The organism is Rhizobium sp. SJZ105 (genome assembly GCF_007828365.1).
Classification (GTDB): Bacteria; Pseudomonadota; Alphaproteobacteria; order Rhizobiales; family Rhizobiaceae; genus Agrobacterium; species Agrobacterium tumefaciens.
Genome location: NZ_VIUP01000010.1, coordinates 57,672 through 165,064, shown reverse-complemented (window position 1 = coordinate 165,064; position 107,393 = coordinate 57,672). Strand labels below are relative to the sequence as shown.

The 107,393-nt window shown below is 58.1% G+C and carries 97 protein-coding genes and 1 pseudogene (1 of these 98 only partly in view); 64 read left to right on the top strand and 34 right to left on the bottom strand.

All coding sequences use genetic code 11. The annotated features are described in order from the left end of the window. Positions 1-259: 259 nt before the first annotated feature. The 4 genes from FB593_RS22870 to FB593_RS22855 form a co-directional block, all read right to left on the bottom strand. On the bottom strand, positions 260-478 hold the full coding sequence (locus tag FB593_RS22870; protein WP_236735685.1) for a hypothetical protein: 219 nt from the start codon (positions 476-478) through the stop codon (positions 260-262). 103 nt (positions 479-581) lie between these two features. Then, positions 582-1,586, bottom strand: a complete 1,005-nt coding sequence (gene ftsZ / locus FB593_RS22865) for a cell division protein FtsZ (RefSeq protein ID WP_013762144.1) — start codon at positions 1,584-1,586, stop codon at positions 582-584. Positions 1,587-1,643: 57 nt separating this feature from the next. Beyond that, the gene (gene fabF / locus FB593_RS22860; protein ID WP_025595181.1) at positions 1,644-2,927 is read right to left on the bottom strand and encodes a beta-ketoacyl-ACP synthase II; all 1,284 of its coding nucleotides are present in this window, start codon (positions 2,925-2,927) and stop codon (positions 1,644-1,646) included. A 164-nt stretch (positions 2,928-3,091) separates the two neighbouring features. Beyond that, positions 3,092-3,679, bottom strand: coding sequence for a TetR/AcrR family transcriptional regulator (locus FB593_RS22855; protein ID WP_003519277.1), 588 nt, complete (start codon positions 3,677-3,679; stop codon positions 3,092-3,094). Positions 3,680-3,777: 98 nt separating this feature from the next. Here FB593_RS22855 and FB593_RS22850 point away from each other — a divergent pair, with 98 nt between their 5' ends. The 3 genes and pseudogenes from FB593_RS22850 to FB593_RS27890 all read left to right on the top strand — a co-directional run. After that, positions 3,778-4,890 (top strand): efflux RND transporter periplasmic adaptor subunit, encoded by a 1,113-nt coding sequence (locus tag FB593_RS22850; RefSeq protein WP_111802152.1) that lies wholly within the window; start codon positions 3,778-3,780, stop codon positions 4,888-4,890. Next, on the top strand, positions 4,890-8,000 hold the full coding sequence (locus tag FB593_RS22845; protein ID WP_111801726.1) for an efflux RND transporter permease subunit: 3,111 nt from the start codon (positions 4,890-4,892) through the stop codon (positions 7,998-8,000). The genes FB593_RS22850 and FB593_RS22845 overlap by 1 nt, the downstream gene beginning before the upstream one ends. Before the next feature lie 172 nt (positions 8,001-8,172). Continuing rightward, positions 8,173-8,322: pseudogene (locus FB593_RS27890) on the top strand (IS3 family transposase); the annotation flags it as partial. 48 nt (positions 8,323-8,370) lie between these two features. Here FB593_RS27890 and FB593_RS22840 read toward each other — a convergent pair. Continuing rightward, positions 8,371-8,919 (bottom strand): TetR/AcrR family transcriptional regulator, encoded by a 549-nt coding sequence (locus FB593_RS22840; protein ID WP_003519274.1) that lies wholly within the window; start codon positions 8,917-8,919, stop codon positions 8,371-8,373. A gap of 112 nt (positions 8,920-9,031) precedes the next feature. On the opposite strand from FB593_RS22840, the gene FB593_RS22835 reads away from it, so the two are divergent. The 4 genes from FB593_RS22835 (at position 9,032) to FB593_RS22820 (ending at position 13,158) form a co-directional block, all read left to right on the top strand. Beyond that, entirely contained in the window at positions 9,032-9,820 is a 789-nt protein-coding gene (locus FB593_RS22835; RefSeq protein WP_003519273.1) for an SDR family NAD(P)-dependent oxidoreductase, read from the top strand. A gap of 48 nt (positions 9,821-9,868) precedes the next feature. Continuing rightward, positions 9,869-10,963: an alkene reductase gene (locus FB593_RS22830; RefSeq protein WP_003519272.1), complete on the top strand. Its 1,095-nt coding sequence runs from the start codon at positions 9,869-9,871 to the stop codon at positions 10,961-10,963. Positions 10,964-11,217: 254 nt separating this feature from the next. Next, positions 11,218-12,042, top strand: coding sequence for an oxidoreductase (locus FB593_RS22825; RefSeq protein WP_003519271.1), 825 nt, complete (start codon positions 11,218-11,220; stop codon positions 12,040-12,042). 111 nt (positions 12,043-12,153) lie between these two features. Beyond that, on the top strand, positions 12,154-13,158 hold the full coding sequence (locus tag FB593_RS22820) for an NADP-dependent oxidoreductase (RefSeq protein ID WP_003519270.1): 1,005 nt from the start codon (positions 12,154-12,156) through the stop codon (positions 13,156-13,158). A 40-nt stretch (positions 13,159-13,198) separates the two neighbouring features. On the opposite strand, the gene FB593_RS22815 is transcribed toward FB593_RS22820, so the two are convergent. Then, positions 13,199-13,780, bottom strand: a complete 582-nt coding sequence (locus tag FB593_RS22815) for a TetR/AcrR family transcriptional regulator (protein WP_003519268.1) — start codon at positions 13,778-13,780, stop codon at positions 13,199-13,201. A gap of 219 nt (positions 13,781-13,999) precedes the next feature. Then, positions 14,000-16,285 carry an FdhF/YdeP family oxidoreductase gene (locus FB593_RS22810; RefSeq protein WP_115064512.1) on the bottom strand — a complete coding sequence of 762 codons (2,286 nt, stop codon included), beginning with the start codon at positions 16,283-16,285 and terminating at the stop codon, positions 14,000-14,002. A gap of 156 nt (positions 16,286-16,441) precedes the next feature. Between FB593_RS22810 and FB593_RS22805 the strand changes: the two genes are divergently transcribed. Further along, entirely contained in the window at positions 16,442-17,665 is a 1,224-nt protein-coding gene (locus FB593_RS22805) for an MFS transporter (protein WP_145167015.1), read from the top strand. A 10-nt stretch (positions 17,666-17,675) separates the two neighbouring features. Next, positions 17,676-18,791 (top strand): FAD-dependent monooxygenase, encoded by a 1,116-nt coding sequence (locus FB593_RS22800; protein WP_003519263.1) that lies wholly within the window; start codon positions 17,676-17,678, stop codon positions 18,789-18,791. A gap of 96 nt (positions 18,792-18,887) precedes the next feature. On the opposite strand, the gene FB593_RS22795 is transcribed toward FB593_RS22800, so the two are convergent. The 5 genes from FB593_RS22795 to FB593_RS22775 form a co-directional block, all read right to left on the bottom strand. Further along, the gene (locus FB593_RS22795; protein WP_003519261.1) at positions 18,888-20,561 is read right to left on the bottom strand and encodes an FAD-dependent oxidoreductase; all 1,674 of its coding nucleotides are present in this window, start codon (positions 20,559-20,561) and stop codon (positions 18,888-18,890) included. Positions 20,562-20,619: 58 nt separating this feature from the next. Then, the gene (locus tag FB593_RS22790) at positions 20,620-20,925 is read right to left on the bottom strand and encodes a UBP-type zinc finger domain-containing protein (protein WP_003519260.1); all 306 of its coding nucleotides are present in this window, start codon (positions 20,923-20,925) and stop codon (positions 20,620-20,622) included. Positions 20,926-20,953: 28 nt separating this feature from the next. Next, positions 20,954-21,325, bottom strand: coding sequence for a response regulator transcription factor (locus tag FB593_RS22785; RefSeq protein ID WP_003519258.1), 372 nt, complete (start codon positions 21,323-21,325; stop codon positions 20,954-20,956). A gap of 91 nt (positions 21,326-21,416) precedes the next feature. Further along, entirely contained in the window at positions 21,417-22,058 is a 642-nt protein-coding gene (locus FB593_RS22780; protein WP_145167014.1) for a response regulator transcription factor, read from the bottom strand. After that, a complete protein-coding gene (locus FB593_RS22775) occupies positions 22,051-23,658 on the bottom strand; it encodes an ATP-binding protein (protein WP_236768967.1) in 1,608 nt (535 codons plus the stop codon). Before FB593_RS22775 ends, FB593_RS22780 begins: the two co-directional genes overlap by 8 nt. A gap of 332 nt (positions 23,659-23,990) precedes the next feature. Between FB593_RS22775 and FB593_RS22770 the strand changes: the two genes are divergently transcribed. From FB593_RS22770 to FB593_RS22760, 3 genes are read left to right on the top strand one after another with little or no spacing between them, the layout of a single operon-like run. Further along, a complete protein-coding gene (locus FB593_RS22770; protein ID WP_145167013.1) occupies positions 23,991-25,010 on the top strand; it encodes a cupin domain-containing protein in 1,020 nt (339 codons plus the stop codon). A 44-nt stretch (positions 25,011-25,054) separates the two neighbouring features. Then, on the top strand, positions 25,055-25,573 hold the full coding sequence (locus tag FB593_RS22765) for a Dps family protein (protein WP_003519251.1): 519 nt from the start codon (positions 25,055-25,057) through the stop codon (positions 25,571-25,573). A 24-nt stretch (positions 25,574-25,597) separates the two neighbouring features. After that, the gene (locus FB593_RS22760; RefSeq protein ID WP_003519249.1) at positions 25,598-26,569 is read left to right on the top strand and encodes an alpha/beta fold hydrolase; all 972 of its coding nucleotides are present in this window, start codon (positions 25,598-25,600) and stop codon (positions 26,567-26,569) included. 71 nt (positions 26,570-26,640) lie between these two features. On the opposite strand, the gene FB593_RS22755 is transcribed toward FB593_RS22760, so the two are convergent. Continuing rightward, complete coding sequence (locus FB593_RS22755; RefSeq protein WP_025595167.1) at positions 26,641-27,594, bottom strand: LysR family transcriptional regulator; 954 nt, start codon at positions 27,592-27,594, stop codon at positions 26,641-26,643. A 47-nt stretch (positions 27,595-27,641) separates the two neighbouring features. Between FB593_RS22755 and FB593_RS22750 the strand changes: the two genes are divergently transcribed. Both FB593_RS22750 and FB593_RS22745 read left to right on the top strand, forming a co-directional pair. Then, complete coding sequence (locus FB593_RS22750; RefSeq protein ID WP_003519246.1) at positions 27,642-27,965, top strand: nuclear transport factor 2 family protein; 324 nt, start codon at positions 27,642-27,644, stop codon at positions 27,963-27,965. Beyond that, the gene (locus FB593_RS22745; protein ID WP_013762165.1) at positions 27,962-28,741 is read left to right on the top strand and encodes an SDR family oxidoreductase; all 780 of its coding nucleotides are present in this window, start codon (positions 27,962-27,964) and stop codon (positions 28,739-28,741) included. The genes FB593_RS22750 and FB593_RS22745 overlap by 4 nt, the downstream gene beginning before the upstream one ends. A gap of 21 nt (positions 28,742-28,762) precedes the next feature. Here FB593_RS22745 and FB593_RS22740 read toward each other — a convergent pair whose 3' ends face one another. After that, positions 28,763-29,230: a MarR family winged helix-turn-helix transcriptional regulator gene (locus tag FB593_RS22740; RefSeq protein WP_003519242.1), complete on the bottom strand. Its 468-nt coding sequence runs from the start codon at positions 29,228-29,230 to the stop codon at positions 28,763-28,765. 143 nt (positions 29,231-29,373) lie between these two features. Between FB593_RS22740 and FB593_RS22735 the strand changes: the two genes are divergently transcribed. From FB593_RS22735 to FB593_RS22725, 3 genes are all read left to right on the top strand, one after another. Beyond that, a complete protein-coding gene (locus FB593_RS22735) occupies positions 29,374-30,165 on the top strand; it encodes an alpha/beta fold hydrolase (RefSeq protein ID WP_145167012.1) in 792 nt (263 codons plus the stop codon). Between the two features lie 187 nt (positions 30,166-30,352). Next, complete coding sequence (locus FB593_RS22730) at positions 30,353-31,333, top strand: alpha/beta fold hydrolase (RefSeq protein WP_019566822.1); 981 nt, start codon at positions 30,353-30,355, stop codon at positions 31,331-31,333. Between the two features lie 75 nt (positions 31,334-31,408). Further along, on the top strand, positions 31,409-32,119 hold the full coding sequence (locus tag FB593_RS22725) for a gamma-glutamylcyclotransferase (protein ID WP_186447958.1): 711 nt from the start codon (positions 31,409-31,411) through the stop codon (positions 32,117-32,119). Here the strand turns inward: FB593_RS22725 and FB593_RS22720 are convergent. Next, positions 32,106-33,005, bottom strand: coding sequence for a LysR family transcriptional regulator (locus FB593_RS22720; protein WP_003519235.1), 900 nt, complete (start codon positions 33,003-33,005; stop codon positions 32,106-32,108). The two genes, FB593_RS22725 and FB593_RS22720, sit on opposite strands and share 14 nt — an antisense overlap. A gap of 120 nt (positions 33,006-33,125) precedes the next feature. Between FB593_RS22720 and FB593_RS22715 the strand changes: the two genes are divergently transcribed. The 16 genes from FB593_RS22715 (at position 33,126) to FB593_RS22645 (ending at position 50,868) form a co-directional block, all read left to right on the top strand. After that, a complete protein-coding gene (locus tag FB593_RS22715) occupies positions 33,126-34,058 on the top strand; it encodes a VOC family protein (RefSeq protein ID WP_003519234.1) in 933 nt (310 codons plus the stop codon). Positions 34,059-34,115: 57 nt separating this feature from the next. Beyond that, positions 34,116-35,033, top strand: a complete 918-nt coding sequence (locus FB593_RS22710) for a LysR family transcriptional regulator (RefSeq protein ID WP_003519232.1) — start codon at positions 34,116-34,118, stop codon at positions 35,031-35,033. Between the two features lie 723 nt (positions 35,034-35,756). Next, positions 35,757-36,446: a hydrolase gene (locus FB593_RS22705; protein ID WP_013762171.1), complete on the top strand. Its 690-nt coding sequence runs from the start codon at positions 35,757-35,759 to the stop codon at positions 36,444-36,446. Positions 36,447-36,508: 62 nt separating this feature from the next. Then, on the top strand, positions 36,509-36,796 hold the full coding sequence (locus tag FB593_RS22700) for a XapX domain-containing protein (RefSeq protein WP_003519470.1): 288 nt from the start codon (positions 36,509-36,511) through the stop codon (positions 36,794-36,796). Continuing rightward, on the top strand, positions 36,796-38,778 hold the full coding sequence (locus FB593_RS22695) for an amidohydrolase (RefSeq protein WP_013762172.1): 1,983 nt from the start codon (positions 36,796-36,798) through the stop codon (positions 38,776-38,778). Before FB593_RS22700 ends, FB593_RS22695 begins: the two co-directional genes overlap by 1 nt. A gap of 173 nt (positions 38,779-38,951) precedes the next feature. Further along, positions 38,952-39,395 (top strand): DoxX family protein, encoded by a 444-nt coding sequence (locus FB593_RS22690; protein WP_019566826.1) that lies wholly within the window; start codon positions 38,952-38,954, stop codon positions 39,393-39,395. Further along, positions 39,392-40,990, top strand: coding sequence for an MFS transporter (locus tag FB593_RS22685; RefSeq protein ID WP_019566827.1), 1,599 nt, complete (start codon positions 39,392-39,394; stop codon positions 40,988-40,990). Before FB593_RS22690 ends, FB593_RS22685 begins: the two co-directional genes overlap by 4 nt. 550 nt (positions 40,991-41,540) lie before the next feature. Then, entirely contained in the window at positions 41,541-41,717 is a 177-nt protein-coding gene (locus tag FB593_RS27600) for a hypothetical protein (RefSeq protein WP_003518350.1), read from the top strand. Positions 41,718-41,937: 220 nt separating this feature from the next. After that, the gene (paoA, locus tag FB593_RS22680; protein WP_003518348.1) at positions 41,938-42,576 is read left to right on the top strand and encodes an aldehyde dehydrogenase iron-sulfur subunit PaoA; all 639 of its coding nucleotides are present in this window, start codon (positions 41,938-41,940) and stop codon (positions 42,574-42,576) included. Continuing rightward, the gene (locus FB593_RS22675) at positions 42,573-43,523 is read left to right on the top strand and encodes an FAD binding domain-containing protein (RefSeq protein WP_145167010.1); all 951 of its coding nucleotides are present in this window, start codon (positions 42,573-42,575) and stop codon (positions 43,521-43,523) included. Before paoA ends, FB593_RS22675 begins: the two co-directional genes overlap by 4 nt. 5 nt (positions 43,524-43,528) lie before the next feature. Further along, positions 43,529-45,727, top strand: coding sequence for an aldehyde oxidoreductase molybdenum-binding subunit PaoC (gene paoC, locus FB593_RS22670; protein ID WP_065658423.1), 2,199 nt, complete (start codon positions 43,529-43,531; stop codon positions 45,725-45,727). Then, a complete protein-coding gene (locus FB593_RS22665) occupies positions 45,717-46,676 on the top strand; it encodes an XdhC family protein (protein ID WP_145167009.1) in 960 nt (319 codons plus the stop codon). Before paoC ends, FB593_RS22665 begins: the two co-directional genes overlap by 11 nt. Positions 46,677-46,708: 32 nt before the next feature. Next, positions 46,709-47,314, top strand: coding sequence for an NTP transferase domain-containing protein (locus tag FB593_RS22660; RefSeq protein ID WP_233284964.1), 606 nt, complete (start codon positions 46,709-46,711; stop codon positions 47,312-47,314). Between the two features lie 138 nt (positions 47,315-47,452). Beyond that, complete coding sequence (locus FB593_RS22655; protein ID WP_035252727.1) at positions 47,453-47,758, top strand: putative quinol monooxygenase; 306 nt, start codon at positions 47,453-47,455, stop codon at positions 47,756-47,758. 299 nt (positions 47,759-48,057) lie between these two features. Next, positions 48,058-49,044: a GlxA family transcriptional regulator gene (locus FB593_RS22650; protein ID WP_003518336.1), complete on the top strand. Its 987-nt coding sequence runs from the start codon at positions 48,058-48,060 to the stop codon at positions 49,042-49,044. A gap of 66 nt (positions 49,045-49,110) precedes the next feature. Continuing rightward, positions 49,111-50,868: a putative bifunctional diguanylate cyclase/phosphodiesterase gene (locus FB593_RS22645; protein WP_321186303.1), complete on the top strand. Its 1,758-nt coding sequence runs from the start codon at positions 49,111-49,113 to the stop codon at positions 50,866-50,868. Between the two features lie 61 nt (positions 50,869-50,929). Here the strand turns inward: FB593_RS22645 and FB593_RS22640 are convergent, their stop codons facing one another. Then, on the bottom strand, positions 50,930-51,133 hold the full coding sequence (locus FB593_RS22640) for a cold-shock protein (protein WP_003518333.1): 204 nt from the start codon (positions 51,131-51,133) through the stop codon (positions 50,930-50,932). A gap of 503 nt (positions 51,134-51,636) precedes the next feature. On the opposite strand from FB593_RS22640, the gene FB593_RS22635 reads away from it, so the two are divergent. The 6 genes from FB593_RS22635 (at position 51,637) to FB593_RS22610 (ending at position 57,464) form a co-directional block, all read left to right on the top strand. Further along, complete coding sequence (locus FB593_RS22635; protein ID WP_111800920.1) at positions 51,637-52,749, top strand: ABC transporter ATP-binding protein; 1,113 nt, start codon at positions 51,637-51,639, stop codon at positions 52,747-52,749. Further along, positions 52,746-53,396 (top strand): ABC transporter permease, encoded by a 651-nt coding sequence (locus tag FB593_RS22630; RefSeq protein WP_145167007.1) that lies wholly within the window; start codon positions 52,746-52,748, stop codon positions 53,394-53,396. The genes FB593_RS22635 and FB593_RS22630 overlap by 4 nt, the downstream gene beginning before the upstream one ends. Further along, positions 53,393-54,070, top strand: a complete 678-nt coding sequence (locus FB593_RS22625) for an ABC transporter permease (protein WP_003518330.1) — start codon at positions 53,393-53,395, stop codon at positions 54,068-54,070. Before FB593_RS22630 ends, FB593_RS22625 begins: the two co-directional genes overlap by 4 nt. Before the next feature lie 61 nt (positions 54,071-54,131). After that, positions 54,132-55,046, top strand: coding sequence for an ABC transporter substrate-binding protein (locus FB593_RS22620; RefSeq protein ID WP_065687448.1), 915 nt, complete (start codon positions 54,132-54,134; stop codon positions 55,044-55,046). Between the two features lie 104 nt (positions 55,047-55,150). Further along, entirely contained in the window at positions 55,151-55,894 is a 744-nt protein-coding gene (gene hutC / locus FB593_RS22615) for a histidine utilization repressor (RefSeq protein ID WP_035252724.1), read from the top strand. A gap of 79 nt (positions 55,895-55,973) precedes the next feature. After that, complete coding sequence (locus tag FB593_RS22610; protein WP_065705719.1) at positions 55,974-57,464, top strand: HAL/PAL/TAL family ammonia-lyase; 1,491 nt, start codon at positions 55,974-55,976, stop codon at positions 57,462-57,464. A gap of 23 nt (positions 57,465-57,487) precedes the next feature. Here FB593_RS22610 and FB593_RS22605 read toward each other — a convergent pair whose 3' ends face one another. Further along, the gene (locus tag FB593_RS22605) at positions 57,488-58,234 is read right to left on the bottom strand and encodes a phosphate/phosphite/phosphonate ABC transporter substrate-binding protein (protein WP_035252707.1); all 747 of its coding nucleotides are present in this window, start codon (positions 58,232-58,234) and stop codon (positions 57,488-57,490) included. A gap of 20 nt (positions 58,235-58,254) precedes the next feature. Then, positions 58,255-59,298 (bottom strand): fatty acid desaturase, encoded by a 1,044-nt coding sequence (locus tag FB593_RS22600; RefSeq protein WP_121557393.1) that lies wholly within the window; start codon positions 59,296-59,298, stop codon positions 58,255-58,257. 135 nt (positions 59,299-59,433) lie between these two features. Between FB593_RS22600 and FB593_RS22595 the strand changes: the two genes are divergently transcribed. Continuing rightward, positions 59,434-60,270, top strand: a complete 837-nt coding sequence (locus FB593_RS22595) for a helix-turn-helix domain-containing protein (RefSeq protein ID WP_003518324.1) — start codon at positions 59,434-59,436, stop codon at positions 60,268-60,270. Between the two features lie 172 nt (positions 60,271-60,442). On the opposite strand, the gene FB593_RS22590 is transcribed toward FB593_RS22595, so the two are convergent. Genes FB593_RS22590 through FB593_RS22575 form a run of 4 tightly spaced genes read right to left on the bottom strand, consistent with a single transcriptional unit; the run spans position 60,443 to position 65,750 of the window. After that, positions 60,443-62,053 carry an ABC transporter ATP-binding protein gene (locus FB593_RS22590; RefSeq protein ID WP_038494790.1) on the bottom strand — a complete coding sequence of 537 codons (1,611 nt, stop codon included), beginning with the start codon at positions 62,051-62,053 and terminating at the stop codon, positions 60,443-60,445. 1 nt (position 62,054) lies between these two features. Then, positions 62,055-63,185 carry an ABC transporter permease gene (locus tag FB593_RS22585; RefSeq protein ID WP_003518322.1) on the bottom strand — a complete coding sequence of 377 codons (1,131 nt, stop codon included), beginning with the start codon at positions 63,183-63,185 and terminating at the stop codon, positions 62,055-62,057. Beyond that, complete coding sequence (gene oppB, locus FB593_RS22580; RefSeq protein ID WP_003518321.1) at positions 63,178-64,101, bottom strand: oligopeptide ABC transporter permease OppB; 924 nt, start codon at positions 64,099-64,101, stop codon at positions 63,178-63,180. Before oppB ends, FB593_RS22585 begins: the two co-directional genes overlap by 8 nt. A 53-nt stretch (positions 64,102-64,154) precedes the next feature. Next, positions 64,155-65,750: a peptide ABC transporter substrate-binding protein gene (locus FB593_RS22575; protein ID WP_003518320.1), complete on the bottom strand. Its 1,596-nt coding sequence runs from the start codon at positions 65,748-65,750 to the stop codon at positions 64,155-64,157. A gap of 517 nt (positions 65,751-66,267) precedes the next feature. Between FB593_RS22575 and FB593_RS22565 the strand changes: the two genes are divergently transcribed. The 5 genes from FB593_RS22565 (at position 66,268) to FB593_RS22545 (ending at position 72,480) form a co-directional block, all read left to right on the top strand. Further along, on the top strand, positions 66,268-68,211 hold the full coding sequence (locus FB593_RS22565; RefSeq protein ID WP_145167006.1) for a methyl-accepting chemotaxis protein: 1,944 nt from the start codon (positions 66,268-66,270) through the stop codon (positions 68,209-68,211). A gap of 309 nt (positions 68,212-68,520) precedes the next feature. After that, complete coding sequence (locus FB593_RS22560) at positions 68,521-69,201, top strand: DUF2161 domain-containing phosphodiesterase (protein ID WP_019566847.1); 681 nt, start codon at positions 68,521-68,523, stop codon at positions 69,199-69,201. 159 nt (positions 69,202-69,360) lie between these two features. Then, on the top strand, positions 69,361-71,313 hold the full coding sequence (locus FB593_RS22555) for a putative bifunctional diguanylate cyclase/phosphodiesterase (RefSeq protein ID WP_019566848.1): 1,953 nt from the start codon (positions 69,361-69,363) through the stop codon (positions 71,311-71,313). Between the two features lie 607 nt (positions 71,314-71,920). After that, positions 71,921-72,214, top strand: coding sequence for a hypothetical protein (locus FB593_RS27885; protein ID WP_025595135.1), 294 nt, complete (start codon positions 71,921-71,923; stop codon positions 72,212-72,214). After that, the gene (locus FB593_RS22545; RefSeq protein ID WP_013762208.1) at positions 72,211-72,480 is read left to right on the top strand and encodes a DUF1488 domain-containing protein; all 270 of its coding nucleotides are present in this window, start codon (positions 72,211-72,213) and stop codon (positions 72,478-72,480) included. The genes FB593_RS27885 and FB593_RS22545 overlap by 4 nt, the downstream gene beginning before the upstream one ends. A gap of 111 nt (positions 72,481-72,591) precedes the next feature. Here FB593_RS22545 and FB593_RS22540 read toward each other — a convergent pair whose 3' ends face one another. After that, the gene (locus tag FB593_RS22540) at positions 72,592-72,879 is read right to left on the bottom strand and encodes a hypothetical protein (protein WP_019566850.1); all 288 of its coding nucleotides are present in this window, start codon (positions 72,877-72,879) and stop codon (positions 72,592-72,594) included. A gap of 527 nt (positions 72,880-73,406) precedes the next feature. On the opposite strand from FB593_RS22540, the gene FB593_RS22535 reads away from it, so the two are divergent. The 6 genes from FB593_RS22535 to FB593_RS22510 are packed head-to-tail and all read left to right on the top strand — an operon-like array spanning position 73,407 to position 79,096. Next, the gene (locus FB593_RS22535; RefSeq protein ID WP_013762211.1) at positions 73,407-74,432 is read left to right on the top strand and encodes a LacI family DNA-binding transcriptional regulator; all 1,026 of its coding nucleotides are present in this window, start codon (positions 73,407-73,409) and stop codon (positions 74,430-74,432) included. A 35-nt stretch (positions 74,433-74,467) separates the two neighbouring features. Next, entirely contained in the window at positions 74,468-75,421 is a 954-nt protein-coding gene (locus FB593_RS22530) for a substrate-binding domain-containing protein (protein ID WP_019566852.1), read from the top strand. Then, entirely contained in the window at positions 75,418-76,227 is an 810-nt protein-coding gene (locus tag FB593_RS22525) for an ATP-binding cassette domain-containing protein (protein ID WP_013762213.1), read from the top strand. Before FB593_RS22530 ends, FB593_RS22525 begins: the two co-directional genes overlap by 4 nt. Beyond that, positions 76,224-77,228 (top strand): ABC transporter permease, encoded by a 1,005-nt coding sequence (locus FB593_RS22520; RefSeq protein ID WP_003518264.1) that lies wholly within the window; start codon positions 76,224-76,226, stop codon positions 77,226-77,228. The genes FB593_RS22525 and FB593_RS22520 overlap by 4 nt, the downstream gene beginning before the upstream one ends. Positions 77,229-77,232: 4 nt before the next feature. Next, complete coding sequence (locus FB593_RS22515) at positions 77,233-78,300, top strand: phosphotriesterase (protein ID WP_013762214.1); 1,068 nt, start codon at positions 77,233-77,235, stop codon at positions 78,298-78,300. Between the two features lie 25 nt (positions 78,301-78,325). Continuing rightward, positions 78,326-79,096: a glutamine amidotransferase gene (locus FB593_RS22510; protein WP_026331026.1), complete on the top strand. Its 771-nt coding sequence runs from the start codon at positions 78,326-78,328 to the stop codon at positions 79,094-79,096. 31 nt (positions 79,097-79,127) lie between these two features. Here the strand turns inward: FB593_RS22510 and FB593_RS22505 are convergent, their stop codons facing one another. Continuing rightward, positions 79,128-80,024, bottom strand: a complete 897-nt coding sequence (locus tag FB593_RS22505) for a ribokinase (protein ID WP_013762216.1) — start codon at positions 80,022-80,024, stop codon at positions 79,128-79,130. A 24-nt stretch (positions 80,025-80,048) separates the two neighbouring features. Here FB593_RS22505 and FB593_RS22500 point away from each other — a divergent pair, with 24 nt between their 5' ends. The 9 genes from FB593_RS22500 to nadE all read left to right on the top strand — a co-directional run bounded on the left by FB593_RS22500 (position 80,049) and on the right by nadE (position 92,240). Continuing rightward, positions 80,049-80,891 (top strand): BtpA/SgcQ family protein, encoded by an 843-nt coding sequence (locus tag FB593_RS22500; RefSeq protein ID WP_112198990.1) that lies wholly within the window; start codon positions 80,049-80,051, stop codon positions 80,889-80,891. Positions 80,892-80,910: 19 nt separating this feature from the next. Continuing rightward, positions 80,911-82,167, top strand: a complete 1,257-nt coding sequence (locus tag FB593_RS22495; protein WP_112199018.1) for a Zn-dependent hydrolase — start codon at positions 80,911-80,913, stop codon at positions 82,165-82,167. A gap of 262 nt (positions 82,168-82,429) precedes the next feature. Then, complete coding sequence (locus FB593_RS22490; RefSeq protein WP_003518253.1) at positions 82,430-82,987, top strand: fasciclin domain-containing protein; 558 nt, start codon at positions 82,430-82,432, stop codon at positions 82,985-82,987. A 336-nt stretch (positions 82,988-83,323) separates the two neighbouring features. After that, complete coding sequence (locus tag FB593_RS22485) at positions 83,324-86,113, top strand: bifunctional aconitate hydratase 2/2-methylisocitrate dehydratase (RefSeq protein WP_019566858.1); 2,790 nt, start codon at positions 83,324-83,326, stop codon at positions 86,111-86,113. Between the two features lie 385 nt (positions 86,114-86,498). Continuing rightward, a complete protein-coding gene (locus FB593_RS22480) occupies positions 86,499-87,482 on the top strand; it encodes a hypothetical protein (protein ID WP_321186302.1) in 984 nt (327 codons plus the stop codon). Next, positions 87,482-89,434 carry an asparagine synthase (glutamine-hydrolyzing) gene (gene asnB / locus FB593_RS22475; RefSeq protein WP_145167005.1) on the top strand — a complete coding sequence of 651 codons (1,953 nt, stop codon included), beginning with the start codon at positions 87,482-87,484 and terminating at the stop codon, positions 89,432-89,434. Before FB593_RS22480 ends, asnB begins: the two co-directional genes overlap by 1 nt. After that, positions 89,431-89,694: an acyl carrier protein gene (locus FB593_RS22470; RefSeq protein WP_003518245.1), complete on the top strand. Its 264-nt coding sequence runs from the start codon at positions 89,431-89,433 to the stop codon at positions 89,692-89,694. Before asnB ends, FB593_RS22470 begins: the two co-directional genes overlap by 4 nt. 18 nt (positions 89,695-89,712) lie before the next feature. Beyond that, entirely contained in the window at positions 89,713-91,245 is a 1,533-nt protein-coding gene (locus FB593_RS22465; protein WP_145167004.1) for a class I adenylate-forming enzyme family protein, read from the top strand. Beyond that, positions 91,242-92,240, top strand: a complete 999-nt coding sequence (nadE, locus tag FB593_RS22460) for an NAD(+) synthase (protein WP_038494818.1) — start codon at positions 91,242-91,244, stop codon at positions 92,238-92,240. Before FB593_RS22465 ends, nadE begins: the two co-directional genes overlap by 4 nt. Positions 92,241-92,404: 164 nt before the next feature. Here nadE and FB593_RS22455 read toward each other — a convergent pair whose 3' ends face one another. From FB593_RS22455 to FB593_RS22430, 6 genes are all read right to left on the bottom strand, one after another. After that, positions 92,405-92,923, bottom strand: coding sequence for a hypothetical protein (locus FB593_RS22455; RefSeq protein WP_013762224.1), 519 nt, complete (start codon positions 92,921-92,923; stop codon positions 92,405-92,407). A 204-nt stretch (positions 92,924-93,127) separates the two neighbouring features. Next, positions 93,128-93,451, bottom strand: a complete 324-nt coding sequence (locus FB593_RS22450; protein ID WP_321186301.1) for a hypothetical protein — start codon at positions 93,449-93,451, stop codon at positions 93,128-93,130. A 233-nt stretch (positions 93,452-93,684) separates the two neighbouring features. Continuing rightward, the gene (locus FB593_RS22445) at positions 93,685-94,260 is read right to left on the bottom strand and encodes a sarcosine oxidase subunit gamma (RefSeq protein WP_112155623.1); all 576 of its coding nucleotides are present in this window, start codon (positions 94,258-94,260) and stop codon (positions 93,685-93,687) included. Then, entirely contained in the window at positions 94,253-97,177 is a 2,925-nt protein-coding gene (locus FB593_RS22440) for a sarcosine oxidase subunit alpha family protein (protein ID WP_145167003.1), read from the bottom strand. The genes FB593_RS22445 and FB593_RS22440 overlap by 8 nt, the downstream gene beginning before the upstream one ends. Next, positions 97,174-97,464, bottom strand: coding sequence for a sarcosine oxidase subunit delta (locus FB593_RS22435; RefSeq protein ID WP_112155625.1), 291 nt, complete (start codon positions 97,462-97,464; stop codon positions 97,174-97,176). The genes FB593_RS22440 and FB593_RS22435 overlap by 4 nt, the downstream gene beginning before the upstream one ends. A 10-nt stretch (positions 97,465-97,474) precedes the next feature. Continuing rightward, positions 97,475-98,725, bottom strand: a complete 1,251-nt coding sequence (locus FB593_RS22430) for a sarcosine oxidase subunit beta family protein (protein WP_003518227.1) — start codon at positions 98,723-98,725, stop codon at positions 97,475-97,477. Positions 98,726-98,865: 140 nt separating this feature from the next. Here FB593_RS22430 and FB593_RS22425 point away from each other — a divergent pair, with 140 nt between their 5' ends. Continuing rightward, positions 98,866-99,852: a GlxA family transcriptional regulator gene (locus tag FB593_RS22425; protein WP_145167002.1), complete on the top strand. Its 987-nt coding sequence runs from the start codon at positions 98,866-98,868 to the stop codon at positions 99,850-99,852. Between the two features lie 55 nt (positions 99,853-99,907). On the opposite strand, the gene FB593_RS22420 is transcribed toward FB593_RS22425, so the two are convergent. The 4 genes from FB593_RS22420 to FB593_RS22405 form a co-directional block, all read right to left on the bottom strand. Beyond that, positions 99,908-101,449 (bottom strand): sugar ABC transporter ATP-binding protein, encoded by a 1,542-nt coding sequence (locus FB593_RS22420; RefSeq protein ID WP_145167001.1) that lies wholly within the window; start codon positions 101,447-101,449, stop codon positions 99,908-99,910. Between the two features lie 4 nt (positions 101,450-101,453). Further along, entirely contained in the window at positions 101,454-102,431 is a 978-nt protein-coding gene (locus FB593_RS22415) for an ABC transporter permease (protein ID WP_019566869.1), read from the bottom strand. Positions 102,432-102,441: 10 nt separating this feature from the next. Then, positions 102,442-103,482, bottom strand: coding sequence for an ABC transporter permease (locus tag FB593_RS22410; RefSeq protein WP_019566870.1), 1,041 nt, complete (start codon positions 103,480-103,482; stop codon positions 102,442-102,444). A gap of 139 nt (positions 103,483-103,621) precedes the next feature. After that, entirely contained in the window at positions 103,622-104,662 is a 1,041-nt protein-coding gene (locus tag FB593_RS22405) for a sugar ABC transporter substrate-binding protein (protein WP_019566871.1), read from the bottom strand. 151 nt (positions 104,663-104,813) lie between these two features. On the opposite strand from FB593_RS22405, the gene FB593_RS22400 reads away from it, so the two are divergent. The 3 genes in view from FB593_RS22400 to FB593_RS22390 are tightly spaced (at most 22 nt apart) and all read left to right on the top strand, a layout consistent with a single transcriptional unit that may run on beyond the window. Next, positions 104,814-105,563: a GntR family transcriptional regulator gene (locus tag FB593_RS22400; protein ID WP_019566872.1), complete on the top strand. Its 750-nt coding sequence runs from the start codon at positions 104,814-104,816 to the stop codon at positions 105,561-105,563. Positions 105,564-105,585: 22 nt separating this feature from the next. Continuing rightward, positions 105,586-106,326 carry an SDR family NAD(P)-dependent oxidoreductase gene (locus FB593_RS22395; protein ID WP_003518213.1) on the top strand — a complete coding sequence of 247 codons (741 nt, stop codon included), beginning with the start codon at positions 105,586-105,588 and terminating at the stop codon, positions 106,324-106,326. A 19-nt stretch (positions 106,327-106,345) separates the two neighbouring features. Next, on the top strand, positions 106,346-107,393 hold the 5' portion of the coding sequence (locus FB593_RS22390; protein ID WP_065705832.1) for a mannitol dehydrogenase family protein. Its footprint extends 425 nt past the window's final position; the window shows 1,048 of its 1,473 coding nt (coding positions 1-1,048); the start codon lies at positions 106,346-106,348; the stop codon falls past the right edge of the window.

Here is a 107,393-nt window from a genome sequence, read left to right as displayed (position 1 = left end):
AGCTCGTCAGGCTCATAACCTGAAGGCCGCAGGTTCAAATCCTGCCCCCGCAACCAATATCTTCAAGACTATCAACAACAAAGCCCTCCCATCCCCGAGGGCACTTTGCGTTTAGGGCCTTGGATACCGCAAATGACTTGCTGGTGGTACAGCCACGTGGGGCTCTGGTAGCGTGCAGCTAGGCCTTTGTAAAACACGAGCCGGAACAAGCACTTCAAGCGCTCAGAGCGGCATTCACTTTGTGATCAGGGTTTCCGCGTCACCGACGTGGCGTTGTTTCGGCAGATTTGGGCAAGGTCGCAGGCAGGCGTTTTCTATCTAGCGCCTCCGTAGCTGCCTCGAGCCGAGCCACGCGCTCTTCCAAGGAGAGGAGATAGTCCCCCTGCAAATCATCGATACCGAGGAATGCTTCTTCCCATAGACGCCATTTTTCTAAGAAGTGCTTCAGCATGTGCTGTTTTCTCTCGATCGATTTCACTGGAATTTTCTATGTCGCCCTATCTTGGGCCGGGCGGTAGCAGACACGCAGGCACTCTCAAGTCTTCAAGGACATGCTCGCTCGAGGGTGCAAAGGAGCAGGCTCACCCCGTGCGCTCCGCAAGAAAGGTCACCTCTGCCGGTTGCCGCAATCCGCTCGCGACAACGGACACTTTCAGTCGACCCGCAAGCGCATCGTCGAACGTCGCGCCGATCACGACATCGGCGTTAGCGTCGACCTCTTCGCGCACGCGCGTGGCTGCTTCGTCCACATCGAACAGCGTCATGTCCGGTCCACCGGAAATCGAGACGAGGAGCCCTTTGGCACCTTTGACCGATGTGTCGTCAAAAAGCGGATTAGCAATCGCTGCTTCGGCGGCAGCTCTTGCACGGCCTTCGCCTGCCGCTTCTCCCGTGCCCATCACAGCTCGGCCCATACCGCGCATCACTGACCTTAGGTCGGCGAAATCGAGATTGATAAGCCCTTCCCTGACAATCAGATCGACGACGGAGCTGACGCCTGCATAAAGAACCCGATCCGCCATTTCGAAAGCCTCAGCAAACGTCGTTGTGGCATCTGCCACCCGGAAAAGGTTCTGATTTGGGATCACGATCACGGCATCCGCGCTTTCGGCTAGACACTCTACCCCGTGTTGGGCCATTCGCATTCGATGTATGCCCTCAAATGCGAATGGCATGGTTACCACGCCGACCGTCAGTATTCCGGCCTTCCGCGCAGCTCGAGCTATAACAGGCGCGGCGCCCGTTCCAGTGCCGCCCCCCATGCCCGCGGTCACGAAACACATATGCATCCCGGTCAGATGGTCCATGATTTCGTCGATCGTTTCTTCGGCCGCCGCTTGTCCGATCTCGGCGAGTGATCCGGCCCCAAGCCCGCCAGTCGCGATCAGGCCGAGTTGAACAACTCGTGGGGCTTTAGACATGGAGAGAGCTTGCGCATCGGTGTTTGCTGCAATGAATTCTACCCCTTGCAGCTTCTGCGCCATCATGTTGTTGACCGCATTACCACCACCGCCGCCGACGCCTATAACGGCAATCCTCGGTTTGAGGTGCAGTATGTCCGGTGTCGTGCCCAAGGTCTGGTTCATTGACGTTCAAGTCCCAAGCGAAAACAGTTTCAGCGTGTGGTGGCGCGACGCTGATCCTCAGCCAGCGCCGTTTGCCTTCGGCCACCGCCGGAACACTGCGCTCGCATTGACACCGCCAAAACCGAAACCATTGGATATTGCGAATTCAGCGTCTAATTGGCGCGCGTGGTTCGCCACAAAATCGATGCCTTCGGCTTCCGGATCCGGAGCATTCAGGTTGAGAGTTGGCGGCGCAATCTGATGCTGGAGTGCTAGAATGGTGAAGATTGCTTCCAATCCTCCAGCCGCGCCAAGTAGGTGTCCTGTTGCTGACTTCGTCCCGCTGACAGCGACAGTCTTCTCGGAACCAAAGATACTTTTGATGGCCCTGATTTCGCCGAGGTCTCCGACCGGGGTCGAGGTGGCGTGGGCATTCAGATGACCTATTTCGCGGGGGGAAATGCCTGCCTGCGCAATGGCGATCTCCATGGCTCTTTTGGCACCGTTCCCGTCTTCTGGTCCTGACGTGATGTGATGAGCGTCGGCTGTCGTGCCGTATCCGACGAGTTCGGCAATTGGTGTAGCGCCGCGAGCAAGCGCATGGCTCAGGGATTCAATGACAAGCATGCCCGCTCCTTCGCCCATGACGAAGCCATCGCGTGATGTGTCGAAGGGGCGCGATGCCTTGTCTGGTGTTTCGTTGAAAGCAGTCGACAGAGATCTGGCGGCTGCAAAACCCCCGAGGCTGACGATGTTCATGCAGGCTTCTGTTCCGCCGCATATCGCAATTTCGGCTTCATTTGACCGAATAAGCCTCGCAGCATCGCCAATTGCCTGAACGCCGGCGGCGCACGCGGTTACCGGTGCACCGAGAGGGCCTTTGAAGCCATGACGGATTGAGACATGCCCGGCTGCGAGATTGACCAGGAACGACGGTATGGTGAAGGGCGAAAGGCGACGGACACCGCGTTGATCGACGGTGCGGACCGCTTCGGTTATCGCAGGAAAGCCGCCTATACCGGACGCGATAATCGTCGCGGTCCTCAGCCGTTCCTCATTCGAGGTCGGCTTCCAGTTTGCTTGTGCAAGCGCTTCTTCCGCGGCTGCCAGTGCAAATATGATAAAACGGTCGACCTTGCGTTGGTCCTTCGGAGCCACAATGGTGTCGGGATCGAAGCCGCCCTCGGGATCTTCCATCAATGAGGGGACAATGCCCCCGATTTTCGATGGAAGGTCCGCCACCACGTCGTCACCCAGCCGTCGAATGCCACTTCGACCCGCGAGCAGGCGCGACCAGGAGATACCGACATTCGCTCCAAGGGGACTGACAGCTCCCATTCCTGTGACAACGATACGACGCATGTTTTACACCTGTTCTTCGTTTAAATTGGCATGCCTTCGGCATCCCGACCGACGGTGCGGTCAGGGCCTGTTCTCCGGATATGCAGTGCCTAAATCGCATCCGCCCGAACCCGACGCGGCGACTGCGTTTGGCTTTTGTTTTCCCTAGCTACCGAGCGCGATCCTCAGGCCGCATGATCAGCGCCTGCGATGCGCCTGATTTCCTCCGCCGCTGCGTCGAGGATTCCTTGAGACGTATTCTCGTCTTCCATGATCCGCGACAGGGTAACGGCGCCGACCATGAGAGACAGGATCGCCATCGCTTTGCCGCTGGGATTGGAGCTTCTGGTGTCATCAAGCAGTTCATTGAGCACCTCGAAGTGAGCGCGTATCCCATCCTCGAATGGACGCCTGACTTCTTCACTCTGCCGAGTAGCGTCCGACCCCAGTGCCACCAGGGGGCAGCCTTCTGCCTTTTCTCCACGGTGGTCCTTGGACAGATAGAACGCCATCACTGCTTCGAGAGGATCGGAACTGTCCGCAGCCGCTTCAGACCATCTGCGTGTAGCGCTTTCCATCGCGCGCCTCGAAGCCTGGGCTGCAAGATCGTCCTTCGATGCAAATTGCTTGTAGAACCCGCCTTGGGTGAGTCCTGCACCCTTCATCAAATCTTTCAGGCCAATGCCATCGAATCCGTGCTCGCGAAACAGACGGCTGGCAACGTTGATCACCGTCTCCCGATTTTCCTCGGCTTGTGCCCGGCTCACTCTCATATCGACCTCCGGTTAGATTTCGTTTGACATTTATAGCGCACATAGATTTAGATCGCAATCTAAATCATTTGCACCGCTGGTCAAGAAGAGAACTTACAATGAAACGCAAACATGTCCTGACTGTCGTGGGTCTTGTCGCAGCGGCTGGGGCCGCCGCCTTTTTCCTCGTTTCTGAAACCCCAAAACGGGAAGCCGAGGTCGCAGACCCAAGGACGGCTTCACCACTGGTAAGGATTGCGGAGGCGAAAAGGACCGGCAGGGCCGATCGGTCATTCACCGGGACGGTCGCATCGCGCGTTCAAAGCAATCTCGGATTTCGCGTTCCCGGTAAAATCGTGGAGCGGCTGGTCGATGTCGGTCAGCAGGTCAAACAGGGCCAACCGCTGATGCGCATTGATGAGACCGATCTTCAGCTTGCACTGACAGCAAAGCGGAATTCGGTCATATCAGCGCGTGCTATTCTGCTTCAGGCGGAAGCCGATGAGAAGCGCTATGCGGCACTGGTCAAGAATGGCCTGGCGGCCACGCCCCAGCGTTATGAACAGGCAAAGGCGGCTCTCGATACAGCGACGGCACAGCTTGCGGCGGCCGAGGCCGAAGCGGAGGTTGCCGAGAATGCGGCAACCTACACCACTCTTGTTGCTGACTCGGATGGAACGGTCGTCGAAACTCTCGGTGATCCGGGACAAGTGGTCGCCGCCGGCCAGACGGTTGTTCAACTCGCAAAGGCGGGCCCTCGCGAGGCGGTCGTCTGGCTGCCTGAGACACTGCGACCTAAGGTGGGATCGGAAGCACAGGCCAGTGTTTATGGAAGCGACGGGCTTAGTGGAAACGCCAGACTGCGACAAATCTCCGATTCGGCTGATCCTCAAACGAGAACCTATGAAGCGCGTTACATTCTTGAGGGTGATGCGGCCTCAGCACCGCTTGGCGCCACTGTAACAATCAGAACACCGGATGCCGAACGCCAGTCGGAAGTCACCGTGCCCGTCGGCGCCATTCTGGACGACGGTAATCGCACAGGCGTGTGGGTCGTCGACGGCGCCACGTCAAAGGTGAAGTTCACCCCGATTAAAGTTCAGCAGATTGGCGAGGAGACGGCATTTGTCACGGGGATCGGGACCGGGGAGCAGGTCGTTGCCCTCGGCGCGCATCTTCTCGACGATGGTGCGACCGTCAGGATTGCCTCGAGCCAAGAGGTGAAAAACTAATGCGCTTCAACCTGTCAGCCATCGCGGTTCGCGAACGTGCTATCACCTTGTTCTTTATCGTGCTGCTGGCCGCAGCCGGCGTCTACGCTTTCGTCAAGCTGGGGCGCGCCGAGGATCCGTCCTTCACCATCAAGACATTGACGGTCACGTCAGTCTGGCCGGGTGCAACGGCGCGAGAAATGCAGGACCTCGTCGCCGAGCCGCTTGAGAAACGTATTCAGGAACTGACCTGGTACGACCGCGTCGAGACCACAACGAGGCCAGGTTACGCTTTCCTGACCGTCACCCTCAAGGATAACACGCCGGCAAGTGCGGTTGCAGAAGAGTTCTATCAGGCGCGCAAGAAGCTTGGCGACGAAGCCCGCAATCTCCCGCCGGGCGTCATGGGCCCATTCGTCAACGACGAATATTCTGACGTGAGTTTCGGCCTCTATGCACTGAAGGCAAAGGGAATGCCGATGCGCGATCTCGTTCGGCAAGCGGAAGTCATCCGCCAGGACCTCCTGCACGTGCCTGGCGTCAAGAAAATCAACATCGTCGGTGAGCGCCCCGAGCAGATTTTCGTCGAGTTCTCCTATGCGAAGCTCGCTACACTCGGCATATCCGCGCAGGATATCGCTTCTGCGTTGCAGCGACAGAACACGGTCACGCCTGCGGGTTCAATCGACACACGAGGCCCACAGGTCTTTATCCGCTTCGACGGAGCTTACAACAGTGTGCAGGCGATTGCCGACACGCCGATCGTTGCTGCTGGACGAACCCTGAAGCTCTCCGATCTTGCAGAGGTGCGACGCGGTTATCAGGATCCCGCCACGTATATCATCCGCCACGAAGGTGAACCGACAATCATGCTGGGTGCGGTGATGCAGGCGGGATGGAACGGTCTTGATCTCGGCAAGGCGCTTGAGGCTCGCTCTGCCGCCATTGCGCAAACGTTGCCGCTGGGGATGACGCTTACCAAAGTCAGCGACCAGGCCGTCAACATCGATGAAGCCGTCGGCGAGTTCATGCTCAAGTTCGCGATGGCGCTTGGCGTGGTTCTGTTTGTCAGTCTGGTGGCACTTGGCTGGCGCGTTGGTATTGTTGTCGCTCTTGCTGTGCCACTCACCCTTGCGGTGGTCTTTCTCATCATGCTGGAGACCGGGCGCTTCTTCGACCGCATCACGCTTGGCGCTTTGATCCTCGCGCTTGGCCTTCTAGTTGACGATGCCATCATTGCCATCGAAGTGATGGTGGTGAAGATGGAGGAGGGCATGGACCGCATCAAGGCGGCCGCCTATGCCTGGAGCCATACGGCAGCGCCGATGCTGTCCGGCACGCTGGTCACGATCATCGGGCTGATGCCCGTGGGTTTTGCCAAGTCGACCGCAGGCGAATATGCCGGTAACATCTTCTGGGTCGTGGGCTTTGCGCTCATCGTATCCTGGATCGTCGCCGTCACCTTCACGCCCTATCTCGGTGTGAAGATGTTGCCCAACATCAAGCCGGTCGAGGGCGGTCATCACGCCATCTATGACACGCCGAATTATCGCCGTCTGCGCTCCGTCATCGAGTTCGCTGTCCGCCATAAGTTCATGGTCTGCGCCGTGGTCGGCATTTCCATGGCCGTTTCGGTCGTTGGAATGGGCGGCGTGAAACAACAGTTTTTCCCGACATCGGATCGGCCTGAGGTGCTGGTTGAGGTGCGCATGCCCGAGGGCACAAGCATCGAGGCGACGGCATCTGCGGTGAAGAAAGTCGAGGACTGGCTGCAAACTCAGCCTGAGACCAATATCGTCACGTCGTACGTAGGGCAGGGCGCACCCCGGTTCTTCTTTGCCATGGCACCGGAACTACCTGACCCTGCCTTCGCCAAGGTCGTCGTGCTCACACCCGATGCCCACGCACGTGAAGAACTGAAGCATCGCCTTCGTGCAGCTATTTCGGAGGGTCTTGTTCCTGAAGCGTCCGTCCGCGTCACCCAGCTTGTGTTTGGTCCTTACACGCCGTTCCCGGTCGAGTTCCGGATCATGGGTCCCGATCAGGATGAACTCTACAGGATTTCTGAGCAGGCTCTGGCGATCATGAAGACTATCCCCGATGTTCGCCAAGCCAACCGTGACTGGGGCAACCGAACACCCGTTCTGCGATTTGTGCCCGACCAGGAGCGGCTCAATCTGATTGGTCTTTCTCCATCGGAGGCAGCCCAGCAATTGCAGATGCTGCTCTCCGGCATCCCCGTTACGCAGGTGCGCGACAATATCCGCAACGTGCCCGTCGTCGCTCGCAGTGCTGGCGAAAACCGCCTCGATCCGTCACGTCTTGCCGATTTCTCTCTGATGAGCAGGGATGGCCGTCAGGTTCCGCTGGATCAACTCGGGCACTCCGAAATCCGGTTTGAAGAACCTATCCTGAAGCGTCGTGACCGCACGCCTGTCATCACGATCAGGTCTGATATCAACGAGGCGACGCAGCCTCCGGAGGTTTCCCAACAGGTTATGAAAGCTCTGCAGCCACTCATCGCGTCGCTTCCCGTTGGATATCGTATCGAGATGGGCGGCAACATCGAGGAGTCTCTCAAGGCGAATACGGCACTCGCTCAGGTTTTCCCGGTGATGATTGCTGCCATGCTGATCGTCATCATTCTGCAGGTTCGCAGTCTCTCGACAATGACAATGGTGATGCTGACAGCGCCGCTTGGTCTTGCCGGGGTGGTTCCGACCCTGCTCCTGTTCAATCAGCCTTTCGGCTTCAACGCCATTCTCGGCTTGATCGGACTGGCGGGTATCCTGATGCGCAACACGCTTATCCTGACAGAGCAAATCAAGGAGAACCAGGCGGCGGGGCTTGATGACTATCATGCCGTTATCGAAGCGACAGTGCAGCGGACACGACCCGTGATCCTGACGGCTCTCGCGGCGATCCTGGCGTTCATACCTCTGACCCACTCAGTATTTTGGGGGTCGATGGCCTATACCCTGATCGGTGGAACGGCAGCAGGCACGGTGATGATCCTGCTCTTCCTTCCGGCTCTCTATGCTGTCTGGTTCCGGATCAAGCCACCCAAGGCGGGTGCCGAAAAAGAGACGGTCGAGCACGTAGGGCAGCCACTGGCGCTCGCGGCAGAGTAGGGGCGTCCATGCGTGCCGGCTCAAACCTGAAGCGTGATGTGACGGCGGCATTTAAGGGCAGCAGGAGCCGAACAATGCGTGGCCTCACACCATCTGGCCGAGCACCGTTGAAAGGCTGGGATTTTCCATCTTATCCACATCCGGACCGATCTTCCGCCCGGACTAGTAGCACGGATACCAGACCCCGGCAGCCTATGCCGGGATCATCACTGCGCCCGGCTCCAATGCTGCGGGAGATCAAAGCTTCGCTTTCCCACCGATTTGCCACACCGCGCCAAATGGAATGTTGAAAAACGCAGAACCTCCAATCGCATTTGGATGAAGGTTCCGTGGGAGGGTCATGCCGGTACGCGTCGTCGTTTTTTGCGGACTAACTGATGCTGTTATCGATCCATGCGTGCGTCTGTTCCAGAATCTCGTCCGATAGTTCCGGATCGTCGATTGCCCGGGCGAGTATGACCGCCCCAACCATGGCCGCCCAGCTTCCTATCGCTGTGCGCCGGCGATCTGCCGGGTCCAGTTGCGGGAGTGCCCTTTCGATCCGGCTGATCTGCGCACGAAGGCCTTCTGTCATGGCGGAGCGCGCCGGCGGCGTCTGGTGGCGAATTGCTGCAGCGAGACCGGCGGTTGGGCAGCCACCGGCAGCGTTGTCGCGATGGCGAGGCGCAAGATAGGATTTGACGAAATCGCTGAAATTGCCTCCTCCGACGCTATCTGAAGCAAGGGCGTGGGCAAGGGTCTCCGCGACCAGATCGTCTTTTGAACTGAAATGTCCATAAAAGCCGCCGTGAGTAAGACCGGCTGCCTTCATCACCTCCGCAACGCTGACGGCATCGAACCCCTTGTCGCGAAACAGCCGGCTGGCGACATCCAGAATCCGGCGACGGTTTTCCGCCATCTGTTCTCGGCTGACCTTCATTTTCACAATTCTCCCAACATGGTCGTTGACATTTACATGATGTCTATCATATTTAAATCCAATCATGACGATTGTCATGAATATAGGTTCCATCACAGAAAAGAGCAATCCTATGAGCACAAATCCTGCAGTCCTCATCACCGGCGCCTCCACCGGTATTGGTGCAACCTATGCCGATCGGTTTGCGCGGCGCGGCCACGATCTCGTGCTGGTCGCCCGTGACGTGGCGCGAATGGAGGCCGTTGCAAGCCGTCTGCGACAGGAAACCGGCGTGGCCATAGACATCGTCCAGGCGGATCTCACGCAACTCGCCGATCTTGCGAAAGTAGAGACGAGACTGCGCGACGATGACAGCATCGGCATCCTCGTCAATAATGCCGGAACGGCCATCGGTGGAACGTTCATCGAGCAGAGCACCGACGACATGGCCCGGCTTGTTGCACTCAACTCGACTGCACTCGTTCGCCTTGCCAGCGCAATTGCTCCTCGACTCGTCAAGAAAGGTGAGGGTGCAATCGTCAACATCGGCTCCGTGGTTGGTCTGGCGCCGGAGTTCGGCATGACGGTCTACGGCGCAACCAAGGCCTTTGTCCTCTTCCTGTCTCAGGGGCTTAGCCTCGAGCTTGGACCGAAGGGCGTCTACGTTCAGGCTGTTCTTCCCGCCACGACTCGAACCGAAATCTGGGACCATGTCGGCGCCGACGTCAATGCACTGAACAACGTCATGGAGGTGGGCGATCTTGTGGATGCGGCTCTGGTCGGCTTCGACCGTCGCGAGCCGGTGACCATCCCGCCGCTTCCCGATGCCGGTCAGTGGGAAGCCTTTGAAGCTGCGCGCAAGACCATGCTGGCCAACTTCGGCAATGCGCTGCCAGCCGAACGGTACCGCACCGTCGCTTGAGCAGACCGCGCAACCCATACCGCTGCGGCGGCAACACATAGGTAAATCATGACTAAAAAGACGCTTTTCGAACCCTATACGCTCGGCTCCTTGACGCTTTCCAACCGGATCGTCATGGCGCCCCTGACGCGCAATCGCGCCGGTTCGGGCTTTGTCGCAGGTGACCTGACGGCTGAATATTACGGCCAGCGTGCTTCTGCCGGGCTCATCATTTCCGAGGCCACGCAAATATCACAGCAGGGGCAGGGATACCAGGACACGCCCGGTATCTATACCCAGGCGCAGATCGAAGGCTGGCGCAAGGTCACCAGTGCGGTGCACGAGAAGGGTGGCCATATATTCCTCCAGCTCTGGCACGTCGGTCGCATCAGCCATGTTGATCTCCAGCCGAACGGCGCAGCGCCGGTTGCCCCTTCAGCCATCCGCGCCGAGACAAAGACGTTCGTCAACAATGCCTTCGTGGACGTTTCGCAACCCCGTGCCCTTGAACTGGAAGAGCTTCCTGGGATCGTCGACGATTTCCGTCAGGCAGCAGCCAACGCCATCGAGGCTGGTTTCGATGGTGTCGAGATCCACGGGGCCAACGGCTATCTGCTTGATCAGTTCGCCAAGGACGGTGCCAATGTTCGCACAGACGCCTATGGCGGCTCTGTCGAAAACCGTGCGCGCCTCATGCTGGAAGTCACGGCCGCGGTTGTCCAGGAAATCGGCGCTGCACGCACCGGCATCCGCATCTCGCCGGTCTCGCCCGCCAATGGCATTTCGAGTACTGATCCGCAGGCGCAGTTCGATTACATCGTCGATCAGCTCGAAGCCCTTGGCATCGTGTACATTCATGTCGTCGAGGGTGCCACAGGTGGGCGGCGCGATGTCGCGCCATTCGACTTCGGATCATTGCGCCGTCGCTTCAGCAAGACCTATATCGCCAACAACGGCTATGACCTCGAACTGGCGACTTCGCATCTTACCGAGGGCCTGGCGGATCTGATCGCCTTCGGCCGGCCGTTCATTGCCAATCCCGATTTGGTTGAACGATTGAAAAGCGATGCGCCGTTGGCAGAGATAAACCCGGCTACGCTCTACGGTGGCGGTGCTGCGGGTTATATCGATTACCCCTCTTTGGCGGCAGCTGCCGGGCGTTGACTACTTTTGGGGTCGCTCGCTGGTGCGGCCCCATCAAATCAGTGTGCTGTGCCTGATCCGTTGCGGATTGGTGCCGGGTCCCGACACTGAAGGGTTACCCTTTCCCTCGCCGTCTGAAAGTCACGCTTGACTTTAATGATGATATATATCATTAAAAATCATCAATGATGACGGAAATCATCATAAAATTAGTGTCGTAAAACCATATGCCTTGGCGGCAATCCATGGTGATACCGAAAAGAGAGAAAGACGCTATGGCGACGTTTGCTACTAAAAGACAGAAGACTGCCTTTGTGACCGGGGCTTCCAGTGGGATTGGCAAGGCGGCCGCCACGGCTCTGGCCCGGGCAGGCTACCGGGTGATTGGCACGAGTCGTAAGGCCGCACCTGGCGAGATACGTGATGGCATTCGGATGATTGCTTGTGACGTGACTTCCGATTTGTCTGTCTCGGATGCCGTGGCGCTGGCGCATCAGGAACTTGGCCGTATCGACCTTCTGGTCAACAATGCCGGTTACGCCCTGTCCGGGGCGGCCGAAGAAAGCTCGGTGGATCAGGTTCGTTCGCTGTTCGAAACCAATTTTCTGGGTGTCGTTCGGGTGACCAATGCCGTGTTGCCGATGATGCGCCAACAGGGCTATGGCAGGATATTGAACATCGGCTCTGTCCTGGGCTTAATACCCGGTCCTTTTGGAGCCTATTACTCGGCCAGCAAGCACGCCATTGAGGGCTATTCGGAATCGCTGGACCATGAGGTTCGCCAGTTCGGCATCCGTGTCGCCGTGATCGAGCCTTGGGCAACGAAAACTTCGATCGAGGCCAACTCTCCGCAAGGCGACCGTCCGGTTGCAGCCTATGGCCAGACACTGGCCAGATACCGCACGGCGTTTGACTTGGCCATGGCGACCGGCGACACGGCGGATGATGTTGCGGCCACCATCCTGATGGCGGCGCAGGACAAGGCGCCGCGGTTGCGCTACCCCTCCGGCAAGGCGGCCCGGCAGACCTCGTTTGCCCGGCGTTTCCTGCCGCGCGCGCTGTTTGATCGAACCTTGCGCAAGCAATTCAACATCGCGTGAGCGAGAATGACGGCCACGGCAGGGCCTTCCAACAACATGCTCAGTTCGCGCTGAAAGCCTTGGCTTTTTTAGCCATCTGAGCCGATAATATTTTTACACTGGAGAACGTCCGTGAAAGCCTTCGTTGTCGACAAATACAAAAAGAAGGGCGCCTTGCGTCTGGCAGACATGCCCGAGCCCCGGATGGGCGCGAATGATGTTCTGGTTCGCATTCAGGCCACGGCGATCAACCTTCTGGATTCCAAGGTAAGGGACGGCGAGTTCAAGCTGTTCCTGCCCTATCGCCCGCCCTTTATTCTGGGTCACGATCTAGCCGGAACGGTTGTAAGCGTGGGCGCGAATGTGCGGCAATTCAAGGCTGGGGACGAGGTTTACGCCCGTCCGAGGGATCACCGGGCTGGTACCTTTGCAGAGTTCATCGCAATTGACGCCGCCGATGTAGCGCTGAAGCCCGCGAGCCTTTCGATGGAGCAGGCTGCATCCATACCGCTGGTTGGACTGACCGCCTGGCAGGCGCTGGTGGAGGTCGGCAAGGTCAAGCCCGGCCAGAAAGTGTTCATTCAGGCTGGTTCCGGAGGGGTTGGGACCTTTGCCATCCAGCTTGCCAAGCATCTCGGCGCCACGGTGGCCACCACGACCAGTGCCGCGAATATTGACCTGGTCAAAAGCCTCGGCGCCGATGTGGTGATCGACTACAGGACGCAGGATTTCGAACAGGTGCTATCCGGTTATGATCTGGTGCTGAACAGTCAGGATGCCAAGACGCTGGCCAAGTCGCTGAATGTTCTGAAACCGGGTGGTCGGTTGATATCGATCTCGGGGCCGCCGGATGTTCCCTTTGCCAGATCTCTGGGGCTGAACCTGTTCCTGCGCTTGGTGGTACGGATGCTGAGCCGGGGCGTGCTGAAGAAGGCGAAAAGCCGGGGCGTCTTGTATTCCTTCCTGTTTATGCGCGCGGAAGGGCAACAACTTGCCCAGATCGCCAAGCTGATCGACGCCGGCGTGATCCGTCCGGTCGTGGACAAGGTATTTCCCTTTGCTCAGACGGCGGAGGCCTTGGCCCATGTAGAGACCGGGCGCGCCAGGGGCAAGGTCGTTGTGAAGGTCGCAGACTGAGTTCGTATTTTGCAGGAGATGGGGCCGCATGGCTGCGGCCCTATTGCTCCCGCCCGCCATTTTCGACAGAGGCCCGGCAATCGGCGCGGCAAATATCGAGAATTTCATCCGCCAGGGCCGATGCGTCCGGGCAGGCCCGCGATAGCACGATGGCCCCGACAGCTTGCGCCATAATGCTGATGGCTTGCGTGCGGGCATTTGAGCCGGCGGGCTGGTTCGCCGCAAGATTGCTCTCCAGTGCGTCAACAAGGCGCTCGATGCCTTCGCCGAAAACAGCTCTGGTTTCGTTTGGCAGCCGCGCTGCTTCCCCGCTCAGTGCAGCGGCCGTGCAGCCTTGGCCACGCGCATCACGATGCGTGCGCGAGATGTAGGCGTCGATCATCTCGCCCAAATCATACCCGGCATAGCGTGCCAACGTTTCGGAAAACCCTTTGGCGGAGGTTTCTGCTATGAGCGCCTCCTTCGAGACGAAGTGGTTGTAAAATCCACCATGGGTCAGGCCCGCACCCTCCATCAGGTCAGCCACGCCAACGCCATCGAACCCTCGTTCGCGAAACATCCCGGATGCAATCGCAACAATCCGGTCATGATTTTCCTGCTTCTTTTCCTTGGTGATCCGCATGTCAGAACCCTTTCGACGGCGCCGTCTCCATGATGTTGGATATTATCATGGATTGAGAGTATTGCTGACGCTTATCATTAATAATGCGCTCAACACAAGGAACACGTCGTATCGGCTACCTAATTTTCCGTCCTTCGCCGCCGACATCTTGTCGCTGGCTGCAACGAAGCTTCTGTTTCTGGGAAGCTGGCCCGGATTGTTTGGTAAAATAAAGCTCGGTTACGTGGATCGGCGTATCCTCACTGGAACGCCCTTATATGCTGGGGTCCCGGATTTCCTGTCGTAGTCTGCGAGGGCAATGACCTGGTTCATTTCGGGGTAATAACCTGCTACCGAGCCGGGCGGAATATTGTAGGCAACGGCGGTAAATCCGGTAGCGGTTTTGGCGCCACTCCCGCAAATTGCTTCGACATCGATGAGGTCTCCGTCTCTTAGTCCCCGCGTTTCAAGGTCCCGCTGGTTCATGAAGATGACGTCGCGGCGGCCGTAGACACCACGGTAGCGGTCGTCGAGGCTGTATATGGTGGTGTTGTACTGGTCATGACTGCGCAAGGTGGTCAGCAAAAGGGCTTCGGGGTCGTGCAAGCGTGTGTCCTCATCAAGGCCCGGTGCGACGAGAAATTCGGCCTTGCCGGACGGCGTATTCCACACACGATCAGAAGCCGCGACAGTGAGCCGGAAGCCTCCGGGCGTTTTCACGCGCGTATTGAAATCATGAAAATCGGGAAATACGATTTCGATCTTGTCGCGGATCTGCTCATAGTCGCCGGCCATGCCGTCCCAGTCGATGTCGTGCCGGTTACCTAGCGTCGCCTTGGCCATGCCGGCAACGATCCAGGGTTCCGAGCGCAACTCATCGCTTGGCGGTTTGAGGAAACCGCGCGACGCGTGCACCATCGACATGGAATCCTCTACCGTGACGGATTGGCGCCCTGTCGCCTGAATATCCAGATCCGTTCGGCCCAGAACCGGCAGGAGGATCGATGTCTTTGCCAGCAGCAGATGCGAGCGATTGAGCTTTGTCGCAAGATGAACGGCCATATCGAGTTTCCGCATGCCCGCGAACGTCGCTTCAGGATCGGACATGGCGACAGCAAGATTGCCACCAAGACACACCAACGCTTTCGACCTGCCCTCAATGATGGCCTCGATTGCCTCCACGGCATTATGGCCCTTTTCACCAGACGGGCGGAAACCGAAGGCTTTCTCCATGCCAGCAAGAAGAGCCTCATTGGGAATTTCAGTGATGCCGACGGTTCGGTCGCCCTGAACGTTGGAATGGCCGCGCAGGGGACAGATACCGGCGCCTGGCCGGCCTATATTGCCGCGCAGCATCAGGAAATTGGCGAGTTGCTGCACATTGGCCGTGCCATGGGCATGCTGTGTGATGCCCATGCCATAACAGAGAATGACGTTTTTCGCCTTGAGGTAGACATCCACGGCGCTATCGAGTGCTTCCAGTGAGAGGCCGGATTTCTCGATAATCTCCGGCCATTGCGTCTGATCTACATCGGCTTGCAGGGCTTCGAGGCCAATCGTATGCGCCGCGATGAAATCGCGGTCGATGACGCCGGGTCCGCCAGCTTCGATATCGGCCGCGTCGCGCTCGAAGATGCGCTTCATCATGCCCTTGAGTGCGGCAAGATCGCCGCCGGTACGAACCTGATGATAGGCAGATGCGATCGGCGTGGATGACATCGTCGCCATTTCGATCGGATCCTGGGGGGCTGCAAACCGCTCCAGCGCCCGCTCCTTGAGTGGATTAAAGACGACGATCGGCACACCCCTGCGGGAGGCCTCATGTAATGTCGTCATCATGCGCGGATGGTTGGTGCCGGGATTGTGCCCGAACGAAAAGATCGCGTCGGCATGATCGAAATCCTCCAGCGTTACAGTGCCCTTGCCGACACCGATCGACAGGGGCAGACCGACGCTGGTGGCTTCGTGGCACATGTTGGAACAGTCGGGGAAATTGTTGGTGCCATAGGCGCGAACGAAGAGCTGAAAGAGAAACGCCGCTTCGTTGGAGGCACGACCGGACGTGTAGAACTCGGCCATATGAGGGCTGGGAAGGGCGTTCAACTCCGAGGCAATACGCGCGAATGCGGCATCCCATTCGATCGGCACGTAGCGGTCACTGGCATGATCATAAATCAGCGGATGCGTCAGGCGCCCCTGATCTTCAAGCTTGTGGTCGGTCCATTGCCAGAGATCAGTCACCGAATGAGCGGCAAAGAAATCGGGGCCAACCCGCTTGGCCGTCGATTCCCAGGTGATCGCTTTTGCTCCGTTCTCGCAGAACTCAAACGAACTTGTGTGCTTCGGATCGGGCCAGGCGCAGCCGGGACAATCGAAGCCTTCGGGCTGGTTTGCCTTTAACAATGTCGCCGCGCCCTCGGCGATGATCTGCTGGTGAGCAAGGGTTTTGGCAACGGCTTTTAGTGCGCCCCAGCCACCTGCTGGCGCTGTATAATGCTCTATCCCATCCGGCCGCTTCTCGCTCATCACAGTCTCCCTTCAGCGTGTTTCAATAAATCTAGCATCGAACGCATCAGTACGAACCTAGACCGATGTATAGGTCCAGGTAGACGTCTATCGAATGTGCGGCCAACGAGATTGAGCATATTTTGCCCAGATCAAGATTGGCGGTGGAACAGTATCATGGAAAAGACAAGACAGATGCAAGCCGGGGCGGCAAGCGCCACCCACAATGATGCGATCGGACAAGTGGCGCTTCTGGCCATGGCCGTCGCGGGCGGTATTGCCGTCGCAAACATCTACTACAATCAGCCGATGCTCGGGCTCATCGAGGCGGATTTCAGTCGGCAGCCAGTTACCGGCATGGTGCCCACCGCAACGCAACTCGGTTACGCACTGGGGTTGTTCCTTTTACTGCCGCTCGGCGACCTCGTTAATCGCCGCCGGATGATCATTGGGCAATTCGTGGTGCTTGCCGCCGCGCTCGCGCTGGCTGCACTGGCGCCGACGGCCTGGATGCTGGTTGCAGCATCGGTCATGGTTGGAGCATGCTCGACAGTCGCCCAGCAGATCGTGCCCTTTGCGGCATCGCTGGCCGCGCCCGAAAAGCGCGGCGCCACAATCGGCACCGTCATGGCAGGCGTATTGTCGGGCATATTGTTCAGCCGCACCCTCTCGGGCTTTGTGGGCGAACACGCCGGCTGGCGGGAAATGTTCTGGATCGGCGTACCGCTTGCCCTGCTCGCCGCGGGCCTCATGTTTGCGGTCCTGCCGCATCATCGGCCAACCTCGACTTTGCGATATCATCAGGCGCTCCGGTCGCTCGGCCAGCTATGGAAACGCCACCCGGCCTTGAGGGCAGCGACCATCATCCAGGCGTTTCTGTTCGCGTCGTTCACGGCCTTCTGGACCATCCTCGCTCTCTATCTGGCGGGGCCAGAATTTCAGCTCGGTGCGGATGTCGCGGGTCTGTTTGGGATCGTCGGTGCGGTCGGCATATTTGCAGCGCCTCTGGCAGGAGTTGTTGCCGACAGACGGGGACCGCATTTCGTGGTCTGGATGGGCGCCGGATTGACGATCGCCGCCTGGCTTATCTTCGGCCTCTGGGCATCGATCGCTTCCTTGGTTGTGGGCGTCATCGTGCTTGATTTCGGCATACAGAGCGCGCTGATTTCTAACCAGCACATCATTTATGCCCTGGATGCCGATGCGCGTAGCCGTCTCAACACGGTCTTCATGACTGGAATGTTTCTGGGGGGTGCCACAGGTTCGGCGATGGCGACACTGGCCTGGGGGCAGGGCGACTGGCTCGTCGTCAGCCTTCTCGGCGCGGCGTTTGGCCTCGCAGCCTTCGCGGTTAAAATATTTCATCATCGCCGGCATTCGCTGACGGTTGTCGGAAACTGAGGGCGGAACGATGGAAAAACTACGCATAGGAATCGTCGGCGGTTCGCTTGCCGGCCTCTTCGCTGGCATCATGTTACAACAGGCTGGCCACGATGTCCGCATCTACGAGCGATCGAAGAGCGGTCTTGCAGGTCGGGGAGCGGGCCTCGTCGGTCAGAGGGACCTGCTGCACATTCTCCGGCTGATTGGCTGCGAGCATGTCGCCCGTATCGGCGTGGTGGCTAAGGAACGCATCTATCTCGATCAGGATGGCGTTATCGCCCAGACCGTTAAGGCGCCCCAGACCCAGATCTCCTGGGACTACCTGTTCGAAACTGTCGCTTCTCGCATCGCTTCAGGAAGCTATGTGCTGGGTCGGGATGTCGTCAAAGTGCTGGATGGCGAGAGTGGCGCGGAGCTGATTTTTGGTGACGGCACGCGGGTGAATGTCGATCTGGTTATCGGTGCCGATGGCCTTGGTTCGGTGGTGCGCGCAGCGGTCAATCTCGGAGACACGCAAAACCGCTATTCCGGCTATGTCGCATGGCGTGGATTGATCCCGGAAACGAGGCTTCCAACGGCAGCTAATCTGCTTCTCGACCGGTTTGCCTTTCATGTCAGGCCCGGCGTACATGCGCTCGGTTATCTTGTCCCGGGCTCGAAGGGCGAAATGGACATCGGCAATCGCCGATATAACTGGGTCTGGTATCGCAAAGTGCCAGCAAGCGAACTTGCCCACACGTTCACCGATCTAGATGGGCGAACGCATGCATTTTCGCTGCCGCGTGGTGGCTTGTCGAGCGACCATCTGGAGGCGTTGCGCGTCGATGCGCTGCAGATGCTTCCGCCGCAATTCGCCCAGGCGGTCGAGGCGGAGCCAAGCCCCTCTATCCAGGGCATTTTCGACTACGAGTCGCCCCGCATGACGGGCCGTTCGGTCGTCCTCATCGGCGACGCCGCCTTTGTCGCGCGTCCGCACACCGCGATGGGCGTGTCGAAGGCAGCGGGCGATGTCATGGCGTTGAGCGACAGCCTGGAGTCCGAGGTTGACCTTCCCAGTGCCTTGCAGCGGTTCGAGGATGAGCGCATCGCGGTTGGCCGAGAAATCGTTGCTTATGGCCGGCAACTCGGTGCGTCGGCTATCTGAGTATCGACCGGCTGTCTGTCACGGTACTCAAGAACGATATTTTTAACCCGCTGGCTTCTGCCAGCGGGTTTTTGATTTTGAGAAAGGTCGGATGCTTCAGTTTGGGGGCTTTATCAGGCTTAGTGCGGCGTGGATTTGCGAGACGACGGCGGCACCTTCCCCCACTGCTGCCGCGACCCGCTTGGTCGATCCGGCACGGACATCCCCGATGGCAAAGACATTCGGCAGGCTGGTTTCGAGGGGCAATGGCTTGCGGGAAAAACGACAATGCTCATCGAAGGATTGCCCAGTGACGATGAAGCCCTTGTCATCGGTTTGCACCCGGCTGCTGATCCAGCCAGCGTTCGGATCCGCGCCGATAAAAAGGAAGAGATGATGAAGCGGCAAGGTGTTCACGCTTCCATCCAGGCGGTTGCGCAGTCTTGCGGAGGAGATGCCAGTGGCGTTATCGCCATTGATCGCGTCCACTTCGCAATGCATGTGCAGTTGGACGTTCGGCAGGGCCTTGATACGGTCGATCAGATATTGCGACATCGTATCTTCGAGTGCGCGCCGCACGACCAGATGAAGTGTCTTGACCTGAGGCGCCAGAAAAACGATGGCCTGGCCTGCCGAATTGCCGCCGCCAACCAGGACGATCTCTTCGCCGGCGCAAAGTTTTGCCTCGATCGGCGAGGCCCAATAGGAAACGCCGTTGCCCTCGAAACCGTCAATGTTGGTGATGTCCGGTCGCCTGTAGCGAGCGCCGGATGCGATGACGACACTGCGGGCCGTCACCGATTTTCCACCGTCGAGTTCGAGCGCCAGCACACCTGCGTCATCTTTCGGAGGGATCAGATTTTTGACAGCGACGGGAAGAACCATTTCCGCCCCGAACTTGAGAGCCTGATTGTAGGCACGTCCCGCCAACGCCTGTCCGGATATGCCCGTCGGGAAGCCGAGATAGTTTTCGATCCGAGACGAAGCGCCGGCCTGCCCCCCAATCGAGTGTTCATCGATGACAAGGACGTCGAGCCCTTCCGAAGCGGCATAGACGGCGGTGGCAAGGCCCGCCGGTCCAGCGCCGACAACAGCTACGTCATAGAGCTTTCCGGGCTTGAGGTCCGGCGTCATGCCGAGACATGCTGCGGCCTCCGCATCTGTCGGTTTCTTGAGCACGGTGCCGTTGGGGCAGACCATTAGCGGAAGGTCGGAGGCGAGAATACCCAGGCGTTCGATCAGCGCCTTACCTTCACCCTCCATGGCAGCATCAAGTACGATGTGGGGAAAGGCATTGCGGGCTAGAAATCCTTGCAGACGCGAGAGCGCGGCATTGCCAGCGGTTCCAATCAGAACAGAACCTGCGCCTGCATCGATCAGACCGACGCGGCGCAGGATGAAGGCGCGCATGATGATTTCGCCGACATCGGCCGATCCGATCACCAAGGCCCGCAAATGGGCGGCATCAAAGGGAATGGCCGTGCAGCCCTCGGACCCGGCGCGGGCCCCGGCAAGTGTCGGTCGACCCGACAGCTGGTTGACTTCGCCAGACAACTGGCCTGCTCCATGCGTCGTGATCGGCGCCTCGCCGGAAAGACCTTCGTGGCGAAACACGTCCATCGATCCCTTCAGCACCAGCCAGGCGGGCGCTGCGTGGTCTCCTACCTTGTAGACGAAGTCACCACGAGCGAAATATTTTGGCTCGCCGCTGGCAAAACGCTTGGCCGTCTCGACCTGATGGGGGTTGAGCACCGGAAACATCTGGTCCAGGCGCGCGCTGAGATCTGCCATCTGTTACCTCCAGCTGGAAATGTCGTCCGCAGGTCACCGCCGATTTTTCGGCGAAGTTTCAGTAATATCGCGGTATCGGCCCGCGTTGCGGTGTCTGATCAGGCAGGTCCACCATGGTTTCGTCCACATAACACCAGCCCCAGCCTTCCGGCGGGTCATAGCCCTCGATGATGGGGTGGCGGGTGGTGTGGAAATGCGCGGTCGCGTGGCGGCCGGGGGACTGATCGCAGCAGCCGACATGACCACATTCGCGGCAGAGCCTCAAATGAAGCCATATCTGGCCAGTTTCGAGACATTCCTCGCAGCCAAGCGTCATGGGCTTGACCGATCGGATCGTCGGCAGGTGCGAGCATTGATCAGACATGGTTCCACTCCTGAACGTGTTGGAAATTTCAGTGCTTCAGTGCTTCTTCAAGACACAGTATAAGCTGGTTGAAATCGACTGGCTTCCCAAGGAATGCGAATGCACCGCCATCCATTGCCGCTGCTCTCGTTCGCTCGTCGCAATAGGATGTCATGAAGATCATCGGCGGCTTTTGATCACCACGCGAGTTTAACACGTCCTGCATCTGGATGCCGCTTAAGCCTGGCATTTTAACGTCGACCAGCATGCAGTCGATCGCGACGCGATCACCGCGGGCCAGAAAGTCTTCCGCAGACGAAAACAGCCGGCTCTCGTAACCGCAGGACAAAACGAGATCGTCAAGGGCTTCGCGGATCGACCGATCGTCGTCAACGATGGCTATGACAGGTGTTTTGGACAATTTGATTGGGCCTTGCCTCTTAAAATCAACTGGCTTCTATATGCGCCATCGAGACACAACATTGCACCATACAAGGGTCTAGGTTTTGGCCTCAAAGGCCTAGCAGTTCCGCCTTGCGCACCAGTTCGGCTACGGAGCGCGCCTCCATTTTGCGCATGACATTGCCGCGATGCAGCTTGACCGTGATCTCGCTGATCCCGAGGTTGAACGCAATCTGCTTGTTCATCAGGCCTTGCACGACAGCCGTCATGACCTCATGCTCGCGGCAGGTCAATGTCTTGGCCAGTTCCACGACGGCGCCATTTGCAGCAGATTGCTGGCGCATTTCCCGATCTTTCTGAAAAGCGACCGAGACGGCGTCGAGGATGTCCTGGTCCCGAAAAGGTTTGGTCAGGAAGTCGATGGCGCCTGCTTTCATGGCACGGACTGTCATTGGTATATCACCGTGACCCGTCATGAAGATGATCGGCATTCGGTTGCCGAGTTTTTCCAGGTGGAGCTGAAAATCAAGGCCGTTCGCACCGGGCAGGCGAACGTCGAGAAGAATGCAGCCAGGTCGGTCCAGATCGGCATTTTCGAGCAGGTCCTGGGCGCTTTCAAAGGATTTTGCTTCTGTTCGAATTGACAGGAACAGATCGACCAAAGCCTCGCGTATCGCAGTATCGTCATCGACGACGTAGACAACCGGCGTATCGCCGTTCGGCGGTTTGCCGGACTTTCTCGCATCATTCATGGGTTGCCTCCATCGGGACGATCATTTCGAACAATGCGCCACCATTGATGTGATTGCTGGCAGACAGCGTGCCGCCGCGGGCTTCGAGCATGCTGCGGCAGATGGCAAGGCCCATGCCAAGCCCGGTTGGTTTGGTCGTGCAGAATGGTTTGAACAGGTTTTTGAGAACGTCCGGACTGAGCCCGGGACCTGTGTCGAGAACCTTGATGATCACGCTTTGACCATCCCCAGGCTCGATCGTTACCGATATCCGCCGCATCGCTTCCGGGGTTTCGGCCATGGCGTGAAGGGAATTGGTGATCAGGTTGATCAAGACTTGCTGCAGCTCTATCCGCACAGCGTTGACGGTGGGCACATCGCTTGCTTCAGCTATTTCAACAATGACCCCATTTCTGACCAGCTCGCTCTCCATCAGCGCGCGTGTCTCCGTGACGAGATCGGCCAGCGAAACCGACTCGATATCGGGCGGGCGGTTACCAAGCATTGATCTTGCGCTCTGAATGATGTCGCTGGCACGCTGGCTGTCACGAGCGATGCGCTCAGCTGAGCGGGAAACGGCTGCCAGATCCGGCGGGTCGCGATCCAGCCAGCGCTGCAGGGTCTGGGCGTTGACCACCAAGGCGCCGAGCGGCTGATTGAGTTCGTGCGCGAGCGAGGCAGATAACGCACCGACGGTTGCCGCGCGCGACGCCAATGCCAATTCCGCCTGGGCCTCGAACAGTGCTTTCTGGGCGAGTTCCCGTTCCGTAATGTCGAACATACCGACAATGACACGGTTGAAATTGGCAGGATCTTCAGGAAAGCCAACGGTCAGCAGCACAAATTTGCTGGTGCCATCGCTGGTGATGATGCTGCCCTTGCCTTCGAAATGCGTCTCGTTGTTGAAAATTGCCGCGATGAGATCGAGAAAGGTGGCGTCGTCCTGGGCAATATAGCGGCGCATGGCGCCGGGATTGTTGTTGCCCACATGACCCAGCAATTCAAGTGCCGCCGCGTTGGCGGCAACGGTAGGGACGCTGACGATGCATTGCTCCAGAAAATCCGGGTTCTCCCGAGCGTGAGCACTAAGGTCTTTGACACCATCTGCTTTCAACGCCATCAGCATGGCGCGGACCTGCGAATAGTCGCGCTCCCAAAGTGCAACGCGGCTTTGCTCGAAAATCGTCCGGTAGCGCTCTTCGCTGCTCTGCAGGGCGGCATTGAATTTCACAAGATTGAGGCGCGCGCGCTGATTGCGGATGATCAAGGCGCAGGTGATCAACATTGCAGCAACCGCGACCGCCAGGCGTAGGGTTGCGGCGAGGTCGGTTTGCAGCCCATGAGCTGCAAGATACGAGACTGCCGCCAGACTGATACAGATACCGGTCACCAGCATCGTTCCTTTTTCTGTCAGGGTTTCTGCCGACAGAAGCAAGGTGATGACATAGAGCGTGGCAAGCGCGCTGTGAATGTCGGTATAGGTATCGAGATAGAAGATCAGCGCTGCGAGCAAAAATGCGCAGACGAGCACGCAAAGTTCAAAGCGCGCCGGCAGCCGTCTTTCCGGGTTTACCAGGACCAGCGAATGCAAGGAGATTTCCCACGTTGAGATCGACCGCATTATCAAGCCATCCCTGCTGCCAAAACGCAAATGGCAATTCCAATATTCCTATGCAAACTCAATCTCATAACCGCGCAAAAAAGAAAGGCCATTCCAGGACTGGGATGGCCTCAGATGGATCGCGACATCCATGTGAAAGGGCGCGCTTGAAAATTCAGGGTGCATTGGCATCCAGCATCTCTTCAGTGGAGGGCCTGAATTTGTAGCCTCGGTTCGGCAGGCGAGCCACTATACTTAGGTGTCAGTCCGACTAACCAAGCATTGGATACCGCGCGACCAGATCCTCGCCTACAACCATCTCGTCAAACAAACGATGTGGGCAGGAGCTGAAGATGCAGATTTCAAAACATGTTTTTTCTCTCAAGGACCGGCCTGCAGCCTTCGAAAGCCCGGCGGGATCGATCATGCGCCTTGGTCGCGATCAACTGCCAATCCTCAAAGGCCTTTCAATACGCAGGCTGGTGCTCACGGCACACGCGATCAGGGAGCCTCACTGGCATGCGAATGCCAATGAACTAGGCTACTGTGTCCGCGGCCAGGCACTGGTGACTGTCGTCGGCAATCATGGCAGCCGCGATGTCTTTCTTATCGGCATTGGCGAAATGTTCTTCGTTCCGTCAGGCATGGTTCACGCAATTGAAAATACCGGTGAGACGGAGGCGGAGTTCATCCTTGCCTTTTCGAACGAGGATCCGGAAGATTTCAGCCTGTCTGGCGCCTTCGACGTGATGTCCGACGCCGTGCTGCTAAGCACATTCGAGTGGCAACCGCAAAAGCCGCCGAGTTTTGGCAGGCTGAACGCAAACACAGAGATATTCGACCTGCAGGCCCAGCCAGCCATTGAAAAGCAGGCGCTTCATCCAAACAGGCTCAAATTCCGTGTCGAGGAGTCAGCGCCGCACGTATCGTCGCCGGCGGGCTCTGCAAGGACCGCGCAGGCTCCGGCTTGGTCTGCTCTCGATGGTCTTTCGATGTTTTCTGTCCGCATCAGCGAGATTGGCCTGCGCGAACCGCACTGGCACCCCGAGACCGCCGAAATGGGCTATGTGCTCGAAGGGACCGGTCAGATGACAGTCCTTGATCCCGATGGAAGCGCTGACACTTATTCGATCCATCCGGGTGACGCCTATTTCGTGCCGCCGGCTTACCCGCATCACATCGAAAACGCCGGCAGTGGCACACTGCATATCCTGATTTTCTTCAGTCACAGCGCGCCACAAGATATCGGTTACCGAGCAGCGGCGGCCGGTTATTCACGCAATGTGATCGCTAGCCAGTTGGGCCTTTCCGAGCAAGCCCTCCTGCCTCTTCCTGTCGATATCGACGATCCGCTGATCGTTGCACAGCTCTGAAACCCTGAAATCCAAATCCAAACCCAAACCCAATGGAGATTACCATGAACCGCACCCTCGCTGAAAAACATCGCAAGTCGCCTCTTGCAACACCGACTGCCCTTGGCACGAACGCAACCGCCGATATTTCCGGCGCGTTGACGGCGCTGCTGGCCGATGTCTTCGCGCTTTATCTCAAGACGAAGAATTTTCACTGGCATATGAGCGGTCCGCATTTCCGTGATTACCACCTGATGCTGGACGAGCAGGGCGAGCAGATCTTCGCCATGACGGATGACATTGCCGAGCGAGCCCGCAAGATCGGCGGCACCACACTTCGTTCGATCAGCCATATTTCCAGGTTGCAGCGGCTTCTCGACAACGACGCCGATTTCGTGACCCCGGCGGATATGCTGGCCGAGCTTCGCGACGATAACCTCACACTCGTCTCGCTGATGAAGGCGACACACAATCTTTGTGAAGACCATGGCGACATCGCAACCGCCAGCCTGATCGAAAACTGGGTGGATGAGGCAGAGCGCCGTGCCTGGTTCCTGTTCGAAAGCACCCGCGGCGCCGAATGAGCGCGCGAAATTTCGGAGAGGCCCATGATCAACGAACTTTCACTGTCCCGTCGGCAGGTCCTGTTGGCCGGCACCACGGTTTCTCTGGCCTTGGCCATGCCGGCGATGGCTTCCGAAAAGAAAATTTCCCGTAACCCAGAAGGAATTGCATCGATGACCACGAATTTCGTCACCACCAAAGACGGCGTAGAGATCTTCTTCAAGGACTGGGGTCCGAAGGATGCACAGCCGATCGTCTTCCACCATGGCTGGCCGCTGTCGTCAGACGACTGGGATGCCCAGATGCTGTTCTTCCTCAGCAAGGGATATCGTGTTGTGGCCCATGACCGCCGCGGCCATGGACGCTCCAGCCAGGTGAGCAATGGTCACGACATGGATCATTACGCTGCCGATGCCTCCGCCGTCGCCGAATATCTTGACCTGCGCAATGCCGTTCATATCGGTCACTCCACAGGCGGCGGCGAAGTCGCTCGGTACGTCGCACGGCATGGTCAGCCACAGGGACGCGTGGCAAAGGCAATCCTCGTCAGCGCCGTTCCGCCGCTGATGCTGAAAACCGCAGGCAATCCTGATGGCACGCCGATGGAAGTCTTCGATGGGTTCCGTAGCGCCCTGGCAGCCAATCGCGCGCAGTTCTTCCTCGATGTTGCGTCGGGCCCATTTTATGGTTTCAACCGGCCGGATGCGAAAGTTTCGCAGGGTGTGATCGACAATTGGTGGCGCCAGGGGATGATGGGCAGCGCCGTGGCGCACTATGAAGGTATCAAGGCGTTTTCGGAGACAGATCAGACCGAAGACTTGAAGGCGATTACCGTTCCCACGCTGGTGACCCAGGGTGATGACGACCAGGTCGTTCCCTACAAGGCCGCCGTGGAGCTTCAGGCCAAACTGATCAAGAACAGCACGATGAAGATCTACAAGGGCTTCCCGCACGGGATGCTGACCACGCATGCCGACGTGATCAATCCAGACCTGTTGGCCTTCATCAAGGCTTGATTGTTTCCCCATCCCAAGACGTATGTGGCGGCTCCCCAAAGGGCCGCCACTACAAATGCGGGGTCAGCGGGTTAGTCAGCAGCTCGTCGCGAAAGCTCGCGGGCCAGATCAAGAAACGCTTTCACTCCAGCCGACAGATTGCGGCGCCCGGGATAATACAGGCAGAGCCCCGGATACGGTGGTGTCCAGTCCTCCAGCACCCGGACAAGGCGCCCCGCTTTGATGTCGGGGAGCACTTCCTCTTCCATGGTATAGCCCAGGCCGGTACCTTCCAGCACCGAAGTCCTCACAAGGCCCGCTTCATCAAGTGTGATCGGGCCTCGCACATCGATTTGCACCGGCTCGTCGTCTTTTTCAAACCGCCATCGAAACAGTGAGCCGTCCGGCAAGCGAACGCGAATGCATCTGTGATTGAGAAGATCCGGAGGAACCACGGGTTTAGGATGTTGTGCGAAATAGTCCGGAGAACCAACAACAGCGTGTCGCTGGGGCCGGCCGAGCGAAACGGCAATCATGTCGCTGGGAACGAGACCTGCCACCCTGACGCCCAGATCAAAACCGTCATTGACGATATCAACCATTTTTCCTTCCGTGACCAGATCGACATTCATCTCGGGATAGCGACGCAGGAACTCAAGCACGAGCGGTGAGATGATGGCGCGTGCTGCAAACGGTGCCGCATTGATGCGTATCGTTCCAGACGGTGTCTCGCGTTGTGAGCGAACCGTTTCCAGAGCGGCATGAAGGTCCTGAAGCGAAGGCGCAACCTGCTGTACAAAGAGCCTGCCGGCATCTGTCAGCGAGACGCTGCGCGTGGTGCGATTGAACAATCGTACGCCGAGCCCCGCCTCAAGCCTGCCGATGGTGTGGCTGAGCGCAGTTGTGGACATACCGAGATCGATAGCCGCTGCGCGAAACGTCCCGCGCCTGGCGATCGCGATGACTGCTTCGAGTTCCCTAAGGTTTAACTGTTCCATTATCCCGATCTGTTCAACATCACGTGCATATTTATCCCACTTATCCATGCAATGGTAGAGCACTAACTTAGGGGCACCTCACAAGGAGAAATAAGATGGATATGCCCCAAGTTGTGAATATGTATTTTGACGCCGACACCCGCAACGATGCCGACGGGCTGTTGCAAACGCTTGATGTCGATGCGGTGGTCGAGGACGAGAATGCCCGCTATCAGGGCACTGCCGCCATCCGTCAATGGTGGGTGGCCGCCAAGAGTTCGGCTCAATACGTTGCCGAACCTGTGGAAACCACGGTTGACGGTGACAAGGTACTCGTGCGGGCGAGGGTGAGTGGCAAGTTTCCCGGTAGTCCGGTGATGCTAATCCATGCCTTCACGATCAAGGACGACAGGATCGTCAGGCTGGAGATCCGGTCATGATCGACTTTCTCAATCTGAAAGGCAAACGCGCACTCATTACGGCTGGAACCAAGGGTGCTGGCGCTGCGACCGTCAGCCTGTTTCGCGAACTAGGCGCAAAGGTGCTGACGACAGCGCGTGCCCGTCCGGAAAACATGCCGGAAGAATTGTTCGTCGATGCGGACCTGAGCACCGAAGAGGGATGTGAAATCGTCGCAGAGGCCACGCGGCGGCGCCTTGGCGGCGTCGATGTCATCGTCCATATGCTGGGTGGCTCCTCAGCATCGGGGGGCGGCTTTTCTGCCCTGTCGGAGGATGACTGGCACAAGGAAATGTCGCTTAACCTTTATCCGGCTGTCCGGCTGGATCGGCAACTGGTCCCGGATATGGTCGCCCGGGGAAGCGGCGTCGTCGTGCATGTGACATCCATCCAGAGAGTCCTGCCACTTCCGGAATCGACAACAGCCTATGCCGCAGCAAAAGCGGCACTTTCGACCTATAGCAAGGCGATGTCGAAGGAAGTGTCGCCCAAAGGTGTGCGTGTCGTTCGGGTTTCGCCGGGCTGGATCGAAACGGAAGCCTCCGTCCACCTTGCAGAGCGCCTGGCGAAGCAGGCCGGAACTGACCTTGAGGGTGGCAAGAAGATCATCATGGATGGACTGGGCGGCATTCCGCTCGGCCGCCCGGCAAAACCGGAAGAGGTCGCAAACCTGATCGCCTTCCTCGCTTCCGACCGTGCGGCTTCGATTACTGGTACCGAATACACAATTGATGGGGGGACGGTGCCGACAGCGTAGGTTCCGAGATGCGCCTGCAGATCAGGCGGGCGCGTCCCACCCGCCGATCTGTGAATAGATCGCGTCGCGGAGATGGCGGACGTCGTGGTTCAGATCGGCCAGCTCCTTTGGAGTTTGCATTGAAGCTGCAAGCAAGGTGTCGCTGAGGCAGCCCGCCCTGTGCTGCAATGCGCGGCCTTCCTCGGTCAAAGCGATGACCACCTGCCGCTCATTGCTGAGGTTTCTGGTCCTGCGCAACAAGCCGGCTGTCTCAAGGCGCTTCAAGAGCGGCGTCAGTGTGCTCGATTCCAATGCGAGGGCGTTTGCAATGGCGCCAACGGTTTGCTCATCTCCGCTCCAAAGCACGTTTAGCACGAGATATTGCGGGTACGTCAGCCCCAGCTCATCCAGAAGGGGCTTGTAAGCGCGCTGGATGGCAATGCCGGCAGTATAAATTGCGTAGCACAGCTGGTCGTGCAAAGGCGGTGGATTGTTGTGACGTATGGTCATTCTAGGCTCCTTCACACATACATATAGCCAATCATATGGCAAAAATAAATATCGCGATAAGAATTATCTTGACGGAAGGGTCGGCATCTGTCAGCTTATGTGTATCGCGATAACAGTTATCGCAAAACAAAAAGGAAGAAGCCATGACACGCAAGTCCGCAACCGCCCTTTCTGCAATTGCCACCGCCGCATTGTCTGCCGCACTGCCGGCAAACGCTGCCGACACCATTTCCCAGAACCAGTCCGTAAAAAACGTCGTGCTTGTCCATGGCGCTTTTGCTGACGGCTCTGGCTGGAAGGGTGTCTACGACAATCTCACAAAGCGTGGTTACCGCGTGACCATCGTCCAGAATCCCCTGACCTCTCTGGCGGACGACGTTGCCGCCACAAAGCGTGCTCTCGAGCGGCAGGACGGTCCGGTCATTCTGGTCGGACATTCCTGGGGCGGCTCGGTCATTACAGAAGCGGGCGTTGATGAAAAGGTTGCTGGCCTCGTCTATGTCTCTGCGCTCTCACCAGATGCCGGCGAAACGACAGCCCAGCAATATCAGGGGTTTGCTCCCGCATCGGAATTCGTCATCGAAACCACGAAGGATGGTTTTGGATATGTCAGCCCGGCAAAGTTCAAGGCTGGTTTTGCTCATGACGTTAGCGATGCCGATGTTGCGTTCATGAGGGACGCTCAGGTCCCGATCAACATGTCGGCGTTCGGCACGAAGCTCGAACATGCTGCCTGGCGCACCAAGCCCAGCTGGGCTGTGATCGCTACCGAGGACAAGGCATTCGACCAGGCAATGCTGATCCATATGGCCGAACGCATCAAAGCCAAGATCACCAAGGTCTCAGCAAGCCACGCCCTGTTCATGACGCAGCCGACGGTCGTCGCTGATACCATCGATGCTGCCGCCAAGGCCGTCTCGGCAAAGCAGAAATGATAGATTCCGCGTTATCGGGACAATCCGCACTGTCCCGATAACGACCGGAACGTATTATTTCGAATTTCACAACAAACTATGAATTATTAGTTCAATTGTTGTGCCCGCGACTTGGTAGCAATATCCACGCATCAGACGAGCAACGGCGTCGCCTGAAACACGAAACCATACATTTGCAGGACGTGAGATGACCCAGAACGACTTTTCCATAACGCGCCGTGGCGCACTGCTTTCAGTTGGTGCAGCCGCAGCGGCGATGGCCATTTCACCCGTATTCACCTTCGCAGCAAACGCTGCCCCCACCAACACATCAATCGAAGGAAACAAGACCATGGGTACTATCACCACCAAGGACGGCGTCGAAATATTCTACAAGGATTGGGGCTCCAAGGATGCTCAGCCCATCGTATTTCATCACGGCTGGCCGTTATCGTCTGACGACTGGGATGCCCAGATGCTGTTCTTCCTCGCCAACGGTTACCGGGTCGTTGCCCATGATCGCCGTGGCCACGGACGCTCTGCCCAGGTCTCCGAAGGGCATGATATGGACCACTATGCCGCCGACGCTTTCGCTGTCGTCGAAGCGCTGGACCTGAAAAATGCCGTGCATATCGGCCATTCCACCGGCGGTGGCGAAGTGGCGCGCTATGTGGCGAAGTTTGGTCAGCCGGCCGGTCGTGTCGCCAAGGCCGTTCTGGTATCGGCAGTCCCGCCACTGATGCTGAAGACCGCAGCCAATCCAGAAGGCCTGCCGATCGAAGTGTTCGACGGCTTCCGTTCGGCGCTGGCGGCCAATCGGGCGCAATTCTTCCGCGACGTCCCGGCCGGCCCGTTCTACGGTTTTAACCGCGATGGCGCCAAGGTTCAGGAAGGCGTAATCCAGAATTGGTGGCGCCAGGGCATGATGGGCGGTGCAAAGGCGCACTATGATGGCATCAAGGCCTTCTCCGAAACCGACCAGACGGAAGATCTGAAGGCAATCACGGTGCCGACGCTCGTTCTCCACGGCGAAGACGATCAGATCGTTCCAATCGCGGATTCTGCACTGAAGTCCGCCAAGCTGCTGAAGAATGGTTCGCTGAAGACCTATCCCGGCTTCTCGCATGGCATGCTGACCGTGAATGCCGATGTGCTGAACGCCGATCTTCTGGCATTCATTCGATCCTGACGATAAGAGGTGGCCGTGGCGGAACCTGCCACGGCCACTGATGCAATCCTTGCCGTACTACCGATCGAGACGACGATGCAGTTGACGCCCGAGCTTGTAGCCCTGACCATCAGAGACGTCCGTGACGACGGCCCGGAGCCGGGCTGGACGCCGTTATCTGAAGCAGAACTTGACGCTCTGGTTGCCGCTATCGAGCGTGAAGCCGATAGCGATCCGATCTGGGTGTTTGCATACGGTTCCCTCATCTGGAATCCTGAGTTCAAGCCAGCCGGCAGGCGACGTGCCACCGCCCATGGCTGGCATCGTTCGTTTTCCCTGAAAATCGAGCGCTGGCGGGCAACGAGCGCGCAGCCAGGTCTGATGATGGCGCTTGAGCGTGGTGGACAGTGCGACGGCGTCATCCTGCAACTCTCGTCCGAGCGGCGGCGTGACGACCTTCGAGCTCTCGTCGCCCGCGAAATCAGGTATCGGGAAGTCATCGACATGGTGCGCTGGGTAAAGGTCAAAACGCCTGACGGCATCCAGAAGGCTCTGACATTCTGGGCGAGCACAAAGCGCGCGGGTCTGACGGCGCCGCTACCGGTGGAAACGACCGCAAAACTGATCGCCAGCGCCTGCGGAGAGGGCGGTTCCTGCGCCCAGTATCTGCACAACACGATCGTCGATCTTCAGGCAGAGGGCATTCGCGATCGAAACCTCTGGCAGTTACAGGCGCGGGTCGCGGCCGAGATCTCCGCACAGCAAGGACGCTGTGGCGGGACAGTCCGGGATATCAATCAAGCATGACCATCTGCGCCGCAACCTGCTCCTCGAAGAATTTGGAGAAGGATGCAATGCGGGGAGGCAGAGCCTGATAGGGCGGGTAGTAGAGGGTCAACCACAGATCGGGTGGAGCCCAGCCCTTGAAGACGTGCACGAGGCGCCCACTCTTGAGGTGTTCCGAGACATGAAAGTTCGGCAGCATGGCAACGCCTGCTCCATCTGCGGCCATGTCGGCCAGAACCTCACCATTATTGGCGCTGAAGGCGCGCCCTGCCGATATCGTCATGCTCGAGCCGCCGTCCGAGAGCACCCAGTTCTCTCGCCGGCTTTCGCCGCTATAGGCGAGGCAATCGTCTGGCGTCAGCTCGTTCGGATGCTGCATCTCGACAAACCGGCTTCCCGGTGCCGCAACCAGAATGCGCGGCACGACGCGGATTTTCCTCCATATCGTGAACTTGTCCGATGGCTGAGACGAGATGCGGATCGCCAGATCGTAGTCATCATCAACGATATTCACCAGTCCGTCGGACAGTGATATCTCGAAGCCCATCTTCGGGTACCGCTCTTTGAAGCCGGAGAGGATCGGTGGGAGCACCGCCTTGCCAAACCACGTCGGCGCACTGATCCTGAGACGCCCTTCGTCGGCTTTGTGAGCGTTCATCACGTCGCGGCGCGCTTCTTCAAGCGTCTTCACCGCCGGCTGAATCTGGGCGGCGAAGATCGCACCGTCTGTTGTCAGCGACACTTGCCGGGTCGTACGGACAAACAGCTGAACGCCGAGTTCGGCTTCAAGTGCCGCAATAGCCCTTGTGACTGCAGCCGGCGTCATGTCGAGTTCGCGGGCAACCTGGGCGAAATTTCGCTTTTCGGCCGCAAGGAGGAAGGTTCGCAGAGCTTTGTAATCGTTCATTGGGATTGTTTCAAAAAGAGCAACGCAGTCGAAATTAATATTGCAATTCTCTGGTGTGATCAATCGGTCTAGATATTCGTCAACAGCCAAACACTAACGGCGACATTGAAAGGCAAGGACATGATCAAGGATATCAAGGGACTGCATCACGTAACCTCAATGGCTTCGGATGCGCGTCAGAACAATCGCTTCTTCACCGACACACTGGGCCTGCGTCGCGTCAAGCAGACCGTTAACTTCGACGACCCGAACGTCTACCACCTTTATTATGGTGACGAGAACGGCTCTGCCGGCACTGTCATGACCTACTTCCCTTTCCCGAACATGATGCTGGGTCGTCCCGGTGTTGGTGAGGTCGGGGAAACCCAGTTCTCCGTGCCAAAGGGCGCATTGAAATTCTGGCAGGATCGGTTTACCGCACACGGTGTCGATGGCTTGAAAACTGACACCGTCTTTGGCGCCAACAGACTTCAATTCATGGGTCCGGACGGCGACAGTCTGGCGCTGATTGAATCTGCCGATGACAACCGCGCGCCGTGGCTGGCGGACGGCATTCCGGGCGATGCAGCTATCCGCGGTTTTGCCGGCGCCCGGTTCAGCCTGCACGATACTGCCGCGACAGAAGAGCTTCTGGGTTTCATGGGGTATCAACGCGCCGAGAAGGAAGGTGACGTGACCCGCTTTATCATTCCCAATGGAAACGGCGCCGACACGATTGATGTCGCAGCACTGCCGAAAACGTCGTTTGCCCGTCAGGGCGCCGGCTCGGTTCACCATATCGCCTTTGCCGTCGAAAACCGCGAAAAGCAACTCGAAGTTCGCAAGGCACTGATGGACACCGGTTATCAGGTTACGCCCGTCATTGACCGCGATTATTTCTGGGCAATCTACTTCCGCACACCAGGCGGCGTGTTGTTCGAGATTGCCACGAACGAGCCGGGGTTTGACCGGGACGAGGACACGGCACATCTGGGCGAGGCGCTTAAGTTGCCGAGCCGGTATGAAGCGTTCCGTGACCAGATCCAGGCAAATCTCGAGCCGCTGACTGCCTAACAACCCCCGCTCACTGGTGTCTGTGGCAACTGATCGGGCTTCTATGGAGAAATGCCAATGGATCAATTGGGAGCAATCAGAGCCTTTGTTCGCGTCGTCGAGGCCGGATCCTTTGCAAAGGCTGCCAGCACGATGGGTGCGCCACGGTCCACCGTGAGCAAGCTTGTTCAGGATCTTGAGGCCAGCTTGAGCCTCAAATTGTTGGAACGAACGACACGTTCACTCACGGTGACACCCGAGGGCGTTGCTTATTACGAGCGCGCCCTCCGGCTGATCGCCGATTTCGATGAAATGAACAACGAGGCGACCCGCGGGCGCCTTGCCACCAGGGGAAAACTTCGTGTTGACGTAGGAGGGACCTTCGCCAATACGATTCTGATCCCTCGGTTGCCAGAGTTTTACGCGCTCTATCCAGAGATCGAGTTGCACCTTGGTGTGACAGAACGTCAGGCCGACATCGTTGAAGAGGGAATAGATTGCGTCATTCGTGCCGGAGATCTGCCCAGCGCATCTCTTGTTGCGAAGAAACTATGCAGCGTCGAGATAGTAACCTGCGCCACCCCGGCGTACCTCGAAAAATACGGCGTGCCAGCTTCGCCATCGGATCTGCAGCGTGATCATGTTTTCGTTCAGTACTTTTTCGCGCGCAGCCTGAAGGCCGCACCAGTGCGATTGATGAATGGTGACGAGAAAATAGAAATCTACAGCCCGATCAAGCTCTCCACCAGTGATGCGACTGCGCATTTGCATGGAATATTGGCGGGGCTGGGTATTGGACAGACATTTGAATTCTTGGCACGCGCCCATATCGCTCGCGGCGCACTGGTCCCCATCCTGCAAGATTGGGCGCCACCACGTTATCCTGTTCACATAGTTAGGCCAGCGGGCCGGTTTCCGAGCGTGAAGTATCGGGTATTTGCAGACTGGGTTGCGGGCGTGTTTTCTGCCTACGATGAGGGCATCGCCACGTCCTGATAGCTTTATCCATATCCATGGATAGTTACTCCACAACGGCGGGCTTCTCCACGTTCTCCTTTGACGATATCCCACGGCTGATGTGAGCCCGTGGCTCTATCCCGAATGGGAGTATGCTTTGACAGGCTTGGCTCCTTGGTCGCACGAACCCACCTGCAATTTGGAATAACGGTTGTTCAGATCAAGTATAAGGCGACGTGATCGCGATATGGGGCGTCAATGCCAACGGTGACCCGCCATCTTGTCGCGTCAATACTCAACGGCAGACTGCCAAGGATTACGCGGCTCACACACCGCGCAACCGTTGTTCACTGGCAGTGCCGCGCAGAGCAAATTCAGCCAAATCGCTTTCCACCGAGCAGCGAAACCAAGGACGCTGCAGAGGTCTTCAAGGCCGACTCTGCGCATCAAATTTCCTTCAGAAGTTTTCGGAACGCGTGGCCGCGTATCGCTGCCCCGTGCGAAGTCCGCAGCTCAGCCGAATCGAGAGATTATTATTGCGATAAAAGCAATTCATTCCCAATTAATATTGCAATTCTACGGGGTCGCAAGTCGCGCTACCTTTTCTTTCAGCAGCCGAGGCAGCAAGCGAAAGAAAGCATCGGTTTCAACCTCCCGACGGTCTTGGAAGCTGTGTCCCAGGGCACGGCATCCGTCCGAAAGGTCCTGCTCATTTCATCACCGGCCGCATTCGCGGTCCAAAACAACCGAAGAGGAATTGACATGTCCAAGCTTGAAGTTCTTACCCCCGCCAACAGCCAGCTCATTTTCATCGATCAGCAGCCGCAGATGGCATTCGGCGTTCAGTCTATCGACCGCCAGACCCTGAAGAACAACGTCGTTGGCTTGGCCAAGGCTGCTAAGATTTTCAACGTGCCAACCACGATTACCACGGTTGAGACCGAGAGCTTCTCCGGCAACACCTTCCCCGAACTTTTGGCCGTCTATCCGCAGAATGACATCCTTGAACGCACCTCGATGAACTCCTGGGATGATCAGAACGTACGCGATGCGCTGGCAAAGAATGCTGCAAACGGCCGCAAGAAGATTGTCGTCTCCGGTCTGTGGACCGAAGTCTGCAACACGACCTTTGCACTCTCTGCTTTGCATGACGTTCCGGAGTACGAAATCTACATGGTCGCCGACGCTTCCGGCGGCACCTCTTCCGATGCGCACAAATATGCAATGGACCGCATGGTGCAGGCTGGCGTCATACCCGTCACCTGGCAGCAGGTCTTGCTCGAATGGCAGCGCGACTGGGCTCGCAAGGAAACCTACGATGCGGTCACCACACTGGTGAAGGAGCATTCCGGCGCTTACGGCATGGGCATCGATTACGCGGTCACTCACGTCCACGGCGGTGCCGAACGCGTCAGCCATGGCAAGCGCATCGGCCCGAACCCCGCGAAGTAAGCCAGATCAACCGCTCCGGTGACGCATCGGAGCGGTTGTCCGTTTTAACGAGGATGACTCTCATGAAAATCTATCTTCTGTCTCTTGGCGCGGGTCTGCTGGTCGGCATCGTCTACAGCCTGCTCAACGTGCGTTCGCCTGCTCCGCCGGTTATCGCGCTTGTCGGCCTGCTCGGCATTCTCGTCGGTGAGCAGATCATCCCGCTCGCCAAATCGCTCTGGAGCAAGGAGCCGGCAGCGGTTTCCTGGCTCCAGCAGGTGAAGCCCCACATGTTCGGTCACATGCCGAAGGGCGGAAATTCTCCGGAGATTGCCCATCGTTCGCAAACCAATTTGGAGGAGCGGAGCTGATGACGACGCGCCGAACCTTCCTTGGAGCGGCCTCGAGCCTGGCGTTTTCGAACCTCTTCTCAAAGGCCAATGCCGCCGATCCCAACCAGACCGGAATAGATACCATGCACCCAGACCTGATCCTCCATAACGGTCGTTTCACGACCCTTGACCGCACCAATCCAAACGCGACCGCGGTCGCCATCAAGGATGGACTGTTTCTTGAAGTCGGTTCGGACAGCGAGGTCATGTCCCTTGCTGGTTCCAACACCAGGATCGTCGATCTCAAGGGCAAGCGCGTCCTGCCCGGCCTCATCGATAACCACACCCACGTTGTGCGTGGCGGGCTAAACTACAATATGGAATTGCGCTGGGACGGCGTGCGCTCGCTGGCAGATGCAATGGACATGCTCAAGCGCCAGGTGGCGATAACGCCAGCCCCGCAATGGGTGCGTGTTGTCGGCGGGTTCACCGAACACCAGTTTGCGGAGAAGCGTCTTCCGACGATCGAGGAGATCAACGCGGTTGCGCCAGATACCCCAGTATTTCTGCTGCACCTCTATGACCGCGCGCTCTTGAACGGCGCTGCACTGCGCGCCGTCGGTTACACCCGCGATACGCCCAATCCACCCGGTGGCGAAATCACCCGTGATGCCAACGGCAATCCGACTGGCCTGTTGCTGGCCAAGCCTAATGCCGGCATTCTCTATTCCACCCTTGCCAAGGGACCCAAACTGCCTCTCGACTATCAGGTCAACTCCACCCGCCATTTCATGCGTGAGCTCAATCGTCTTGGCGTAACGGGTGTGATTGATGCAGGCGGTGGCTTCCAGAACTACCCTGATGACTACGAGGTCATTCAAAAACTCTCTGATGAGAACCAGATGACGGTGCGTCTGGCCTATAATCTCTTTACCCAGAAGCCCAAGGAAGAAAAGCAAGACTTTCTCAACTGGACGTCTTCGGTCAAATACAAGCAGGGCAACGACTATTTCCGTCACAACGGTGCCGGCGAAATGCTGGTCTTCTCCGCGGCGGACTTCGAGGACTTTCGCCAGCCACGTCCGGAAATGGCGCCGGAAATGGAAGGTGAACTCGAAGAAGTGGTGCGCGTTCTGGCCGAGAACCGTTGGCCATGGCGCATGCACGCCACGTATGACGAGACAATCTCCCGTTCGCTTGATGTCTTCGAGAAGGTCAACAAGGACATTCCGCTTGAAGGTCTGAACTGGTTCTTCGACCATGCCGAAACCATCTCGGACCGGTCCATCGACCGCATTGCGGCCCTTGGTGGCGGCATCGCAACCCAGCATCGCATGGCCTATCAGGGCGAATATTTTGTCGAGCGATATGGCCAAGGCGTTGCCGAAGCGACCCCACCGATCCGAAAGATGCTCGACAAGGGCGTCAACGTTTCTGCCGGCACGGATGCGACACGCGTCGCCTCCTACAACCCCTGGGTCTCGCTGTCCTGGATGGTGACCGGCAAGACGGTAGGTGGCATGCAACTCTATCCGCGCGCCAACTGCCTTGATCGCGAGACGGCTCTGCGGATGTGGACTGAAAAAGTCACATGGTTTTCGAATGAAGAAGGCAAGAAAGGCCGTATCGAGAAAGGCCAGTTCGCCGACCTTGTCGTTCCCGACAAGGACTTCTTCTCCTGCGCCGAAGACGAGATCTCGTTCCTGGTATCGGAGCTGACCATGGTTGGCGGCAAAATCGTCTATGGAGCGGGTGACTTCAAAACGCTCGACGAGAACGACGTGCCGCCTGCAATGCCCGACTGGTCTCCAGTCCGCAAGTTCGGCGGATATGCTGCATGGGGCGAGCCGGAAGGTGCTGGCGCGCGGTCTCTAAGGCGCACGGCTATCTCGACCTGTGGCTGCGCCAGCGATTGCGGCGTGCATGGTCACGACCATGCGGGAGCCTGGACCTCGAAACTTCCGATCGCCGACCTCAAGGGTTTCTTCGGCGCTCTTGGCTGCTCTTGCTGGGCAGTCTGATCGTGTCATCGCTTGGGCGACTTCTGTTCGCCCAAGCGATCCGACCCCATAATTGCAATATTGGCAATTAAATCGAAACTATTGCTGCAATTGTTGGCAGAGCGATCACCGGCCAATATCGCTCCATCAAACGCGGCCGCTCGATCCCGTCAGCGACCAAAAAGGAGCAGGATATGACCTACCAATCCCCTATATCGAATTCGGCCTTGAGCGGACTTGCCCGCGTCGTCGGCTCTCCCATTACGAGAACTGTATCGCTGCTTGCTCTCTGCGCTGCCTACATCCAGGGTCCACTCACCAAGATTTTCGATTTCAATGGCGCGCTTGCTGAGATGAATCATTTCGGTCTGCACCCTGCCGCTCTCTTTGCCGTCGTCGTCATCGTGTTCGAGCTTACGGCCTCCGCGATGGTGGTCTCGGGCTTCCTGCGCTGGGCAGGCGCACTCGCACTTGCAGGCTTTACGCTTCTCGCAACGTTCATTGCTCTTCGCTTCTGGGAAATGGCGCCCGGCATGGACCGCATGATGGCAACGAACGCCTTCTTCGAACACATCGGTCTGGCCGGTGCATTCATCTTCGTTGCAGCGGCCGACCTTGCAAAGGGAGCGGGTAAATGAGCGCCGCGAAAACATCCGGGGGCACTTTTGCTCCTCTCGCACAGCCCGTCTTCGCGGTCCTGTGGATTGCAACGGTTCTCGGCAATACCGGAAGCTTCATGCGCGATGTCGCAAGCTCATGGCTGATGACGGACCTCTCGGCAACGCCTGCTGCAGTCGCCATGGTTCAGGCGGCCGGAACATTGCCGATCTTCCTGCTTGCCATTCCGGCAGGCGTTCTCACCGACATTCTGGATCGCCGCAAGTTCCTGATTGCGGTCCAGATCCTGCTGGCCTTCGTAAGTATCTCGCTGATGGTCCTCTCGCAGACAGGCATGCTTTCCGTGAGCGCACTGATCGGCCTGACCTTCCTCGGCGGCATTGGTGCCGCATTGATGGGCCCGACCTGGCAGGCGATTGTTCCTGAACTGGTGAAACGCGAGGAAGTGAAGAGCGCTGTCGCTCTCAACTCCCTCGGCATCAATATCGCTCGTTCCATCGGCCCAGCTGCTGGCGGTTTGCTTCTGGCAGCGTTCGGGGCGGGGATCACCTATGGCGCAGACGTTGCAAGCTACATCTTCGTTATCGCGGCTCTGGTGTGGTGGCCACGTGCCAAAAACGCCAACGACGCTCTACAAGAGAACTTCTTCGGCGCGTTCAGGGCTGGCCTACGTTACACTCGCTCAAGCCGCCCCCTGCATGTCGTCCTTCTTCGTGCCGCCATCTTCTTCGCATTCGCCAGTGCCGTCTGGGCACTTCTTCCGCTGGTTGCCCGTCAACTGCTGGGTGGTGATGCCAGCTTCTACGGTATTCTGCTTGGTGCGGTCGGCGCCGGTGCGATCGGTGGAGCATTGGTCATGCCGAGGCTACGCGAACGCCTGAGCTCGGATGGTCTGCTTCTTGGCGCAGCGGTGATCACCGCAGTTGTCATGGGTGTCCTTTCGCTCGCCCCGCCGAAGATCGTCGCCATTATCGCTCTTCTGTTCCTCGGTGGTGCTTGGATCACCGCCCTGACGACCCTGAACGGCGCAGCCCAGGCTGTTCTGCCCAACTGGGTGCGTGGGCGTGGCCTCGCTGTCTATCTGACCGTATTCAACGGAGCCATGACGGCGGGCAGCCTCGGCTGGGGTGCTGTGGGCGAAGCCGTTGGAATTCAGACGACATTGCTTATCGGTGCAGCTGGCTTGCTCGTTGCGGGGTTCATCATGCACCGCGTAAAGCTCCCGGCTGGTGACGCCGACATGGTGCCGTCCAACCACTGGCCGGAACCGCTGGTCGCCGAGCCTGTTGCTCATGACCGTGGTCCTGTCCTGATCCTCATCGAGTACAAGGTCGAGAAACAGCATCGTTCAGCCTTCCTGCGTGCTCTCGACCACCTCTCTCAAGAACGCCGCCGCGATGGTGCCTATGGGTGGGGTGTGACGGAAGACTCCGCCGATCCGGAAAAGATCGTCGAGTGGTTCATGGTGGAATCCTGGGCTGAGCACCTCCGCCAGCACAAGCGGGTTTCCAACGCCGATGCAGACGTGCAGGGAAAGGTTCTAACTTACCACGTTGGTCCGGACAAACCCGTCGTTCGTCACTTCCTGACGATCAATCGGCCAGGGGCGGCGTAAATATTCCATAAAAAGGGCGGCTCTGGCCGCCCTTTTTTTATGCCATTTGACGCAGGAAACTTAGAGCCGACTAACTTTTCTCATTCATCCGTTGTCGTGAAAAGGTACCAGATGGATGTCGGCCATCCTCCCCGCCAGAAAAGCCTGACCAAACGGCGCATATACGGATCGATTAACCGGCTCCTGCTGCATTCGAAGCGAAAAAGCCGCAATCGAGCTTTACAACTGTCTGAAAGACGTGGAGGAGCGTGGCACCGTGAAACATCCTATCCCAGCGCTGTTTGTATGTATGGCGTCGCTCGTCGCCTCAACCGCCCCCGTTTTCGCAAATTGCTTTTCTCTGGTTGGGCGGCCTGAATGGCCGCTCATTGCAGGGGCAGTTTCCTCAGCACAGGTTTGTGAGCAGCTCCCAGCCGGACCCAACCAAACTCGCAGTTTCCGCGTGCAATCCGCAGAACTTTGCCGTGGCGTGGATCAAAACTCCACTCTCAGAGCTACGGCCATAGTTACTTGCGAAAGCCCTCCCGACGCGCTTTTCGAGATGCCACCGATGCAGTCGGAGATTGCGGTGATCGTTTCAGTCAACGAAAGAGCATGCAAAATCACCGATGCTCAAATTCAGATCGGCGGTGAGCTGGGAAGCCTGCTGCCCGGCACGGTGGATGCCAGCGAACTCGCGAGGCGCTGGACGGGGTCGCAATTGTCGCAACTCTGCCAGATGCGTTAGTTTTATGAGCGTGTGGTCTACCCTCTCTCTCGAGAGAGAGAGCCTGGGTGACAGTGGGCGGCTGACGGTGGCTGCCCCATGGATCGCGTATGCCGATTTATGAGCCTCGCTAATAAGTGTTAGCGAAAAGGCGCATCTAATCATCTTCTTTTACCTCCCTATGTTGAGATATGGCGTTTCTCCGAATGCGCCAGGCCATCAACAACGAATGGAGCTGGAGATGAGAGATCACTCACATTTGGAACTTTCGCGGCGGGACTTACTTGTTTCCTCGGCGGCGGCAATTGCTGTCACGGGAGTTGCGGCAAAAGGAGCCGCAGCACAGTCCTCGGGGGAAGAAATGAATTTCAAGACAAGTGTTTCCTTCAAAGTGAACGGCGAGATGCATGATCTCGAACTCGACAATCGCACGAGCTTGCTCGACGCCTTGCGCGAGCACCTTCATCTAACCGGCACAAAGAAAGGCTGCGATCACGGCCAGTGCGGCGCTTGTACCGTGATGGTGGATGGACGCCGGATCAATTCGTGCCTGACGTTGGCTGTGATGCACGACGGTGACGAGGTCACCACCATCGAGGGCCTCGGACAGCCTGGAAACCTGCATCCCATGCAAGCCGCATTCATCAAACACGACGGTTTTCAGTGTGGTTACTGTACTCCCGGACAAATCTGTTCCTCCGTGGCGGTCTTGGAGGAAATCAAGTCGAATATCCCAAGCCACGCCACTGCAGACATTTCCGCAAAGGTGGAAGTCACCGCGGCAGAAGTTCGGGAACGTATGAGCGGAAACATCTGTCGATGCGGCGCCTACTCGAACATTCTCGATGCAATTGCCGAAGTCGGGGGGATCGAAGCATGAGAGCCTTCACATACGAGCGAGCCACAACGGCTCAGGCGGCAGCGAAAGCGGCAGCAGCCAATCCGGAAGCCAAATTCATCGCCGGCGGGACAAATATCCTGGACTTGATGAAGCTGGAGATCGAGCACCCGGCGCATCTCATCGACATCAACGGAGTTGGTCTCGACAAGATCGAAACCACCTCTGATGGCGGTCTGCGCATAGGGGCTCTGGTCCGCAATACCGATCTGGCAAGCGACGAGACTGTCCGTCGCGACTATGGTTTGCTTACCCGCGCCCTGGTCGCCGGGGCGTCTGGTCAACTGCGAAACAAGGCCACCACCGCGGGCAATCTCCTCCAGCGCACGCGCTGTCCGTATTTCTATGACACCAACCAACCGTGCAACAAGCGGCAGCCGGGAAGCGGATGTTCGGCCCTTGGCGGTTTTTCGCGACAGCATGCAGTCGTCGGAAGCAGCGAATCCTGTATCGCCACCCATCCCAGCGACATGGCTGTTGCGATGAGGGCGCTCGACGCAACCGTCGAAACGGTCAATGGCGACGGCCGTAGCCGCGCAATCCCGATCGCAGACTTTCACAGGCTTCCCGGCGATACCCCACACATCGAGACGGTCCTGGAGCCGGGCGAGTTCATAACTGCGGTCACGCTGCCGAAGCCAATTGGGGGCAAGCATATCTATCGCAAGGTGCGCGATCGGGCCTCCTACGCGTTTGCGCTCGTATCCGTCGCTGCGGTGATCCAGCCGGATGGCACCGGCCGCGTGGCTGTAGGTGGCGTCGCTCACAAGCCCTGGCGAACAGGCTCAGGTGACCGGGAGCTGAAGAGCGGTGCAAAAGCCGCAAGTGCGGCACTTCTCGGCGAAGCTCGCCCGACGGAGCAAAATCGCTTCAAGATAACCCTCGTGGAACGAACGATCGGTGCGGTGATCGCAGAGGCAAGGGGATAACGACCATGAAATTCGACACACCTGCAATCAACAATCCCATCGACCGGATGAAAGTCGTCGGTCAGCCTATCCCCCGCATTGACGGCCAAGAGAAAACGACGGGCCGAGCAATGTATGCCTACGAATGGCATGATCCGAATATTCCTTACGCCTACGGGTATCCGGTCGGTGCCGCGATTGCGAAGGGCCGTATCCGGTCGATATCGAGCGACGCCGCAAAGCGGTCCCCCGGCGTTTTGACTGTTGTCACCACCTTGGACGTGGGCAAGCGCGAGAAGGGTAAATTCAACACTGCCAATCTTTTTGGTGGCGATGAAGTCCAGCACTATCACCAGGCGGTGGCAGTAGTCGTCGCAGAAACCTTCGAGCAGGCGCGCGCCGCAGCTTCGCTTGTGACAGTAGAATATGAAACCGCGCCCGGGAGCTTCGATCTCAAGAAGGCTAAGGACAGTGCGGTCAAGCCCGACGAGAAGCAGCAGCCCGACACGGCAGTCGGTGACTTCGAGGGAGCCTTCAAGAGCGCACCGGTCACTCTCGACGAAAGTTATACCACTCCAGATCAGTCACATTCCATGATGGAGCCCCATGCGTCCATCGCTGCGTGGCATGGCGATAAACTGACCGTTTGGACGTCCAGCCAAATGATTGATTGGTGGCGATCCGATCTGGCGACTACACTTGGTATCGACAAGGACAATATCCATTTGATGTCGCCATTCATAGGCGGGGGTTTCGGGGGTAAGCTTTTCTTGCGGGCCGACGCGGTGCTTGCTGCCTTTGCAGCAAAGGCTACTGGACGTCCGGTCAAGGTCGCGCTTCCCCGTCCGTTCATAGCCAACAACACGACGCATCGGCCGGCGACGATCCAGCGTATTCGCATTGGAGCGACACAGGACGGCAAAATCACCGCGATTGCTCACGAAAGCTGGTCGGGTGACCAGCCTGGGGGCCAGCTGGAAACGGCTGTCAATCAGACACGACTGCTCTACGCGGGTGAGAACCGGATGACTGCCATGAGACTGGCCACGCTTCACTTGCCAGAAGGCAATGCGATGCGGGCGCCCGGCGAAGCGCCAGGGTTGATGGCCCTCGAGATCGCCATAGACGAGATAGCCGAAAAGGTGGGCGTCGATCCGGTCGAGTTTCGGATACTCAACGACACTCAGGTCGACCCTGAGAAGCCCGAGCGCGCTTTTACCCAAAGGAACCTGGTCGGCTGTCTCAAGCTCGGGGCGGAACGGTTTGGCTGGAACCAGCGCGGCAAGCCGGGTTCCCGACGCGAAGGAAACTGGCTGATCGGATCGGGTGTTGCAGCCGCGTTGCGAAACAATCTTCTCCTCCCATCCGCAGCAAGGGTTCGGCTCGGCGCTGACGGCATTGCAACGGTTGAAACCGATATGACCGATATCGGGACCGGCAGCTATACCATCATCGCACAAACAGCAGCTGAGATGTTGGGCCTGCCGGTCGATCGAGTAGCCGTCCAGCTGGGCGATTCCCGCTTTCCGGTTTCGGCAGGGTCGGGCGGGCAGTTCGGCGCGAACTGTTCTACCTCTGGCGTCTACGCAGCCTGCGTGAAGCTTCGTGAGGCGGTGGCGCAGAAACTCGGCTTTAACACTGATGACGTCGTGTTCGAGAACGGACAGGTTCGATCAGGAAACCGTTCGGTAGCGCTTACGGAGGCGGCTGCGCCAAACGGCCTTGTTGGCGAAGATGGAATGGAATGGGGCGATCTTTCCGAAGCCCATCAACAGTCAACGTTCGGTGCCCACTTCGTGGAAGTCGGTGTTGACGTGGCCACGGGTGAAACGCGCATTCGACGCATGCTGGCCGTCTGTGCGGCCGGACGGATCCTGAACCCGATAACAGCGCGCAGCCAGGTCATTGGTGCCATGACAATGGGTGTGGGTGGAGCCCTGTCAGAGGAGTTGGCGGTCGATACGAAGCAAGGCTTCTTCGTCAACCACGATCTGGCTGGCTACGAAGTTCCGGTGCATGCCGACATTCCCCATCAGGAAGTGATTTTCATGGACGAAGCAGACCCCATGTCGTCGCCGATGAAGGCCAAGGGCGTTGGCGAGCTTGGTCTCTGCGGGGTTTCTGCAGCTGTCGCCAACGCAATCTACAATGCCACCGGGGTGAGGGTGCGTCACTACCCTGTGACGCTCGACAAGATCATAGGCGGGCTGCCGGATGTTGCATGACGACATCGCCGCCCTCACGGATATCTGTTCTCAGGAGGATATCCAAGCTGCGACAAAGCCGACGCCGGTCAGGTCGTTGCTCACCGATGATACGGAAGAAATATTTGGCTTTGCGATAAGGGAGCTTGCAAAGGGCAGGGTGGCACTTGCCACCCTTGTCGAAATTCGCGGGGGAGCGGCGCGCGCGCTTGGCTCCCATGTCGCCGTTGCGGCCGATGGTCGTTTTTGTGGTTATGTGTCGGGGGGCTGCATTGAGGCGGCTGTCGCTTCCGAGGCGCTCGACGCAATGGGCGAGAACAGAGATAGGGAGGTGAAGTTCGGATTAGGCTCCCCCTTTTTCGACATTGCCCTACCGTGCGGTGGTGGAATTACCGTGTCGATCCACGTGCTGCAAAATACCGAGATGTTGAGCGGCGTTCTTGAACAGCTTCATCAGCGCCGGACCACGGGCCTGTGCTACACGAGGCAGACCCAACAGCTCGAGATCGTCGAGCCGCCATCGCGGGCCGGTTACGCCGACGACCGCTTTTTCACGGTCTATCGGCCGCGCACGCGTGTCGTGATTTCCGGTCAAAGTATAGAGGCCGAGAGGGTCGCTGATATAGCCCAATCCTCCGGCTACGAGGTGGTGGCCTGCACAGCGAACGAAAAAGTTGTGCCCGATATCGATCAGTACACCGCTGTTGTTCTTCTCCATCACGACCTTGATGCGGAGCAGGCCGTTCTGCAAGCCGCGTTACGGTCACCCGCATTCTACATCGGCGCCTTGGGGAGCACCCGTACACACCGTAGACGGGTCGATTTCCTTGTCAGCTCCGGTTTCTCCCGGGCAGATACTGATCGGATAAGGGCACCGATCGGACTTTTCGGGCCAACCCGCGATGCGAACTCCCTTGCCCTGTCCATCCTTGCCGACATCGCGGCGAGCCGCTTGTCCCTTTATGCGTGAGGTTCGGTGTGGAAGCGGCAGGAGATAGACGAGTGTCAGTTGCCGTGGTTGTCCTGGCCGCTGGACGATCGAGCAGGATGGCGGGTGCCGGGCACAAGCTTCTTGCGCGTTTTCGGGAAACCAGCCTCGTTCGTCGGGCCGCATTGGCAGCTATTGGGGCCGGCAGTCGTTCTGTGGTTGTTGTGACCGGATACCGAAGCTCGGACGTCGAGGCCGAAATTGCAGGGCTCGACGTGATCATCGCGAGAAATTCCAACTTCAGTGACGGAATGGCAAGCTCGATCGTGCTCGGCGTCCAGCGCGCCGCGTTGCAAGCTCCCGACGGGATTATGATCATGCTTGCGGATATGCCGTTGCTTGAACCTGCGGATATTGACGCACTCATCGGCGCTTTTGCGGAGAGAAACGGAAAGGCGATTATTCGCGCGGTGTGCGAAGGAAATCCGGGAAACCCGGTTGTCTTTCCTCGCGCCGCATTCCCGCAGCTCATGGCGCTTATAGGCGACAGCGGCGCGCGCAAGATAATCACCCAATCTGGTCTCGACGTCATCGACATAGAGATTGGCGAAAGCGCCAAGGTGGACATAGACAACACAGAGCAGCTCGTTGCTTTAGGTGGCCATCCAGAAATCGACTGATCATCGAAACCTCATGTGTGCAGAGGCGTGGATCGCATTTTTACATCGACACCCCTTTTTATTGTCCATCACCGAACATTTGTCGTGCTTAACGCGTTCCTTCAGTTGCGGCACAATGATGTGCCCATGGAGGTGGTCATGACCAAATTCGCGCTTTACGTTCCGCTCGAGGCAATGCCCGGCAAAGAACAGGAGGTCGCCGAGTTTCTGCGATCAGCCTTACCGCTGGTCAATGCAGAGCCCGGCACGATTTCCTGGTATGCGATACAGGGAGGCCCAACTTCGTTTGCAATCTTCGATACGTTCGACGATGAGGACGGTAGGGATGCGCACTTAAATGGCCAAGTCGCTGCAGCCTTGATGGCGAAGGCAGAGGCAGGGGACCTGTTCGCCAAGCCGCCGCAGATACACATGCTGTCTATCCTCGCCGAAAAGCGTTCATAGCCCAGACTATTCGGACCTCATAATGTCGAACAGATGGGCTCAGATCGGCAACAAAATGAGATAATATCTCGTTCACCAATGGCTGGCGGCTGGGATTGCGGTAGCAATCATAAAAGCATCCATTAGTGGTCGGCAGTTCGAACAAAGTCAGCGCGTGCAGAATTCTTCCGTCGCTTCGAGCTAATACCTTTGACTTTGACGGACCTTCAGCATTGTGCAACCGTCGCCACATAGACCGGCGTCGGCGCGTAGATCCTCGTCGAGAGCTTTGAGTCCTTTGTGCAGGGAAAGATACTCTCATGCGGATCGTGATCTTCGTTCCAAAGGACGTGCATTCTCTGGAGCTTGCAGGGCTAATGGACGTGTTTGCCGAAGCAAATGCCCGTGTTGAAAAGTTATTCTACGAAGTTGCTGTCTTGGCAGGGCACGAGGGCACGATCCGCTGTGCATCGGGGCTAAAAATCCTGACCGACTGCGCTTTCGATGCGTACCTTGGTAGCCCCGATACATTGCTTGTAGCCGGCAGCGTCGGAGTTCCGCAAAGTCCGGGCGGGCGTGTTGTCGACTGGATTGTTAAAATCGCGGCTCAGGCGCGGCGCTATGGCTCCGTCTGCACAGGGGCATTCGTGCTTGGCGAGGCAGGTCTACTGAAAGACCGGCGTGTTACGACGCACTGGCAGTTCGCGTCACTGTTGGCCGAGCGCTTCCCCGAGACGCGGGTGGAAAGCGACCGGGTTTTTGTCCGTGATGGCGCGATGATCACGTCGGCCGGTTCCAGCGCGGCTATAGATCTCGGCCTTTCCCTCGTCGAGGAGGACTTGGGCCGGGAGATTGCGCTCTACGTTGCTCGCCGACTCGTCGTGTTTCTGAAGCGACCAGGCGATCAGTCGCAGTTCAGCGTGCATCTGGCGGCACAGGCTATCGACCGCAGCCGTCTACACAACGTCCAGCAATATGTTCTGAACCATCCGGCGGCTGACCTCTCTGTCAGCGCCTTGGCGAAGATCGCGGCCATGAGTGTGCGGAACTTTACGCGTGTTTTTTCGCAGGAGGTCGGTATATCGCCATCAGACTATGTCGACCGGACCCGTATCGACGTTGCGCGCTTCCTTTTGGAGGGGAGCCGCCTGCCAATCGCTTTGGTGGCAGCGAGAAGTGGTTTTGGATCGACACGCGCGATGCGCCGTGCCTTTGTTTCGCACGCTGGAGTGACGCCGTCCGACTACCGTGATCGCTTTCGGACGTCCGGCGATGGCGCGAGAATCAGTTTGTCTGAAAACGGCTGACGCTTGTCCTGGAACCGCCTCGGCTGCGGGTTGCCCCGCCCGTGTTCGCCGTCCATGGTTCTTGTCATGGAAGAATTCGAAAAACGCATGCAGTCGCACCTCATGCAGCCCGCGCCGGTCATGTCGGACAATGCGCTTCTCAGCTCCGACGCTATCAGGCCAATTCTTGCGACGCTGGTCGAAGAACTAACCGATGGGATCGCGATCGCACAGCGTTTGGGCGCCAATTCGCCCTTGCTCTATGTCAATAAGGCCTTCGAGCATCTGACTGGCTACGCTCGGAACGAGGTCGTCGGGAAAGATTGCCGCTATTTGCAGGGCAACGAGCGCGACCAACAAGAGGTCGTCCACATTCGCGCTGCGATCGAGGCGGCGGAGCCTCTGGACTCAACGCTGCGTAACTATCGAAAGGACGGGTCGGCGTTCTGGAACAGTCTCAGTCTCCGGCCTGCCTGGGTGGGCGAAGAACTATTCTACGTCGGCATACTGCGCGACGTCTCGGCGATTCGCCAGGCGCACACCGCGCTGGATCGTGTCGCGAACCTCGACGCGACCACGGGTTGCCTGAACCGTCAAGCATTTATCCTGGCTACCGAGGAGCGTTTCGCAACCAATGCCAAAGCGACGCCCTTGGTCGTGAAGCTGGATGTGATCGGTTTTCACGATTTCAACACGGGATACGGTTTCGAAGTCGGGGATGCCCTGCTTTATGAAACCGGGCGGCGGCTGCGGGACGTGGGCGCTGCCCAGGTGGGACGCATGGGCGCCAATGAGTTCGCTTTGGCTTTTGAGCTCACGGATGGATCAAGTGCGGACACTATCGTGGCAGCGGTATCCGCTTCGCTTGCCGCTGACTTCGTCGTGCCAGGTGCAAGTGTCTCACTGCGTTTCGCCATCGGCTATGCGGTGGGCCAGCCTCGGGCGAGACCCATTTCGCTGATCCGCAATGCCGGCATCGCCCTGTGGGCCGCCAAGTCCGCCCCTCTGGGTGGTCCGCGACGGTTTCGAGACTCGGATCACGAACAGGCAAGCCGACGCGTGCGAATGACTCGCGAATTGAAGGTCGCGGTCGCGAATGACGAATTTGTGTATCACTTCCAACCCCAGGTAGACCTTGCAACCGGCGAGTGGGTGGGTGCGGAAGCTCTGATACGCTGGAATCATCCTCTGTTTGGCAGCCAGCTCCCCGGAAGTTTCGTCGAGACTGCCGAGCGATCAGGTCTGCTGCTTGATCTGACCGAACGAAGTCTGACGACCGTCGCAGCTTATGCACGGCGCATTAACGCGCATCGCGGCAAGGCTTTGCGCTTTGCGGTGAATGTATCCGCCGGGGAGTTCCTGCAGCATGACATGGCCGAAATGCTGGATCGGGTCCTGTGCCTGACCAAGGCCGACCCGGCATGGTTGACGCTTGAGATCACCGAAAGCATGTTTCTCAGCGATACACCCGGCGTGATGGACGCATTTCAGCGGCTGCGACAGAGCGGCGTCGGCCTTTCCGTCGATGACTTCGGCACGGGCTATTCAAACCTGCGATCGCTCGAAACCTTTCCGGTTACCGAGATCAAGATAGACCGCACCTTTATCAGCGAACTCGCAACGAGGCCGTCCAGAAGGGTGATTGTCCAGGCCGTTATCGATCTTGGACGCGCCCTTGGGTTAACTGTGGTTGCAGAAGGCGTGGAGACCGAGGCCCAGCGCAAAATGCTTCGCGAAATGGGCTGTCCGGTCGGCCAAGGCTACCTTTTCAGCCGTCCCATCGACGCCGAAGTTTTTGCATCCGGCTTGGCACGGATCGGGAGCGACGGGATGGAAACAGCCTAAGGTCAGCGGGAGTCAGGACCGATTTGGCCCCGCGAGTAATCGCGGAGCCAAGAGACGCTGATCAGATGAGGCTGACGTTCTCGGCCTTGGACTTTCCAGTCTTGCGGTCCTGTCCCACATCGTAGCTGACCTTCTGGCCATCCTGAAGAGAACCACCAAACCCTACGGCGGAGATGTGGACGAAGACGTCCGGGCCGCCGTTGTCCGGAGTGATGAAGCCGAAGCCTTTGTCCTGTGCGAAAAATTTGACGGTACCTGTTGCCATGTTATCCTCGTTAATTGAATACGACGCGGTAATACTATTGTTCGATGGCGGTGGCCACAAGGCTTTATGGCCTTCTCGAGACAAGTCGCCGTGGATGAGTGGCTTTCAAAAACGCCTGTTTTGCGGTCTCAGTCACGATCAGCACGCGATCTGTTGAATTTCAGCACGAATTAATTCGTATTTCCATTTTGCTCCCGCGCACAAAAATTGAAGCAACGAGTTGCTTATGAACAAATTTGTCGCGTTGAGCGGGCCTGATCTTGATCGGCAAAGCAGCGCAGTTTGAAGGCGTAGAGAGTTGCGGCCGCCGAGATTGCTTGCTCTATGTGCATACAGCGTCTCTACAGCGGTCAAAATGCTTAAAGTTTAGTCGTTTCCAGGGTTGCGGATATTTTCATCGATCTATCTTGCGGACGCGCTATTTGCGTGCTTGTATAGACAACCTAGGCAGTCATCACAGTTGCCGAGCCTGAAGGCGCAGACAGAGCGCAGGAGAGATTTGCATGATCGTCTTCGACAACGTCACCAAGCAATATGCGGGCGCGGCTACTGCCGTAAACGGTTTGTCCCTGACGGCGCCAAACGGCAAACTGACCGTGTTCGTCGGCCCTTCGGGTTGCGGGAAAACCACATCCTTGCGGATGATCAACAGGTTGATCGTACAATCGTCCGGGTCGATCCTTCTTGACGGCGAACCGACAGATGGCATGGACGTGGCACTGCTGCGTCGTCGTATCGGTTATGTCATCCAGCATGCCGGGCTTTTCCCCCATCGCACCGTTGTTCAGAACATTGCGACCACTGCGCGGCTAAACGGATCGCCGAAGGAAAAAGCACTGCGCACGGCGCATGAGTTGCTTGAGCGTGTAGGGCTAACCGCCGCCTTTGCCGATCGCTATCCGTGGCAGCTTTCGGGTGGCCAGCAGCAACGCGTCGGTGTTGCGCGTGCACTCGCTTCCGATCCCAAATTCATGCTGATGGACGAACCCTTCAGTGCTGTCGATCCCGTCGTTCGCACACAGTTGCAGGACGAATTTCTTCGCTTGCAGCGTGAGATTGGCAAGACCATCATCATGGTGACCCATGATATAGACGAGGCGTTGAAGCTTGGCGATCAGGTTGCTGTTTTGCGTGCCGGCGGAACGCTTGCGCAGATCGCCACTCCAGAGGAATTGCTGGCGCGCCCGGCAGATGCCTTCGTGGCGGACTTTATCGGCCGGGACAGAGGGTATCGCTTCCTGAGTTTTGCAGAATTTGACGGAGCAGTCCCTCTCGGTGCGGAGCCGACAGCCTTGCTCGGCGCAACACCGGACAGCCTTCGTGGCGTTGCAACGGATCGCTGGGTTCTGGTGACTGACGCCGAACATCGTCCCATTGGATGGGCCGATGCGCAAGGTCTCAGGCAGCCACTGCGTGAGGGAGATCTCAATCTCAGTGGCACGCTGGCGCCGGAAGGCAGCAGTTTGCGCCATGTGCTCGATGCAGCGTTGAGTTCGCCCTCCGGCCGCGGGGTCATCGTAGGGTCAACGGGCCAGCTTGTCGGCACCGTCACACTCTCTGATGTCGCCAAAGCCATCGAAGCCGCGCGGGTCGGTCGCTTCGGAGGTCAGCCATGAGGTTTGATTGGCTCTACCGGGAATCCGGGCGGATTTTCGAGCTTTTCATCTGGCATCTAGGCCTTTCGGTCATCCCGGTGGTGATCGGCCTGCTTCTTGCCCTGCCGCTCGGTTGGATTGCGCAGCGGGCCGGTTTATTCCGGTCGACCCTGCTGGGGGTTGCCGGACTTCTTTACACAATTCCGTCGCTTGCGCTGTTCGTCCTGCTGCCGCTGGTGCTCGGCACCCGTATACTCGATCCGCTAAACGTCGTCGTCGCGCTGACGATCTACGCGTTGGCGCTTCTGGTGCGAACAGTGAACGATGGTTTGGAATCGGTTTCGCCAGACGTCCTCCAGGCGGCCAATGCCATGGGCTACAGACAGGTTGCGCGTCTGGTGGTGGTGGAGCTACCGCTCGCGGTCCCTGTGATTGCCGCCGGATTGCGTGTGGCCGTGGTTTCCAATGTCAGCATCGTTTCCGTAGCGGCACTGGTTGGAACGCCGCAACTTGGTCTGCTCTTCACGCAGGGGCTTCAACTGCGGTTCTTGACGCCGATTATAGCAGGCATCGTACTCTGCGTGCTTCTCGCAGCCTTGCTGGACGGGCTTGTTCTGTTCATTTCACGCCGCCTTACGCCGTGGCAGCCTGGGAGTGCGGCGCGATGATCGAATGGTTTAGCGATCCAGCTCACTGGACAGGGAGTGATGGTGTCATCGTTCTCGTCGGTCAGCATCTGGCTTATAGCTTTGCGGCCCTTTTCCTCGCCTGTCTGATTGGCTTGCCGGTTGGGCTTTATGTGGGACACACGGGACGCGGTGTCGTCTTCATCGCGGGTCTTGCAAATGCGCTACGCTCCCTTCCAAGCCTCGGCCTAATTGCACTTCTTGTGATTGTTTTTGGCCCCGTTTTCGCATCCGATATGGCTTTTATCGTACCCAGCCTTATCGTGCTCGTGCTTCTGGCCGTGCCGCCGATCATGACTGGCAGTTACGCCGGTATCGCGGCGGTGGATCCCGCTGCGGTGGATGCTGCAAGAGGCATGGGGAAACGTCCGCTCGATATTCTGTTCGATGTGGAACTGCCCTGCGCTCTGCCATTGATCTTTTCCGGTCTGCGCAGCGCCACGCTTCAGATCATCTCGACCGCAACCATCGCCGCTTATGTTTCTCTTGGTGGTCTCGGTCGCCTGATCATCGATGGGCGGGCGCAGAACGATTATTATCAGATGGCCGCAGGTGCCGTTCTCGTCGGTGCGTTGGCCCTGACCGTGGATCTGATCATCGGCGTCATATCGAGGGTCACCGTATCACCAGGCCTGACGCGTCGAGCGAAGCGGTAGAGGTTCTAAAATAACGCGGTTTTCTATTCCACGACTGTTTCAACATAAAGGAGAAGCTCGCATGGCATTCAGGATCATCACTGCCGCCAGCGCATTTGCGCTCATGGCACTTTCCGCTGCTTCGGCATTGGCGCAAAGCAATCCGCTGGCCACGCCAGCCACTCCGCGAACCGATACGACCACAATCATCGTCGGTTCCGCCGACTTCCCCGAAAGCCAGCTTCTGGCGACGATCTACGCCAAGGCCCTTGCCGCCAAGGGTGTTGCCGTCGAAACGAAGTTGAGCATCGGTAGCCGCGAAGTCTATATCCCTGCGTTGCTGGACGGATCAATCGATCTGTTGCCGGAGTATGCTGGTGCGACGCTGAGCTATCTCGACAAGAACGCCACGGCCCATTCGCCAAGCGATGTGGCCGCAGCGCTCAAGGCGGCTCTGCCGAAAGGCGTCTCGATGCTGACACCCTCCGCAGCACAGGATTCCGATAGCGTGGCTGTGACGCGCGCGACCGCTGACAAATACAAGCTGAAGACGATTGCCGATCTCGCACCCGTAGCCTCGCAGCTCGTACTTGGCGGTCCACCGGAATGGAAAACGCGCAAGGAAGGCATTATCGGTCTGAAGGAACTTTATGGCCTCGAGTTCCAGTCGTTCAAATCGCTTGACGTCGGTGGCCCGCTGACCCTTTCGGCACTCATCAACGGTCAGGTCCATGCTGCAAACCTGTTCTCGACCGATCCGGCCATCGCTGCAAACGATCTCATCGTGCTTGAAGACGTCAAGAACCTCTTTCCCGCCCAGAACATCGTACCAGTGATTGCCACACCGAAAGTTAGCGACGTTGTGACAAGCACTCTCGATGCTGTTTCTGCCGCCCTGACGACGAAAGATCTCGTCGTTATGAACGGTCGTCTGGCCAATCACGACAGTTTCGATGTCGTGGCGGGCGACTGGCTGGCCGAACACAAATTGAACTGAATCCATCGGCAAAGGGCGTGGCATTGCCCCTCCCTTTGCCGACAACCCTGCGTATTGGTGACGTCATAGCTATGGATCACGACAGAAAGATTTTCCGGGAAGTGATGTCACCGATATCTGAGAACGCTCATGACGCGCAGGGCACCGAAGACCAGAGTTCACCACTCTATGTAAAGCTGAAGGACTATGTCCGCAGTCGCGTCGAGGCGGGTGAGTGGAAGATCGGTCAACGTGTTCCATCGGAAAACGAACTGGTCGATATTCTCGGTGTCAGCCGTATGACGGCCAACCGCGCTTTGCGTGAGCTGGCCGACGAAGGGCTTGTGGTGCGTGTACGCGGCAAAGGTTCGTTCGTTGCGTCCAAGAAGCGCACATCGCAGTTCCAGAGCGTACCCAACATTGCCGAAGAAATAACACGCAACGGCGGTGTTCACAGCGCGCGGGTCATACTTCTTCAAATCGAAACCTGCGATCCAGATCTTGCCGAAGCGCTCGCTGTTCCGGCTGGCAGCCTTGCTGCGCACTCGATCATTGTGCATGCGGAAGACGGCGTGCCGATGCAAATCGAGGATCGTTTCGTCAATTCGGACTGCGCGCCCGATTACATCAAACAGGATTTCAACCTCGTAACACCCAACGGTTATCTCACGCGAGTGGCACCGATCGTGAAAGCCGAGCAGCATATCGAGGCGGTCAGCGCACAGCCCTGGGAATGCAAGCTGCTGGCGATTTCCAAGACGGAACCATGCCTGCTCGTGCGTCGTCGCACATGGTCGACAAAGGGGATCGTGTCTTCTGTCCGCCTCCTTTATCCCGGCAGCCGCTATCGTCTTTACAGCAGTAATTGAGACACGGGCCAACGCCGGCAGTATTCAAGATGGAAAATTCCCGCTCCTCGCAGCCGTTTCTGCATCATAGGAAAACGTCATGACTGTTCTACTGGATGATGGATTGAGTTGGCGCGATGTGGCCCATATCGGCAAGGGCGAGGCACTGCGTGTGTCAGACGCGGCCTATCTGCGGATTGACCGGGCGAGCCAGATCGTTGACAGCATCGTCGAAAGCGGTGTGCGTGCCTATGGCATCAATACCGGGGTCGGTGCACTGTCGGACACTGTGGTGGATCGCACCGCGCAGGGTCGGCTGTCGCGCTCCATTATTCTCAGCCATGCCTGCGGTGTCGGCCCGTTGTTGGATCCTCGCGAAGTTCGGGCAATCATGGCGGCGCAGATCGCCAATTTCGCCCATGGGCACTCCGGTGTCCGACGCGAGATCGTCTCGCATCTGTCGACGTTTCTGGAACAGGATTGTATTCCCGACGTGCCGTCCCGCGGATCGGCGGGCTATCTGGTGCACAACGCGCATGTTGCGCTTGTTCTGATCGGAGAGGGCCAGGCCCGGCTCGGCGGGCGCGTTATGAGTGGACGAGATGCCCTGGCGGCAATGGGACTTCAACCCATCGTGCTGGGTGCCAAGGAAGGGCTGAGCCTCGTCAATGGTACAGCCTGTGCGACCGGTCTTTCCTGCATGGCACTCGCGCGGGCCAATCACCTGCTAGATTGGGCCGATGCCATAGCGGCGCTGACGCTTGAAGCAGCAGGCTGCCAGATCGACGCTTTTGACGAGACGGTTCTCGCGCTGCGTCCCTCGACGGGAATCGCGGCCGTCGGGGCCGCTCTGCGATCCCGGCTTGAAGGCAGTGGGCTGGTTGCCGCCGCTCATGGCAGGCGGACACAGGACGCGCTAAGCCTGCGTGCCGTGCCGCATGCGCATGGTGCTGCACGCGACATCTTCGATGCCTGCGCCTCCATCGTTGACCGAGAGCTCGCCTCCGTCACCGACAATCCCGCGATCCTTGGCACGCCCGAGCAGCCCATCGTCTCGTCGGAGGCCCATGCCGTTGCCCCGGCATTGGGGCAGGCGGCAGACAGTCTCGCCATCGCCATTGCACAGATTGCGTCCATGAGCGAGCGCCGTATCGACAGGCTGGTCAATCCTCTGGTGAGTGGTCTGCCGCCATTTCTGGCGACCGATGCCGGAAGCCATTCAGGTTTCATGATCGCGCAATATACGGCCGTAGCCCTTGTCGGCGATAGCAGACGTCTTTCCGCGCCTGCCTCCACAGATGGAGGGCTGACATCGGGATTACAGGAGGATTTCCTCTCTCATCCCACGGCAGCCGCCAACAAGCTGCTCGCGGTTCTCGACAATGCAGAATATATTCTGGCCATCGAATGGATGGCCGGGGTGCAGGCCCATGATTTCCTGGAAAATGTTGCCGGGCGGGCAGCCGGAACAAATGCGGTCTACAATCTGCTTCGCGAGCACCTCCAGCCCTATTCGGATGACCGGCCCCTGTCTGCGGACATGGAAAAGGCAAGGCTGCTCCTGCGTGATTTCTCGCCACCGGATATGTGATTGAAAGCCGTAAGGCTCGTGCCTTACATGGTGAAAGGCAGATCGATACCCTTGGCGCGGATGAAGGGCAGGCCTTTGCGCCGTGCAGTCCAGCCGATAACGTGAAGGCTCCGGGCGGCCGGTTCATGCCGTTGCGCAAGCATCCAGGATTTGCAGTCGATCGCGGCAATGTCCGCCCGGCCCTCGGCCACTGCGATGACGGAAGCGCGGTGCGCACCGGTTTCGAGACAATTTTCAAACAGATCGAGGCCCGCGCCTTCTGCTTCCAGATCGCGTTTCAAGCTGAGATAGCCGGATAATGACTTGTGCTCGTTGAATGCCAGTATTTTCCCGCTAAGAAATCCTTTCGGCAAAGCGGCCTCACCGGTTTTCGAAGGTTCAGCACCCTCTCCACCGTCTGCTATGCGGGCAATGATGGCGCTGGAATAGAACTCGCCTGCACCACCCTTGATGCCATTATAATCGCTCTGTCCAATCACCTGCACATGATCCTGCAGGCCAAACTCCATTGGGCCCCAGCAGGTGCCGGATATCAGCAGAGCCGGATGCCGCCAGAGCACCGCAAGATCCAATGCATCGGGATCGAGCGTGGCAGGGTCTGCGGCAATGATGGCGCCGTCCTTTCCACGAATACCTCCCGGAACCGCCGGCATATCGCCGTTGCGTCTGGTGAGGCCTTTGGGAGCGTCGATACCCTCTGCTAAAAAACGGGTGCGCATATCGGCCCACAGCCTGTCCGTCTCATTGCGCAGTTCGGGCCAGTCATACATTGGCAGTGCCGCGATCCATGTCACGATGGAATTTCCAGTCTCACGTCTTGTTCCTGCATCGCATTGTCAGAAAAAATCAGAGCGGCAGGCACGACGGGTGACGCGATTAAAACTTGCTCGTCCCGTCGCAAGACAGGATGCGCTACCGGTTCCTTGGCCTTGAAGGCGAAAGCGCGGAACACCTCGAAATAATTGCTGAACACATATCCGTCATTCATCTTCTGCCACTCCGCCCGCCTCTCGCTGTAGAGGGAGGGCAATTTATACCAGGCGGCTGTCGGCATTTTGTGATGCACGAAATGCAGGTTGTTATAGAGAAACAGTGGAGCCAGGATGGAGTTTTCAACAATGATCGTTCTCCCATCCGGCTGTTCGGACCATTGATGTTCGCAATAGGAGCGAATGGCAATGATGGATATGCCCAGATAGGCCGCCACACTAACATAGAGCCAGATTGGAACGCCGAAAATCAGGGATATGACCAGCAGTGTCGGAACAAGTCCGGCCAGATGCAGGGTCCAGGCATAGATCACCCTCCGATCACCCTGCGCGATCTTGCGCCATTCGGATATCGTGAAACCAACAACCATCAGCGGAGGGCCGATGACCAGACGCCCGATGAACGTATTGTTCCATCCCAGCAGGACCTTGAGGAACGACGGCATCTTTTGCCAGTCGCCCATAGCCCGGTAATAGCTTTCCGGATCGTCGAATGGGTCGGTCAGACGCTCGTCTGCATGGTGTTGCAGATGCGTGCGCTTGTAACTGCGATAGGGGTAGAAAATCCCGAGCGGCAGAAAGACCAAAGCTTCGTTCAGTCGTGCATTGCGCGTGGGGTGCCCATGTAGAACCTCGTGCTGGAGCGAGGAGTGCAGGGCAACTGCAATGCCCATGAGCACCAGAGAAACGATTGGAAACATCGGATACAGAAAATATCCCGCGAAAATCCAGAGACCGTAACAGACCGCCAACAGCGAGACTGTTGGCCATTCAATTCGGTCACGCGTTCTTCTGCGGCGCACGCCAGTCAGCCGCGCCGTCTTCTTTGCCAATATGTCTGTCATTTCATACTCTTGATGCCCCTGTCACCGTAGGGTCGCATCAGTCTCAGCCAGCCACAACGGGTTTATGGTGACCAACTGTTGATTTTGATAACAGTTTAAGCATTATGGTGATAATTATAAACAAACGGGTGAATTATGGACAAACGCGCGCTCGCAGAATTGTTTCGTGCCCGCCTGATCCAGCTGGTGAACAGGTCAGAAGACAACCAGGCGTCTTTTGCCGCCGCTATTGGCATTGATCGATCAGCACTTTCGCAATTGCTTTCCGGTGATTCGGCGCGGCTTCCGCGTGTGGAGACGCTGCTGAATATCGCCGAGCGACATTCCGTCTCGCTCGACTGGCTACTCGGTCTTTCCCATGATCAGGGGTTGATGGGGGAATTGCGGCCAAGTTTCGAGATCGAGGAGGGCGGTGCTGATTATACGGATACGCTGTTGATGAAGTGGCATGCGGAAGCTGCAGGCACCAAAATCCGTTATGTTCCGGCACGCATTCCCGATCTGCTTCGCACACCCGAGATCATCGCTTTCGAGGCCATGGGCGCGCATCAGAGTGTGATGGCGCAGGCCAGCGAAACGGCGTTTCGACTCGATTATAATCGCCAGCCTGGTACCGACATGGAAGTTTGCATGCCGCTCGAAACGCTGGAAGCTTTTGCGCAGGGGCGCGGTATGTGGAGCGGTTTGGACCGCGAGACACGTGCCGAACAACTCAAACATATGTCGGGACTTATCAGCGAGCTATACCCATCATTCCGGCTGTTTCTGTTCAATGAAAAAGAACGCTTTTCCGTGCCCTATACGATCTTCGGTTCGCAACGGGCAGCACTTTTCGTCGGCGCCATGTATCTTGTGCTCAACAACGCTGAAGCCATCCGTAAGATGCAACGTCACTTCGACGAGCTGATACGTTTTACCCGCATTCATGCCCATGAAACCGCGGATTTCGTTATGAATTTGGAAGTCGCTTAGTCCTGTGACGGGTACCAGCTTTCGCACATCATCGAACCTGCTTGCTACGTGGCGATATGGTCGGGATTGAACAGGAGAGGAAGGCCGCCATGGCCTCTAAATAACGACCTCCTCCACAAACCGGATCTTTTGTAACGGCGCCAGAAAAAGCCCGGCAGTGCCGGGCTGTAATCTATGATGTTACTTCGGCCGAAAACGCGGATTTGATCAGTGTTTTGGTATATTCAGCCGCCGGCCGCTCGAATATCGCGTCCGTTTCTCCCTCTTCGACAATCTTCCCGTTTCTCATCACGATGACATAATCCGAAATGGCCTTGATGACAGAGAGGTCGTGGCTGATGAAGATGTAGGAAAGGTTGTGCGTTTTCTGCAAATTACGCAAGAGGTCGATAACTTGTCCTTGAATGGATCGGTCCAGCGCCGATGTAGGTTCATCGAGAATGACGACATCTGGTTTGAGGATGATCGCGCGGGCAATTGCGATACGCTGACGTTGCCCGCCTGAAAACTCGTGCGGGTAGCGGTTGCGGGCGGCGGGATCGAGGCCGACTTCTTTCAGCGCTTCTATTGCTCGCTCGTCGCGCTGCGCGCGGCTGAGCTGTGGGTCGTGCACAAAGAGACCCTCAGTGATGATCTCTCCAACAGTCTGCCTTGGCGAAAGAGATCCATACGGATCCTGGAACACAAGCTGCAGCTGCCGCCGCAATGGCCTCATTGCCGTTCGGCCAAGTCCGGTGATTTCCGTCTTGCCGAAGAAAATGCGGCCCTCTGCAGTGACAAGGCGCAGAAGCGCGCGACCGAGCGTGGACTTGCCTGATCCGGATTCACCGACGATGCCGATGGTCTGCCCTTGATGAAGGCTGACATTAACGCCGTCCACGGCCCTGAAAGCCCGTGACTTCGACAGGAAGGCGCCCGGGATCACATAATCGATCGTGACGTTCTGGCCAGCGAGAACGACCGGCGCTTCTTTGCCGACCGGCGGCTTGTGGCCGCTGGGTTCGGCATCGAGAAGCATCCTCGTATAGTCCGCCTGCGGGCGCTCGAAGATCTCTTCCGTCGGACCGGTTTCAACGATCTCGCCTCGGCGCATAACCGCAACACGATCGGCAAAATGCCTGACGACACCGAGATCGTGCGTTATCAGCACCACGGCCATGCCGAAGCGCTGCTGCAACGACTTCAGAAGATCGAGGATCTGCGCCTGGATTGTCACGTCGAGCGCGGTGGTTGGCTCATCCGCGATCAGAATATCCGGCTCGTTTGCCAGCGCCATGGCGATCATGACGCGTTGGCGCTGGCCGCCTGAAAGCTCATGCGGGTAGCTGTCGATGCGCCGCTCCGGGTCCGGAATACCGACAAGTTTCAGAAGTTCGAGAACGCGTGCCCTCGCTTCCTTCTTGCTGCCGCCCCGGTGATGAACGATTGGCTCGGCGATCTGCGCGCCGATCCTGTAAAGCGGATCGAGCGAGGTCATCGGCTCCTGGAAAATCATGGTGATTTTCGCGCCACGGATTTTGTTCAGCTCGTTGACCGGCAAGCCTACCAACTCGCGTCCACGATATTGCGCCGAGCCTTGAATGACGCCGTTGGAAGACAAGAGGCCCATGATGCCCATCATGGTCTGGCTTTTGCCGGAGCCGGATTCCCCGACGACAGCGAGCGTTTCACCCTGCTTTACGTGGAGATCGACACCTTTGACGGCGTTGACGGTGCCGTCTGGCGTAGTGAAATCGACCTTGAGATTGCGGACGGTGAGAATGTTTTCAGATGTCGTATTCATGTCAACGATCCTTGGGATCGAGTGCATCACGCAATCCGTCGCCTACGAAGTTCAGCGAAAAAAGCGTCAGCACGAAGAAGATTGCCGGGAATATCAGCAGCCACGGGGCCGACTGAATATTGTTGGCGCCTTCGGAAATGAGCGCACCCCAACTCGTGAGTGGTGCCTGAACACCAAGCCCCAGGAAGGAGAGAAAGCTTTCAAGAAGTATGACCTTCGGGACAACGACCGTCACGAACACGACCACGGGACCGATGGTGTTGGGGATGATGTGACGGCGGATGATCTGCCAGTCACTCAAACCCAAGGCCTGAGCTGCCGCCACAAATTCCCGCCGTTTCAAGGCAAGCGTCTGGCCACGCACGATACGCGCCATATCCAGCCACTCCACTGCGCCAATGACAAGGAAGATCAGGATGAAGCTACGCCCGAAGAAAACCACGAGAACCACGACCAGGAAGACGAAGGGCAGCGAATAGAGGATCTCGACGAAACGCATCATTACATTGTCGACGCGCCCGCCGATGTAACCCGCCGTAGCGCCGTAAAGCACGCCGATGCCGAGCGAAACGAGGCTGGCGAGAACGCCGACGGCAATGGAGATCTGGCCGCCCAGCATTACGCGAGCCAGCATGTCGCGACCGTTTGAATCTGTACCGAAGAAGAAGTATTCGCGATTGACATCGCCTTCCAACTTCAGCGTTCGACCATCATCTTCCGTAGCAACGACTTTCGTGTTTTCGAATTCGTTGGCGCGGTCGAAATAACGTGTCGTGCGCGGGTCAATCGGGCTGCTGGAGGTAACCGTTGCCGTGAAGGTCTGCCCTTCGACGGCAAACTCCTTCAGTTCGACGCGCGCACGGCCTGCCACACCTTCCATGACGCTCTGGAGGTTGTTCACGTCCGGGCGCGGCTCGAGGCTTGGCGCGACGGAGACGTAGGACGAAAACACCTGATCATAGGTGTGTGAAAGGAAATGCGGGCCGATAAACGAGAAAAGTGTGATCAGCACAAGCATGATGGAACCAGCCATGGCGGCCTTGTTTCGTCTGAAACGCAGGGCTGCAAGCTGGAACAAGCTTCGGCTTTTCACCGATGGCTGAGGGGCTATATTGCCGGAGATATCAGTCATGTCTGACCCTCGGATCGAGCAGGCCGTAGAGAATATCGACCACGAGATTGAACAGGATCACAAAAATGGCGATGAGAACCACCGTTCCCATGACCAGCGTGTAGTCGCGATTGATGGCGCCAAGAACGAAGTAGCGGCCGACACCGGGAATGGTGAAGATCGTCTCGATGACCGCCGAGCCCGTCAGCAGCGCTGCGGCGCAAGGCGCAAGATATGAAACGACCGGCAGCATCGCCGCGCGCATGGCGTGAATCACCACGACGCTGCGAGCCGGGAGGCCATAGGCCCTGGCGGTGCGGATATGGTCCATGCGCAGAGCCTCGATCATTGCACCGCGCGTCAGACGCGCGATGACCGCAAGCTGCGGCAAGGCGAGCGCGATCATCGGAAGAATGAGATAGCGTAGCGACCCATCACCCCAGCTACCTGCGGGCAGAAGCCCCAGCAACACGGCGAAGATAAGCGTGAGGACAGGTGCGACGACGAAGTTCGGCACGGTGATACCGATGGTCGAAATGGACATGATGGAGAAATCGAAGGTGCTATTCTGCCTGAGTGCGGCAAAGGTGCCGGCAAGAATACCGCCGACCAACGCCAGCAAAAGAGCATAGCAACCGAGCTCCAGCGAATAGGGCAGGCCTTTGCCGATCAACTGGGCGACGGTGTTGTCCTTGTAGATGTAGCTCGGACCGAAATCGCCGGTGGCGGCGTTGCCGAGATAGATGAGATACTGGCGCCACAATGGCTCATCCAGATGATAGGTTCTCATCAGGTTTTCCATGGTTTGCGGGGGCAGGGGCCGCTCGAGGTTGAACGGACCGCCCGGTGCGAAACGCATCAGGAAAAACGAAATCGTGACGACGATGAACAATGTCGGCACGGCGCTCGCCAAACGGCGCAGGATAAATGAAATCATGATTTTCAGGCTCCGACATGGCACGGTGGTTTCGGCCACCGTGCCAGCACTGCTTATTCGGAAACGCTCAGGAAGCGGCTGAGGTGTTCGTTAGCAGCATTGTCTTCCCAACCCTTCACGCGGTTGGAAACCAGCCACAGGTCCGCCTGTGTGAGAAGCGGAGCAACCGGCTGTTCCTTCATGAGGATGGTTTCTGCCTCGTGCAACAGTTTGGAGCGAGCAGCAGGATCCTTTTCGTCATAGGACTTCTGCATCAGCGCATCATATTCGGCATTATTGAATTTCGAGTAGTTGAAGGTCTTGTTGGAGGATACCGAAAGGGCGAGGAAGTTTTCCGCATCCGCATAGTCGGCAACCCAGCCTGCACGCGCAACGTTGTACTTGCCGCCTTCCTGCAGGTAGCCGTAATGCGAGGCGACGTCGAGGTTCACCAGTGACACTTTCGCGCCAAAGGTATTTTTCCACATGTCCGCAATAGCGGTGGCAACGCGCTCATGGTTCGGGTTGGTGTTGTAGCGAATTTCAACGGAAAGCGGCTTGCCGCCCTCGCCGTAACCGGCTTCCTTCATGAGTTTAACGGCTTCGTCTTCACGATCGAGTTGCGACAGCGTCGCAAACTCTGCTTTCGCAGGCTCACCGTAGGAGTCCATGCCCGGAGGAACCATGGAGTAGGCGGGAACCTGCGAACCGCTGTAGATTTCCTTGGCGAGAAAATCGCGGTCGACTGCCATGGACAGGGCTTGACGGACGCGGACATCATTATACGGCGCTTCACGCGTGTCGAAGGTATAGTAATAGGTCGCAAGCGTCGGCGAAACGTGAACCTGTTCGCCATAGGCCTTGCGCAGACGGTCGATCTGGTCCGCGGAAAAGTTGTAGGCGAGGTCCATTTCCTTGGCTTCGAAACGACGAACGGATGCGGCCTGGTCGTCGATCGGGTAGAAGATGACCTTGTCGATCTTGGTGTTCGATGCGTCCCAGAAGTTGGTGTTCTTGACCACCGTCAAGCTGTCATTGGGAACATGCGCTTCAAGCTTGTAAGCACCGTTCGAGACCATGACGCCCGGCTTTACGAAGTTGGTTCCGTTCTTGTCAAAGCTTGCCTTCGAGATCGGCAGAGCTGTCTGGTGGGCAAGGAGTTCAAGGAAGAACGGTGTTGAGCGCTCGAGTGTGATCTCAAGGGTCTTGTCATCCACGGCCTTGACGCCAAGCTGGTCAACCGAAGTTTCGCCCTTGTTTATCTTCTCGGCGTTCTTGATCGGATAAAGAATATTCGCATATTTTGCTGCGGTCTTCGGGTCTTCGACGCGCTGATAGGAGAAAACAAAATCTCCAGCCGTTACCGGAGTGCCATCCGACCACTTCGCATCTGCACGCAGTTTGAACGTGTAGACGGTACCATCCTCAGACAGCGTCCAGCTTTCCGCCGTACCGGGAACGATCTTGCCGGCAGCATCGTAAATGGTGAGACCTTCATATAGGTCTTTCAGGATAAAGGCTTCGATATTGATCGAGGTCTGTGCCTGATCGAGCGTCTGAGGCTCCCCGGAATTGCCGCGGTGAAGAACTGTTTCTGCAAGTGCGGAACTTGCGCCAATCAGAAGCGATCCTACCAGCAGCGTGGCGCGAGTTGTTGTTTTTATCGACATAATTTCCCTCCCGTGAAGAGTGTGAGTCTACAAACAAGGCCAAATTGCTCCGAAGGGCAACCACAATAAATTGTGAGTTTATGCATACACCGTGACTGCTGATCGAACAGAATAAGGGCAAAGCCATGGCCCGCGCGCTGGACATTGCCTCGCGTGACGCGACCTCCGGGACGGTTAAATCGATGCGGGAAGCCGTCGGCCCCATCGATATCCTCGTGAAAATACCGATGCCGCCAAAAGCCCGAGTAAGTTTACGGCATCACACATGTCATCGTTTGCATATCCCGGGTAACACTTCATTTAGTAATTTTGTGAAATCTAAAATACGCAGGTTCCAAAGTTTCATCGGCGGGGCTGGTAGAACGAGTGGATCCAACGCGCCCAGCCTTTGGCGGCCCGGAGCGGATATCCGCTTGTCGCCCTATGAGGAGGGGCACAGCTACCCGCGATGTTCCGTTGTTTGTTTCTCTGGCTTCCTGCGCGGACAGCTGGAGGAGCGCTTGCCCTGAGGCTATTCATGTCTTTCCTGAAGAATACCAAAATAAAAACAAAGGTCTTATTCGTCATATCAGTGATGAGTTTGATGTCGCTTTCCGGAATCAGCTACGTCAGCTTGCAGTATAAAAATACCGACAATGTTTACAGCGATTTCATCGCCAATGAGGCGCTTGCTGCGGTGCTGAACGCCCGAACCAGCGGCAATCTCAATGCACTCGGCATGCAGATGCTTCGCGCCAGCCTCAATGACTCGACCAGCAGTGATTTCGAGGCCGCTGTCAAAACATTCAAGGCCGACCGGAAGCAACTGGAAGAACGGCAGAATAAAATCATGCAGCTGGTGCCGGCCCGGACGGATGCCGCTCGTGATATCCTCAAGGGTGTTGCCGAGGTTGAGGAAATCGGCAATCAGGTCATCGCTCTCATGCAGGCGGGAAAAAATGCTGAAGCTCAGCAGATGGCGCTTAACGTCCTTCGAAAAATAACTGAAGTCTCACCGAAAATCAGCGCGGGGAACGAGCAACTGATCCAGGTGATGAACGATGGGAGAGAGCGCCTCACGGCCAGCACCAACACGACAATCTGGACCGCTCTGGTCAGCATAGCACTCGTTTCCCTGGCACTGATCGCGCTCGGCCTGCTTATTTCCTCGCGTGGCATTACCACCCCGATTGCGCGGCTTCGTGAGCGGATGGGGTCGTTGGCGGCAGGCGATACAGCCAGCGAAATCGAAGGTATGGACCGCAAGGATGAAGTCGGCCAGATGGCCGCTGCTGTTCAGGCATTTCGCGAGAACGCCATCGAGCGCCTCCGGCTTGAGAATGAAACGGAAAACCATCGGTCGTCTTCAGAGCAGGACCGGATAGAGCGCGAGAAACAGAAGGCGAAAGAAGCTGCCGACGTGCAATTCGCCGTCGACAACCTTGCTGCTGCCCTTTCGAAGATCGCTCAGGGCGACGTTACTTACCGGATCGCTCAGCCGTTCGTGTCCAGCCTTGACGGTATTCGCGGCGACTTCAACAGGGCAGCGGAACAGCTGCAATCGACTCTGAACCAGGTGGCGCAGAACGCGCGCGGCATCGACTCCGGCGCGAACGAGATCAGGGCCGCAGCCGACGATCTGGCCAAGCGTACGGAACAGCAGGCAGCGGCCGTCGAGGAGACAGCTGCTGCACTGGAAGAGATCACCACGACGGTGAAAGACTCGACCAAACGGGCGCATGAAGCGGGCCACTTTGTCAGTCGCGCAAAAGTGGGCGCGGAACAGTCGGGAGAAGTGGTGCAAAAAGCTGTCACGGCAATGGAGCAAATTGCTTCATCCGCTGATGAGATTTCCAACATTATCGGCGTGATCGACGAGATTGCTTTCCAGACCAACCTTCTGGCGCTGAATGCAGGCGTGGAAGCTGCCCGTGCCGGTGAGGCGGGCAAGGGATTTGCGGTTGTTGCCCAAGAGGTTCGCGAACTGGCACAGCGTTCCGCCGGTGCCGCCAAGGAGATCAAGAATCTCATTACGACATCGAACAGTCAGGTTCAGCAGGGTGTGCAACTGGTTGGCGAAACGGGCAAGGCACTCGAACTGATCGTCACGGAAGTACAGGAAATCAACCGTCACGTGATGGCGATCGCGGAATCGGCACAGGAGCAATCCTCTGGTCTCCAGCAGATCAATACGGCTGTGAACCAGATGGACCAGGACACCCAGAAGAACGCTGCCATGGTGGAAGAAAGCACGGCGGCAAGCCACGGGCTTGCACGCGAGGCTTCGTCGCTCAACCAATTGCTCGCTCGGTTCAAGTTGTCAGAAGGTGGTTACAGCGACATCTCCGCACCGGTTCGCGCAGCCTCGTCCGCCGACAGGCCTGCAGTTTCTCCTGCGCGTGCACTCGGCGGAAAGATTAAAGCTGCGTTCTCCGGCAATGCTGCGCTGAACACATCGCCGGATAACTGGGAAGAGTTTTGATAAATGCGCGTCTTTCACGCCTGACGTCTGATGAGAGACTGAAAGCATTGTTTTAAAAAACTTGCACCGGCGATTGGACTCTGATCGCCGGTGTCTTGCCGATCGCACATCGAATCCGTGACGATTTTTGATCGTATCTCCCCTAAAAAGCGTCCGCTCTGGGGAGAAGTGCCAGTTGATCATTCCGGTACTATTGGCGATTGCCCGCATCACCGACAACTTGCAACCGCATTGGTGGTTATAGCGGTTGTTCTGCGCAGGCGGATCGATATATCTAGGGCCTGGTTCGTCAATTTAATCTGCGGGTACATGGAAACTTCGCTTTATCTGCCCGTCAAAAGTTTCCTCGAGGAAGCGGGCTACACTGTCAAAGGCGAGGTTGGCAGTTGCGACCTCGTGGGCTTGAGCGATAACGATCCGCCTGTTGTCGTCATCTGCGAGCTGAAACTGAGCTTCAATCTGGAGCTTATTTTGCAGGCGGTTGATCGCGCGGCTATGGCAGACGAGGTCTGGATTGCGGCACGGGTCTCAGCCAAGGGCAAGGGCCGCGAGGCTGACAAACGTTACCGCGACCTCTGCCGCAGGCTCGGGATCGGCATGCTCGGCATTTCCGATGTTGGCGACGTCAGCGTTATCGTCAGTTCCATATCACCGATGCCGCGAACCAATCCGAAACGGCGTTCGCGATTGATACGTGAACACAAGAGGCGACGCGGAGATCCGGCGGTGGGTGGAAGCACTCGCGCACCAATCATGACCGCGTACCGCCAACAGGCACTCGGCTGCGCTTTGGCGTTGGCATCAGGGCCGCTGCGCGTGCGTCAGGTCAGATCCAGCATACCGGATGCCGGGAAGATTTTGCTTGCAAACGTCTATGGCTGGTTTGAACGTCTGGATAGAGGCGTCTATGGCTTGACCCCTGCCGGACAGGAGGCGCTGCAGCGATGGCCGCAACAAGAAACGCCGGCAACGATCGTCGTACTCAGCTGATTTCTATTCAGCAATAGAGCTTATTTGCCGCAGATTATGTAAAAACATGACTGCACACCTTGGAGTTGATTTCATTTCCTCTTGATTTACCTTGTGTATTTCCGATGATGTAACACGGACTTGATAAATAACCGACTCTGTACTCGATGAGTCGTGCAAATGAACATACTTGGCGCCAAACAGAAATTGCTGTATTTTATGTCTGTCCGGTCCGACAATCCGGACCTGCTGAAAGCGCAATATCGCGCTTTCACGCGGCAGATGCCGATGATGTATTTCATACTGATTTCAAGTACATGGGCGCTGGCTACTACACATCTGCAACTGGCGCCGTTTTGGCTCACCATTGGAATTCCCGCTTTTTTCACACTCGGCTGCACCGTCAGGGTTGCATTCTGGTGGAGAACCCGCGGTATCGATCCCCCGCCGAAGGTGGCCCATGCAGCGCTTCAGCGCACAAATCGCCTGGCAGCCGGTATCGCCATTATATTCACGCTCTGGTCTTTTTTGCTGGTGCCCTATGGGGACGCCTATACGCAGTCTCATGTCGCCTTCTACATGGCGATTACCGTTATCTCCTGCATCTTCTGTCTGATGTATGTGCGTTCGGCCGCCTTCATGGTCACGGCCATCGTCAACGGCGCCTTCATCATCTTCTTTTTGGCCTCAAGGCAACCGACATTCATCGCCATTGCCATCAATGTCCTTCTGGTCTGCGCTGGCATGATGTCCATCCTGTTGACCAACTACCGCAATTTCGAGCGCATGATTGTTTCGCAGCAGCGCACGGAAGCGCTGAACAATGAGAACCTGCTGCTTGCCAATATCGACAGCCTGACGGAACTGCCCAACCGCCGCGCCTTTTTCGCCCATCTCGAAGCCGAAATCGAAAAAGCAAGGGTGGCGGGAACGCGACTGGCGCTTGGCGTTATCGATCTTGATGGGTTCAAGCCCGTCAACGACCTTTACGGCCATTCCGTGGGCGACAGGCTGCTCGTCAACGTTAGCAAACGTCTCACCGAAACTCTGACGACCAGCAAGGCATTCCGCCTTGGGGGAGATGAGTTTGCGATCGTTGCACCAATCATACCCGATGATGCGCAACTCGTCGTAAATGCGAACTTGATCTCGGAACGGTTGAGGGCGCCCTATCATCTGCCCGAGGGAACGGTGCATGTCGCTGCTTCCATGGGGATAGCCGTATTTCCGTGCCTCGCTTTGACGCTTGAGCAACTTTTCGACCGCGCGGACTATGCGTTGTATCACGCCAAGAAAACCCGGCGCGGCGATGCCGTCCTCTTCGATGCGGAGCATGAAAAGCAGATCAATATCGAAGCCCGTATCGAACATCTGCTCAAGCAGAAAGAGATAGAAAACGAGCTTTCAGTCGTGTTCCAACCGATCGTCGACATACGCGATGGAAGAGCTGCGGGCTTTGAAGCACTGGCGCGCTGGCACAGCCCGGTCCTTGGGCATGTCCCGCCTGCCCAGTTCTTCGCCATTGCCGAGCGGGCCGGTATCGTCAGCTCGCTGACACGGCCTCTTCTTCGAGCCGCTCTCGTTTCCGCATCGGCATGGGAGCCATCCCTTAGACTGTCCTTCAACCTCTCCGCCCATGACCTCAATTCCTGCGAAGGCGTGCTGTCATTGATCGGCATCATCGAAAACAGCGGCTTCGACGCAACACGTATTGACCTAGAGATTACCGAAACGGCCTTTGCGCATGATTTCGAACAGGTCAGGCAGTCGGTCGAAATGCTGCGGCGGCTCGGTTGCGGCATTTCGCTTGACGATTTCGGCACCGGTTATTCCAGCCTGACACGGCTGCACGCTCTTCCCCTCACCAAGATCAAGATTGACCGCAGCTTCGTTACGGATCTGCACGAAAAGCCAGCCAGCTACAAAATCGTGAAATCGCTGCTCACGCTCAGCCGCGACATGGGGTTGGAATGCGTGGTGGAAGGGGTCGAAACACGGGAGGAACTCGCGGCGCTTGAAGGTCTCGGTGCTACGTTGGTGCAGGGTTATATCTATGCGGCACCGCTACGAGAACAGGATGTCCGTGAGTTTCTTTCCGGACAGGAAAAAAAGCGCATGATCCTGTCAGCCTAAAGTAGCCTGGGTTTTTCGGGCCCGATTTGCCGGCTGCGATGCCTGCCTGCTGATGTTGATCCGGGGAAGGACAGGAAAACAGGGCTCGGCTACCTCTATCATGGCGTAGAAATGCGTGCTTTGAATAGACGTGTTTGCTTTGTCTGCCCGGCAGGTTTTAGCGTCCGCCTTGTTTTCCGCGCAATCCAGGCGCAGTATAGGCTTCGTTGTGCTGGCAGCACGGCTCCCCGGTGTCAGAGAGGCACCGCCTCTTCTTCGTTGTCCTTTAGTGAATGTTTGCGCTGACGGTGCCGTATTTCTTTGCGGTAATCACCGAGATGTCACCTGTTGCGTCACGAGCATGCAGGTTGACGGGGGACTACGCTGCCATCAGTTGCACAACGCAAACCATCTGCATTTCTCCAGTGCCATTTCATGGCGTCTGGTCGTTTCGCTCCTGGATTTTCTTGGTACCGCCCGGACACGACACCGCATCTGGTTCTTAGGGATGTCTGGCTCAAGCACCACTCCGATCGATAGGGACTTTCGACCGAGAGACAGGAACGCAGCAGTTGCAATGTAGAATAAAACCGGCTCCACGCGGATCAAAGCCGCGCTGAAGCCTCGGATAAAAGGCAAGACCATGAATAGTTATAACGACCAAAGACGCCAGGCGCTCAGGATCGAAGTTTGGGAGAACGAAGGCGGGACTTCCGTTGCCGATACGGTTGACTCCCAATATGGAAGAAGGATCGAGAGGGACCAAACCTGGACCATATATCATGTATTCACCGGTGTGCCGGTACGGGTGGGTGGCCGCAGGCTGACCGAACTCAGCATATCGGAAGCAACCGATGGCATGCTTTCACTCAATCGTCGCAACGTTTTGCGAAGGGAAGAACGCAGCAGGTGTGAAGCATGACACTGGCTTTCCCCAACTCGGCCCGCAGTTTTGACGACGTGCGTAAAGCTGTGCGGTTTTTCGGCCATGACGGCATGTTCGAAATCCGGTTTTTTGTCGAAGCTGCTGCACTCGCCAAGGGCGGCGTGCATGCAACAGGCATGTCGGAAGCCCAATGCCTTTCGTCTTTTGACGCAATGCGCACGCCGATCTACGAGGCTGCCAAGAAGGTGTATGCCAAGTACCGGCGCAATTTGAACGTCCTGACGACTTCCGACTTCGGCTAGAGCACATCCTGTTTAAACAAAATTGTCTGACGTGCTCTCGCTATTTGTTTTTACGCATTTTCCGGGCGTAAAACTGTTACGCACTTTAGGAAATGCGCGACCATTGCGGGATCATGGAATGGCGCGCGGGCCGACGTCTGCGGTTGCGACGTCGCGAGCCAATGCATCATCGATTTCAGTTGGTGACACCTGAAGGAACTGGCGGCGGTTCATGGCGACAGCGATCGCGGGAATCTCTAGATGGGTTCCCACGCGGCGATACGCCGTGAAGCTGAGGCCCTCTATCAATTCCTCGTCTATGACCAGGCGATAAGTGCCCGCTCCCAAGGGTTCCGAAAGGGCCTCCAGACGGAACGGATGCGTGAATGTGATTTCGGTCTCTGTGGTTCTTTCGATCATGTCCAACACCGCTTTCCGTTGCGTTAAAACCTGCACAGTTACAGCCGGTTATCGAAACTATGCGCCGATCAGGATGTAAACGATCAGCGCCACACTTGCCGCAGACAAGACGTAGCCAGCTAGCGTTGCGAGATTCTGTTTTGTCGGTTGGTGGAATATGGAAGACATGGCGTCCTCCTTTGTCGGGGCCAGGGTATTCAACCCTTAAACAGCAGCGCCCGTACTACAGCTGCTGGAACAAACACAGTGGACCCGTTTCACTCGTTTAGCAATGAAACAATCCTGATAATCAGAGGTGCTGATCGAAGACACCTCTACGTGAAGGCGAGGAGCGCCGTCACTCTTCCTGCGATGGCCTTTGTCCGTCGGAAGGCCGCAAAAGTCTCCGATATGCCAAAATTCGAATGCCTCACCAAATGATCTTGACAGGGGGCAAGTTTTGGATTTCCTTGTAAACCGGTTTAGTAAATCGCTTTACAAGCCTATCAAGAGGCCAAAGGCCCACGGGAACAGGAACGGGAAGAATGATGGCGCCAAATCGTGCGACCAGTCTGAAGGATGTTGCCCGCACCGCGGGTGTTTCCGTCGCCACGGTGTCGCGGCTGCTCAACGGCTCGCTGGAATTGCCTGCGGACACGAAGGCCCGCATCGAAGACGCAATTCGCCAGCTCAACTATGTTCCTAACCCGCATGCCCGGCGTCTGAGCCGTGGGCGCTCCGATACGATCGGTCTCGTCGTTCCCGATATCGGCAACCCGTTCTTCGGCATGCTGGTTGCAGCAGTGGAAGAGGAGGCAGACAGACGCGGTCTTGCCGTATCGCTTTTCGCAACGTTGAACCGGCCGGGACGCGAACTGTCCTATCTGCGGCTTCTTGCCCGCAACCATGTCGACGGGCTGGTCTTCGTTACCAACCACCCCGATACGGACGAGCTTGCCGAGCTTATCAGCGCCACCGGCAAAGTCGTTGTGGTCGATGAAGACGTCAGTGGGGCATCCGTGCCGAAGCTGTTCTGTGACAATGAACAGGGCGGCCGCTTGGCCGGCGAACACCTTGCTGGATATGGCCACGAACGCGTGCTTTATGTCGGCGGCCCGGCAGAGATGCTCAGCACGCAGCGGCGTTTCCTTGGGTTGGAGGCAGCGTTGCGGACACATTGCGGCTCCGAGCCGTCGATCATGCGTTATTGCGGCGACTATACTGCGGAGTTCGGTCGCGAGGCGGCCTTGCGTTTTCTTTCCGAAGGCCGTCCCGCCACGGCAATTTTCGCCAGCTCCGACGAAATCGCCATCGGGATGATTGAAGTCTTGCGGGCGCAGGGTGTGCGCATTCCGCAGGACGTATCGATGATCGGCTTCGACGATGTCGGCCCGCTGCATCTGTTCGATCCGCCGCTTACCGCCATTCGCCAGCCGGTCAGGGCCATTGGCCAGCGCGCCCTGTCGTTGCTCGCCGAAACCAATTGGGAACAGGAAACTCCGGCCCATCCGGAAGAGCTGCTTCCCGTAGAAATCGTCGTGCGGAGCTCCGTTGCGCCGCCGTCGAAACAATAATTGCGACGGACAAAACCAACAGAGGAAGAACGCAAATGACAATAATCAAACGCAGATATTTCTCCGCAGCCCTTGCCGCCACCGTTCTGGCCGGGGCGACGCTTTCCGCCGGCATTGCCGGTGCCGCGGAAAAGACGATAGCCCTCGTGCAGATCAACCAGCAGGCCATCTTTTTCAACGACATGAACAAGGGTGCGGAAAAGGCGGCAAAGGAAGCGGGCGTCAAGCTCGTCATCTTCAATGCCAATAACGATCCGGCAGCGCAAAACAGCGCCATCGAGACCTATATCCAGCAGAAGGTCGATGGGATTGCGGTCGTCGCCATCGATGTCAACGGCATCATGCCTGCGGTAAAGCAGGCCGCCGAAGCGAACATCCCAGTGGTCGCTATCGACGCAATATTGCCCGAAGGGCCTCAGAAGGCACAGATTGGCGTCGACAATGCCAAGGCTGGTGCCGACATGGGCAAGTTCTTCGTCGACTATGTGAAGTCAGACATGGGCGGCAAGGCCAAGATCGGCGTCGTCGGGGCCCTCAACTCTTTCATCCAGAATATCCGTCAGAAGGGCTTTGAGGACACGCTCAAGGATCAGCCCGGCATCACGGCGGCTGGCGTCGTTGACGGACAGAACGTGCAGGATACGGCTCTTTCCGCGGCGGAAAACCTCATAACTGGCAATCCGGATATGACCGCAATCTACGCAACGGGTGAACCGGCCCTTCTCGGCGCCGTCGCTGCCGTCGAAAGCCAGAGCAAGCAGAAGGACATCAAGGTCTTCGGCTGGGATCTGACCAAGCAGGCGATCGCTGGCATCGACGCCGGTTATGTCGCGGGTGTCATCCAGCAGGACCCGGCGGCCATGGGTGCTGCGGCCGTCAAGGCGCTGAAGACTGTTTCTGATGGTGGCAGTGTCGAAAAGACGATTGCCGTGCCCGTGACCATCGTTACCAAGGCCAATGTCGAGCCCTACCGGGCGGTCTTCAAATGATCGCCGGCGGACAGCACCCAACCGCTGTCACCGGCGCTGGGGGAGATATTCTCCCCCAGCATCTCTCCGGTGCGGCGCAAGAACCGCGCGTCTCGCTTCGCGGTATCGTAAAAACCTTCGGTTCACATCAGGCGCTGCGCGGCGTCGATCTCGACATCTATCCCGGTGAATGCCTGGGCCTTGTCGGTGACAACGCGGCTGGAAAATCGACGCTGACGAAGGTTATTTCCGGAACCTACATTCCAGATGAAGGATCCATTACGCTCGAAGGGGAAGAGGTCCGTTTCTCCGGTCCCGCCGATGCGCGCAATCGCAATATCGAGATGGTCTTTCAGGATTTGAGCCTCTGTGACCATATAGACGTGATCGGCAACCTGTTTCTTGGGCGCGAGATCACCAAGGGTCCGTTCCTCGACCGGCAGACGATGTTGGCCGAGGCCCGCAAGATGCTCGACGCGCTGGAAATCCGTATTCCAAGGTTGACGGCCAAGGTGGAAAAACTCTCCGGCGGACAGCGGCAGGCAATCGCAATCGCCCGTGCCGCGTCCTTCAATCCCAAGGTCCTGATCATGGACGAACCCACTTCGGCGCTTGCCGTGGCAGAGGTGGAGGCCGTTCTGGCGTTGATCAACCGGGTCAAGGCCAAGGGCGTGTCCGTCATCCTCATCACTCATCGTCTTCAGGATCTGTTCCGCGTGTGTGATCGCATCGCCGTCATGTACGAGGGAACGAAGGTCGCCGAACGGCAGATCAACGAAACCAGCCTCGAAGACCTCGTCAAACTGATCGTGGGAGGTCGCCATTGACCGTCTACACTGAACGCGCCAAGGGCTCACCCGTCGCCGATTTCATCGCCGAAAACGCGCAGGTCTTGTCCATAACGGCCTTTTTCATCGCCTGCATGCTGTTCTTTGCCGTAAGCACGGATACGTTCCTAACGGCAGGCAACCTGCTGAACGTCGTGCGTCAGGCCGCTCCCATCCTCATCGTTTCCGTCGCCATGACGCTTGTCATCATCACCGGCGGCATCGACCTGTCGGTCGGCTCCATGGTTGCGCTGATCAACGCCGTCGGTGCCATCCTCATGGCGGCGGGCTATCCCTGGCCTCTGGTGCTGGTCGCCATGCTCATGCTCGGAGCCGTGCTTGGTCTCTTGCAGGGCTGGTTCATTGCCTATCAGGGCATTCCGGCCTTCATCGTTACGCTCGCAGGCTTGTCCATCCTTCGAGGGGTCGCACTCTATATCACCCAAGGGTATTCGGTGCCTATTCCGGATGCGCCCGGCTTCTTTTTTCTCGGTCGCGGAGACCTGTTCGGTTTCCCGGTGCCGGCGCTCATCGGTATCCTCATCACTGTCGTGGCCTATGTGGTCATTTCGTCCACCCGCTACGGACGCCGGGTCGTGGCGGTAGGCTCCAATCTGGAGGCTGCGCGTCGTGTGGGTATGCCGGCAAAATGGATCCTTGCATCGGTCTATCTGGTGGCAGGCGTGGCATCCGCAATCGCTGGGCTGCTGATCGCGTCACGCCTCGGCTCGGGTTCCTCCAATGCTGCTGTCGGCTTTGAGCTGCAAGTCGTGGCAGCGGTTGTGCTTGGCGGTACATCGTTGATGGGCGGACGCGGAACCATTCTCGGCTCCGTGCTTGGCACCATGACCATTGCCGTGATCGGCAACGGGCTGATCCTGATGCATATTTCGCCCTTTTTCACACAGATTGTCACGGGCGCGATCATTCTTGCCGCTATCTGGCTCAACACACGCATCTTCACCACCAACTTCCGCTTGGGTTCCAGAAAAAAGGGTTGAGGCCATGGTGGATGAACTCTCGAAAGGCCATATTCGCTCCGGCAATTTCATGACGGTTGCCGGTCCCGTCCCGGTGGAAAAGCTCGGCGTGACGTTGATGCACGAGCATATTCTCAACGATTGCCGCTGCTGGTGGCACGCACCGAAAACGCCGGAGCGGCAATATCTGGCGGAGGGCTTGGTCTGCCAGGAAATCCTCGGCGAACTTCGCCAGGATCCCTTCGTCAACAAGCACAACATCACGCTGGATGATGAGCCGCTTGCGATTAAAGAACTGCATGAATTCGCCGCTCAGGGCGGCCATACAGTGGTGGAGCCGACCTGCCAGGGTATCGGCAGAAATCCGCTTGCCCTCAGGCGGATATCCGAGGCGACCGGGCTCAACATCGTGATGGGGGCGGGTTATTATCTGGCCTCCTCCCATCCTGAGAAAGTGGCAGCGCTCAGCATCGACGACATCGCCAATGAAATCGTTCACGAGGCGCTTCAGGGCGTCGACGGAACCGGCGTGAAAATCGGTCTGATCGGAGAGATCGGTGTGTCCTCGGACTTCACCCCCGAGGAGCAAAAATCGCTGCGGGGTGCGGCGAGGGCGCAGGCCCGTACAGGTTTGCCCCTCATGGTGCATCTTCCGGGCTGGTTAAGGCTGGGTCACAGGGTTCTCGATGTAGTCGAGCAGGAAGGCGCGGATGTCAGTCACACCGTTCTGTGTCACATGAACCCGTCGCATGATGACCTTGGCTATCAGGGAGAACTTGCCGGCCGCGGTGCCTTCATCGAATACGACATGATCGGCATGGATTTCTTCTATGCCGATCAGCAGGTCCAATGCCCGAGTGACGACGAAGCGGCCAAAGCCATCGTCCAGCTGGTGGAGCGCGGATATCTGGACCGCATCCTGCTTTCCCACGATGTTTTCCTGAAGATGATGCTGACGCGGTATGGCGGCAATGGTTACGCCTATATCCTCAAGCATTTCCTGCCGCGATTGAAGCGGCATGGTCTGGATGACCTCACCTTGCAAATCCTCATGCGGGATAACCCGCGCTCGGTCTTCCAGGCGAAGACGTGACGAACCTATAGAAATGGAACGAAACATGACAAAGAAAATACTTCTCGTGGGCGAAAGCTGGGTCAGCTCCGCCACTCACTACAAGGGCTTCGACCAATTCGGCAGCGTCACCTTTCACTTGGGCGCGGAACCTCTGGTAAAGGCGCTCGAAGGTAGTGAATACGAGCTGACCTACCTGACGGCGCATGATGCTGTCGAGAAACTTCCCTTCGATATGGCGGGGCTGGATGCGTATGACGCGATCATCCTCTCTGACATCGGTGCCAATTCGCTGCTTTTGCCGCCTGCGGTTTGGCTGCACTCGAAAACCGTTCCAAACCGTCTGAAGCTTCTCAAGGCATGGGTCGAAAAGGGTGGCGGCCTGCTGATGGTTGGCGGATATTTCTCGTTCCAGGGTATCGATGGCAAGGCCCGGTGGCGTCGCACCCCCGTGGAAGATACGCTTCCCGTGACCTGCCTGCCATGGGATGACCGCGTTGAAATTCCAGAAGGATCGACGGCCGACATTCTGATGCCGGATCATCCCACCGTTGCAGGTCTTTCCGGCGAATGGCCGCTTCTCCTCGGTGTCAATGAGGTAGAGGTGCGCGAGCGCGCGGATGTGGACGTGGTCGCCCGCCTGCCTGCCGAGCAGGGCGGTCATCCGCTTCTGGTCACCGGCGTTTTTGGAAAGGGTCGGACAGCGGCGTGGACATCCGACATTGGTCCGCACTGGCTCTCTCCCGCCTTCTGCGAATGGCAGGGCTACGGCCGTTTGTGGAAAAACATTCTGGGCTGGCTGACAGAAGCTCGCTGAGCGCGGCGGCATGTATCGGTGGAGAGGATCGTCAGTTGGACAAAATATCCGCGAGCTCAAGGATATCGGGAAAGGCTGAAAGCGTGCCCCGACGACTGACGGTCAGCGCAGATGCCTTTGCGCCATGCCTCAACGCCCGTTCATCCACACTGACGTTTCTCAACGCGGCGGAGGCCAGCGTGACGGCCATGAAGCAATCGCCAGCACCCGTCGTGTCGACAACGCCAGTTTTTTCGGCGGGCACGGTCAGGCATTGGTTTGTCGTGCCAAGCATCGAACCCTCGCCGCCAAGGGTGAGGATGACCTGGCGGACACCGGCTGAAATGAGCAATTTTATCGCTGTCGAGCCGGTATCCCCGGTCAGGGCGGCCGCTTCGCCGCGGTTGAGGAAAGCGATGTCCGTGAGCGGCCAGAGACTTTCAAACCAGGGTTGGAGAGGTGACGGATTGAATGCGGTGATCATTCCCGTTGCCTTTGCCTGCGACAGTGCGAGACGGGTGGTTGTTTCACCCAGATTGCCTTGCACGACGAGAAGGTCGCCGGGGCTGGCTGTACCAAGGGTTCCGGCCACGTCTTCCGGGGTCAGGGATTGTGCGCAGGCAGTGGTCGTGACGATGCTGTTTTCACCATCGGGCGTGTTGAAGATGATGGAGAGATCGCTGGTCTGCCCATCCATGCCAATGAGGTCGGCGGTCAGAGGTTCGGTTGCAAGGCGGGCGCGGATGGTCGCAGACCTGTCATCTGTACCTACAGCAGCAGTCAATGTGGTATCGAGCCCGCATCGGGCCATGACAATGGCTTGATTGCAGCCTTTTCCGCCAAGATCGCGGAAGGCCTGCCGGCCGAAAATCGAAGCCCCGGCTTCCGGCAGGGCGGAAACGGAATAGGTTTCGTCGAGCGCGATATTGCCGATGACGAAGGCACGCATGAAAAACTTTCGAGAGGACAAGGCATGCAGATCATATCCGACAATAGGGCGAACGCCATCCAGGAAATCTTTGGTCGTGACAAGGCCTTGATCGGCATGGTGCATTGCCCGCCGTTTCCCGGAGCACCGAGGTATCGTGGCGCGGCCATGGATGCCATCTACGACGTCTGCATGCGCGATGCCGAGGCTTTGATCGAAGGCGGTATGCATGGTCTTCTCATTGAAAACCATGGCGATATTCCCTTTTCCAAGCCGGAGGATATCGGTCATGAGACACCTGCCTTCATGAGCGTGGTGACTGACCGGGTCGCGCGGGCGACTGGCGTTCCGCTCGGTATCAACGTGCTTGCCAATGCGCCGATCCCGGCTTTCGCCATTGCCATGGCAGGCGGGGCGACATTCATCCGCGTCAACCAGTGGGCCAATGCCTATGTCGCCAACGAGGGTTTCATGGAAGGGCGTGCGGCGGAAGCGATGCGTTATCGATCCCTGCTCAGGGCCGAGCACATAAAGGTTTTCGCCGACAGCCACGTTAAGCATGGCGCGCATGCGATCACGGGTGATCGTAGCATCGATGAGCTGACCCGCGACCTTGCTTTCTTTGATGCGGATGCGGTGATCGCTACTGGCCAGCGAACCGGTAACAGCGCAACGATGGCGGAAATCGAAGAGATCGGGCAGGCCACACATCTTCCGCTTCTGGTCGGTTCTGGTGTTGGGGAAGCCAATATCGTTGAAATCCTGAAGCGCACCAGCGGTGTCATCGTCGCTTCGTCGCTAAAACAGGGCGGTGTCTGGTGGAACCCTGTCGAGCCTGCCCGTGTGCGATCGTTTGTTGAGGCGGCGCAGCCAGGGCTTTCGGGTTGAGGGCAAACGGGAAATGATGATGACGCAAACTCTTTCGATCAACGGGCAGCGACTTATCGATCGACTCGACCGGTTTGCGCAAATAGGCGCGACGGCAAAGGGTGGCGTAAACCGCCAGGCCTTGACCGACCTCGACCGGCAGGCGCGGCAATTGCTGACGGAGCTAGCGCTGCAGCGCGGCTTCAAAGTCTTTCAGGACCCGATTGCCAATCTGTTCATTCGCCGCGAGGGGCGCAACCCGGATCTGTCGCCGCTGCTTATCGGAAGTCATCTCGACAGTCAGCCTGCAGGCGGTCGTTTTGACGGTGCGCTCGGCACGCTCGCAGCTTTTGAGGTTCTGGAAACACTCGAAGATTGCGGGGTGGAAACCGAGCGGCCGGTGGAGGTCGTGTCGTTCACGAATGAAGAGGGCTGCCGCTTCGCGCCGGGCTGCATGGGCTCCATGGCTTTTGCCGCCGGTTCAATTCCAAGCGCCTGGGAGACCATGTGCGCGACTGACGGTGCGCTTTTCGCAGATGAACTCTCCGCCACGCTGGAAAGTCTCCCGGTTGCCGCGATGCGGCCTCTGGGCACGCCGGTTTTCGCTTATCTCGAGGTCCATATCGAGCAAGGCCCTTCATTGGAAAAAGAGGGCTTACCGATCGGCATCGTCACCGGCATACAGGGAACGCGCTGGCTGGAGGTGATTATCGAAGGGCAGACCGCCCACGCTGGAACAACGGCGCTGCAATATCGGCACGACCCCATGCAAGCCACGGCCAACGCGTTTGCTGAACTCTATCGCGACATCATGCCAGCCGATCCGGCCGCGCGTTTCACGATTGGCCGAATGGTCCTTGAACCCGGCGCGGTGAACGCGATCCCGGCAACGGTGCGCTTCACGATCGATTTTAGACACCCTTCGCTGACAACAATCGGCGTCATGGAGCAGACAATCCGCATGGCTATCCAGCAGGCAGCGGCGGACACAGGCTGCTCGGCGACTATTTCGCAGATTTTCGACATGCCGCCGGCAAGTTTTCCGGATGAATTGCTTGCCGTATTGGATCAGGCCGCACAAGAGCGGGACTTTGCAACAAAGAGAATGCTCTCCGGCGCATTCCACGATGCGCTTTTTATGAACCGCGTCGCGCCATCGGCCATGATTTTCGTACCCTGCCGGGATGGTCTCAGTCACAATGAGGCTGAATATGTGGAGCAGGAGCATAGTATTGCGGGTGGCAACATGCTCTTGGCTTCGCTTCTCCAGCTGCTAGCGCCGACGGCAGCGTTGTAAATCGAATGTTTGCGGGGAGCTTTCGCCCCTTGTTAGGGTTGCTCCGTTTGCAGATCACTGCGCGCTGGCCGATCGCGAGTGTAATTCGGTTGAGAAAAAGCCGAAATGAATCAGCGCTGTAGCAAGCGATCGTATGAAACTGCCTTTTGCTTGAAACTTTCCTCCTGTCGCTCTCGTCACTTGTGCTGTTCCCCGAGACGGGAACGATAGGCCTTCAGAGGCGCGCTTCCGCGCCGAGGCGATTAGGGAAGAGGAATATTCAATGTTCAAGTCCGCAATCCGTACGCTCGCCCTTGCGACGGCAATCTCGACTCTTGCTTCGGGTGCCTTTGCTGAAAATCCAAAGGTCGGCGGTGCAGCAATGTACGAAAACAAGAACATCATCGAGAATGCCGTCAACTCGAAGGATCACACCACGCTGGTCGCGGCCGTCAAGGCTGCCGGTCTCGTAGAAACCCTTCAGGGCAAGGGACCGTTCACGGTCTTCGCTCCGACCAATGAGGCCTTTGCTAAATTGCCGAAGGGTACAGTCGAAACTCTGCTGAAGCCGGAAAACAAGGCGCAGCTGACCAAGATCCTGACCTGTCATGTCGTGGCGGCCGATGCCATGTCCAGCGCCATCGAGAAGATGATCAAGGATGACAACGGCACCCATGATGTGAAGACGGTCGGCGGCTGCATCCTCAAGGCGAAGGAGAGCATGGGCAAAATCACCCTGACCGACGAAGCGGGTGGTGTTGCGCATGTGACGATCGCCGACGTCAAGCAGTCGAACGGCGTCATTCATGTCATCGACAAGGTTCTGCTTCCGAAGATGTGATTGCTCTTATCTTCTGCATGCCTGATCCGGCCACCTCCTCGGTGGCCGGATTTTTTTGCTCGACGTTGCTTCCATCGGTGAGGCTATGGTTTGCCGGCATCGCGTACGGCAGGCCGCGGGGAGGAATGCCGGGCGCATCCCTGAGGGCACGACGGCAGACGGCATGCCTGCCCGTATGTTCTCCTGTTCCCTTATCGAAAACAGAAACAGAGTGCGCTATCTTGCCTTCCGGCCCTGGTTGACGTACTCGAAATCGATAGGACCCTGGGCCGATTAACAATAGTGTTTCGTGGCGCTGCGTTTCGGCGCCATACACCTCATGACGTTGGGATTGCGATGAACCTTTACTTGGATTACCTGGCTGAGATCGAAAGCAGAAAAACTCAAGGGCTCGCTCCCAAGCCGATCGACGATGGCGGATTAACCGGCGAAATCATTGCCTTGATCAGGGATACCGGTAGCGAATATCGCGCGGATGCCCTCAAATTCTTCATTTACAACACCTTGCCAGGCACCACGAGCGCTGCCGGCGTCAAGGCGGCCTTTCTGAAGCAGATCATTCTGGGCGAAACTGTCGTCCCGGAGATCACGCCCACTTTCGCCCTTGAACTGCTGTCGCATATGAAGGGTGGCCCCTCCATCGAAGCGCTGCTCGACATCGCCCTTGGCGATGATGCCGGGCTTGCCCAGCAGGCAGGCGAAGTGCTGAAGACGCAGGTGTTCCTCTATGACGCCGACATGTTCCGGCTGCGTGATGCGTTCAAGGCGGGCAATACCGTCGCGAAGGGCGTTCTTGAGAGCTATGCCAAGGCTGAGTTCTTTACCAAGCTTCCCGATGTCGAGGATGAGATCAAGGTCGTGACCTTCATCGCCGCCGAAGGCGATATTTCGACCGATCTTCTGTCGCCTGGCAACCAGGCGCATTCGCGCTCCGACCGGCAGCTGCACGGCCAGTGTATGATCACGCCGGAAGCGCAGGCGGAAATCGTCGCGCTACAGAAGCAGCATCCCGACAAGCGGGTGATGATGATCGCCGAAAAGGGCACGATGGGCGTCGGCTCGTCGCGCATGTCGGGCGTCAACAACGTGGCGCTGTGGACCGGCAAGCAGGCCAGCCCCTATGTGCCCTTCGTCAACTTCGCCCCGATCGTTGCCGGCACCAACGGCATTTCGCCGATCTTCGCCACCACTGTCGACGTCACGGGCGGCATCGGCATCAACCTGAAGAACTGGGTGAAGAAACTCGGCGAAGACGGCAAGCCCATCCTCAACAATGACGGCAATCCGGTTCTGGAGCAGAAATATTCGGTTGAGACCGGCACCGTTTTGAAGATCGACGCCAAGAACTACAAGCTTCGTGACGAGAACGGCACGGAACTGGTCGATCTCTCATCCTCCTTCACACCGCAGAAGATGGAATTCATGAAGGCGGGCAGCTCCTATGCCATCGTCTTCGGCAAGAAGCTCCAGACGTTTGCGGCTGAAACGCTTGGCGTCGAGGCCACCCCGGTCTTTGCGCCCAACAAGGAAATTTCCATCGAAGGCCAGGGCCTCACGGCCGTCGAGAAAATCTTCAACCGCAACGCCGTTGGCGTCACGCCCGGCAAGGTGCTGCATGCCGGCTCCGACGTGCGCGTGAAGGTCAACATCGTCGGCTCGCAGGACACGACCGGTCTGATGACGGCGCAGGAACTTGAGGCGATGGCGGCAACCGTCATTTCGCCGCTGGTGGATGGTGCGTACCAGTCGGGTTGCCACACGGCCTCCGTCTGGGACAAGAAGGCGCAGGCGAACATTCCGAAGCTCATGTCCTTCATGAACAACTTCGGCGTCATCACTGCCCGCGACCCCAAGGGCGTCTATCATTCGATGACGGACGTGATCCACAAGGTGCTGAACGACATCACCGTGGACGACTGGGCGATCATCATCGGCGGCGACAGCCACACCCGCATGTCCAAGGGCGTGGCCTTCGGTGCCGACTCGGGCACTGTGGCGCTGGCACTGGCGACGGGCGAGGCGACCATGCCGATCCCGCAATCCGTCAAGGTCACCTTTAAGGGCAAGATGCAGCCGCATATGGACTTCCGCGATGTTGTCCATGCGACGCAGGCGCAGATGCTGAAGCAGCATGGCGACAACGTTTTCCAGGGCCGCATCATCGAAGTCCATATCGGCACGCTGCTCGCTGACCAGGCCTTCACCTTTACCGACTGGACGGCCGAGATGAAGGCCAAGGCGTCGATCTGTATCTCTGAAGACGAGACGCTGATCGAGTCGCTGGAAATCGCCAAGTCGCGTATCCAGATCATGATCGACAAGGGCATGGATAATGCCGCCCAGACACTGAAGGGCCTGATCGCCAAGGCAGATCAGCGTATTGCCGAAATCCGCTCGGGCGAAAAGCCCGCTCTGGCCCCTGACGACAATGCGAAATATTTCGCTGAAGTCGTCGTGGATCTGGACGTGATCGACGAACCGATGATCGCCGACCCCGACGTCAACAACACCGATGTCTCCCGGCGCTACACCCATGACACGATCCGTCCGGTGTCCTATTACGGCGGCACCAAGAAGGTCGATCTGGGCTTCGTCGGTTCGTGCATGGTGCATAAGGGCGACATAAAGATCGTCGCCCAGATGCTGAAGAACATCGAGAAGGCCGAAGGCAAGGTCGAGTTCAAGGCGCCGCTCGTGGTCGCGGCACCGACCTATAACATCATCGACGAGCTGAAGGCGGAAGGGGATTGGGAAATCCTGCAGAAGTATTCCGGCTTCGAGTTCGATGATCTCAAGCCGAAGACTGCCAACCGGACGGAATACGAGAACATCCTCTATCTGGAGCGCCCGGGCTGCAACCTTTGCATGGGCAACCAGGAGAAGGCGGAGAAGGGTGATACTGTTCTGGCAACCTCGACCCGTCTCTTCCAGGGCCGCGTTGTTGAGGACACTGCCGAGAAGAAGGGTGAATCGCTGCTGGCCTCGACCCCTGTCGTGGTACTGTCGGCAATCCTTGGCCGCACACCGAGCGCTGAGGAATACAAGGCCGCCGTGGTAGGTATCGATCTGACCAAGTTCGCACCGCCGAAAGCTGCGCCAATCGATTCCCTGTCTGTCCAATACTAAAGTATTTCCGGACGTAGAACTTTACGTCCGGAAAAACGTTTGAAACCAAAGATATAGAGCGCGTCCACCGAATTTAGTTGAAACCGGACGCGCTCTAGGGTTGAAATTACCCGTCAAATTATTGGCAAAACGCCACAATCACGCGAAAAAACGCCGGCACATAACTTCTGATTAATACGCCTGCGGCAGAATAGGAATGATAATTACTTTCGATTAAATATCTATCCGGCAAGAAGCGGCGAGTATGTCTGAAATACGCTCATTTATTGCGGACGATCTCGTGTCCGTGGCTGACATGTTTCACCGTTTTTTGCGGAAGAAAGATGGGGCCGCGACAGATGATCTGACCTCATATTTGCGCGCCGTCTTTCTCGAAAATTCAAACATGAATCCGGATATTCACTCCAAGGTCTATGTGCGCGACGATGGCCGCGTGTCTGGATTTCTGGGTGTTTTGCCCGTGGCAATGGAACTTAATGGCCGGAACATACAGGCCGCTGTCTGCTCTTCCTTTGTCGCTGAAGACCGTGAGACCGATCCCTTTGCCGGAGCGCGTTTGCTGCGCGAAGTTTTGGGTGGACCTCAGGAGCTGACATTCGGGGAGACGATCAACGACGTTTCCGCCGATATGTGGAAGACGATGCGCGGCCAGCTGCTCGCCTCCTACAGTCTCGATTGGCTGCGGATTTTACGCCCGGCTTCATTCGGGCTGGAAATAGCCGCTGATCGTTTCTCCAGCACTTTCCGCGCGCTGACGCCGTTCAGCAAGATCATCGATCGCACCATTTCGGCGCGTGGCCATGGGCGAGCATTATCCTATTACGCATCACATCCGGACAAGGTGGACAGCTTTACCGACGACGACGCGAGCGATACCGAATTCGCGCGTCTGGCACGGGAACTCGTCGGCCACTTTCCGCTCCATCCCGTTTGGACCGAGGAAAGCCTGTTGCACATGCTCCAACACGCCAAACGCAAACGTCTGCACGGCGAACCAGTCCAGCGGATTGTGAGGGCCCGCGGCGGTAGAGCGGTGGGGCTTTTTCTTTACCACGGCAATCCAACGGGCATCGGCCGGACGCTGCAGATCATGGCCGTGCCCGGGCAGGAGCAGATCGTGATCGACCGGCTGATCCGCAATGCCTATGATCGTGGTCTCGCGGCCATCAGAGGTCGCACCCAGCCGGCACTGCTGCGGGCGATGCTCGGTAAGAAATGCACGTTTCTGCATGCGTCATCCACCATCGTGCATTCGCGCAATGCGGACCTCCTCAAGGCAGCGACGGATGGAACGGCATTTTTTAACGGCTTTTGCGGTGAAAGCTGGACGCGCCTCATCGGTGACAGCTTTGGTCAGGCGGTCGAGTAATGTGCGGAATTGCCGGATTTTATCGACACGACATGCCGGCCGAGCGCGCAAACGAGCGCCTTGCGCTGATGGCGTCGCGTCTTAAGCATCGTGGTCCAGATGCGCATGGAGCCCTGCTGCGCGGCGATGTCGGCCTTGCCCACGCACGGCTGGCGATTGTGGGCATTGCCGATGGCGCGCAGCCGATGCGAACCGTCGAAGACGATCTTGCCATTTCCTTCAACGGCGAAATCTTCAATCACGTCGAACTGCGCGAAACGCTGTCCGCACGCGGCCACCATTTCCGCACCCACTCCGACACCGAAGTCATCCTGCATGACTATCGAGACAAGGGGCTGGATTGCCTCAACGAATTCAACGGCGATTTTGCCTTCGCCCTGCACGACGCCCGCAACGACACGCTGGTGCTTGCGCGTGACCGGATGGGTGTCCGGCCGCTTTATTACACGTGGCATGAAGGTACGTTTTATTTCGCATCCGAGATCGGGGCGCTTCTGGCGTTGCCGGGAATGACGGCCGAGATCGATCCGGTAGCGCTGGATCAGATATTTACCTTCTGGTTCCCGTTGCCGCCGCGCACCGCCTTTCGCGGCATTCACGAATTGCCGCCCGGTCATCTGATGATCCTGCGCGATGGCGCGTCCACGGTACGGCGCTGGTGGCAGCTTTCCTATCCTGACGGCAAGGACATGGCGCCGCCGGCAAGCCTTGGCGCGCAGGTGGAAGAGCTGACGGCGCTTCTGGCCGACGCAACGCGGATCAGGCTTCGCGCCGATGTGCCTGTCGGCTCCTATCTGTCCGGCGGGCTCGATTCCTCCCTCGTTTCTGCCCTGGCTGCGCAAAGCGTTAGCCGAGGCCTGCGCACATTTTCGCTGGCCTTCGAAAGTGCGGAGCACGACGAAAGTATCTGGCAGAAAACAATGAGCCAGCATCTTGGCGTCGCATCCGAAACCACGGAGTGCTCAACTGCGAACATAGCGCAATACATGCCTGAGGTCATGGAGCACGTGCAGACGCCCATTCTTCGCACAGCACCGGTGCCGCTTTACCTGCTTTCCCGGCATGTGCGCGAACGGGGCATGAAGGTGGTACTGACCGGTGAAGGTGCTGATGAGCTGTTCGCTGGCTACGATATTTTCCGCGAAGCGCGGGTACGGCGCTTTTGCAGCCGCCAGCCGCAATCGGCTCGCCGGCCGAAACTGTTCCAGCGGCTTTATCCCTACCTTCCGGGGCTGAAACAGCAGACGCCGGATTATCTGGCACGCTTCTTCTCCTTCGGCGCAGAAGCCACTGACGAACCGCTGTTTTCCCATCGGCCGCGCTTGCGCTCTACGGCGGCGGCGAAAATCTTCTTTTCAGCGGAATTGAAAGCGCAGCTTGGCGACTACGACGCTGCGGCCGATCTTGCCGCGCAGTTGCCGGAGGATTTCGGGCGCTGGCATCCGCTTCATCAGGCGCAGTACCTCGAGACAGCATTTCTCTTGCCCGGCTATATTCTGTCCAGTCAGGGAGACCGGGTCATGATGGCAAATGGAGTGGAAGGCCGGTTTCCGTTCCTCGATCCCCGTGTGGTAGACTTTGCCGCAGCGCTCCATCCCGAGGCGAAACTGCGCGGTCTGAAGGAAAAATATATCCTTAAACAGGCTGCAGCCGAGTTGGTGCCCGATGCAATCTTAAACCGACCCAAGCAGCCCTATCGCGCGCCCGACGCAGAAGCCTTCGCGGATGCCGGCTATCTCGACACCGTACTTTCTACCGGTCAAGTCAGGACCACCGGCCTGTTCAATGCCCAGGCGGTGGAAAAGCTGACAACCAAGGTGCGGCAAAAACAGGCGACCGGCTTTCGCGACAACGCCGCCTTCGTCGGGATACTCTCGACCCAGCTTCTGCGCGCTGCCACGACCCAGAATTCCACAATGTCATCGCAAAAAATCGAAGGAAGCTCCAAATGACCAATGAAAGCACCGGCATGAAAGCCGAAATTCGCGGTTTCATCATCGAAAACTTTCTGTTCGGTGACGAAAGCCGGCCGTTTGGCGATGATCTTTCGTTGATCGACAATGACATGGTCGATTCCACGGGAATTCTCGAATTGGTGAGCTTCATCGAGGAACGCTACGGCGTCCGCGTTGCCGACGGCGATATCGTACCGGCCAATCTCGATACGATCGACAACATCGCCGCCTTCATCGGTCGCAAGCAGACCGCCTGAAATTTCGGGAAGCGCCAATTGCGTATCGACCACTACCTGCATCGAAGTGCGGAGCGCCATGCCGGCAAGACGGCGCTGGTGGCCGGTGAGACGCGCCTGAGTTACGGCGAACTCAAGACGATGAGCGAGGCTTTCGCCACTGCTCTGATAGCGCGAGGCGCAAACCCGGGAGACCGTGTCGTCCTTGTGCTGGACAATGGCTGGCGCATGGCGGTTGCGGTTTTCGGTTGCTGGATGGCGGGCGCTGTTGCCTGCCCCATCAACCCATCGTCCAAGGCCGCACGCCTTTCGCAAATTCTGGACAGTTGTACGCCCTTTGCGGTGGTTGCCGAGGCCCGGCTGGAAAAGGTCGTTTCGGATGCGGCCGGTTCTTCTCCGTTGTTGCGCATCGTTTCCGGCGCGCCGAACCCAACGGCCGATGGTGTCGATTTTGACGCGATGCTCGAGGAACCGATAGGCGCGCTGCCGCAAAACCTGCTCGATACCGATCTGGCAGTAATCATCTATACATCTGGCTCCACCGGAGAGCCAAAGGGCGTGATGCTGGCGCATGATAACATGGATGCGGCCGTCCGTTCGATTACCTCGTATCTCGGCAATAGGCCGGAAGATATTCTGCTCGGAGTATTGCCGCTTTCGTTCGGATATGGCCTGAACCAGCTGCTTTCCAGCGTTTTCGTCGGCGGCACGCTGGTGATCGAGAAATCCTTCGCCTATCCGCATCTGATTTTCGAGCGTATCCGCGACGAGCGGATCATGGGCTTCGCGCTGGTGCCGACCATGCTGTCCATCATGATGCAGACGCGCGATCTGTCGCCGGCGCTGTTTGAAAGCCTGCGCTACGTCACCGCTGCCGCTGCACCCCTGTCGCCCACCCATAGCGACTGGCTGCGGACCTTTCTGCCGCATGTGCACCTGTTTTGCATGTATGGCCAGACGGAGTGTACCCGTATCAGCTTTCTGCCGCCGGAAGACCTCGACAGGAAACGCGGTTCTGTCGGCATCGCCATTCCGGGCACTGCCATCGCGGTGGTGAACGAGGACGGAGACAGCCTGTTGCCCGGAGAGGTCGGCGAACTCGTGGTCAGCGGGCCGCACGTCATGCGTGGTTATTGGCGCAACGAGGCTGCCACAGCGCGCGCGCTGCGCGTTGATGCTGCAACGGGCCGGACGCGTCTTCACACCGGCGACCTGTTTACCTGCGATGCCGAGGGTTATCTCACCTTCGTTGCCCGCAAGGACGATATCATCAAGTCGCGTGGCGAAAAGGTTGCGCCGCAGGCTGTCGAGGCCGTTCTGCAAGCCATGCCGGGCGTCTCGGACGCATTGGTCGTCGGCGTTGCGCATGAGGTTTTCGGGCAGGCGGTGAAGGCGATCGTGATCGCATCCGACGAGGCGATCACCGCAAAAGACGTCATGCGCTACTGCGCTCTGCACCTCGAAACCCACATGGTGCCAACACTGGTTGAATTTCGCGATTTCCTGCCGACGACGGATACCGGCAAGGTCAGTCGCCGCCTCGCTGCTCAAGATACGGAGAACAATCGATGACGAACAATGCACAGAGCCTGCCTTTCTCGCCGCTTGAACTTGATGCGGCGGCGGAGGTAGAGCGTATCGCCGAAAAAATCCGCCAGTCGCTTCGTTTCAACCTGCGCAAGCGCGGGCTGGTGCTCGGCATTTCCGGCGGTATCGATTCCAGCGTCTGCGCCGCACTTGCCGTTCACGCGCTCGGGGCAGCAAATGTTATTGGCCTGTTCATGCCGGAAAACGATTCCGACCCGGAAAGCCTGCGCTTGGGGCAGGCTTTGGCGACGAAGCTGGGTATGGACTGCGTGCTGGAAGATATCGGCCCTTCGCTTGCCGCCATGGGTTGTTATGAAAGGCGCGATGGCTTCATCCGCGAGGTTGTGCCTGAATACGGGCCGGGCTGGGCCTCCAAGATCGTTTTCGACAACGCCATGAGCACCGGCGCCTATAATATTTCCTCGCTGGTCGTCCGTTCGCCATCGGGCGAAACGCGCAAGGTTCGCCTCTCCGCAAAAGCCTATCTCGGCATCGTTGCGGCGACGAATATGAAGCAGCGCACGCGCAAGCAGTTCGAATATTATCACGCCGACCGCCTGAACTTTGCGGTGCTCGGAACCCCGAACCGCCTGGAGTACGACCAGGGCTTCTTTGTCAAGAACGGCGACGGCGCTGCCGACATCAAGCCGATCGCCCATCTTTACAAATCACAGGTCTATCAACTCGCGGCCCATCTCGGCGTCCCGCAGGAAATCCGCTCCCGCCCGCCGACAACGGATACCTATTCCATGCCGCAGACGCAGGAAGAGTTCTATTTCGCGCTTCCTTACGACAAGATGGATATCTGCCTCTACGGATTGGAACACGGCATGCCTGCAACCGAGATCGCCACGGCGACCGGGTTGACGGAGGACAATGTCCGGTTCGTCTGGACCGATATCGCCGCCAAGCGAAAGGTTGCGCACTATCTGCACCACGCCCCTATCCATTTCCATGAGGGCGCTCAGGCGAAATCCTGAGATTGTTCCAAGCGGCGCCGGCCTGGGCGATCAGGCTGGCGTATGAAACAAACCTCGATATGAATATGTAGCCGCCCGCCAGCAGAAGAGCTGTGAAAGCGGTATGCGGGCGGCAATTACATTTGTTAGTCAAGGCGTTAGTATTGGCAGTGCTTCGCCACCATTCAGTCCGCTGCGAATTCGCACGCCAACAGGGTCTTGTCGCCAAGTGCCGCACCTTCGCGCGCCACAATGGAGACTTTTCCCGGTCCAGCCAGACCTTCAGGCGGCTGCTGGTCCTGCGGAAGCTGCCGGGCATAGCCCTTGCTCGATGTACCCATCAGGTCTGAGGTTTCCGGTTTCAAATCATATTTCGCGGCCAGAGCATCGGCACGCTGGCCCTTGATCAAAACACCGACTGCACCATTGGCGAAGAAGACTTCGTCACTCTCAAACCCATCGCGGCCGATCTGGTTCGGAAGCTTATAGATAGCCGCACCCAAAGACGATGTGTCGGCCTTTGCAAGTTTTTCGGCGGCATCATAAATTTCGGTCGCCGATGTCATCGAATAGGGCGGATTGCACAGGGCCGCATCATAGAATGCGGGATCGATTTCGGCAGCCAAAGCGCTACCGGCATGAAGCGCAGTAATGGCTACGGACATTACGACGGTGCCGCGAAGGAAAGGTGTGAATGCAAACATTGGCGTCCCTTGGAATTTGCCTGTCGTCCGTTTGAAGAGATTGCGTCAGGCTTTGCCATTCCTTGGAGCACCATAATTCACGCCCTGTCGATATACGCAAAGCGTTTTCCCCAGCTCGCCAGAACAAAACTCGTCATCCGACCGCAAGGAAAGCGTGGCGAAAGACGGCATTTCCATAGTGGGGATGAAAATGCTCTGTTGTTGCTAGCCCGGCCGATTCAATACAGTTTGGCCGGCTTCGTGTTTGACAATCCGCAGCATGGGCTGCCCGCCCATCTCGGCGGATTCAAACCGGGCAAGAAGGTCGAATGAGGTTACGGCTTCGCCCGCCTTGAAGCGTTTTCCGTGGACGGCGAGATGTCCAAGCCCAAATACGGCAAGAAGAGCCTCCGTCGGGTTATCCGACGACGTGTCGAAGAGCAAATTCGTTTGGCCGAAATGCTCGAGACCCGTAGTCCGGGCTCTGGTCGCGCCGTCGTCAAAATAGAGTGTTGCCGAAAAATATTGAATATTGTCGCTTGTCACCACGATAACCTCATATTTCCGCTGCACTAGTCCGGCCGTTTTCACAAGCGGCGATAGCCCGTCTAGTCGATTTTTGCGACAATATGATTTGCGCCGTCGTCAGAGCGATTATTCACTGATGGCTCAGAACGGTAACCGTTCGAGATGATCCCGATGCGCCCATGTCAACACGACACAGTTCGCCCGTACAGGTCGACGATTGGCAAAAAACGGTCTGGTGGCATTGCAGTCCGGCTTTATGCGGCAGCGCCAAGAAGTTCCGCCTGACGACGGATCGCAGTCTCGATCACATGCCACAGTGTTTCCGCAGCGGAGCGCATGCCGAGGATGGCAAGGCGGTCCGGCGCGCGCCGGATCACGAAAACGCTCATATGTTCCATGCCTGTGCGCGTGGCAGTCCCTTGCCCGAATGCCGAGGGATCGAGGTTCACCAGCTTCTGCATGAGCGCGACAATCGGCGCCTCGCCTGCGTCGCTCTCGATTTCGAAGGCGACGAAGCCATCGGTCTGTTCCGTCACGGAACAGGAAGGGCAAAGGCTCGCGAGTTCTGCGGCGAAATCCGTTTCGGCCCGGTCTGCGGCCTCAATCAGCCATTGGCCCGGCCCCGTCCAAAAAGCTGAAACCGGGCCTTGCTGGACCCATTTTCCGGGACCCGGCAAGGTGAGGTCAAAGGGCACCGGTTCTTTGACGTTGCGGCGCAGGCTGAGCGATGCGAGGGCAAGCCCTGAATTTTCCTCAAGTCGCAGCGTGCCATGGCGGGCGCGCCGCGAAGTTTGCGCGCCGAGTGCGGTTGTCGGCTTCAAATCAGGCACGGAGTCTCTCTCCCTCAGGGTCGATGAAATGGGGCGAGACCACACGCAATTCGACCGACTGTCCCTGCAAGGGGTTGGCCGCGACGATGATCTCTCCGATACGGTTTGCACCATCGGCAAGGAAACCAAGACCGATGCTGAAACCGAGGTTGGGCGAATAGCAGGCGGATGTGATCCAGCCTTGATCGGTCTCGGTATTCTGGCTGGCGCCGCGGGTAAACAGATGTGAACCTGACACCACAGGGTCCCTTGCCACAAGCGGCTGCAGGCCGACGAGCACCCGGCTTTCGCCGACAAGCCCTTCGCGGCGAGTCATGACGGTACCAATCGCGTCTTTCTTGGCCGAAACCATCCTGCCCATGCCCAGCATCTGCGCCGTCGTCTGGCCGTTCAGCTCGTTTCCGGCAGCATGGCCTTTTTCGATACGCATGACACCAAGCGCTTCCGTCCCGTAGGCGGTGGCTCCAAGATCCGCACCGATCTCCATCAGCCGGGACATCAGGGCATTACCGTAGCGGGCGGGGACTGCAATCTCGTAAGCAAGTTCCCCTGAAAACGAGATCCGGAACAGCCGTGCTCGCAATCCCCCGCAAACCGTCAGTTCGGCGCAGGCCATGAAGGGAAAGGCTGCGTTGGAAAGGTCGAAACCATCGACAATGCGTTCGATAAGGCGGCGGGCGTTCGGACCGGCGACTGCGAGCTGTGCCCAGGCATCCGTTGCCGAGATCAATTGCACATCCAATTCCGGCCACAGGCATTGGCGGGCGAATTCCATGTGACGATAGACCGGGCCGGCCTGGGCCGTGGTCGTGGTGACGATATAATGATCCTCACCCAGACGGGCACAGGTGCCGTCATCATAGGCGTGGCCGTCTTCCCGCAGCATCAGGCCGTAACGGACCATGCCGACCTTGAGGCTCTTCATTGCATTGCAGTAGAGACGGTCGAGAAATTCAGCCGCATCGGCGCCCTGAACATCCACCTTGCCAAGCGTCGTCACATCGCAGATGCCGACGCCCTTTCGGGTGGCCAGAACCTCGCGGTCGACGGATTGCCGCCAATGGGTCTCCCCGGCTTGAGGGAAATATTGGGCACGCATCCATTGACCGACTTCGACGAAAACGGCGCCATGCGCTTCAGCCCAGGCATGGCTGGGTGTGAGGCGGCGCGGACGGAAATGTGCGCCGGTGTCGCCGCCGCCGAGTACCGCCATCGAAACCGGCGTATAGGGAGGGCGAAAAATCGTCGTACCCGTATCCGGTATCGATTTACCCGTCAGTTCGGACATGATTGCCAAAGCGGTGGCATTCGATGTCTTGCCCTGGTCAGTTGCCATACCAAGCGTGGTCCAGCGCTTGAGATGCTCGATGGGCCGCATGTTTTCCTGATGGGCGAGCTTGATGTCCTTGACCGTGACGTCGTTCTGAAAATCGACCCAGGCGCGCCCTTTCCCAGGCACATGCCACAGGGGCTTGATGCCGATTTGCGTATCCTCGGCCTCCGGCAGGGCTGGCCTGGATGCGGCGATCCCCATTTGCTCCAGAGCCGTTATGGCAGCGGATGCACCGGAGATCAGCGCCGCCCCCGTGCTGCCTTTGCCGGCCGCCGCCCCTGCAACGAGCATATGCGAGGGTACGTCGCCGGGCAGGAATGCCTGTAGCCCGTCATCCCATAACGGGCGACCGCGCTGGTGCGATGTAAGATGAACATTGGGGTTCCAGCCCCCGGAGATACCAAGCGCACCGCAATCGATGGTTTCGTCATAGCCATCCTTGCGGACATCGATGGAAACCAACCCCAGCCTGCCTTTGCTGCCGGTAACTGTCGCCCCCGCAATCAGGCGGTATTCCGCAAGCGCCCGCGCATCCGGGCGCGGATCGATGACTGCGGCGATCTCGACACCTTTCGCAGCCAGGTCGACAGCGGTCCGATGGCCGTCATCGTTATTGGTGAAGATTGAGACCCTGCCTGCCGGACTGACTGCCCAGCGATTGGCATAGGCACGCAGCGAACCGGCAAGCATGATCCCCGGCCGGTCGTTATTTTTAAAGGGGATATGCCTCTCTGTCGCCCCGGCGGCAAGCACCGTGCGCTTTGCAGTGATGCGCCAGAGGGACTGGCGTACGCCCTTTGGTGCGGTAAGATGGTCGGAAACCCGCTCGACCGCACCGAATATCCCATGGTCGAATGAGCCGAAAACCGTGGTGCGGCGCATGACGCGCAGGTTCGGCAGGGTTGAAAACTCCGCCTCGAGCGTTCCGATCCAGTCGGTTGCAGGGGCGCCGTCGAGCAGGTGGCTCTCTGCAAGCAGGCGACCTCCGAGGCGATTGTCCTCGTCCGCCAGAATAACCTTGGCACCGGCACGCGCCGCGGTCAGGGCAGCAGCCAGACCGGCCGCTCCGGCGCCGATGACCAGCAGATCGCAGTGAAGGAACCCCTTGTCGTAACTGTCGGGGTCCGGTTTCATCGACAGGCTTCCAAGTCCCGCAGCCTTGCGAATGGCGGGCTCATAGAGCTTTTCCCAGAACGCCTTCGGCCACATGAACGTTTTGTAGTAAAAGCCTGCGGTCAGGAAATCGGCAAACAGATCATTGATCGCAAGGGCATCGAAAGACAGGGACGGCCAGCGGTTCTGGCTTTTCGCCTCCAGCCCGTCGAACAGTTCGACCGTCGTGGCGCGGGTATTAGGCTCCAGCCGCGATCCCGTGCGCAATTCGACCAGCGCATTCGGCTCTTCTGAGCCGGCAGAGATCACGCCTCTGGGGCGATGATATTTGAAGCTGCGCCCCATCAGGCGGACATCGTTTGCCAGAAGTGCCGAGGCGAGCGTGTCGCCGGGATGCCCCTGATAATTCTTTCCATCGAAGGTGAAATGCAGCACCTTGCTGCGGTCGATCAAGCCGTCCTTCAGTCTCATGCTTCATCTGCCTTCTGACGGAGCGCTACCTCGTTTGCGAGTTCCGCTCCGAGGATTTCATGGGTGACGGTGTTTCGCGTGACCACGAGCCAGCTGCGATCACCCTGTTCGTGAAACCACAGTTCCCGATGCAGGCCGGCGGGATTGTCACGCAGATAGACATAATCGTTGAAGTCTTTCGCAGCGCTCTCGGCCATTCCGTCCGGGCGATGCAACAAGGCGGCATCGCCGAGATAGGTGAATTCCTGAGCGTCGCGCGGCCCGAGCAGTGGGTGAGGGATCAGCATTGTTCAAGCCTCAGTGAAGGTTCGGTTGGGCGCCGGCGCCCTTTTCGTCGATGACATAGCCCTTTTCGAACCGGTCGAGCCGGTAGGCCTTGGCCGTGTCATGCGGGGTATCGGTGGCCAGCAGATGCGCGAATGCATAGCCGCTGGCCGGCGTCGCCTTGAAGCCGCCGTAACACCAGCCGGCATTGAGATAGAGGCCCTTCACAGGCGTGTGGTCGATGATCGGTGAACCGTCCATCGACATGTCCATGATGCCGCCCCATATGCGCAGCAGGCGCGCCCGGCCGATCATCGGCATCAGCGCCATGCCGCCCTCGGCGACATCTTCGATGACGGGCAGATTGCCGCGCTGGGCATAGGAATTATAGCCGTCGATATCGCCACCGAAGACCAGGCCACCCTTGTCGGACTGGCTGACGTAGAAATGGCCTGCTCCGAAGGTTATGACGCCCGGTATGGTCGGCTTCAGTCCTTCCGAAACGAAGGCTTGCAGCACATGGCTTTCAATAGGCAGACGCATGCCCGCCATGGCCATGACGCGGCCGGTCGATCCCGCTACGGCGACGCCGACCTTTCCGGCACCGATGTAGCCACGGCTGGTTTCCACGCCTTTGATCGTTCCATCCTCGATGCGAAATCCCTGGACTTCGCAGTTCTGGATAAGATCGACCCCTGCCAGATCAGCGCCGCGCGCGTAACCCCAGGCAACGCCATCGTGGCGGGCAGTTCCAGCGCGGCGCTGGTAAAGGCCGCCCTTGATTGGAAAGCGTGCGTTGTCGAAATTGAGAAACGGGATCATGGCGCGGAGATCGTCTTGTGCCAGCAGTTGCGCATCCGCACCGGCCAGCAGCATGGCGTTGCCGCGACGGCGGTAGGCATCGCGCTGCGCGTCGGTGTGGAACAGGTTCACAATTCCGCGCTGGCTTACCATCGCATTGAAATTGAATTCCTGTTCAAGCCCTTCCCAGAGTTTCATCGAAAACTCATAGAATGGCTCGTTTCCGGGCAGCAGATAGTTTGAGCGGATGATCGTGGTGTTGCGCCCAATGTTTCCCGATCCCAGCCAGCCTTTTTCCAAAACGGCGATCCGCGACTTGGAAAAGGTTTTGGCTAGATAATAGGCCGTTGCAAGTCCATGACCGCCACCGCCAACAATGATGAAATCGTAATGAGGTTGCGGATCGGGGTTCCGCCACAGTGGGCGCCAGCCCTTGTGGCCAGTCAGGGCCTGTTTGAAAACCTGGAGAGCCGAATAGCGCAAATCTGTGTTCCTCGAAAACAGGGCGGTTGTCCAAGTTTATAGCGCGATACCGCACGATTTTTTTATCCGTGACGGACGCATTATTGTCCATTTTGGCCAAGTCGGCTAAGCTTGCCCTGGGGATTGTCTTGGAGCAGGTCATGCACGCCGAAGGGTCGATGTCGATCGGGTTCATACTCATTGAGGGTTATGCGCTGATGTCGTTGGCTGCGGCGGTTGAGCCGCTGCGCGCGGCCAATCACCTTGCCGGCAAAACGCTCTACCATTGCCGGTTTTACTCCGCGAATGGCGGGTTTGGCGCATCCACGTCAGGCGGAGGTTTCGATACCGCGCCCGTTTCGCGGGCTTTGTCTGAGAAGCTGGATCTGGTCTTCATCGTCGCGGGCGGAAATCCCATGCTCTATGAAGATCCGGCACTTGTGCGCAACCTGCGCACGCTCAACCAGCGGGGTGTCAAGCTCGGAGGCATTTCCGGCGGCGCGGCGATCCTTGCCAAATCCGGTCTGATGACGGGCAGACGTTTTACCGTTCACTGGACCCACATCGATCCGCTTAGTGAATATGCCAGCGATCTCCTGATCGAGCGTGCGCTCTACGTCATCGATCGCGATCGTTACACTTGCGCGGGCGGCGTTGCCGCCATTGACATGATGGGGGCTTTTATTGCGAAAGACCATGGTTCTGCATTCGCGCGCGATGTCAGCGAATGGTTCATACATCCGCGTTTGAGAACGGCCGATGAGCCTCAGTTGGGCCGCGCTAGCCAACGTTTCAACGTCCACCACCCGGTACTCGAAGCTGCGATTGAACTCATGACGACCCATGTCGCGGATCCCCTGTCGCCGGAGCAGCTGGCGCAATTGTGCGGCAGCAGTATTCGCCAGCTCCATCGCCTGTTTTCCAGCCATTTCGACCAGTCCATGATGTCTTTTTACCGTGGTCTTCGGCTGGCAAAGGCGGATGAGCTGCTGCAGCAGACCTCGCTTTCGATCGTTGACGTGGCCTTGCTGACGGGGTTCTCGACCGCTGCCCATTTCACCCGTTGCTACACCCAGAAACACGGCGTCCCGCCCAGCAGAAGGCGTCGTGCCGGGAGAGATTTCGAGCAGCCGTCCGATGGTACCTGACGCCCTACCGGAACAGCGTGCGGTTTTTGCGGTGACACTTCGGCAAGGCCGTGCGTCATGCCTGACGTGAAAGGGCCGTTTCGCGCTCCGCATCATGGATCAAGCCCATGATACTCTCGCTCATATCGGCATAGACGCCATTGTTTTCGACCACGCCTTTAACCCGATAGCGGTCCATGACAACAATGCGGTCGGCCAGTGCCACCATCTCCGGCATGTCACTGGTAATGACGAGAATGGCGGTGCCGCCGTCTGCAAGCTCGCGCAGCAGATCGTGCAGATAGGCCTTGGTCTTGATGTCGATGCCAACAGAAGGTTCGTCTACAATCAGCAGCTTCACGTCGGCGGCAAGCCACTTGGCGACGCTGATCTTCTGCTGGTTGCCGCCGGAAAGATTACCCACGGTCTGGCTCAGGCTCGGCGTCTTCACCTCAAGTTTCTGCAGGAAAGGGGTGACCGCCGCACGGATGCGGCTGTCGGAAAGCACGCCGAATGCGTTTGAGAGCTTGCGCCAGATGGGAACGCCCGCATTGGCGAGAACGGAATGCTGGAGAATGAGGCCGTCACCCTTGCGGTCCTCGCTGACATAACCGACGCCGTATTCGTGGATGGCTTCGGCAACGGAGCGTATGCGGGCCGGGCGATCTTCGATCCGGACTTCGCCCTCCGTGACGGCGAATTTACCCATGATCGATTTTGCCAATTCGGTGCGCCCCGCGCCCACCAGCCCGTAAAGGCCGACGATTTCACCCTTGTGCACGGAAAGACTGACATCGCGATGGCCGATTGCGGTAGAAACACCTTTGAGCTCAAGCACCAGCGGATTGTGCTTGACCGCGCGTTTGCGCCAGCCACCGCCGCCTTCGGCACGGCCAATCATCAGGCGCACCAGGTCCTGGCGTCCGAGACCTTCCATCGACCGGCTTTCGCAGGCGTTTTCGCCATCCCGCAGAACCGTTACCCGGTCGCAGATATCCAGAACCTCTTCCAGTTTGTGGCTGACGAAGACAAGGCTTGCGCCGTCATCGCGCAGGCGGCGCAGAATGCGGAAGAGATTGTCCGTTTCGCTCGGGGTCAGCGATGTCGTGGGTTCGTCGAGCAAAAGAACCCGGCTTTGCAGGGAGAGCGCCTTTGCAATTTCCACGAGCTGCATTTGCGCCACGGAAAGCTCGGATACCGGCATCGCCGGATCGACTTCCAGATTGAGAGCCTGCAGCCAGCGGCGTGCATCGCGGTTCAGCGCGGCGTAGTCGATGGGTTTGAGATAGTGCGCCCCAAGCTTTTCCATGTGGATATTCTCGGCAATCGAGAAGCGCGGGATGAGGTTGCGTTCCTGATGGACGACACCGATGCCGCGGGCAATGGCCTCGCGCGGGTTGCCGAAGCGCACTTCCTCGCCATCGACAAGGATCTGGCCACTGCTCTGATGGTGAACGCCGGTAATGACCTTGATCAACGTCGATTTGCCGGCGCCGTTCTCACCTAGCAACGCGTGGATCGATCCCGGCTCCAGCGAAAGATTGACGCCCTTGAGCGCCCGAACGCCGGGAAACACTTTTTCGATGTTGCGCGCCTGAAAAACAGGTTGCTTGTCCATGATGTCAGGCCTTTCCTGTCTTTTTGCCGAGATGCGTTTCGCGCAGGCGGTTGATGCCGACGGCGGCGAGGATCATTGCGCCAAGCACCACCTGCACGAGGAACGGATCGATGGAGAACAGCACGAGTGCCTGCGTGATGATGGCAACGATGACGACGCCGAGCAGGGTCGCCCCCACGCTGACATGCCCGCCAGCCAGTACGGCACCGCCGATAACGGGTGCGGCAAAGGACAGGATGAGCCAGTCATCGCCAATGGACGGCTGGCCGATCTGCAGGCGGGATACGAGCAGAATGCCGGCGACCGACGCCAGGAGGCCGGAAATGCCGTGCGCCACAATCATTGTCGTGCGGATCGAAATGCCGGAAAGCTCTGCCGCATGGCTGTTGCCGCCAATGGCAAGGATGAAGCGGCCTATCGGCTGGCGGCGCAGCATGAACCACAGCGCGAATGCAATGATGATGGTGGGTGCGGCGAGCCACGGAACCGGGCCAACGAGCAGTGCCGAGCCGAAGGCTTTCACCGATTCCGGCACGCCGTAGAACGGCTCCGCCCGGGTGATGCCGAGGTTGATACCCTTGTAGATCGACAGGGTCGCCAGTGTGATGACGAAGGCGGAAATGCCTGTGATGGCGATCAGCAGACCGTTGAGCATGCCGCAGACAACACCGATCAGTACCGCAGCAATGGCGGCCACCGGTGCCGGAAGCCCCCAGACCTGCATCAGTCCCGCAAAGGATATTGCCGCCAGTCCGCCGATTGCGCCCACGGACAGGTTCATCTGGCCAATGGCAATGATGATCATCTGGGAAAAGGCGATGAGCGCATTGACCGCGATTGCAAGAAGCAAAATCTGGATGTTGAAGGAAGAGAGGAAGTTGGGGCTGAAGCTGCGGATAAGCGCGATTGCCAGCACCGTGACCAATAGAGGGCCGAACCAGTCGGTTCTGGCAAGGCGTAGAAGGGTGTTGTCGGTCTTCATCGTCCAGTCCTCAAGCCAGGTTACGTCGGGCGAGATAGCTTCGCCGCGCCTTGTCCATCAAAACCGCTAGCAACAGCAGCAGGCCGAGAAATGTCTGGACCCAGAATTCACCGAGCTGAAGCAGCAGCAGGCCGCTGGTGAGCATGGTGACCAAAAGTGCGCCAAGACAGGTGCCGAGCACCGAAACCTTGCCGCCCTGCAAAAGCGTGCCACCGAGAACCGGGCCGAGAAATGCTGGCAGAAGCCAGTCCTGCCCAAGCTGGCCTGCCATGGAAGGAATGGCGGCGCCCGTGCGCGTCACCAGCATCAGGGCGGCGAGTGCTGCAAGCAGGCCCGACAGCATGTGACAGGCAATGAAGATACGGTCGACCCGAATGCCGGAAAGTTCCGCCGCTTCCGGGCGTGCGCCTGCCGCCAGCATTTCGCGGCCAAGAACGGTGCGTCGGTAGAGAAAGGACAGGGCAAGCGCCGTTGCGAGCGTGACGAGAAGCAGCGGCGAGAAATAGGTCGCGAGCTTCATTTTTCCGAAGGCTGCGAAGATCGGCGGTAGGCCACGGTAGGCCTCGGCGCGCGTCAGGAAGATCATCACGCCGAAAAAGATGCTCATGGTGGCAAGCGTGATGATGAAGCTGTGCAGCCCCGTGCGGATGACGGTCCAGCCATTGACGAAACCGAGCGCCGCGCCGGTGGCGAGACCGCCAATGAGGGCGAGCGGCCACGGCACGCCAAGCACCTCGATCAGATAACCACAGGCCATGGCCGCCGAGACGCCGATCGCTCCAACGGCAAGATTGAGGCCGCCAGTCACGATCACCGCCATCATCGACAGGCCGATCATGATGTTGATCGCGGCACTGCGACCAAGCGTGAACAGATTGAAAGGCGAAAGGAAGCCGCTGGCCGCGACGCCAAAAATGACGGCGAAGACGACGATCAGCAGAATGAGGCCAAATTCATTGGTCAGAAAAAAGCGGCCTTGCGAAAGGCTGGACCCCATTCGTCTGTCGCCCTCCTGCGAGCCCTTTGTGAGCAAAGTATCGTTCACGGTCATGAAACTGTCCCGGTATTGGTTCGCCCGAAGCGCCTGCGCGGGTCGCCTGGTCATTGCGCTGCGGCCTGAAAGAATATTTTCTGGCGGGGCAGATTGCCGGGCGCGGTCGTTTGCCGCCCGGCAATCGCTCGAGGCATGATTAGTTGCAGCTCAGATAGGTCGTATCGAAGTTGGTGAGCAGCTTTTTAGTCTCGGCGCGCATGGCATCGATGTAGTTGTCCACCTTGGCGGCATCGACATAGGCGGTGCCGGAATCGATGAACTTGGTCGTCAGCGCATTGGATTTGAACGGCGCATCTTCTTTCACCTTGCAGCCGGCCTGAAGTTTGCTCAGTGCAAACGCGCCGATATAACCCTGGCCATAGGGGTTCTGAAGCATCGTGCCGTCGACGAAACCGTCCTTGATCGCTTTCAGCACGACTTCGTCGTGGTCGATGCCGACCATGTGGATACGCTTGTCGCCGATCTTGCGCAGTGCGTTGGAGGCAACGACCGCAGGAACCCAGGCTGTGGTCACGATACCGTCCACTTCGGAAGCGTGGGCGGCCAGGTAGGCGCTGATCTTTTCTTCCGCCGGTTCCGGCGCGTCGATATCGGCGATGACCTGAACGACCTCGGCGCCGGCTTCGTCAGCTGCCTTTTTTACGGCATCGATACGAAGCTGGGTGTTGGGGTCAACAAGGAAGCCGGTGAAATGAGCGATGCGTTTTTTGCCCGCTCCCATCGCCTTGATCAGCTCCTTGGTGCCGAGATAAGCGGAATTACCGGTGTCGGTACCAAGGCAGAAGGCGGCGGGCGAGGGGTCCTTGAAGCATCCGGCGCCAGCAATCACATTCGCGCCGTTGCCGGTCAGTTCCTCTGCTGTCGAGACCGCGCCGACGGGATCGCCTGGGAAAATCAGGAAGCCGTTATAACCCTGGCTCAGAAGGCTTTCGAGAAGCTGGTTCTGCTGTGCCAGTTCCCACTTTTGCGGCACCTTATAGTCGGCGCCAGCCAGGCCGAAGTCCTTGGCCGCGTCCTTGCCGGCCTGTTCCCAGGCGGCGAAATAAGGGTGCGGACCGCCCGGAACGAGGGCGATCTTGCTGGCGTCCGCCGCCTGCGCGACACCGCACGCTCCCGCGCCGATGATTGCGGCAGCGACGAGGCTGCGCATGAAATACGTCATGTTTTTCTCCTCCATGAAACGGCCTGCTCCTTAAAAAAAGCGACTGGAACCTCCCTTAATCGCTCTTTCTCCCAACAGCCGACTTGCGTAAGCACCATGGACACTAGTATACTTGTATCCAAGTAGCAATGAGATTTTCACGACCGCCTTTTGAAGGGGAGCGTTCATGACGAAAAACACCACTGCCGGTTTCACTGGGCGCGGCTCTCATCAAGAGGCCCCCGGCTCCGGAATCGAAAGCGTGGAGCTTGTGGTCAATCGTTATGGCTCGGTTGCCGATCAGGTTCATGCGGCGTTGCGTCAGGCGATCGTCGAGGTCCGCCTAGCGCCCGGTGCGCCGATCAGTGAAAACTCGATCTGCCGTCAGTTTTCGGTGTCGCGCACCCCGGTGCGTGCCGCGATCCAGCGCCTGTCGGAAGAGGGTCTTGTGGACGTCTATCCGCAACTCGGCAGCTTTGTTGCGCCGATCAGGCTTGGCGAAATTCAGGACAGCCATTTTATCCGCCGTTCACTCGAAGTGGCTTTGCTGCGCGAAGTCGCGCCGAAGTGGACGAAAGAAATGAGCCGTACGATGCGCGACGTCATCGCCGAGCAGGAAAGAGTGATTGCCGCCAACGACGCATCCGGCTTCTTCCATGCCGACGAGGCGTTTCATCGCCTGCTCGGCACGTTTTCCGGTCGCGAAGGTGTCTGGCAGGCGATCCTTGCCGCCAAGGTGACCCTGTCGCGGTTCCATCGTTATTGGGCAAAGCCGGAACGATTGCCCGCCGTCATCGAAGAGCATCTGGCAGTCGTGGATGCTCTCGATCGTGGCGATGCCGAAGGTGCGGAAAAGGCGCTGGTGACGCATCTGGATATGGTTTTCGTGATCTACGAACAGTTGCCTGAAGAAGAGCGGAAGCATTTGTCCATTTGATAGTGGACGTGGAGGAGACAGAATGGAACTGAAACACAAGACGGCGCTCGTGACAGGCGCTTGTGGCGGCATCGGCCGTGCCGTGGTTGCGGCGCTGGTCGCGCAAGGGGCGAGGGTAATCGCCTTCGATCGCGACATCGAAGCTGTTGCGGCGCTTGCGGAGGGGTTTGGCGGTGCTTGTGATCCCGTCGCCGTCGATCTCGGCGATGCGACTGCGCTGCAGGCCGTCATGAAAGATGTCGCCAACCGTTTCGAGGTCATAGACATTCTCGTCAACAATGCCGGTGTGCTGTCGCCGCACAAGCTGGGAGCGACCACGCTTGATGACTGGCACAGGCTGATGGCCGTCAATCTCGATGCCGCCCTGCTGCTGACGCAGGCCGTCGTTCCCGCCATGAAGGAAAACCGCTGGGGGCGGCTGATCAACATCTCGTCCTATGCCTGGAAGTCCGGTGGCCTGACGGCGGGCACGGCCTATTCGGTCTCGAAATCGGCGCTGGTGGGCCTCACTTACTCGTCCGCTCGCGAACTTGCCCCTTTCGGCGTCACCGCCAATGCAGTCGCGCCGGCCTATGTGGTTTCGCCGATGATCATGGAGCAACTGTCAGAGGAAGACCGCCAGCGCCAGCTTGCAGCCATTCCGGTCGGGCGGTTCTGCCAGCCGGAGGAGGTGGCCCATACCGTAGGTTTCCTCGCCTCGCCGCTGTCCGGCTTCATGACCGGCACTGTCGTTGACATGAATGGCGGCCTGCAATTCGGCTGAGATACGGAGATAAATGACCATGACAGAACGCCTCTCGTCCCTTGCGTTGCCGCATCTGCCAAACGACGTCCTTTTGCCCGCCTATGACCGCAAAGCGGTGACACCGGGTATCGTGCATCTCGGCGTTGGCGCTTTTCACCGCGCCCATCAGGCGGTCTTCATCGACGATTGCCTGGCGCGTGGCGAAACCGGCTGGGGCATTGTCGCTGCCTCGCTGCGCAGCCCCGATACTCGCGATGCCATCGCGCCGCAGGACAATCTCTATACATTCTGCCTGCGTGACGGTGAAAACGAAACGCTGCGGATTGTCGGTTCAATCCTCGAGACCATCGTCGCTCCTGAGGATCCGGAGCGGCTGCTGCAAGCCATGACCGATCCGCGGGTCAGAATCGTCACGTTGACGGTCACGGAAAAGGGTTACCTCGCCGATTTGTCGGCGGGCACGCTTCTTCGTGACCATCCCGATGTCGTTCATGATCTGGCGCATCCGCAAAAGCCGCGCTCCGCGCTCGGTTTTCTGCTGGAAGCGACAAGACGCCGGCGGGCCGCCGGGGCTGTGCCGCTGACTTTGCTCTCCTGCGACAATCTTCCGTCCAACGGTCGCATCCTGCACCGTCTTCTGGTGGAGATGGCTGGTCTCACCGATAATGATCTCGCTGCCTTCATCGCGGAAAATCTCTCCTGCCCCTGCGTCATGGTGGACCGCATCGTGCCCGCCACCACCGCAACTGACCGCGAGCGTGTGACGGCGCGTCTCGGCTGCGAGGATGCCTGGCCGGTAATTGCGGAACCCTACTTCCGCTGGGTAATCGAGGATCGCTTTCCGCACGGTCGCCCCGGCATCGAGCTGTCAGGTGCCGAAATCGTTGATGAGGTCGAGCCGTATGAGCATATGAAGCTCAGGATGCTGAACGGCGCTCACACCGCCATGGCCGCAATCGGCCAATGCAGCGGGCTTGAGACGATCGCCGATATCTATGCCGATGCGCGTGTACGCGGTTACGTCGACCGTTACTGGCGGGAGGTTGGTTCGACATTGAGCCCGGCCGTCAGCGGACCGGACTATG

Coding starts and splice junctions, on each gene's coding strand:
- ftsZ (WP_013762144.1), bottom strand. CDS start 1,586: ATGAACCAGACCTTGGGCACGACACCGGACATACTGCACCTCAAACCG.
- fabF (WP_025595181.1), bottom strand. CDS start 2,927: ATGCGTCGTATCGTTGTCACAGGAATGGGAGCTGTCAGTCCCCTTGGA.
- FB593_RS22855 (WP_003519277.1), bottom strand. CDS start 3,679: ATGAGAGTGAGCCGGGCACAAGCCGAGGAAAATCGGGAGACGGTGATC.
- FB593_RS22850 (WP_111802152.1), top strand. CDS start 3,778: ATGAAACGCAAACATGTCCTGACTGTCGTGGGTCTTGTCGCAGCGGCT.
- FB593_RS22845 (WP_111801726.1), top strand. CDS start 4,890: ATGCGCTTCAACCTGTCAGCCATCGCGGTTCGCGAACGTGCTATCACC.
- FB593_RS22840 (WP_003519274.1), bottom strand. CDS start 8,919: ATGAAGGTCAGCCGAGAACAGATGGCGGAAAACCGTCGCCGGATTCTG.
- FB593_RS22835 (WP_003519273.1), top strand. CDS start 9,032: ATGAGCACAAATCCTGCAGTCCTCATCACCGGCGCCTCCACCGGTATT.
- FB593_RS22830 (WP_003519272.1), top strand. CDS start 9,869: ATGACTAAAAAGACGCTTTTCGAACCCTATACGCTCGGCTCCTTGACG.
- FB593_RS22825 (WP_003519271.1), top strand. CDS start 11,218: ATGGCGACGTTTGCTACTAAAAGACAGAAGACTGCCTTTGTGACCGGG.
- FB593_RS22815 (WP_003519268.1), bottom strand. CDS start 13,780: ATGCGGATCACCAAGGAAAAGAAGCAGGAAAATCATGACCGGATTGTT.
- FB593_RS22810 (WP_115064512.1), bottom strand. CDS start 16,285: ATGAGCGAGAAGCGGCCGGATGGGATAGAGCATTATACAGCGCCAGCA.
- FB593_RS22805 (WP_145167015.1), top strand. CDS start 16,442: ATGGAAAAGACAAGACAGATGCAAGCCGGGGCGGCAAGCGCCACCCAC.
- FB593_RS22800 (WP_003519263.1), top strand. CDS start 17,676: ATGGAAAAACTACGCATAGGAATCGTCGGCGGTTCGCTTGCCGGCCTC.
- FB593_RS22795 (WP_003519261.1), bottom strand. CDS start 20,561: ATGGCAGATCTCAGCGCGCGCCTGGACCAGATGTTTCCGGTGCTCAAC.
- FB593_RS22790 (WP_003519260.1), bottom strand. CDS start 20,925: ATGTCTGATCAATGCTCGCACCTGCCGACGATCCGATCGGTCAAGCCC.
- FB593_RS22780 (WP_145167014.1), bottom strand. CDS start 22,058: ATGAATGATGCGAGAAAGTCCGGCAAACCGCCGAACGGCGATACGCCG.
- FB593_RS22775 (WP_236768967.1), bottom strand. CDS start 23,658: ATGCGGTCGATCTCAACGTGGGAAATCTCCTTGCATTCGCTGGTCCTG.
- FB593_RS22770 (WP_145167013.1), top strand. CDS start 23,991: ATGCAGATTTCAAAACATGTTTTTTCTCTCAAGGACCGGCCTGCAGCC.
- FB593_RS22765 (WP_003519251.1), top strand. CDS start 25,055: ATGAACCGCACCCTCGCTGAAAAACATCGCAAGTCGCCTCTTGCAACA.
- FB593_RS22760 (WP_003519249.1), top strand. CDS start 25,598: ATGATCAACGAACTTTCACTGTCCCGTCGGCAGGTCCTGTTGGCCGGC.
- FB593_RS22755 (WP_025595167.1), bottom strand. CDS start 27,594: ATGGATAAGTGGGATAAATATGCACGTGATGTTGAACAGATCGGGATA.
- FB593_RS22750 (WP_003519246.1), top strand. CDS start 27,642: ATGGATATGCCCCAAGTTGTGAATATGTATTTTGACGCCGACACCCGC.
- FB593_RS22745 (WP_013762165.1), top strand. CDS start 27,962: ATGATCGACTTTCTCAATCTGAAAGGCAAACGCGCACTCATTACGGCT.
- FB593_RS22740 (WP_003519242.1), bottom strand. CDS start 29,230: ATGACCATACGTCACAACAATCCACCGCCTTTGCACGACCAGCTGTGC.
- FB593_RS22735 (WP_145167012.1), top strand. CDS start 29,374: ATGACACGCAAGTCCGCAACCGCCCTTTCTGCAATTGCCACCGCCGCA.
- FB593_RS22730 (WP_019566822.1), top strand. CDS start 30,353: ATGACCCAGAACGACTTTTCCATAACGCGCCGTGGCGCACTGCTTTCA.
- FB593_RS22725 (WP_186447958.1), top strand. CDS start 31,409: ATGCAGTTGACGCCCGAGCTTGTAGCCCTGACCATCAGAGACGTCCGT.
- FB593_RS22720 (WP_003519235.1), bottom strand. CDS start 33,005: ATGAACGATTACAAAGCTCTGCGAACCTTCCTCCTTGCGGCCGAAAAG.
- FB593_RS22715 (WP_003519234.1), top strand. CDS start 33,126: ATGATCAAGGATATCAAGGGACTGCATCACGTAACCTCAATGGCTTCG.
- FB593_RS22710 (WP_003519232.1), top strand. CDS start 34,116: ATGGATCAATTGGGAGCAATCAGAGCCTTTGTTCGCGTCGTCGAGGCC.
- FB593_RS22705 (WP_013762171.1), top strand. CDS start 35,757: ATGTCCAAGCTTGAAGTTCTTACCCCCGCCAACAGCCAGCTCATTTTC.
- FB593_RS22700 (WP_003519470.1), top strand. CDS start 36,509: ATGAAAATCTATCTTCTGTCTCTTGGCGCGGGTCTGCTGGTCGGCATC.
- FB593_RS22695 (WP_013762172.1), top strand. CDS start 36,796: ATGACGACGCGCCGAACCTTCCTTGGAGCGGCCTCGAGCCTGGCGTTT.
- FB593_RS22690 (WP_019566826.1), top strand. CDS start 38,952: ATGACCTACCAATCCCCTATATCGAATTCGGCCTTGAGCGGACTTGCC.
- FB593_RS22685 (WP_019566827.1), top strand. CDS start 39,392: ATGAGCGCCGCGAAAACATCCGGGGGCACTTTTGCTCCTCTCGCACAG.
- FB593_RS27600 (WP_003518350.1), top strand. CDS start 41,541: ATGCAGTCGGAGATTGCGGTGATCGTTTCAGTCAACGAAAGAGCATGC.
- paoA (WP_003518348.1), top strand. CDS start 41,938: ATGAGAGATCACTCACATTTGGAACTTTCGCGGCGGGACTTACTTGTT.
- FB593_RS22675 (WP_145167010.1), top strand. CDS start 42,573: ATGAGAGCCTTCACATACGAGCGAGCCACAACGGCTCAGGCGGCAGCG.
- paoC (WP_065658423.1), top strand. CDS start 43,529: ATGAAATTCGACACACCTGCAATCAACAATCCCATCGACCGGATGAAA.
- FB593_RS22665 (WP_145167009.1), top strand. CDS start 45,717: ATGTTGCATGACGACATCGCCGCCCTCACGGATATCTGTTCTCAGGAG.
- FB593_RS22655 (WP_035252727.1), top strand. CDS start 47,453: ATGACCAAATTCGCGCTTTACGTTCCGCTCGAGGCAATGCCCGGCAAA.
- FB593_RS22650 (WP_003518336.1), top strand. CDS start 48,058: ATGCGGATCGTGATCTTCGTTCCAAAGGACGTGCATTCTCTGGAGCTT.
- FB593_RS22645 (WP_321186303.1), top strand. CDS start 49,111: ATGGAAGAATTCGAAAAACGCATGCAGTCGCACCTCATGCAGCCCGCG.
- FB593_RS22640 (WP_003518333.1), bottom strand. CDS start 51,133: ATGGCAACAGGTACCGTCAAATTTTTCGCACAGGACAAAGGCTTCGGC.
- FB593_RS22635 (WP_111800920.1), top strand. CDS start 51,637: ATGATCGTCTTCGACAACGTCACCAAGCAATATGCGGGCGCGGCTACT.
- FB593_RS22630 (WP_145167007.1), top strand. CDS start 52,746: ATGAGGTTTGATTGGCTCTACCGGGAATCCGGGCGGATTTTCGAGCTT.
- FB593_RS22625 (WP_003518330.1), top strand. CDS start 53,393: ATGATCGAATGGTTTAGCGATCCAGCTCACTGGACAGGGAGTGATGGT.
- FB593_RS22620 (WP_065687448.1), top strand. CDS start 54,132: ATGGCATTCAGGATCATCACTGCCGCCAGCGCATTTGCGCTCATGGCA.
- hutC (WP_035252724.1), top strand. CDS start 55,151: ATGTCACCGATATCTGAGAACGCTCATGACGCGCAGGGCACCGAAGAC.
- FB593_RS22610 (WP_065705719.1), top strand. CDS start 55,974: ATGACTGTTCTACTGGATGATGGATTGAGTTGGCGCGATGTGGCCCAT.
- FB593_RS22605 (WP_035252707.1), bottom strand. CDS start 58,234: ATGTATGACTGGCCCGAACTGCGCAATGAGACGGACAGGCTGTGGGCC.
- FB593_RS22600 (WP_121557393.1), bottom strand. CDS start 59,298: ATGACAGACATATTGGCAAAGAAGACGGCGCGGCTGACTGGCGTGCGC.
- FB593_RS22595 (WP_003518324.1), top strand. CDS start 59,434: ATGGACAAACGCGCGCTCGCAGAATTGTTTCGTGCCCGCCTGATCCAG.
- FB593_RS22590 (WP_038494790.1), bottom strand. CDS start 62,053: ATGAATACGACATCTGAAAACATTCTCACCGTCCGCAATCTCAAGGTC.
- FB593_RS22585 (WP_003518322.1), bottom strand. CDS start 63,185: ATGACTGATATCTCCGGCAATATAGCCCCTCAGCCATCGGTGAAAAGC.
- oppB (WP_003518321.1), bottom strand. CDS start 64,101: ATGATTTCATTTATCCTGCGCCGTTTGGCGAGCGCCGTGCCGACATTG.
- FB593_RS22575 (WP_003518320.1), bottom strand. CDS start 65,750: ATGTCGATAAAAACAACAACTCGCGCCACGCTGCTGGTAGGATCGCTT.
- FB593_RS22565 (WP_145167006.1), top strand. CDS start 66,268: ATGTCTTTCCTGAAGAATACCAAAATAAAAACAAAGGTCTTATTCGTC.
- FB593_RS22560 (WP_019566847.1), top strand. CDS start 68,521: ATGGAAACTTCGCTTTATCTGCCCGTCAAAAGTTTCCTCGAGGAAGCG.
- FB593_RS22555 (WP_019566848.1), top strand. CDS start 69,361: ATGAACATACTTGGCGCCAAACAGAAATTGCTGTATTTTATGTCTGTC.
- FB593_RS22545 (WP_013762208.1), top strand. CDS start 72,211: ATGACACTGGCTTTCCCCAACTCGGCCCGCAGTTTTGACGACGTGCGT.
- FB593_RS22540 (WP_019566850.1), bottom strand. CDS start 72,879: ATGATCGAAAGAACCACAGAGACCGAAATCACATTCACGCATCCGTTC.
- FB593_RS22535 (WP_013762211.1), top strand. CDS start 73,407: ATGGCGCCAAATCGTGCGACCAGTCTGAAGGATGTTGCCCGCACCGCG.
- FB593_RS22530 (WP_019566852.1), top strand. CDS start 74,468: ATGACAATAATCAAACGCAGATATTTCTCCGCAGCCCTTGCCGCCACC.
- FB593_RS22525 (WP_013762213.1), top strand. CDS start 75,418: ATGATCGCCGGCGGACAGCACCCAACCGCTGTCACCGGCGCTGGGGGA.
- FB593_RS22515 (WP_013762214.1), top strand. CDS start 77,233: ATGGTGGATGAACTCTCGAAAGGCCATATTCGCTCCGGCAATTTCATG.
- FB593_RS22510 (WP_026331026.1), top strand. CDS start 78,326: ATGACAAAGAAAATACTTCTCGTGGGCGAAAGCTGGGTCAGCTCCGCC.
- FB593_RS22505 (WP_013762216.1), bottom strand. CDS start 80,024: ATGCGTGCCTTCGTCATCGGCAATATCGCGCTCGACGAAACCTATTCC.
- FB593_RS22500 (WP_112198990.1), top strand. CDS start 80,049: ATGCAGATCATATCCGACAATAGGGCGAACGCCATCCAGGAAATCTTT.
- FB593_RS22495 (WP_112199018.1), top strand. CDS start 80,911: ATGACGCAAACTCTTTCGATCAACGGGCAGCGACTTATCGATCGACTC.
- FB593_RS22490 (WP_003518253.1), top strand. CDS start 82,430: ATGTTCAAGTCCGCAATCCGTACGCTCGCCCTTGCGACGGCAATCTCG.
- FB593_RS22485 (WP_019566858.1), top strand. CDS start 83,324: ATGAACCTTTACTTGGATTACCTGGCTGAGATCGAAAGCAGAAAAACT.
- FB593_RS22480 (WP_321186302.1), top strand. CDS start 86,499: ATGAATCCGGATATTCACTCCAAGGTCTATGTGCGCGACGATGGCCGC.
- asnB (WP_145167005.1), top strand. CDS start 87,482: ATGTGCGGAATTGCCGGATTTTATCGACACGACATGCCGGCCGAGCGC.
- FB593_RS22470 (WP_003518245.1), top strand. CDS start 89,431: ATGACCAATGAAAGCACCGGCATGAAAGCCGAAATTCGCGGTTTCATC.
- nadE (WP_038494818.1), top strand. CDS start 91,242: ATGACGAACAATGCACAGAGCCTGCCTTTCTCGCCGCTTGAACTTGAT.
- FB593_RS22455 (WP_013762224.1), bottom strand. CDS start 92,923: ATGTTTGCATTCACACCTTTCCTTCGCGGCACCGTCGTAATGTCCGTA.
- FB593_RS22440 (WP_145167003.1), bottom strand. CDS start 97,177: ATGAGACTGAAGGACGGCTTGATCGACCGCAGCAAGGTGCTGCATTTC.
- FB593_RS22435 (WP_112155625.1), bottom strand. CDS start 97,464: ATGCTGATCCCTCACCCACTGCTCGGGCCGCGCGACGCTCAGGAATTC.
- FB593_RS22425 (WP_145167002.1), top strand. CDS start 98,866: ATGCACGCCGAAGGGTCGATGTCGATCGGGTTCATACTCATTGAGGGT.
- FB593_RS22420 (WP_145167001.1), bottom strand. CDS start 101,449: ATGGACAAGCAACCTGTTTTTCAGGCGCGCAACATCGAAAAAGTGTTT.
- FB593_RS22415 (WP_019566869.1), bottom strand. CDS start 102,431: ATGAAGACCGACAACACCCTTCTACGCCTTGCCAGAACCGACTGGTTC.
- FB593_RS22410 (WP_019566870.1), bottom strand. CDS start 103,482: ATGACCGTGAACGATACTTTGCTCACAAAGGGCTCGCAGGAGGGCGAC.
- FB593_RS22405 (WP_019566871.1), bottom strand. CDS start 104,662: ATGGAGGAGAAAAACATGACGTATTTCATGCGCAGCCTCGTCGCTGCC.
- FB593_RS22400 (WP_019566872.1), top strand. CDS start 104,814: ATGACGAAAAACACCACTGCCGGTTTCACTGGGCGCGGCTCTCATCAA.
- FB593_RS22395 (WP_003518213.1), top strand. CDS start 105,586: ATGGAACTGAAACACAAGACGGCGCTCGTGACAGGCGCTTGTGGCGGC.